Origin of the sequence: Rhizobium sp. AC27/96, assembly GCF_001692325.1 — a bacterium.
GTDB lineage: Bacteria > Pseudomonadota > Alphaproteobacteria > Rhizobiales > Rhizobiaceae > Rhizobium.
In genome coordinates, this window is the sequence record NZ_LXKN01000018.1 from 746,412 (window position 1) to 861,754 (window position 115,343).

At 59.6% G+C, this 115,343-nt stretch carries 108 protein-coding genes and 1 pseudogene (2 of these 109 cut by a window edge); 47 read left to right on the plus strand and 62 right to left on the minus strand.

Translation table 11 applies throughout. The features are described from left to right. Positions 1–140, minus strand: partial view of a class I SAM-dependent methyltransferase gene (locus A6U86_RS17085; RefSeq protein WP_068393499.1) — the 5' portion only. Its footprint begins 637 nt before the window's first position; only the first 140 of its 777 coding nucleotides appear in the window; it begins with the start codon at positions 138–140; the stop codon falls past the left edge of the window. Between the two features lie 174 nt (positions 141–314). Between A6U86_RS17085 and A6U86_RS17090 the strand changes: the two genes are divergently transcribed. Then, complete coding sequence (locus tag A6U86_RS17090) at positions 315–1,205, plus strand: LysR family transcriptional regulator (protein WP_068393501.1); 891 nt, start codon at positions 315–317, stop codon at positions 1,203–1,205. A gap of 14 nt (positions 1,206–1,219) precedes the next feature. Here A6U86_RS17090 and A6U86_RS17095 read toward each other — a convergent pair whose 3' ends face one another. The 7 genes from A6U86_RS17095 to A6U86_RS17125 all read right to left on the minus strand — a co-directional run bounded on the left by A6U86_RS17095 (position 1,220) and on the right by A6U86_RS17125 (position 8,721). Then, positions 1,220–1,951 carry a molybdate ABC transporter substrate-binding protein gene (locus A6U86_RS17095; RefSeq protein WP_068393503.1) on the minus strand — a complete coding sequence of 244 codons (732 nt, stop codon included), beginning with the start codon at positions 1,949–1,951 and terminating at the stop codon, positions 1,220–1,222. Continuing rightward, the gene (locus A6U86_RS17100; protein ID WP_244509961.1) at positions 1,948–2,736 is read right to left on the minus strand and encodes an ABC transporter ATP-binding protein; all 789 of its coding nucleotides are present in this window, start codon (positions 2,734–2,736) and stop codon (positions 1,948–1,950) included. The genes A6U86_RS17095 and A6U86_RS17100 overlap by 4 nt, the downstream gene beginning before the upstream one ends. Beyond that, on the minus strand, positions 2,726–3,760 hold the full coding sequence (locus A6U86_RS17105; protein ID WP_068393505.1) for an iron ABC transporter permease: 1,035 nt from the start codon (positions 3,758–3,760) through the stop codon (positions 2,726–2,728). The genes A6U86_RS17100 and A6U86_RS17105 overlap by 11 nt, the downstream gene beginning before the upstream one ends. Next, entirely contained in the window at positions 3,757–4,818 is a 1,062-nt protein-coding gene (locus A6U86_RS17110; RefSeq protein ID WP_068393507.1) for an ABC transporter substrate-binding protein, read from the minus strand. The genes A6U86_RS17105 and A6U86_RS17110 overlap by 4 nt, the downstream gene beginning before the upstream one ends. Before the next feature lie 217 nt (positions 4,819–5,035). After that, positions 5,036–6,058: an ABC transporter permease gene (locus A6U86_RS17115; protein WP_068393508.1), complete on the minus strand. Its 1,023-nt coding sequence runs from the start codon at positions 6,056–6,058 to the stop codon at positions 5,036–5,038. Further along, on the minus strand, positions 6,042–7,577 hold the full coding sequence (locus A6U86_RS17120; protein WP_068393510.1) for a sugar ABC transporter ATP-binding protein: 1,536 nt from the start codon (positions 7,575–7,577) through the stop codon (positions 6,042–6,044). The genes A6U86_RS17115 and A6U86_RS17120 overlap by 17 nt, the downstream gene beginning before the upstream one ends. A gap of 157 nt (positions 7,578–7,734) precedes the next feature. After that, positions 7,735–8,721, minus strand: a complete 987-nt coding sequence (locus A6U86_RS17125) for a sugar ABC transporter substrate-binding protein (RefSeq protein WP_068393512.1) — start codon at positions 8,719–8,721, stop codon at positions 7,735–7,737. Positions 8,722–9,035: 314 nt separating this feature from the next. Between A6U86_RS17125 and A6U86_RS17130 the strand changes: the two genes are divergently transcribed. Then, on the plus strand, positions 9,036–10,046 hold the full coding sequence (locus tag A6U86_RS17130) for a LacI family DNA-binding transcriptional regulator (protein ID WP_068393514.1): 1,011 nt from the start codon (positions 9,036–9,038) through the stop codon (positions 10,044–10,046). Here the strand turns inward: A6U86_RS17130 and A6U86_RS17135 are convergent. From A6U86_RS17135 to A6U86_RS17170, 8 genes are all read right to left on the minus strand, one after another. Then, positions 10,043–10,990, minus strand: a complete 948-nt coding sequence (locus A6U86_RS17135; protein ID WP_068393516.1) for an isoaspartyl peptidase/L-asparaginase family protein — start codon at positions 10,988–10,990, stop codon at positions 10,043–10,045. The genes A6U86_RS17130 and A6U86_RS17135 overlap by 4 nt on opposite strands. 133 nt (positions 10,991–11,123) lie before the next feature. Continuing rightward, positions 11,124–12,788, minus strand: coding sequence for a Na/Pi cotransporter family protein (locus A6U86_RS17140; protein ID WP_068393518.1), 1,665 nt, complete (start codon positions 12,786–12,788; stop codon positions 11,124–11,126). Positions 12,789–13,364: 576 nt separating this feature from the next. Then, positions 13,365–13,748 (minus strand): monovalent cation/H(+) antiporter subunit G, encoded by a 384-nt coding sequence (gene mnhG, locus A6U86_RS17145; RefSeq protein ID WP_068393520.1) that lies wholly within the window; start codon positions 13,746–13,748, stop codon positions 13,365–13,367. Beyond that, a complete protein-coding gene (locus tag A6U86_RS17150; RefSeq protein WP_068393522.1) occupies positions 13,745–14,026 on the minus strand; it encodes a K+/H+ antiporter subunit F in 282 nt (93 codons plus the stop codon). Before A6U86_RS17150 ends, mnhG begins: the two co-directional genes overlap by 4 nt. Continuing rightward, positions 14,023–14,499, minus strand: coding sequence for a Na+/H+ antiporter subunit E (locus tag A6U86_RS17155; protein WP_068393524.1), 477 nt, complete (start codon positions 14,497–14,499; stop codon positions 14,023–14,025). Before A6U86_RS17155 ends, A6U86_RS17150 begins: the two co-directional genes overlap by 4 nt. Further along, positions 14,499–16,130 carry a monovalent cation/H+ antiporter subunit D gene (locus A6U86_RS17160; protein WP_068393526.1) on the minus strand — a complete coding sequence of 544 codons (1,632 nt, stop codon included), beginning with the start codon at positions 16,128–16,130 and terminating at the stop codon, positions 14,499–14,501. Before A6U86_RS17160 ends, A6U86_RS17155 begins: the two co-directional genes overlap by 1 nt. Then, positions 16,127–16,465, minus strand: coding sequence for a Na+/H+ antiporter subunit C (locus tag A6U86_RS17165; RefSeq protein ID WP_068393528.1), 339 nt, complete (start codon positions 16,463–16,465; stop codon positions 16,127–16,129). Before A6U86_RS17165 ends, A6U86_RS17160 begins: the two co-directional genes overlap by 4 nt. Further along, positions 16,465–19,386: a monovalent cation/H+ antiporter subunit A gene (locus A6U86_RS17170; protein ID WP_068393529.1), complete on the minus strand. Its 2,922-nt coding sequence runs from the start codon at positions 19,384–19,386 to the stop codon at positions 16,465–16,467. The genes A6U86_RS17165 and A6U86_RS17170 overlap by 1 nt, the downstream gene beginning before the upstream one ends. Before the next feature lie 78 nt (positions 19,387–19,464). Here A6U86_RS17170 and A6U86_RS17175 point away from each other — a divergent pair. Next, positions 19,465–19,767: pseudogene (locus tag A6U86_RS17175) on the plus strand (helix-turn-helix transcriptional regulator); the annotation flags it as partial. Between the two features lie 288 nt (positions 19,768–20,055). Then, positions 20,056–20,613 (plus strand): cytochrome b, encoded by a 558-nt coding sequence (locus A6U86_RS17180; protein WP_068393532.1) that lies wholly within the window; start codon positions 20,056–20,058, stop codon positions 20,611–20,613. Positions 20,614–20,644: 31 nt separating this feature from the next. Here the strand turns inward: A6U86_RS17180 and A6U86_RS17185 are convergent, their stop codons facing one another. Genes A6U86_RS17185 through A6U86_RS17195 form a run of 3 tightly spaced genes read right to left on the minus strand, consistent with a single transcriptional unit; the run spans position 20,645 to position 22,472 of the window. Then, positions 20,645–21,523 (minus strand): phosphotransferase, encoded by an 879-nt coding sequence (locus tag A6U86_RS17185; protein ID WP_068394060.1) that lies wholly within the window; start codon positions 21,521–21,523, stop codon positions 20,645–20,647. A gap of 25 nt (positions 21,524–21,548) precedes the next feature. Continuing rightward, positions 21,549–22,046, minus strand: a complete 498-nt coding sequence (locus A6U86_RS17190) for a GNAT family N-acetyltransferase (RefSeq protein ID WP_068394062.1) — start codon at positions 22,044–22,046, stop codon at positions 21,549–21,551. 39 nt (positions 22,047–22,085) lie between these two features. Further along, entirely contained in the window at positions 22,086–22,472 is a 387-nt protein-coding gene (locus tag A6U86_RS17195; RefSeq protein ID WP_068393534.1) for a VOC family protein, read from the minus strand. A 114-nt stretch (positions 22,473–22,586) separates the two neighbouring features. Here A6U86_RS17195 and A6U86_RS17200 point away from each other — a divergent pair, with 114 nt between their 5' ends. Continuing rightward, on the plus strand, positions 22,587–23,090 hold the full coding sequence (locus tag A6U86_RS17200) for an NUDIX hydrolase (protein WP_068394063.1): 504 nt from the start codon (positions 22,587–22,589) through the stop codon (positions 23,088–23,090). Between the two features lie 105 nt (positions 23,091–23,195). Next, the gene (locus tag A6U86_RS17205; protein WP_244509962.1) at positions 23,196–23,729 is read left to right on the plus strand and encodes an adenylate kinase; all 534 of its coding nucleotides are present in this window, start codon (positions 23,196–23,198) and stop codon (positions 23,727–23,729) included. A gap of 111 nt (positions 23,730–23,840) precedes the next feature. Here A6U86_RS17205 and A6U86_RS34780 read toward each other — a convergent pair whose 3' ends face one another. The 3 genes from A6U86_RS34780 to A6U86_RS17215 all read right to left on the minus strand — a co-directional run bounded on the left by A6U86_RS34780 (position 23,841) and on the right by A6U86_RS17215 (position 25,913). Further along, on the minus strand, positions 23,841–24,029 hold the full coding sequence (locus A6U86_RS34780) for a hypothetical protein (RefSeq protein ID WP_083196863.1): 189 nt from the start codon (positions 24,027–24,029) through the stop codon (positions 23,841–23,843). Continuing rightward, a complete protein-coding gene (locus tag A6U86_RS17210) occupies positions 24,030–25,034 on the minus strand; it encodes a phosphotransferase family protein (protein ID WP_141683723.1) in 1,005 nt (334 codons plus the stop codon). It abuts the gene before it with no gap. Positions 25,035–25,226: 192 nt separating this feature from the next. After that, positions 25,227–25,913 (minus strand): GntR family transcriptional regulator, encoded by a 687-nt coding sequence (locus A6U86_RS17215; RefSeq protein ID WP_068393536.1) that lies wholly within the window; start codon positions 25,911–25,913, stop codon positions 25,227–25,229. Between the two features lie 180 nt (positions 25,914–26,093). Between A6U86_RS17215 and A6U86_RS17220 the strand changes: the two genes are divergently transcribed. Beyond that, a complete protein-coding gene (locus A6U86_RS17220; RefSeq protein WP_068393537.1) occupies positions 26,094–27,131 on the plus strand; it encodes a 4-hydroxythreonine-4-phosphate dehydrogenase PdxA in 1,038 nt (345 codons plus the stop codon). On the opposite strand, the gene A6U86_RS17225 is transcribed toward A6U86_RS17220, so the two are convergent. Continuing rightward, complete coding sequence (locus A6U86_RS17225; protein WP_068393539.1) at positions 27,117–28,820, minus strand: cyclic peptide export ABC transporter; 1,704 nt, start codon at positions 28,818–28,820, stop codon at positions 27,117–27,119. The two genes, A6U86_RS17220 and A6U86_RS17225, sit on opposite strands and share 15 nt — an antisense overlap. Positions 28,821–29,178: 358 nt before the next feature. Between A6U86_RS17225 and A6U86_RS17230 the strand changes: the two genes are divergently transcribed. Beyond that, positions 29,179–30,237: an isopenicillin N synthase family oxygenase gene (locus A6U86_RS17230; protein WP_068393541.1), complete on the plus strand. Its 1,059-nt coding sequence runs from the start codon at positions 29,179–29,181 to the stop codon at positions 30,235–30,237. Here A6U86_RS17230 and A6U86_RS17235 read toward each other — a convergent pair. Next, positions 30,221–31,903, minus strand: a complete 1,683-nt coding sequence (locus tag A6U86_RS17235; RefSeq protein ID WP_068393543.1) for an ABC transporter ATP-binding protein — start codon at positions 31,901–31,903, stop codon at positions 30,221–30,223. The genes A6U86_RS17230 and A6U86_RS17235 overlap by 17 nt on opposite strands. A 1,001-nt stretch (positions 31,904–32,904) precedes the next feature. Here A6U86_RS17235 and A6U86_RS35635 point away from each other — a divergent pair. From A6U86_RS35635 to A6U86_RS17250, 3 genes are all read left to right on the plus strand, one after another. Continuing rightward, a complete protein-coding gene (locus A6U86_RS35635; protein ID WP_198929064.1) occupies positions 32,905–33,051 on the plus strand; it encodes a hypothetical protein in 147 nt (48 codons plus the stop codon). 62 nt (positions 33,052–33,113) lie between these two features. After that, a complete protein-coding gene (locus A6U86_RS17245; protein WP_068393546.1) occupies positions 33,114–33,380 on the plus strand; it encodes a hypothetical protein in 267 nt (88 codons plus the stop codon). Between the two features lie 66 nt (positions 33,381–33,446). Then, entirely contained in the window at positions 33,447–33,713 is a 267-nt protein-coding gene (locus A6U86_RS17250; protein WP_068393547.1) for a DUF1488 domain-containing protein, read from the plus strand. Between the two features lie 653 nt (positions 33,714–34,366). Here A6U86_RS17250 and A6U86_RS35640 read toward each other — a convergent pair. The 7 genes from A6U86_RS35640 to A6U86_RS17280 all read right to left on the minus strand — a co-directional run bounded on the left by A6U86_RS35640 (position 34,367) and on the right by A6U86_RS17280 (position 38,387). Further along, positions 34,367–34,534 (minus strand): hypothetical protein, encoded by a 168-nt coding sequence (locus A6U86_RS35640; RefSeq protein ID WP_198929065.1) that lies wholly within the window; start codon positions 34,532–34,534, stop codon positions 34,367–34,369. Positions 34,535–34,673: 139 nt separating this feature from the next. Next, a complete protein-coding gene (gene groL / locus A6U86_RS17260; protein ID WP_068393551.1) occupies positions 34,674–36,299 on the minus strand; it encodes a chaperonin GroEL in 1,626 nt (541 codons plus the stop codon). Between the two features lie 61 nt (positions 36,300–36,360). After that, on the minus strand, positions 36,361–36,666 hold the full coding sequence (locus A6U86_RS17265; RefSeq protein WP_068393557.1) for a co-chaperone GroES: 306 nt from the start codon (positions 36,664–36,666) through the stop codon (positions 36,361–36,363). Between the two features lie 301 nt (positions 36,667–36,967). Beyond that, the gene (locus tag A6U86_RS35645) at positions 36,968–37,135 is read right to left on the minus strand and encodes a hypothetical protein (protein ID WP_174074050.1); all 168 of its coding nucleotides are present in this window, start codon (positions 37,133–37,135) and stop codon (positions 36,968–36,970) included. 155 nt (positions 37,136–37,290) lie between these two features. Further along, positions 37,291–37,485: a hypothetical protein gene (locus tag A6U86_RS17270; RefSeq protein ID WP_068393559.1), complete on the minus strand. Its 195-nt coding sequence runs from the start codon at positions 37,483–37,485 to the stop codon at positions 37,291–37,293. Positions 37,486–37,615: 130 nt separating this feature from the next. Next, on the minus strand, positions 37,616–37,825 hold the full coding sequence (locus tag A6U86_RS17275; RefSeq protein ID WP_068393561.1) for a cold-shock protein: 210 nt from the start codon (positions 37,823–37,825) through the stop codon (positions 37,616–37,618). Between the two features lie 352 nt (positions 37,826–38,177). Beyond that, complete coding sequence (locus A6U86_RS17280; protein WP_068393563.1) at positions 38,178–38,387, minus strand: hypothetical protein; 210 nt, start codon at positions 38,385–38,387, stop codon at positions 38,178–38,180. A gap of 898 nt (positions 38,388–39,285) precedes the next feature. Between A6U86_RS17280 and A6U86_RS17290 the strand changes: the two genes are divergently transcribed. Next, positions 39,286–40,290, plus strand: coding sequence for a glycosyltransferase family 2 protein (locus A6U86_RS17290; RefSeq protein WP_083196865.1), 1,005 nt, complete (start codon positions 39,286–39,288; stop codon positions 40,288–40,290). A gap of 130 nt (positions 40,291–40,420) precedes the next feature. On the opposite strand, the gene A6U86_RS17295 is transcribed toward A6U86_RS17290, so the two are convergent. Next, on the minus strand, positions 40,421–40,672 hold the full coding sequence (locus tag A6U86_RS17295) for a DUF1344 domain-containing protein (RefSeq protein WP_068394067.1): 252 nt from the start codon (positions 40,670–40,672) through the stop codon (positions 40,421–40,423). Positions 40,673–41,143: 471 nt separating this feature from the next. Here A6U86_RS17295 and A6U86_RS17300 point away from each other — a divergent pair, with 471 nt between their 5' ends. The 6 genes from A6U86_RS17300 to A6U86_RS17325 all read left to right on the plus strand — a co-directional run bounded on the left by A6U86_RS17300 (position 41,144) and on the right by A6U86_RS17325 (position 47,477). Beyond that, entirely contained in the window at positions 41,144–42,106 is a 963-nt protein-coding gene (locus A6U86_RS17300) for an AraC family transcriptional regulator (protein WP_343287073.1), read from the plus strand. Between the two features lie 152 nt (positions 42,107–42,258). Then, positions 42,259–43,536: a sugar ABC transporter substrate-binding protein gene (locus tag A6U86_RS17305; protein WP_141683724.1), complete on the plus strand. Its 1,278-nt coding sequence runs from the start codon at positions 42,259–42,261 to the stop codon at positions 43,534–43,536. A gap of 87 nt (positions 43,537–43,623) precedes the next feature. Next, on the plus strand, positions 43,624–44,490 hold the full coding sequence (locus A6U86_RS17310) for a carbohydrate ABC transporter permease (protein ID WP_068393572.1): 867 nt from the start codon (positions 43,624–43,626) through the stop codon (positions 44,488–44,490). Then, on the plus strand, positions 44,487–45,308 hold the full coding sequence (locus A6U86_RS17315) for a carbohydrate ABC transporter permease (RefSeq protein ID WP_068393574.1): 822 nt from the start codon (positions 44,487–44,489) through the stop codon (positions 45,306–45,308). The genes A6U86_RS17310 and A6U86_RS17315 overlap by 4 nt, the downstream gene beginning before the upstream one ends. 14 nt (positions 45,309–45,322) lie before the next feature. Next, a complete protein-coding gene (locus A6U86_RS17320; protein ID WP_068393576.1) occupies positions 45,323–46,369 on the plus strand; it encodes an NAD(P)-dependent alcohol dehydrogenase in 1,047 nt (348 codons plus the stop codon). Position 46,370: 1 nt separating this feature from the next. Beyond that, entirely contained in the window at positions 46,371–47,477 is a 1,107-nt protein-coding gene (locus A6U86_RS17325) for an ABC transporter ATP-binding protein (RefSeq protein WP_068393577.1), read from the plus strand. Between the two features lie 33 nt (positions 47,478–47,510). Here the strand turns inward: A6U86_RS17325 and rtcR are convergent, their stop codons facing one another. Further along, positions 47,511–49,130, minus strand: coding sequence for an RNA repair transcriptional activator RtcR (gene rtcR / locus A6U86_RS17330; protein ID WP_068393579.1), 1,620 nt, complete (start codon positions 49,128–49,130; stop codon positions 47,511–47,513). A gap of 210 nt (positions 49,131–49,340) precedes the next feature. Here rtcR and A6U86_RS17335 point away from each other — a divergent pair, with 210 nt between their 5' ends. From A6U86_RS17335 to A6U86_RS35875, 3 genes are all read left to right on the plus strand, one after another. Further along, positions 49,341–50,897, plus strand: coding sequence for an RNA-binding protein (locus tag A6U86_RS17335; RefSeq protein WP_068393581.1), 1,557 nt, complete (start codon positions 49,341–49,343; stop codon positions 50,895–50,897). A 1,052-nt stretch (positions 50,898–51,949) separates the two neighbouring features. Continuing rightward, a complete protein-coding gene (locus tag A6U86_RS17340) occupies positions 51,950–53,356 on the plus strand; it encodes an RtcB family protein (RefSeq protein WP_068393583.1) in 1,407 nt (468 codons plus the stop codon). 239 nt (positions 53,357–53,595) lie between these two features. Further along, positions 53,596–54,381, plus strand: coding sequence for a L,D-transpeptidase (locus tag A6U86_RS35875; protein ID WP_068393585.1), 786 nt, complete (start codon positions 53,596–53,598; stop codon positions 54,379–54,381). 83 nt (positions 54,382–54,464) lie between these two features. Here the strand turns inward: A6U86_RS35875 and A6U86_RS17350 are convergent, their stop codons facing one another. After that, complete coding sequence (locus A6U86_RS17350) at positions 54,465–55,355, minus strand: heparin lyase I family protein (protein ID WP_158008761.1); 891 nt, start codon at positions 55,353–55,355, stop codon at positions 54,465–54,467. Between the two features lie 373 nt (positions 55,356–55,728). Between A6U86_RS17350 and serA the strand changes: the two genes are divergently transcribed. Next, positions 55,729–56,967, plus strand: a complete 1,239-nt coding sequence (gene serA / locus A6U86_RS17355; RefSeq protein ID WP_068393588.1) for a phosphoglycerate dehydrogenase — start codon at positions 55,729–55,731, stop codon at positions 56,965–56,967. 11 nt (positions 56,968–56,978) lie between these two features. Here the strand turns inward: serA and A6U86_RS17360 are convergent, their stop codons facing one another. Further along, a complete protein-coding gene (locus A6U86_RS17360; RefSeq protein ID WP_141683725.1) occupies positions 56,979–57,263 on the minus strand; it encodes a hypothetical protein in 285 nt (94 codons plus the stop codon). Positions 57,264–57,603: 340 nt separating this feature from the next. Here A6U86_RS17360 and A6U86_RS17365 point away from each other — a divergent pair, with 340 nt between their 5' ends. Beyond that, positions 57,604–58,158 (plus strand): SMI1/KNR4 family protein, encoded by a 555-nt coding sequence (locus A6U86_RS17365; protein WP_068393592.1) that lies wholly within the window; start codon positions 57,604–57,606, stop codon positions 58,156–58,158. Between the two features lie 38 nt (positions 58,159–58,196). On the opposite strand, the gene A6U86_RS17370 is transcribed toward A6U86_RS17365, so the two are convergent. The 11 genes from A6U86_RS17370 to A6U86_RS17420 form a co-directional block, all read right to left on the minus strand. Then, positions 58,197–59,540, minus strand: coding sequence for a sigma-54 dependent transcriptional regulator (locus A6U86_RS17370; RefSeq protein WP_068393594.1), 1,344 nt, complete (start codon positions 59,538–59,540; stop codon positions 58,197–58,199). Next, positions 59,537–61,354, minus strand: coding sequence for an ATP-binding protein (locus tag A6U86_RS17375; RefSeq protein WP_068394069.1), 1,818 nt, complete (start codon positions 61,352–61,354; stop codon positions 59,537–59,539). The genes A6U86_RS17370 and A6U86_RS17375 overlap by 4 nt, the downstream gene beginning before the upstream one ends. Positions 61,355–61,451: 97 nt before the next feature. After that, positions 61,452–62,291 carry an ABC transporter ATP-binding protein gene (locus A6U86_RS17380; RefSeq protein WP_068393597.1) on the minus strand — a complete coding sequence of 280 codons (840 nt, stop codon included), beginning with the start codon at positions 62,289–62,291 and terminating at the stop codon, positions 61,452–61,454. Between the two features lie 119 nt (positions 62,292–62,410). Next, positions 62,411–63,217 (minus strand): ABC transporter permease, encoded by an 807-nt coding sequence (locus tag A6U86_RS17385; protein WP_068393599.1) that lies wholly within the window; start codon positions 63,215–63,217, stop codon positions 62,411–62,413. Next, complete coding sequence (locus A6U86_RS17390; protein WP_068394071.1) at positions 63,214–64,170, minus strand: ABC transporter substrate-binding protein; 957 nt, start codon at positions 64,168–64,170, stop codon at positions 63,214–63,216. Before A6U86_RS17390 ends, A6U86_RS17385 begins: the two co-directional genes overlap by 4 nt. A gap of 315 nt (positions 64,171–64,485) precedes the next feature. Next, complete coding sequence (locus A6U86_RS17395; RefSeq protein ID WP_083196867.1) at positions 64,486–64,956, minus strand: GNAT family N-acetyltransferase; 471 nt, start codon at positions 64,954–64,956, stop codon at positions 64,486–64,488. Between the two features lie 144 nt (positions 64,957–65,100). Beyond that, a complete protein-coding gene (locus A6U86_RS17400; protein WP_141683726.1) occupies positions 65,101–66,219 on the minus strand; it encodes a hypothetical protein in 1,119 nt (372 codons plus the stop codon). A gap of 156 nt (positions 66,220–66,375) precedes the next feature. Then, positions 66,376–67,497 carry an ABC transporter permease gene (locus tag A6U86_RS17405; protein WP_068393605.1) on the minus strand — a complete coding sequence of 374 codons (1,122 nt, stop codon included), beginning with the start codon at positions 67,495–67,497 and terminating at the stop codon, positions 66,376–66,378. A gap of 2 nt (positions 67,498–67,499) precedes the next feature. Continuing rightward, complete coding sequence (locus tag A6U86_RS17410; protein ID WP_068393607.1) at positions 67,500–68,651, minus strand: ABC transporter permease; 1,152 nt, start codon at positions 68,649–68,651, stop codon at positions 67,500–67,502. Beyond that, positions 68,648–70,408: an ATP-binding cassette domain-containing protein gene (locus tag A6U86_RS17415; RefSeq protein WP_068393609.1), complete on the minus strand. Its 1,761-nt coding sequence runs from the start codon at positions 70,406–70,408 to the stop codon at positions 68,648–68,650. The genes A6U86_RS17410 and A6U86_RS17415 overlap by 4 nt, the downstream gene beginning before the upstream one ends. An 11-nt stretch (positions 70,409–70,419) precedes the next feature. Continuing rightward, positions 70,420–71,430: an efflux RND transporter periplasmic adaptor subunit gene (locus tag A6U86_RS17420; protein ID WP_068393611.1), complete on the minus strand. Its 1,011-nt coding sequence runs from the start codon at positions 71,428–71,430 to the stop codon at positions 70,420–70,422. 135 nt (positions 71,431–71,565) lie between these two features. Between A6U86_RS17420 and A6U86_RS17425 the strand changes: the two genes are divergently transcribed. Then, the gene (locus tag A6U86_RS17425; RefSeq protein WP_068393613.1) at positions 71,566–72,228 is read left to right on the plus strand and encodes a TetR/AcrR family transcriptional regulator; all 663 of its coding nucleotides are present in this window, start codon (positions 71,566–71,568) and stop codon (positions 72,226–72,228) included. Between the two features lie 18 nt (positions 72,229–72,246). Here A6U86_RS17425 and A6U86_RS17430 read toward each other — a convergent pair whose 3' ends face one another. Together A6U86_RS17430 and A6U86_RS17435 are read right to left on the minus strand one after the other, a co-directional pair. Then, positions 72,247–73,167, minus strand: coding sequence for a dihydrodipicolinate synthase family protein (locus A6U86_RS17430; RefSeq protein ID WP_068393614.1), 921 nt, complete (start codon positions 73,165–73,167; stop codon positions 72,247–72,249). 78 nt (positions 73,168–73,245) lie between these two features. Continuing rightward, positions 73,246–73,959 carry a FadR/GntR family transcriptional regulator gene (locus A6U86_RS17435; protein ID WP_068393616.1) on the minus strand — a complete coding sequence of 238 codons (714 nt, stop codon included), beginning with the start codon at positions 73,957–73,959 and terminating at the stop codon, positions 73,246–73,248. A 212-nt stretch (positions 73,960–74,171) separates the two neighbouring features. Here A6U86_RS17435 and A6U86_RS17440 point away from each other — a divergent pair, with 212 nt between their 5' ends. The 5 genes from A6U86_RS17440 (at position 74,172) to A6U86_RS17460 (ending at position 81,316) form a co-directional block, all read left to right on the plus strand. Next, entirely contained in the window at positions 74,172–76,115 is a 1,944-nt protein-coding gene (locus tag A6U86_RS17440; RefSeq protein WP_068393618.1) for an ABC transporter substrate-binding protein, read from the plus strand. Positions 76,116–76,201: 86 nt separating this feature from the next. Further along, on the plus strand, positions 76,202–77,188 hold the full coding sequence (locus tag A6U86_RS17445) for an ABC transporter permease (protein ID WP_068394073.1): 987 nt from the start codon (positions 76,202–76,204) through the stop codon (positions 77,186–77,188). Positions 77,189–77,196: 8 nt separating this feature from the next. After that, positions 77,197–78,318, plus strand: coding sequence for an ABC transporter permease (locus tag A6U86_RS17450; protein ID WP_068393620.1), 1,122 nt, complete (start codon positions 77,197–77,199; stop codon positions 78,316–78,318). 7 nt (positions 78,319–78,325) lie between these two features. Next, positions 78,326–80,047, plus strand: coding sequence for an ABC transporter ATP-binding protein (locus tag A6U86_RS17455; RefSeq protein ID WP_068393622.1), 1,722 nt, complete (start codon positions 78,326–78,328; stop codon positions 80,045–80,047). An 81-nt stretch (positions 80,048–80,128) separates the two neighbouring features. Continuing rightward, the gene (locus A6U86_RS17460) at positions 80,129–81,316 is read left to right on the plus strand and encodes a galactarate dehydratase (protein ID WP_068394074.1); all 1,188 of its coding nucleotides are present in this window, start codon (positions 80,129–80,131) and stop codon (positions 81,314–81,316) included. A gap of 79 nt (positions 81,317–81,395) precedes the next feature. On the opposite strand, the gene A6U86_RS17465 is transcribed toward A6U86_RS17460, so the two are convergent. From A6U86_RS17465 to A6U86_RS17475, 3 genes are all read right to left on the minus strand, one after another. Beyond that, positions 81,396–82,706 carry an MFS transporter gene (locus A6U86_RS17465; RefSeq protein WP_068393624.1) on the minus strand — a complete coding sequence of 437 codons (1,311 nt, stop codon included), beginning with the start codon at positions 82,704–82,706 and terminating at the stop codon, positions 81,396–81,398. 317 nt (positions 82,707–83,023) lie between these two features. Further along, positions 83,024–83,230 (minus strand): KTSC domain-containing protein, encoded by a 207-nt coding sequence (locus tag A6U86_RS17470; RefSeq protein WP_068393625.1) that lies wholly within the window; start codon positions 83,228–83,230, stop codon positions 83,024–83,026. A 122-nt stretch (positions 83,231–83,352) separates the two neighbouring features. After that, positions 83,353–83,781, minus strand: a complete 429-nt coding sequence (locus A6U86_RS17475) for a VOC family protein (RefSeq protein WP_068393627.1) — start codon at positions 83,779–83,781, stop codon at positions 83,353–83,355. A gap of 69 nt (positions 83,782–83,850) precedes the next feature. Here A6U86_RS17475 and A6U86_RS17480 point away from each other — a divergent pair, with 69 nt between their 5' ends. The 14 genes from A6U86_RS17480 to A6U86_RS17545 all read left to right on the plus strand — a co-directional run bounded on the left by A6U86_RS17480 (position 83,851) and on the right by A6U86_RS17545 (position 99,698). Then, positions 83,851–84,432 (plus strand): TetR/AcrR family transcriptional regulator, encoded by a 582-nt coding sequence (locus A6U86_RS17480; protein WP_083196868.1) that lies wholly within the window; start codon positions 83,851–83,853, stop codon positions 84,430–84,432. A gap of 168 nt (positions 84,433–84,600) precedes the next feature. Further along, complete coding sequence (locus A6U86_RS17485) at positions 84,601–85,587, plus strand: BMP family protein (protein WP_068393631.1); 987 nt, start codon at positions 84,601–84,603, stop codon at positions 85,585–85,587. Positions 85,588–85,599: 12 nt separating this feature from the next. Further along, positions 85,600–87,024, plus strand: coding sequence for an amidase (locus A6U86_RS17490; protein WP_068393634.1), 1,425 nt, complete (start codon positions 85,600–85,602; stop codon positions 87,022–87,024). After that, positions 87,021–88,547 carry an ABC transporter ATP-binding protein gene (locus A6U86_RS17495; RefSeq protein WP_068393636.1) on the plus strand — a complete coding sequence of 509 codons (1,527 nt, stop codon included), beginning with the start codon at positions 87,021–87,023 and terminating at the stop codon, positions 88,545–88,547. The genes A6U86_RS17490 and A6U86_RS17495 overlap by 4 nt, the downstream gene beginning before the upstream one ends. Beyond that, entirely contained in the window at positions 88,537–89,586 is a 1,050-nt protein-coding gene (locus tag A6U86_RS17500; RefSeq protein WP_068393638.1) for an ABC transporter permease, read from the plus strand. The genes A6U86_RS17495 and A6U86_RS17500 overlap by 11 nt, the downstream gene beginning before the upstream one ends. Further along, a complete protein-coding gene (locus A6U86_RS17505; RefSeq protein ID WP_068393640.1) occupies positions 89,583–90,524 on the plus strand; it encodes an ABC transporter permease in 942 nt (313 codons plus the stop codon). The genes A6U86_RS17500 and A6U86_RS17505 overlap by 4 nt, the downstream gene beginning before the upstream one ends. A 15-nt stretch (positions 90,525–90,539) precedes the next feature. Next, a complete protein-coding gene (locus A6U86_RS17510) occupies positions 90,540–91,832 on the plus strand; it encodes an amidohydrolase family protein (protein WP_068393642.1) in 1,293 nt (430 codons plus the stop codon). Between the two features lie 122 nt (positions 91,833–91,954). Continuing rightward, positions 91,955–92,839, plus strand: a complete 885-nt coding sequence (locus A6U86_RS17515; protein WP_068393644.1) for a dihydrodipicolinate synthase family protein — start codon at positions 91,955–91,957, stop codon at positions 92,837–92,839. A gap of 21 nt (positions 92,840–92,860) precedes the next feature. Further along, positions 92,861–93,517: a GntR family transcriptional regulator gene (locus A6U86_RS17520; RefSeq protein ID WP_068393646.1), complete on the plus strand. Its 657-nt coding sequence runs from the start codon at positions 92,861–92,863 to the stop codon at positions 93,515–93,517. A 51-nt stretch (positions 93,518–93,568) separates the two neighbouring features. Then, positions 93,569–94,900, plus strand: a complete 1,332-nt coding sequence (locus A6U86_RS17525; RefSeq protein WP_068393648.1) for an ABC transporter substrate-binding protein — start codon at positions 93,569–93,571, stop codon at positions 94,898–94,900. Next, entirely contained in the window at positions 94,900–95,835 is a 936-nt protein-coding gene (locus tag A6U86_RS17530) for a carbohydrate ABC transporter permease (protein WP_068393650.1), read from the plus strand. Before A6U86_RS17525 ends, A6U86_RS17530 begins: the two co-directional genes overlap by 1 nt. A gap of 1 nt (position 95,836) precedes the next feature. Further along, entirely contained in the window at positions 95,837–96,652 is an 816-nt protein-coding gene (locus A6U86_RS17535) for a carbohydrate ABC transporter permease (protein ID WP_068393651.1), read from the plus strand. Between the two features lie 141 nt (positions 96,653–96,793). Then, positions 96,794–97,753, plus strand: coding sequence for a sugar kinase (locus tag A6U86_RS17540; RefSeq protein WP_068393652.1), 960 nt, complete (start codon positions 96,794–96,796; stop codon positions 97,751–97,753). A 223-nt stretch (positions 97,754–97,976) separates the two neighbouring features. Beyond that, the gene (locus A6U86_RS17545; protein ID WP_068393654.1) at positions 97,977–99,698 is read left to right on the plus strand and encodes an ABC transporter ATP-binding protein; all 1,722 of its coding nucleotides are present in this window, start codon (positions 97,977–97,979) and stop codon (positions 99,696–99,698) included. 45 nt (positions 99,699–99,743) lie between these two features. Here the strand turns inward: A6U86_RS17545 and A6U86_RS17550 are convergent, their stop codons facing one another. From A6U86_RS17550 to A6U86_RS17580, 7 genes are all read right to left on the minus strand, one after another. After that, complete coding sequence (locus tag A6U86_RS17550; RefSeq protein ID WP_068393657.1) at positions 99,744–101,042, minus strand: LLM class flavin-dependent oxidoreductase; 1,299 nt, start codon at positions 101,040–101,042, stop codon at positions 99,744–99,746. A 31-nt stretch (positions 101,043–101,073) separates the two neighbouring features. Then, positions 101,074–102,414 (minus strand): MmgE/PrpD family protein, encoded by a 1,341-nt coding sequence (locus A6U86_RS17555; RefSeq protein ID WP_068394076.1) that lies wholly within the window; start codon positions 102,412–102,414, stop codon positions 101,074–101,076. Positions 102,415–102,425: 11 nt separating this feature from the next. Next, entirely contained in the window at positions 102,426–103,214 is a 789-nt protein-coding gene (locus A6U86_RS17560; RefSeq protein WP_068393659.1) for an amino acid ABC transporter ATP-binding protein, read from the minus strand. A gap of 10 nt (positions 103,215–103,224) precedes the next feature. Beyond that, a complete protein-coding gene (locus tag A6U86_RS17565; protein WP_068393661.1) occupies positions 103,225–103,998 on the minus strand; it encodes an amino acid ABC transporter permease in 774 nt (257 codons plus the stop codon). Continuing rightward, positions 103,995–104,744 (minus strand): amino acid ABC transporter permease, encoded by a 750-nt coding sequence (locus tag A6U86_RS17570; protein ID WP_068393663.1) that lies wholly within the window; start codon positions 104,742–104,744, stop codon positions 103,995–103,997. The genes A6U86_RS17565 and A6U86_RS17570 overlap by 4 nt, the downstream gene beginning before the upstream one ends. A 29-nt stretch (positions 104,745–104,773) precedes the next feature. Further along, entirely contained in the window at positions 104,774–105,610 is an 837-nt protein-coding gene (locus tag A6U86_RS17575; protein WP_068393665.1) for a transporter substrate-binding domain-containing protein, read from the minus strand. 169 nt (positions 105,611–105,779) lie between these two features. Beyond that, complete coding sequence (locus A6U86_RS17580) at positions 105,780–107,192, minus strand: short-chain fatty acyl-CoA regulator family protein (RefSeq protein WP_068393666.1); 1,413 nt, start codon at positions 107,190–107,192, stop codon at positions 105,780–105,782. A 207-nt stretch (positions 107,193–107,399) separates the two neighbouring features. Between A6U86_RS17580 and aceA the strand changes: the two genes are divergently transcribed. Both aceA and A6U86_RS17590 read left to right on the plus strand, forming a co-directional pair. After that, positions 107,400–108,689, plus strand: coding sequence for an isocitrate lyase (gene aceA / locus A6U86_RS17585; protein WP_068394078.1), 1,290 nt, complete (start codon positions 107,400–107,402; stop codon positions 108,687–108,689). 27 nt (positions 108,690–108,716) lie between these two features. After that, the gene (locus A6U86_RS17590) at positions 108,717–108,962 is read left to right on the plus strand and encodes a hypothetical protein (RefSeq protein WP_068393668.1); all 246 of its coding nucleotides are present in this window, start codon (positions 108,717–108,719) and stop codon (positions 108,960–108,962) included. 84 nt (positions 108,963–109,046) lie between these two features. Here the strand turns inward: A6U86_RS17590 and A6U86_RS17595 are convergent, their stop codons facing one another. Beyond that, entirely contained in the window at positions 109,047–110,009 is a 963-nt protein-coding gene (locus A6U86_RS17595; RefSeq protein ID WP_068393670.1) for an asparaginase, read from the minus strand. Further along, entirely contained in the window at positions 110,006–111,457 is a 1,452-nt protein-coding gene (locus A6U86_RS17600; protein ID WP_068393672.1) for an amino acid permease, read from the minus strand. The genes A6U86_RS17595 and A6U86_RS17600 overlap by 4 nt, the downstream gene beginning before the upstream one ends. A 277-nt stretch (positions 111,458–111,734) precedes the next feature. Here A6U86_RS17600 and A6U86_RS17605 point away from each other — a divergent pair, with 277 nt between their 5' ends. Then, positions 111,735–113,162, plus strand: a complete 1,428-nt coding sequence (locus A6U86_RS17605; RefSeq protein WP_068393674.1) for an aspartate ammonia-lyase — start codon at positions 111,735–111,737, stop codon at positions 113,160–113,162. On the opposite strand, the gene A6U86_RS17610 is transcribed toward A6U86_RS17605, so the two are convergent. Together A6U86_RS17610 and A6U86_RS17615 are read right to left on the minus strand one after the other, a co-directional pair. Next, positions 113,134–113,847 (minus strand): FadR/GntR family transcriptional regulator, encoded by a 714-nt coding sequence (locus tag A6U86_RS17610; RefSeq protein WP_068393676.1) that lies wholly within the window; start codon positions 113,845–113,847, stop codon positions 113,134–113,136. The genes A6U86_RS17605 and A6U86_RS17610 overlap by 29 nt on opposite strands. Before the next feature lie 77 nt (positions 113,848–113,924). Beyond that, on the minus strand, positions 113,925–114,422 hold the full coding sequence (locus A6U86_RS17615) for a MarR family winged helix-turn-helix transcriptional regulator (RefSeq protein WP_141683727.1): 498 nt from the start codon (positions 114,420–114,422) through the stop codon (positions 113,925–113,927). A 151-nt stretch (positions 114,423–114,573) separates the two neighbouring features. On the opposite strand from A6U86_RS17615, the gene A6U86_RS17620 reads away from it, so the two are divergent. Continuing rightward, positions 114,574–115,343: the 5' portion of an AMP-binding protein gene (locus A6U86_RS17620; protein ID WP_068394081.1), read on the plus strand. It continues 802 nt past the right edge of the window; the window shows 770 of its 1,572 coding nt (coding positions 1–770); its start codon is at positions 114,574–114,576; the stop codon falls past the right edge of the window.

Here is a 115,343-nt window from a genome sequence, read left to right on the forward strand (position 1 = left end):
AAGACCGTCGCGGCATCGCCGAGCGCCTGGCGGATGAATTCTGCGATATGGGGATCCGGCTGGCGGTAGCGGGTGTAGCCCGTTCCGATCACGCCGTAATTCGCGTCGCCGGCGCTGCCATCCTGATGTCTGCTGTTCATTCCATGTCTCCGTTGCTCATTGTGGGCAAGGCTTCGCCATGCATGAAAATGCTTGTGGCATCATCACATCATTGTTCTGCAATCGCATTGTCCGTTCGTTTCGACCGCAAGAAACACGCTATCTTGGCGAAAGAAAATCGATATGATCGAACAGTCAATGTTCGGAAAATGCACATGGCCAGACGTATTCCCTCTTTGAATGCACTGCGCGCCTTCGAGGCAGCCGGCCGGCTTGGCCGCATGACCGTTGCGGCCGAGGAATTGAATGTAACGCACAGCGCGGTGAGCCGGCAGATACAACATCTGGAGGAGGTGCTTGGCATTCCGCTGTTCGAAGGACCGAAGAACAGGTTGCGGCTCACGGAAGGCGGCGCAACCCTACTTTCGGGGCTGACGACGGCATTCGACCAGATGGACATGTCGGTGCGCTCAGTGGCCGACACCGAAGATGGTCAGCTTGACGTATCCTGCCCCGGTACCTTCACGATGCGCTGGCTCATTCCACGCCTCTATCGTTTCCAAGCACAATACCCGAATATAGAAGTTCGCCTCTCTGCCTCATCAAAGCCAGTCGACTTCAGCCGCGACGGTTTCGATGTCGCGATCCGCGTCGGCACTGCGCCGTGGCCTGGAGGTGCCGATGTCATCTCGCTGTTTCCCGAACAGACGGGGGCAGTGCTTTCGCCCGCGCTGTTTGCTGAATCAACGCCGGAGTTCGACGGTCTGCCGCAACTTCACACGCGCACGCGGCTGCGCGCATGGGGAGACTGGCTTGCCCGCTCCGGCAGAGCGGTCGCCACCGGTCCGCGTGTCGAATACGAGCATTTCTATTTCATGCTCGAAGCCGCCAGCGCCGGGCTTGGCGTCTGCGTGGCGCCCTGGCCCTATGTCAGCGACGATATTCGCTTCGGCCGTCTAACGGCGCCCTATGGCTTTCTCGAAAGCGGCCACGAGTATGTGGCGCTGCGCCGTGCCCGCCGTAACAGGAAATCGGTTCTCTTCTGCGAGTGGCTGCACAGCGAGGCCGAGGCCTACGCAGGTGCCAGTACCCCTCCGAGAGGCTGATCTTTGAGGATAGATTAGCCGATTGGAGAAAAGCCTGCCTCGCTCAGAATTCTCTGCCCATCGGCCGACAGCAGAAAATCCTGCAGAAGCCTCGTTTCGACATCTGCACCCCGGCGAACAACGACGCCATATTCGATACGCGGTTGAAACGCGTCGGGGATATCGACGACAGCGAAAGCCGGATCGGCCGCCAGCAGGCGTGCGTTCGAAGAGTAGCTCATCATCAGATCCACCTCACCGTCGGTGATCAGATAGCCAGCACCCTTGCCCGGCGGCGTCGGTGGAGAGTTGCGGCCGCCGACCAATGGACGTGCCCGGGATTTTATCGCCTCGCCTCTCGCAGGGTGGCGCGCTTCGATAAGATCAAACACCTCGAAAGCATAGTCGCCACCGGGATCGTCACCCGGCGTTGATGTGCCGATCCTCACGGCAGGGTCGGACAGAACGGTAAGAAAGTTTTCCGTGGTGAGACCGAGATCGGCGTGAGCAAGCACGCAAAGCCGATTTCGGGCAAAACATACGGCATCTTCCGTAAGGCCCATGGCAGCAAGGCGCCGCGGATGCGCCATGTTGGCGGAAATGAAGAGATCGAAACGTGTACCTGCCTCAATACTCTCCCGCAGCAACCCTGCTGGCCCGAGGGTGAGCGACATCGCAATGCCGGTTTCGTAAGCAAAAGCCGTGATGATCGGCGGGAAAGCATGCCGCATGCTGCCGGCGGACAGGACCTCAACTGCATTGCTCACGAATGATTTCCCTTCCTATCCCTTTGCCGGAACAACGGCACGAAAGCGGTCTCCATAAGTTCACCAGTACCAAGCGTCGCCGACCGGACCGGGATACCATAAAGCGCTTCGAGATTGGCTTCGGTCATGACTTGATCGGTCGCGCCGAAGACCGCCTTTGCCTGATCGAGCATGAGCAGCACCGTGTCGGCCACAGCCACGGCATGGTTCGGCTGATGTGTGGTGAAGGCAATCGCCAATCCCTGGCGATCGGCCAGCGTGCCGAGCAATGAAAGCACCACATCCTGGTTCTTGAGGTCAAGCGCTGAGGCCGGCTCATCGAGCAACAGCACTTCATTCTCACCCGCCAGCGCCCGGGCAATCAGCACGAGCTGACGCTCGCCGCCGGAAAGAGCATCGATGTTGCGTTGAGCATAGTCGGTCATGCCGGTGGCAGCGAGCGCTTCCATCGCCTTCTCCACATCGATCTTGCGCGGCGTCTGGAACAGTCCGATGTGGCGGGCACGGCCCATCAGCACAACGTCGAGTACCGAATAGGGAAACGAGCCGGAAAACTCCTGCGGCACGAAGCCGGTGCGTTCGTTCAATTGGAGTGCACCGGAGGTCGGCTTCTGCAAACCCGCCAACACGCGCAGCAACGTCGATTTGCCCCGGCCATTCGGCCCGAGGATCGCAACGATCTCACCGGCGCGGAGATCAAAGTCGAGATCGCGGAACTGCCAGCGCTCGCCATCATAGGACTGGCTGGCCTTCGTCATATGCAGCTTGACCGGATCAGAAGCCACGCGCGCCTCTCTGGGTCTGTTTCAGCACCAGGGCGAAGACAGGCGTGCCGATCAATGCTGTGAGGATCCCGAGCGGGATTTCGGTGCCGGTGACGGTGCGAGCGACCGTATCGATGATCAGCAGATAGAGTGCGCCGATCAGCAAAGAGGCCGGCATCATCACACGGTGATCCGGGCCGACGAGCATGCGCGCCATATGCGGCACGACGAGTCCGACCCATCCGATAATACCGCTGACGGCAACTTGCGCCGCGACGATGCAGGAAACAAGCACCAGGATCAGCCAGCGCAGCGGCTCGACATTGACGCCGAGCGCGCGGGCATCCTCGTCGCCGATCGACAGGAGATTGATGCGCCAGCGCAGGCCCAGCAGCAGCGTGCCGCAGATCAAAACCGGCCCGATAACCAGCGAGAATTTCTCCCAGTTGGCCGTCGCAAAACTGCCGAGCAACCAGAAGACCATGGTCGGCAGCTTATCTTCGGTGTCGGCAAGATACTGGACAAGGCTTACCAGCGCCCCGAAGAAGCCGCTGACCACGACACCCGCAAGCACCAGCGCCAGGATGTTGCGGCGCGCGACGATGCCGTTCAGGGCATAGACGATGATGAGAGCCGAAAGCCCGAACGCAAAGGCCGAGCCCAGCAGGCCATAGCGCGAAAAGCTCAGGAGAATGGCTAACGTGCCACCGAAAGCAGCGCCGGAGGAAACACCCACCACCTGCGGCCCAACCAGGGGATTGCGGAATACACCCTGCAGTGTCGCCCCCGACAGTGCGAGACCCGCTCCCGTCAACAGCGCCAGCAGGACGCGCGGCATGCGCACCGTGAAAACGACATTGACCTCCGTCGGCGTGACGGGCACTGCCGGTGCGGAAATCGGCGCCCAGAGAATCTGCACGACCCGCACAAACGGAATGTCATAACGACCGATGCCGAGGGAAACGACTGCAGCCAGCACCACGAGGATCGCCAATACGGCAATGATCACCCGCGGTGCCCGCCGCTGAAGGGCATCCGCGCTCATTGCGCCGCGCGATAATCGGTGCGGTAGAATTCCTTGTAATAGGCGTCGGCTTCCTTCTGCATGTCGATGTCCTTGAAGCGCTCGGGATAGAGTTCCTTCGCCATCCACAGTTCACCGAGCGCCATGGCCTCTGGCATCGGATAGCCCCAGGCCTTGGCATATTCCGGCATCAGGTAGATGCGGCCATTCTTGACCGCATCGATGGTCTGCCAGGAGGGGGCCTTCTTGATCTCATCCACGACGGCGGGATAGCGCTCTTGAACGAAGATGACGGCCGGATCCCATTTCAGCACGTCCTCCATCGTCACCTGCTTGAAGCCGGTGATCGAACTGGCGACGTTGCGGGCGCCGGCACGCTCCATCATCAGACCGGTATATTTGCCGCGGCCATAGGTGGTGAGGTCAGGATTGGCCATATAGACGGGCACGCGCTTGTCCTGAGGAATATCGGCAAGGCGATCGGCAACCAGTTTGCGGGTCTTCTTGGTGACCGCAATCATCTCCTCGCCCTTGTCCTTGCGGCCGAGAACGTCGGCGATCAGCCGCACGCCGGTAGCAAAGCCGGTATCGATCGCGGCAGGCTCGTCCTTGACGGAGGGATTGAGTTTCGTTGCCTCTTCCGGCGGAACGTCCAGAAGCGAGATCGCGACGACGGCGAGGCCTGAATCCTCGATCTGCTTGACCATATCAGCCGGCGCGTAATTGGTGACGAAGACGACGTCCGGCTTCAGCTTCAACAGCTCTTCGATATTCACCTTGGTCAGCCCGCCCGGCATCGGCAGATTGGGCAATTGCGGCGCTAGCCGAACATAGTTGGCGCCGAGCTGCTTCTTCCACTCGTCGAGAACGCCGACCACCTTGTCCATCGCATCGAGCTGGACTGCGATGTTGAGCGTCTGGTGCTGCAGGATAACGACGCGATTGACCGTATCCGGAATATGGACCTGGCGGCCGATCTGGTCGGTGACGATACGGTCGGCCCAGGCCGGAGCGGAAAACAGCAGGCTGGCGAAAAGAAGAGCAATTTTCGCAATGAAGGACAGATGGCGGCGGTGCATGGAATTCTCCTGAAACGGTGCCAATCGCTACCATTATATTTTCACGGATACAACGGTCCGGCTGCGCGGAACACACTCTCGCCCCGCGGCCACGTTGCGAGCGAAGCCTCGGAATTATTTCGATTTTCTGAAATATCGCGGAATACTCATCCTGGAACGACAAAGGCGCGAGGTGGACCCCGCGCCTTGTTCGAAGCCGCTGAAATTCAGCCGCAAATCACCGCGTTTCCAGTATCCGCATCAACCGGCCTCGATAGCTGTCGAGGATGACAGCCAGCACGATGACGGCGCCGATGACGATCGGCTTGATGTTGTCGTCGGCGCCCAGGAGCTGCAGGCCTGTGGACAGTACCTGCAGAATGCACGCGCCCACCAGCGTTCCGATGATCGAGCCCTTGCCGCCCGAAAGGCTGGTGCCTCCGATGATGACCGCAGCGATGGCATTCAGCTCATAGCCGATGCCGGCGACCGGACTGCCGACATTGAGGCGCAGCAAATAGACCATGGCGGCAATGCCCGCCGTCAGCCCGGAAATCGTGAACACCGCGATTTTTATCTTTTTAGGCTCATGCCCCGACAGCCGCACCGCCTCCTCATTGGTGCCGACGGCGAAGACGAAGCGGCCGAACACCGTGTAGCGCAGCACGAACCAGCCGATGAGGACAACGACCATCGCAATCAGGAAGATCGATGGGAGTATGTCCCAGAAGATCAGGTTGCCGAAATCGACGAAAGGCTGCGGCAGGCCGGTAATGGTGGAGTTATCGCTGACGACGCGCGCCAGGCCGCTTGCGACGTTCAACATGCCGAGCGTGACGATGAAGGAGGGAAGTTTCCACTTCTCGCACACCCATCCGTTGACCGCACCGAGAACGGCACCGGTGCCCATCGAGGCGAGCGACGCCAGCACGATCGCCTGCCAGGGCGTGAATCGCGGATCGACCATGATCGTCGCGCCGATGACGGTGCAAAGGGCCAGCAGCGAGCCGACCGAAAGATCGATGCCGCCAACGAGAATGACGAAGGTCATGCCCGAGGCAAGCACGGTGTTGATGGCAATCTGCACGAAGATCTTCAGAAAGTTCTCCGGCGTCGCGAAATATGGCGCGGTCGCCGAGAAGAAGATCAGGATCAGAACAAGTGCGATGGCAACGCCCGCTTCCTTCATCGAAATCCGGATGAGCTTGTCCCAGACGCTGCTCTCTTTCGCCTCGGTCTTTTGTTCAATGCTGCCGGACACGACTGTACTCCTTGTAGGCGAGTGAGAGGATCCTGCTCTCTTCGAATTGGTCCCGGGCTATTTCTCCGGCGATCTTGCCGTCCGAGAACACGATGATGCGATGGCAAATGCTGATGAGTTCGGGAAGGTCGGAGGAAACGACCAGAACGCCCTTTCCTTCAGCGGCAAACTTCCACAGAAGATCGTAGATTTCTGCCTTCGCGCCCACGTCGATCCCGCGTGTCGGCTCATCGAAGATCAGCACCTTCGGGCCGCGGAACAGCCATTTTGCGATGACGACCTTCTGCTGATTGCCGCCGGAAAACGTCCGGACCACCTGATGGACGGACGGTGTCTTTATATGCAGTTCCCGCACGAGGCGTTGCGACTGCTCGTCCTCGGTCTTTCGGCTCATCAAGCCCCTGCTGGAGACCTTGCCGAGATCGGTGATGGTGGTGTTTTCGGCGCAGCTCATGTCGAGCATCAAGCCCTGCGTCTTGCGGTCTTCGGTTGCCAGGCACAGCCCCGCTGCAACGGCACCCCTTGGCGAATTGATCTGGACCGGCTCGCCATTTATGCGAATTTCGCCGGCGGCCTTCACATCCGCGCCGAATATGGCGCGAACCGCCTCCGTTCGGCCGCTGCCCACGAGACCGGCAATGCCGACGATTTCGCCCTTGGCGACAGAAAATGACAATTCCGGGCTGCTTCGCGTCACCTTCAAACCGGAGACACCGAGCGCTTCGCCGGAGACGACGCTGTCGCCGTGAAAAGCATTGTGGTCAGAGAGAGCCCGCCCGACCATCAGTTCAACGATCTGCGGAATACCCAATCCTGCGAGCGGCCGGGTGACCACATGCTGACCATCGCGCAGGATAGTGACGTCGTCACCCACCTCGAAGATCTCCTCGAGCCTATGGGAGATATAAAGCGTCGTGACGCCCCGCGCCTTCAGCCGCTTCAGAATTTCGAACAGGCGATCAACCTCCTTGGAGGTCAAGGTCGCCGTCGGTTCGTCGAGAACGAGAAGTTTGCTCTCATAGCAGAGCGCCTTGGCGATCTCGAGCAGTTGCAACTGCGCGACGCTCAAGCGGCTGGCAAGCGTCGTCGGCGCAACGTCGAGGCCGACCTCGGCCAGGAGTTCCGCCGCCCTCGCGTTCATCTGCTTGTAGTTCACCAGGCCATATCGGCGCGGCAGATGCTCAAACAGGAGATTTTCGGCAACGCTGAGATTGGAAAGAGGATGCAATTCCTGATGGATGACGCGGATGCCCGCCTTGAACGCTTCCAGTGGAGAGGCCGGATCATAGCGCATGCCGTCGAACAGGATTTGACCATCATCAGGCTTGAAGACGCCGCCGAGCAGGTTGATGAGGGTGGACTTGCCCGCACCGTTTTCACCCAAGAGAACATGCCCCTTGCCGCGACCGATATTTATCGAGACATCCTTGAGCGCAACGACACCCGGGAAGCGCTTGCCTATCCCTTCCAGCTTCAGGATGTAGTCATCTGCCGCGTCTGACACGTCCACCTCATGCATGGTCTATTGAAATAGAAAATGGCCATCCACCCACTGGTGACGCCCATACGAGCCAAAACGAGTTTTGGCGGGCATCTCCATGGGAAAGTCATCGCTTGGCGGTCAACGCCGGCCAAGGAGCCGGCGTTTTCTTCAGCTAAAAAGCCAAGGGCTCGGATTACTTGATATCCTTGGCGGTGATGAGCGTGACGTCCGTCTTGACCCAGCCGGTGAACTTTTCGCCGGCATATTCGCGAAGGCCGTACTTGATGCCCATGGCCGCCATTTCCGCGCCATACTGCTCGACGGTGGCCAGCATCTTGCCATCCTTGATCAAGGGTTTGACGGACGGAATATTATCGAAGCCGACGACCTTGATCTTGCCGCTCTGGCCGGACGCATCGAGAGCCTTGACGACGCCGAGAGCCATGGAGTCGTTTGCAGCCATGACGCCCTGAATATCCTTATACTTGGTCAGGAAATTCGTCATGACGGTGTTGGCTTCTTCCGTCTCCCAATGCGCGGTCTTGCTGTCGAGAAGCTCGAGCTTGCCGTTCTTGATGGAGTCCATGAAGCCTACCTTGCGCTCCTTGGCATTGTCAGCTTCAGGATTGCCTTCCAGGATCACGACCTTGGCGCCCGGCCCCAGATCCTTGGCAAGCGCATCGCCCGAAAGCTTGGCGCCCTCGGTGTTGTCAGGCCCGAAGAAAGCGAGATCGATGCCGGCTGCCTTCTTGGCATCGGCATCGAGCGGCACGTCGATGTTGATGACCTTGACGCCGGCCTTCACAGCCTTTGCAAGCGGCGTGGCCATGGCCTTGGAATCGGCCGGCGCGACGACGATGATGTCGTATTTCTGCGTCACGAAGTTTTCGACGGCATCGACCTGCGAAGCAAAGTCACGTTCGTCCTTCATGCCAACGGCTTTAAAGTCGAACTTGTCCTTGTTTTCAGCCGCATATTTGTCGGCGCCGGCCTTCATCTGCTTGAAGAACTCGTTCGACAAGGACTTCATGATCAAGCCGACCTTGGGCTTGCCAGCCGCGAAGGCGGGCGAGACGCCGCAGGACAGCGCAAGCACCAGCGTGCCTGCAAGGCCGAGCTTCAGTGCCGCGCGGCGCGGTGCGTTGACCAAGACGGATTCATACTTTTTGGAATTGGACATTTTTCTCCTCCCGAACGGTTCTGAGCTCAGCTCCACCTGAGTTGTCAGCGACAATGAACCGTTTCCACGCCTATTGGGTAGCAACGCTCCCGGAGATTGTCAAGGCGCCGGAAACGACACAAAATCCAGCATGGATTGCAATTTGCAGCGCTTGCGTCAGAATGCATGATGAACCGTTTCCATACCTCGCGATCTATGCGGCCAGATTTAAGATGCGTCGCTTCGACTAAGACGATAGAGACCACTAGCTGAAAGCCTGAATCACGCACCTTTGGGGCGGCTGACGGCAAAGAAGAAGGACTTATGTTTCTGTTATGCCAAAGGTCGGAATTCGGGACGTTGCCAGGCTCGCAGGCGTTTCTACCGGGACTGTTTCGAGGGTCTTGAATGACCACCCCTCTGTCACCCAGGAATTGAGAACGCGGGTCAGCGGCATCATCAATGAACTCGGCTATATGCCGGATCCGTCCGCAAGAAGCATGCGCAGCAAGGTCAGCCGCCTCATCGGCATCGTCATTCCGGATCTGACCAATCCCTTCTTTTCGGAACTTGTTCAGTCTGCCGAGCAAGCCGCCGCTGATCACGGCTACAACATCATCGTCATGACCTCCTTCGACCACGCTGCCAAGGAAGCCGACCGTATCAGGCAACTGACAAGCCGAAAGGTGGACGGCATCATCCTCGTTCCGAGCAACGATTTCCATACGCTGAAACTGCCGAAGGGGCTGCCGATCGTCGTCGTCGACCGCCTCATGCCGGGATATTCAGGCATCGCCTCCGATCACCGCAACGGGGTCCGCCTTGGCGTCGAATATCTTCTGAAGCTCGGCCACCGCCGCATCGGCTTCATTTCCGGCCCCAAGCACTCGGTCCCAGCCAATGATCGCCTCAAGGGCTATCTGGACGCGATGGAACAGGCCGGCGGCGGCGTACAGAGGGTCGGGTCAACGCTGGTTGCAGAGGCCGCTTTCGACTATGAAAGCGGCCGATCTGCCGGAAACTACCTGCTCGCGCGTGCCCGCAATGAGCGCCCGACGGCGATATTTACGAGCTCCGACCAACAGGCGATCGGCTGCATGAGGGCGGCCTATGATCTGGGAATCCCGATACCCGCAGCTCTTTCCATCGTCGGGTTCGACGGCATCCCGCTCTCCAGCATGACAATCCCGCGCCTGACGACAGTGAAGCAACCAATTCAAAAGATCGCGGCGGCGGCGGTGGCGGTTCTGTTGAACGAGCAACCCGTGCCGAGCATCGGCAACTCCACCCTGTTTCCCTGCGAACTCTCGGAGGGCGAAACGACCGCCGCTCCTCAGCCCGACTAGAACAACTCTACTTCATGGACCTCTTCATGAGTGGCAACGAAGGCTCTGCCCTCCGGCGTCACCCAACCGCGAAACATCCCCGGCGTGTTATAAGGCGCGACGATGACACCCTCGGCATCGATCGCAATCAGCCCGGCTCCGATTTGGTGGCGCGCCAGATCTTCATTGATAAGCCCCTCGGCCGCGGTTGCAATGTCCTGCTTCAGATAGGCTATGCGGGACGCGATCTCGTGTCCCAGCACGTAGCGAATGAAGAGCTCGCCCTTGCCGGTGCCTGAAACCGCACAGACGCCGTCCCGCGCGTAGGTTCCCGCTCCGATCACCGGGCTGTCACCCACACGCCCGTCGGGCTTGTTGGTGTAGCCGCCCGTCGAGGTCGCCGCGGCGAGATGGCCGGCGGCATCGAGCGCCACCGCGCCGACAGTGCCGTGCTTCTCGTTTTCGCTCGCTTCCGTTCCCGCCGCTGCGTGGCGCTTCATCGCCGCCAGAGCCTCGACCCGTTTCGGCGTGGTGAAATAGGACTGCGGCTCGAGCTGCAAACCCTTTTCCTGCGCGAAGCGGTCGGCCGCGGGGCCGGTCAGATAGACGGCACGACCATCCTCCATCAGGACACGCGCCGCCTTGATCGGATTGCGGATCGCTCGCGACGCGCTGATGGCGCCCGCCTCCAGCGTCGCTCCGTTCATGATCGACGCATCGAGCTCGTGCACGCCGTTTTCGTTGAGAGCCGCGCCGTGGCCCGCATTGAAATGCGCGCTGTCTTCCATCACAAGAACAGCGGCCTCGACCGCATCAATCGCATGGCGACCGGCCTTGAGCTGTGCATAGCCGGCGCGCAAGGCAGCGGCCATGTCACGGCGGGCGCCATCCCATTCTTCCGCAGTCATAGTGTCTTGCGACATGACCCCGCAGCCACCGTGGATGGCAAGTGCAATTCCAGTCATTCCCTTTCTCCCACTCCGTATCATTGCGCCACGAGCGCTCATTGCCGACCCGGCAGATAGCATCTGACCGTAAAAATAGGGATCGCTCAGCGCATGTCCCACATTATCAGAACGAAAACCGACGCCTCCGGTGTCAGACCAGGCTGGCCTTGTCCGTATCTTCCTGCAGCGCGCGGCTTGCTCCGCTGTCTTCGGCCCCAAGAACGGCATAGCCGATGCTCGCAAGATGGGAGTTCACCAGCTTGAGATCGCGCAGCGTCGCCAGAAACAGGTTGCTTGAACCGAGCACGGCGGGATTGGCGCCGCCAAGGCGCAAAAGATGATCCCTCGCCGCGGTCCGCTCCGCTTCATTGAGGTGCCGCTTGGCATCCACCAATTCCTGCGCCGAGCGTGGATCTTCCGTCGTCAATGTCGACAGTGCCAGCCGCAGATCCGAGGCAACTTCGGTCTGAATGGTTTGCAAGGCAGCGTGGTCCGCCGCATTGATGGAGCCTTCGGGCCGTCGGGCGACCTGATCGAGGCAACGCTCGAGAATATCACCGGCATGGCCGAGATTGACAGCGAATTCGATGACATCGGACAGGCGGCTGGCGTCACGATCTGTCAGTTCAGATGGTTCCATCCGGGCCAGATAGGCTTTGACGGCCTCGTGCAGCATATCAAGCTCTTTGCCGAGCCGAACGGCCTGTGACGTTGCGTGCTTGTCCGGCCGGGAAAGATCGGCTGGAACCAGCCGCAGGAGTGCCTCGACCAGATCGCCCATGCGGAGGATTTCACGCGCGGCGCTGGCAAGGGCAAGATAGGGCGTTTCGAGCACCGACTTGTCGAGAAAAAGCGGCCGTGCTGCATCCCCGGCCGGCTTGACCTTTTCGGGATAGAGCTTGATCAGCAGGGACTGAGTTGGGCCCAACAGGCCGACGCAGACGACCGCCAGAACCACATTGAAAGCAAGATGAAAATCCGTAAGCACCGAGGCCGGATCCGCGACATACCGCTGGAAAAGATCTGCCAGGGGCGGCAGAAAAGGCAGCGCGACAATGCAGCCGATCGCACGGAACAGCAAGTTGCCGACCGGCACGCGGCGGTTGGCGGGGTTGGCGCCGTTCGTTTCGAAAACCGGAGGCAGCGCGCCTCCAAGATTGGCGCCCAGCACCAATGCGAGGCCGGCGGTCGGCGTTATCACGTCACCCGCCGCAAGCCCCACCAGCAGCAGCATAACGGCAACGCTGGAATGCGCAGCGAATGTCAGCATAGCCGCCAGCAATACGTCGAGTACCGGATCACCGGTGATCGCATCGAGGATGCTGCGGAGAACCGGAGCCGTGCTGACCGGCTGGATCGTCTGCACGAGCCCATGCAGCGCGAGCAGCATCAGGCCGAGCCCGATACCGACGCGTCCCAGTTGGCGCATGCGGCCCTTGGGTCCACGTTTGAACGCGACATATCCGGCCAGCAGCAGCAGAGGCGAAATGAAAGAAACGTCGAAGGAAAGCGCCTTGACGATCAGCGCGGTCCCGACATTGGCGCCCAGCATGACCGCCAGAGCCGGAATAAGGGCAACGGCGCCACGCGCGGCAAAGGAGGTGACCATCATGACCGTCGCCGTGCTGCTCTGGAGCAGCATCGTGACACCCGCACCGGCAGCAACGGCAACCAGCCGGTTACGCAAGGCGCGTCCGAGCACACGTCTCAGATCCGAGCCGAAAGCCTTTTCGATGCCGCCCTGAACCATACGCATGCCCCAAAGCAGCAGCGCAACGTGTCCCATGAGTTCCAAGATGACGAGACTGCCGGTCATGACGAATATCCGGTTGGTGGTGAAAACAATGGATGGCGGCAGGCCGGAAGCTCACGTCATCCGGCATCGCTATTTGCAAGACGTAACATTTCGACCGTGATCAGGCTCCAACACGGCAGATTGTCGATTGAACTGCACGCATGGGTAACATGCGGATGACGACAGCAGGATAACCGCGCAATGGCCTATCCTGTGACGCCAAAAGGCGGTCCGCTCGAAGATGATGTTCATGGCACCGACCTCCTTCGGCTCGCTCATTGGTTCGACCCGAGAAGCCAGTGCCGTAGGATCAACGCCTCAGGTGTCGGCTCCTGCGATCACATGGTCTGCCCGGATATTGGATCGACGCGACACCTGGAGCCTGTGACAGACGTTGACTGCCGCATTCCATGTGCTGGCGACGAGGTCGCGGGTTCATGTGTTCCTCTATGACGTTTTAGGCTCGATCAAACCAGGCATCCCGGGATGCGAGAACTCCAGTTAAACTGGTGTATACGTCGCTGCGACATCAGATCAATCAATACTTTGGTATAATCGATCGACTTCAGAATGGTTCACGCCGATGCAACCCTGACTTTACGGCGCCTGCTGCTCGGCCGGAGGCTCAGTTGGTGTGTTCTTCGGCGGAACAATACCGTTCTGCTCGGCACGATCGCGATGGAGTGCGGCACGAGCCAGCAGCATGAAGGTGATCGGCGTTGTCACGGTCACGAAGATGCCGATCAGAAGCTCGTGGATGACGAGCGATTCGGTCGATATCGAGAAAAAGATCATCGAAGCCAGCATGATCGCGCCGATACCGCCGCTCGTTCCCAATGTCGGGGCGTGAATGCGCTCGTAAAACGTTCGAAGTTTCAGGAAGCCGATGGCACCAACGAGGGTGAGAAAAGCGCCGATGACGAGCAATCCGCCGACAGGAATCGCAGCCCAGAGCGGCAAGGTTTCAAACGAGGTGCTCATTCGATCACCTCCCCGCGCATCAGAAATTTTGCCAGCGCGACGGTTGCGACAAAGCCCAGCATGCCGATGACCAGAGCAGCTTCGAAATAGACGACACGCCCGGTACCGATGCCGAAGGTGAGCAGCAGCAGCATGGCATTCACATACAGCGTATCGAGCGCGATGATGCGATCCTGGGCGCGCGGGCCGCGAAACATGCGAATGGACGCAATCGCCATGGCAGCCACGATCATCAACTGCGCTGCAGCGACGGATATCTGGATGATCATTGCGCTCATGCAAATATCTCCATCAGCAAACTCTCGTATCGATTGGCGACGGTGTCACGCCATTGCGCCTCGTTCTCGAGATCGAGCACATGAAGCAGAACCGTATTGTCGTTGGAATCATACTCAAGCCATGCAGAGCCGGGCGTGCTGGTGAGAATGACCGCCAACAGCGCCAGCGGAATCTGATCGCGAACCCGCAGTTCCAGGGTCACGAAACCCGGCGTCGTCTTTCGCGAACGGCCCCTCAGAATAATCCAGGCCACCTGAACATTCGACTTCAGGACATCGAAGACCACACGAAAGAACAGCTTGGGCAGCAGATACCACTTCCGCAGTTTCGGCTTCTCGGGACGCAGCGACGCCATGGCCCAGGACGCGAAGACGGCGACGATGGTGCCAAGGATAAGATGGCCGAGCGTGAAACCGTTCAGCAACAGCCAGGTCAGGATCAAGCTTAGCGTCAGAAGCGGATATGGCAGCATCACGGACCTCCCGCCTGGTTCGACACAACCGCGGAAGCGTCCGAGACAACAGCCGCATTGTGGACCGCATCGACATAGATACTGGGATCACCCAGCGTACGGATGGTCGCTTCCATATATTGCATGACCGGGCCGGCCCAGATGGTCAGCGCCAGCGTCAGGGCAAGCAAGCCCATGACCGGCAATATCTCGATCACGAGCACACGCGGAACCGTGCCTTCAAGAGAACTCCAGAATGTGCGTATGCCGGCACGCGTCATCGAAATCAGTGCAGCAATACCCGAAAGGATAACGAGGAAGATCAGCACCCAGACGGCAGCACTTGGCGGCACGCCGATCGCACCGGTCCCCATCATCGCCGACAGCATCGCGAATTTTGCGATAAAACCCGAAAGCGGCGGCAAGCCGGACAGCAATATTCCACAAGCTGCAAAGCAGATGCCGAGCATCGCCATGGTGCCGGGCATGGTGACGCCCTCGCCCTCCGCAGGCTCTTTCTCCTCGGCGTCGCCATAGGCTTCCATCGTGACCGCCAGGACGCTGGCGCCCGCATCCTGCCCGCGTTCGACAAGCTCGATCAGCATGAAGAAGGCACTGATCGTCAGCGTCGAGCTGACAAGATACATCAGAGCGCCGGCTGAGATGGAGCCGTCATTGATGCCGATCACCATCAACAAGGTTCCAGACGAGACAAGCACCGAAAAGCCGGCCAGCCGGCCGAGCGCCTGCGATGCCAATACCCCGACGGTTCCGAAAATCAGCGTCGCCATGCCGCCATAGAGAAGCACGGAGGAGCCGAAACCGGCGGAAGGCCCTTCGCCAAAAAGAAGCATGGTCAACCGCAGGATGACATAGATCCCGAGCTTGCTCAGAATGGCAAATACGCCGGCGACCGGCGCGGATGCCGCGCTATAGGCCGTCGGCAGCCAGAAGCAGAGCGGCCACATGCCGGCCTTGATGAGGAAGGCGATGCCGAGCACGCCGGCCCCTGCCTGCATCAGCATGCGGCGGTCGGCGGACATTTCGGGAATGCGCACCGCCAGATCTGCCATGTTCAGCGTACCCGCCGTGCCATAGATCAGGCTCACACCGATCAGGAAGAGCAGCGCTGCGGCAAGATTGACGGCGATATAGTGCAGGCCGGCCTTGACGCGAAGCGGACCGGATCCATGCAGCAGCAGGCCGTAGGATGCGGCCAGCATCACCTCGAAGAAAACGAAGAGATTGAAGAGGTCGCCGGTCAGAAAGGCGCCGTTCACGCCCATGAGCAGCAGCTGGAACATGGTGTGGAAATGTGCGCCCACAGCATGCCAGCGCGCCAGCGAGAATATCAACGCGGCAAGAGCGACGATGGAGGTCAGTAACAGCATGAGCGCTGAAAGACTATCGAGCACCAGCACGATGCCGAAGGGCGCGCTCCAGTTGCCGAGCAGATAGGCACGCTCCTGGCCCGCCGATCCACCTTCAGCGCGAAAAAGTGCAAGCGTTATTCCGACCAGCAGAAGCGTGGCCGCCAAACTGACAAGCGCCTTCCACGTCCGGTCGCGCTCGTCGATGAACAATAAAACAGCGGCAGCCACCAGCGGCAGCAGGATCGGCGCGATGATGAGATGATGCGACCAACCTGTCACTTCCGGTCGCTCCTTCCGTCCACATGATCGGTGCCGGTCATGCCGCGCGAAGCAAGCAGCACGACGAGAAATAGAGCTGTCGTCGCAAAGCCGATGACGATCGCCGTCAGCACCAGCGCCTGCGGCACTGGATCGGCCAGTGCGGGCGCCGCGCTGCCGTCCGCCAGCACCGGCGGCATATTGGTCTTCACACCACCGACGCCAAATATGAAGAGATTAACGGCATAAGACAGCAGCGACAGGCCGATGATGACCTGGTAGGTGCGCGGACGCAGGATCAGCCAGACGCCGCAGGCCGTCATCACACCGATCGCAACGGACAAGATGAGTTCCATCAATCCCCCTTCGCCTTTTCCGCCTCGATGGTGCGGAGGCGATTTATGCGGATCGATTGGTGGGCGAGCGCAACGAGGATCAGAACCGTGGAGCCGACAACCAGCATGAAGACGCCGAGGTCGAACAGCAGCGCGCTCGCAGCCGGCACCTTGCCGATCAAAGGCACGTCCAGATACTGGAAGTGCGATGTGAGGAAGGGATAGCCGAAGAACCAAGCGCCGATACCCGTCGCCGTTGCCACCAGCAGACCTGCCCCCATCCAGCGCAACGGCAGAATGCGGATACGGTCCTCCGCCCAGCGCGTGCCGCCTGCCAGATATTGCAGCAGGAACGCGATCGACAGCGTCAGGCCGGCCGAGAAGCCCCCACCGGGCAGATCATGCCCGCGCATGAAGATATAGGCCGAGAGCGTGATCACGAATGGGAACATCCATTGCATGATCACCGAAGGTACGAGAATATAGTCACGCACCGTATCTCCGGCCGAGCGCTCCGGCCGCTCCTCGTCGAAACGGTTCTGTATTCTCTGCTGCTCGGGCATTTCCATGCTATCGGGTGCCGGGCGGAAACGGCGCAGCAGCGCATAGACAGTCAAGGCGACAATGCCGAGGACGGCGATTTCCCCCAGAGTGTCGAAGCCGCGGAAATCGACCAGGATGACATTGACGACATTGCGACCACCGCCCTTCGAATAGGCATTCTCGAGGAAATAATTGGCGATGGCGTCAGGCACCGGCATGGTCATGACGGCATAAGAGATGAACATCATGCCGACGCCGCAGACGACCGCAAGCGCAAGGTCGCGAAAGCGGCGGAAGCGGGCGCGGAAATCGACGGTATCATCGATCCCCTCCGTCCGCTTCGGCAGCCAGCGCAGTCCCAGCAGAATGAGAACCGTCGTGACGACCTCAACGAGTAGCTGTGTGATGGCAAGATCCGGTGCCGAAAGCCAGATGAAAGTCATGCAGACGATCAAACCGACGCCGCCGAGCATTACCAGCGCCGCCAGGCGGTGATATTTGGCAACGAAGGCAGTGCCGATAGCGAGGCAGATGCCGATCGCCCAGATCGATGCAAAGACAGGATCGGCGCCGGAAAAGGCAAAATGCGGCGCTTCGAAACCGGACAGATAGAGCGGCAGCAGGCCCGCCGCAAAGCCTGTCACAACCACCCAGCGAAGCTGGGGCTGCAGCTTGCGCGTGCCGATCCGCCGCTCGGCCACTCTGGCCCAATGCCAGGAGACCTCCACCAGAACGCGCTCGAATATGCGCTGGCCTCTCAGGCGCCGAAAAATCGGCGGTCCGTCTTCGCATCGCGAGAGATAGTCCTTGAAGACGAAATAGAACACCGTCCCGCCGACGAGAGCGACCACGCTCATCAGAAGCGGCAGATTGAGCCCATGCCAAAGCGAGAGGCTGTATTCCGGCGTCTGCCCATGCAGAACGCTGACGACAGCCGCATGCAGGAACGGAGCAACCGAGAGAGCGGGGACGATGCCGACCACCAGGCAGACGACAACCAGAAGCTCGATCGGAAAACGCATCCAGCGCGGCGGCTCGTGCGGCTTGGCGATCGGCATATCGGTCGGTGCCGGCCCAAAGAATACCGTCTGGATGAAGCGCAAAGAATAGGCAACGCTGAACGCGCTCGCCAGAGTTGCCACATAGGGCAGTATCCGGTCGAGAATGGAATCGGCATGGGTCTCGATAGCCTCCGCGAAGAACATTTCCTTCGACAGGAAGCCATTCAGCAGGGGAACGCCGGCCATGGCTGCGCTTGCGACTATGGCTAGCGCCCCGGTGAATGGCATGTAGCGGAACAGGCCGCTCAAGCGGCGCATATCACGCGTGCCGGTCTCATGATCGATAATGCCGGCAGCCATGAACAACGAGGCCTTGAAGGTCGCGTGGTTCACCATGTGGAAGATCGCCGCGACTGTTGCAAGCGGGCTGCCGAGGCTGAGCAAGGTGGTGATGAGGCCGAGATGACTGATCGTCGAATAGGCAAGCAGTCCCTTGAGGTCTTGCTGGAACATCGCGAAATAAGCGCCGAGCAGCAGGGTCGTGATACCGGCCGCGCCGACGATGTAGAACCATTCGTCCGTGCCCGCCAGAACCGGCCAGAACCGGGCAAGCAGAAAGACTCCGGCCTTCACCAGCGTGGCGGAATGCAGATAGGCCGAGACGGGCGTCGGCGCCGCCATGGCATTCGGCAGCCAGAAATGGAAGGGAAACTGCGCGCTCTTCGTCAGCGCACCCAGCAGGATCAGCACCAGGGCCGGCGAATAGAGCGGATGATTGCGAATGATGTCGCCGGACGCCAGGATCTTGTCCAGATCATAGCTGCCGACAATGTGGCCAAGCAGGATCAGGCCGATCAACAGGCAGAAACCACCGATCCCGGTAATCGTCAGCGCCATGCGCGCGCCATCGCGGGCCGCGGCGCTGTTGTGCCAATAGCTGATCAGCAGGAAGGAAAAGATGCTCGTCAGCTCCCAGAAAATCGAGAGCAGGATGACATTGCCCGACAAGACGATGCCGAGCATCGCACCCATGAAGGCCAGCAGGAAAGAGAAGAACCGGGGAACAGGGTCTTCTTCCGACATATAGTATCGGGCATAGACGATGACGAGAAAGCCGATAGCCGTGATGACGACGGAGAAAAGCCAGGAAAACCCGTCGAGCCGCAGCGTGAAATCAAGCCCGAGTTGCGGCAGCCATTCTATGCTGTATCGCACCACGCCCCCATCCATGATGGCGGGGTAGAAGCTTGCGGCGATCAGAAGCGCCACGAAGGTCACTGTGCCAGCGATCCAGGCGGGAACGCGTCGCGACTGCGTGCGCAGAAGGCATACGGATAAGAGACTTCCGATAAACGGCAGAGCCAAAAGTACCAGGATAAGAGTAGGCCCGCTGGTTATCCCAAAACGTCGTTCCTTTCCTTGGCCGAATCACCGTGGCCGCCATGGCGGCAAACACCTCTAGCAAACCGGCGCAATATGCCCTATATGATAGATATTGCCCAATATGGGCAGCTTGGAGCCGCGCGTCAAGGTAAGATGGCGATGATTTTAACACCAGCGCTCTGTCGCGCAGCCCGGGGCTTTCTCGACTGGACCCAGACGGACCTTGCCGACCGATCCGGCGTGTCGCGTAGCACGATACGCGACTATGAGGGCGATCGCCACAGTCTGCACCGGGCAACGGAAGCGCAATTGCGATTGGCTCTGGAGACTGGTGGGATAGCCTTTTTCCGCATCGACGGACACGAGGTCGGAATCTGCTCCAAGATCCCCACCGCAGATGCGGCTGCGCCAGTGCATACCGAAAGCTGCGAGATCTTGTCAGCCTCCGGCGATCAGGGCCAGACGACGACGCGCAAGCCCGGACGGTGAGCCACCGGCACCTAAGACAGCAATGGCTTTGCGACATCTGCGCCAGGCGGCTCCCGCAACCATTTCCAAGCGCGAAAAGCGCTTGTGACCTGGATGGCCCGCTCGCGAGAAGGTGAACGGACAGGCCCTCAAATCAGCCATATTTCGACCGATCACGGCATCCGCGCCGTACCCCCAGACGACCCGGAGAAGCATATGTCCGCCACTTTAGCGCCTGAAGAAGACGCGCCAAACACCCGATACCGACCATCGCAGCGGATCCTGCATTGGCTCATGGCTATCGTCATTCTTTCAGCCCTCGTCATCGGCCTCTACTGTTCGTATCTCGTGCCGAGCACGCCGCAACGCCAAGCCCTTCTCGATATACATAAATCACTTGGCATGACCGCACTCTTCCTCATCGCCATCCGCCTGCCGCTCAGGCTTTCGCTTGGCGAGCCCGCCTATCGGCAGCCGCTCGATGGCTTCAACCACTATGCTGCGCGCGGCGCGCATATCCTGCTCTACGCATTGATGATCCTGATGCCGCTGGCTGGCTACACCACCTCGGCCGCCGGCGGGCGTGATCTCCCCTGGTTTGGCCTCTTCGAATGGCCAAACCTGCTGCCGCTCGACAGGCCGCTGGCGAGAGCCGCCGCCGAAGTCCACAAATACGGCGCTTATTGCCTTTATGCGGTGGTGAGCCTGCATATTCTGGCTGCTCTCTGGCATCATTTCTTCCGGAAGGATGAAGTGCTGCGACGCATGCTGTAGCCGGATGATTGCCGAAACTGTGCGGACAGAACTAGCGCATGTTGAGGCGCGAAAGGGTGAGGCGCGATTGCTCGCATAGCGCCTCGTTTCGCCCGCCCCGATAATAGCTCAGCGCGATGACGGCGCCATAAAGCGCCCAGCCCTCGGCCCGCAGCCAATCGACATCACTCACGTCGCAGGTCACTCGAAAGGCTTGCCGCGCAGAGGGCTCCACCCAGGACCAGGCAGCCGCATAGTCCGCGGCCGGATCGCCCACAGCGCAAAGACCCCAGTCAATCACGCCCGCGAGGCGTCCCTCTCTGGCAATCAGATTATCCGCCTTGAGGTCCCCATGCAGCCAGACCGGCGGACCTTGATACACGGTCGCGCACGCTTTCTGCCAAAGCCGCCGCGCAGCCTCTGCATCGATCTCGTCCGCCAGAATATCGATGGCCGGCAGCGTAACGGAAGACAAAGCCTCCAGCGCCACACCGCGGCGGTGATTGAGTTCGCCAGCATGCGGCGCTCCACGGATATCGACCCGATGCAGCGCTTTCAGAAAAGCCGCAAGTGCGAGCGCGGCCGCATCGGGCTCGGCAATAGCTTGTGGAGAGGCAATATCGCCGTCCATCCATTCGAAAATCCCGAAATCGCATTTCAGGCCGAAATCGGCACTCCCCCGGAACAGCAATCTCGGCACGTCGAGTGGGAGGTTTGTGAAACGGGGCAACCAATCGAGTTCTTTGGCGACGAGATTAGCCGCAGCTTCGCGGCGCGGAAGGCGCAGCAGCAACCGCTCTCCGATGCGATAGATCGCATTATCGGTACCCGAGGATATCAGCCGCCGAACGGGAAGATCGGCCCATTGCGGCGTCATTTCCCGCAGCAGGCGCCGGATGGCGGTTTCTTCAGGCGCAATATCGTCGTTCATCATAAAAGTCAGATAGCATATTTCATCACCGTAGAAGCCCGACAACATCATCGGTTGAGCGCACATCGCCAGAGCTACGGTAACGGAGATAGTGGGTAAAGCCATTCCTCGGCTCGTGCCGAAAGCCGATGGCGTCCCAGAATGCGGCCGCCTCAGCGCTATCGGTGTTCACCGTGATAATCGTCCCGCTCGGAACCGGCCGGTTCAAGATCGCCGCCGCCAATTGGCGGCCGAGGCCAAGTCGCCGGTACGCCGGACGCACAAAGAAGCGACGCATACGCATGGCGGAAGATATAACGGGATCGATCGTCATCCCGCCGATCCCCGCCAACTCGCCATTCACCCTGGCCGCCAACAGAGCTTCATGTGTCCCGCTGAAACGCTGTTCACCGCTCTGCCACTCGGCACACAGTCGCTCCAAAAACCGTTTGCCCTCTGCAGCAGCATCCCGGCGCAGCACATCAAAATCCGGCGGAAGATGTTCCGTCAGCTGCTCGAATTCGAGACCACGCAAGGCTTGCATCCTCATTCTCCAGCGTTTCGGTCCAGCGGATCGAAAATGTCAATCGTTTACGACGACAGACTGCGGCTCGCCGATCTCCACCGCATGACCGTCGGGATCGTGGAAACGGAAGACCCGCTGTCCCCATTCCTGCCGCTCGACGGGATGAATAAGCTCGACATGCGGCGCTATTCTCTCAAAGGCCGAATCCACATCGTCCTCCTCGAAATAGAGAAGGATGTTGCGGCGGCCATATGCCTCTAAAATTTCGGCCGATGTCTTCCAGACCGTCTGCTCGAGCACTTTTCCGTCATGAATCGCAAAGCCTGTCTCGAACAGAACGAAGCTCCCGAAATCACTCAGGACTTTGAGCTCCATGACGTCGCGATAAAACATCTTTGAGCGCTCGATATCGCTGACGAAAGGGATCGGATTGATGAAGCGCATTTCAAATCACTTTCGAAAAGTGCATCTACCACCATGTCACCGTTTCCAAATGCAGGGCTGATGTCAATTATTTGAGCTCGGCGATCTCAATAAGAACCTATGGAGGATCGAACAATGACGGATACTGCACGCACCATGATTGTCATGAACGCTGGAGATTCTCGCTTCCAATTGCGGGCTGGTGCACTGATCCGTTCCAACGGCCACATCCTCATTCATCGGGCCGTTGGAGACCGGTTCTGGGTTCTGCCCGGCGGCCGGGTGGAGTTTCACGAGGCGAGCGCCGAAACGCTTGCGCGCGAGATCGAGGAAGAGATTGGCTGTCCGGCAGCGATCGGTCCGCTGCGCTTCATCATCGAAAATTTCTTCGAATTCGCGGGAACGCGCGTACATGAACTCGGCTTCTATTATGAAGCGGAGCTGTCGCGGCCATTGCCCTTCCACGAGAACGAGATCGTGCATCGGATCAAGGACGGCAATGCGGAACTCGAATTTCGATGGGCATTGTCCACCCGAGCCGCCCTGGACCAGTTCGATCTGCAGCCCTTGCCTGTGCGAGACCTCATCGAAACCATGCCCGCCGGCATCCAACATCTCGTGCGGCGCGATGCTGTCTGATTGTGCGATCAGTTGACCGCAAGCTGCAAAATGGGTTGGTTGCAGTATGGGTAGGCAATCCGCCCAATCATGTCACATCAAAGCCGGATCGCTCAGGTTGTTCATATGATGTCGCGCATCGTCATTCTGGGAAATGCTGGCGGCGGAAAATCCACGCTCGCGCGCAATATGGCCAAGCAACGCGGCCTTACCCATTTCGAAATCGACAAGCTCCTTTGGCGGGAAGGCTGGATCCAGGCGCCGATAGACGACTATTCCGAACAGCATCAGCGGGTCATATCCGAGGAAAGTTGGATCATTGATGGGCTCGGGCATCGGGATTCGATACCTGCTCGCATAGATCGGGCGACTGAGATCATTCTCATCGACATGCCGCTCTGGATGCATTTCTGGCTCGCCGCTGAGAGGCAAATCGCGTGGCATTCGGGTACGCTACAGCATTCTCCCGGCGGCCTCTCAGTCATGCCGCCGACGCGAGATCTTTTCAGAACCATATCGGAAATCGACCAGGACTGGATGCCCGGCATTCGAGCCATGTGCGTGGCGGCAGAGAAAGCCGGCAAAAAGCTAGCTCGCATTTGCGACGTGGAGGAGCTGGAGATGTTTACGCAACGATCAGGCGTAGCCCAACGGCCCTGAAAGTCACATCAGACCGCAGGTGATAAACTCCCCCGGCAAAGCCAAATTGGTGACAGGCTGGCAGCAGTTCATCGCGCAGCCCGCGAATACATACCCTTCGCCGCCCCTCACTTACTCTGCCTTCATCACCAACTCCGCAGTGCGCCGTAGCCAGTCAGCCGGATCACCTTGATGATAGACCTGCTCCGACGGTTCGATATTGTCGAGGAAGTGCTGGTAGATGACGGCTCTTCTGGCTGCCGCGAGTGGAGCAAGGAGATCGGCGGCGCGTGTCGGGTCGCAGCCAGGCAGGCGGGCCAACTATTGCTGGTTCCAGTGATCCTTAATCGTCTCAAGATGCTCCGGCGGGACCGCATCGAGAAAGGCCGGCTGGTCGAGCAAAGGGTAGCCGATGCCGCTATCGCCCCAGTCCAGCAGAGTCAGCTCCAATTCGCTCCCGCGAAAATTGCCGGGATGGCAGTCGCCATGGACAAGCGTATCCGGCAATCCACAGGCATCGACCTCGGCAAACCGGGCGGCAAGGCCTTCGACAAAGCGGGATAGCGCCGCACGTTCGTCCGCCGACAATTCCTCGCTTGTTCGTTGCACGACATCGGCGATCGCCATGGACAGGCCTGGGCCACGCCAATCGGGCAATCCCATCCCGCGCAATTCTTCGACGCGGCCAATCCATGAGGCCTGTATGTCGACAAGGACCGTCACCATGCCCAGCAATTGCGGTAGATCGGCCTCAAACATGTCCTCGCCGGGAATCTCCGCGAGCAAAATGCGCCCGTCTTCGTCGTGGCCGAATAGTGTTGGAACATGCTGGCCCGCCAACGCTGCAATGACACGGCCCTCATGCCCGAAGAACGGCGGCACGACTTTCAGCCATGCCGATTGGTCGCCGATGGGTATCCGCCAGACGCTGGAGAGATTCCAGGTGCGAACCTGCACGGGTTTTGCCGTAGGTTCCAGGCCATGCCCGGCCAACACCCGCACTGCCCAAGCAAGATCGGCGGCGGAACCGCCGGGCTGCGCATAGGCCTGACGCAGCGGATGGGAGTCGATCTTCCCTGTCCAAATTTCCGTCGGCACAGGTTCGGCAATCTCTGCGAGATAGGTGACCTCCACGCTATCGCCGCGCTCGGGAGAGACTTCAAGCAGGCGCAGGATGATTACGTCAATGCCGTGATGTTCGCGGGCGGCACGTACGACAGATTCTACCTCCTGCCGCCACGGGACATCGACAGGAACCGGTGGCCAACATCCAACGACCGCACCGTCAGGTGTCATCAAGACGAGACGTGCCAGACGCTTCGGCACGGGTGCTTGTTCCTTGCTTCCTATCTTTGTGCCCTCTCATCAAAAACGCTTTGCACAACTCATCGGCTGTGAAAGGTTTGAAGCTCGATATACGCGATGCCGCCGTGAATTTCTACCGAGAGACGCCCTTGCGAGCGGATGACGGCCGGCGACTGTGGCATCCACAGTTCTCTTACCGAACAGGGGAGTAAGTCACACCACGTCGCGAACCCGCTCCCATGCATTGACGAGATGGCGACCGAGAATCCTTGAAAGCCGCGATCCGTCACGCGCCTCCAAAGCCGCGATCATCTCCTCGTGCTCGGCGACGGCAGCTGCCCATTTTTCCGGGCCTTCGTGGCCGATAAAGCGGATGCGTTTCAGCCGCGTCTGCAACATATGATGCATCTCGGACAGGGATGAGTTTTGGGTCAGCCGGACGATTGCCGTGTGAATGGCCTGGTTGAGCTTGTAATATTGCAGACGGTCGCCCACCCGATAGCAGCGGACCATTTCGTCATGCAAGGCGCGAACTTCGGCGATCTCCGCATCACTGCCGAGCTGGCAGGCGAGCTTGCCCGCCAATTCCTCCAGCGTGCGCAGCACGATCAACATGTCCTCAACATCCTTGCCGCTGAAGCGCTTGACCGACGCGCCACGGCTTGGGGTCAGTTCGACGAGCCCTTCGCTAGCCAGAAACTTGATCGCCTCGCGCAACGGTGTGCGCGATACGCCGAGCCGTTCGCCGAGCTGGCCTTCGTGCAGACGCATGCCGGGCTCCAGAATGCCCTCGATGATCATGTCGCGCAGATGGCTGACGATCGTATCGTGCAGCACGGTGCGCTGGATGGGGCCTGGACCGCCTTCGGCTTTCCAATCCAACCTGCCGGTCTCATCCATTCTCGATTCCCACTGCAATGGCTCTCGCAAATCGCCGCGAGCCGACCCTCTTCCACGATTCCCTGAGCATGGCGATGGCGCAGATTCCAGTCAATGTAAAATTCTGTATACAGAATACTTGATGCAGAATTTTGAATGCTCTATCAAAAATCATTGGGTTTAACGAGGAGGAAGATCATCATGGCCATCAGTGACGCCGCGAATGCGCGCCCCGTTATAGCGCTCGCCATGGGGGATCCCGCCGGCATCAGTCCTGAATTGACCGCGAGGGTTCTCGCGCTTCCCGAAATTAAAGAAGCCGCTCATATCGTCGCCATCGGCGATCGGCGTATTCTCGACGAGGGAGCCAAGGTGGCGGGTCTTTCACTCGAGCTGCAGGATGCTTCACTCGAAAGCATCGCTGACGCCGGCACGGATCGTCATGTCTTCATCGATCTGCAGAATCTGGACCCGGCGGACGTAACACACGGCGAAGCCACACTTGCCGGCGGCAAATTTGCGACGCGGAACTTCCGCGAGGCGCTGATGCTTGCGCATTCGGGCCGCGCGCAAGCGGTCTGCTTCACCCCCTTCAACAAGAAGGCGATGCGGCTTGCCTATCCGGGCTATGACGACGAGATCCGTTTCGTCTCCGATGTCCTGGGGTTCACCGGCAGGTTGCGCGAATTCAACGTTCTGGAAAAGGTCTGGAATGCCCGCGTCACCTCGCATATTCCGCTGTCTCAGGTCGCCTCGTCACTCTCGATCGACGGCATTCTGGATGGGCTGGAGCTGACGATGGCCTGCCTGAAGAGCGCCGGTTACGACGACCCGAAGATCGCGGTCGCAGGCATCAATCCGCATGCGGGTGACGGCGGCAGCTTCGGCATGGAGGAGATCGAGATCATCGAACCCGCCGTCGCCGCGGCAAAAGCGAGAGGCTACAATGTCGAGGGCCCCTTCCCGGCCGACACCGTGTTCTTGCGAGCGCTCAAGGAAGGTTTCCAGGCCGTGCTGACCATGTATCACGACCAGGGTCAGATCGCCATGAAGCTCATCGGCTTCGACAAGGGCGTGACGATGATGGGCGGCCTGCCCTTCCCGCTCTGCACGCCCGCGCATGGCACCGCCTATGATATTGCCGGCAAGGGAATTGCCGATGTCGGCGCGAGCCGGGAAGCGATCCTGCTGGCGGCACGCATGGCAAGACGAGCCGCAAGCCTGTCAGCCGCCGCCTGACGGCCCGGCAGCCGCTTCCTTCGCGCCTTCCTCTTGCGTAAGGCGGGACACGACGATCTGACCATTGGCCATATGGATGATACGGTCGGCGACATGGAAATAACGGTCGTCATGGCTGACGACGATCAGGGTCCTGCCCTGCCGCTTCATCTCGGGCAGCAGTTCCTCGTAGAAGACGCGGCGGAAATCCGGATCCTGGTCGGCTGCCCATTCGTCGGTGACGATGACCGGGCGCCGCTCCAGCCACGCCTGCACGAGGGCCAGCCGCTTGCGCTGGCCGGTCGACAGGTCGGTCGTCGAGAAGCGGTCGCCGTCGATCGAGACCTTGTGGGCAATGCCGAGACGCTGCAGATGCGGCGCGGCCTCTTCCGGCAACGCCCCATAGGCGAGATCGTCGAAAAGATAATAGTCGGAAAAGATGGTCGAGAAGAGCTGGCGATAATCGTCGCGGCCTTCCGGCGTCACGGCCTCGCCATCGAGCAGGATCTCGCCCGCCTGCGGCGTGTAGAGGCCGAGTAGCAGCTTAACGAGCGTCGTCTTGCCCGAACCATTCTCGCCAACAATGAAGAGCATTTCCCCGGAATGGATCGTCAGATCGATCGGCCCGAGAGCAAAGCTCGCCGCGGTATCTCCGGAAAAGGCATAGCTGACGCCGCGAAGCTCGATGGAGCGGATCGCAGGCGCGCCCGGAACGACTACACCCGGGTATGTCATATCGATATTGGGCTCATGCTGGGTAAACTCGGCGCTCAGCGCCGCGATCCTGCCAAAGGCGATCCGGGCCTGATCGAAAACCGGCAGGGCAGAGGCAATCTGCTCGACCGGACCTTTGACATAAAGCAGCACGATGACGGCACCGGTGATGACGGCGACATCGATGCCGAGCATGTTGCGGCCGGCGATGAGCAGGCCGATGACGACGAAGAAAACGCCCGACCCTGCGCCATCGGCAATCCAGTAGAGGCGCATGGCTCGGCTTTTCAGCGCAGCGATGTTGTCGGCCGCGCCTGACAGCAGCATGCCATGCACGCGGCTTCGCCTCGGCCGGCTGATCTTCAATTCCTTCGCACCGTCGATGACGGCACGATATTGCTTCTGCAGCTCATCCTGCGCGACGCGCACGCCTTCATAATCGCGGATCCAGACGCGGCGCGAGATGATGTTGATGAGAATGCCGACTGCCAGGGACACGATAGCCATAAGAAAGACTATCGCCGACAGCGACAGGAGATAGGCGAAGCTGCCGATGGTGACGGCAAGGGCAATCGCATATCCGGAAAAATTGAAGGTGAAGGCGGAAACTGTATCGACATCGTTCGTCAAAACCGACATCAGCCGATGGGCGCGCTGCCGCTCAAGACTTGCGATCGGCGCACGCAGGATGCGGGCGGATATATCCTTGCGCAAGGCCGCTATGATCTTCTGCCCGACGACGCTGTTGACCGCACCCGCAATGGCCGTGCCACCGACACTGACGACGCAAAGAGCGGCGAAACGGGCAAGCAATTGCCATGTCACCCCCTCCTCGCCGTGCAGACCATCATTGATGGCTGATAGCAGCCAGGCCGTCGCAAGGCCGCCGACGACGCCGATGATCGTCGCAACTACCATCAGCACCAAAAAGGGCCGAAGGAGGCGCACAAATTCGCGCAGCAGGACTTGCCTTTCAGACTCGCGTTTCCGGCCCATCCTGTGCCCTTTCGCTACGGGAATAAGAAATCGAGACACGATCGGGAGCGCGCCTGCTGCCATCTTCGATCGCCACAGCCTGGGCGCAAAGGCAGCGCATCTGGCTTATTAAAATAGGTACGATTTAGTCAAGTTATGGATGTCGCAATTCGCTTTGATAGGAGAGGTTTGTTTGCGTTCTTCCATTTTGCAGCCACCACCTGAGATTAGCGGTCGCAAAAAACATTCCCTCGCACCCGCAATCTTTGAGATGATCTTGTTTGCATCCGGAAATAATCGGCCATAGCGTCCCCTCAATCGAAAAGACGCATTCCGTCTTGCCCGGCTTAGCCGCAAGACCCTGAGGGAGGAAACACCCGTGACCGTTCTTACGACCCCGGCTGAAGCCGAAACATCGTTGCCGACCCTTGATCTCTCCCGCCTTCATGTTTCAGCCGAGGAGCGGCAAGCCTTCATCGCCGAGCTTCGCACTGTGCTCCATGACCATGGATTCTTCTATCTGACGGGGCACGGCGTCGATCCGAAGTTGATTGAGGATGTCGTGGCAACGGCGAAGCGCTTCTTTTCCCTTCCCCTCGAAGAGAAGCTAAAGATCGAGATGGTGAAATCGCCGCACTTCCGCGGCTACAACCGGGCCGGCCAGGAGCGCACCCGCGGCGAACAGGATTGGCGCGAACAGCTCGATATCAACACGGAAGACGCGCCGGCCGAGATCGGCCCGAATACACCGGCATGGCGGCGCCTGCAGGGCCCCAACCAATGGCCCGAGGCCCTGCCGGAGCTCAAACCGCTGCTGCTCGCCTATCAGGCTGAGGTCACGCGGATCGGCATCGATATTCTGAAGGCCATCGCCGCAGCCCTCGGCCAGCCGGAAAATGTCTTTGCCGACATATACCAGCCGCAGCCATCGCAGCTTCTGAAAATCATCCGCTATCCGGGCCGCGACGTCGCCGAAACGGACCAGGGCGTCGGCGCCCACAAGGATGGCGGCTTCGTGACCGTGCTGCTTCAGGATACGACTCCCGGCTTGCGCGTGCGCACCGAAGATGGCGTGTGGATCAACGCGCCGCCGCTTCCCGGCACTTTCGTCGTCAACACCGGCGAATTGCTAGAGCTTGCGACCAACGGCTTCGTGCGCGCCGGCGTGCACGATGTGGTCGCACCGCCTGCGGGCGTTGAGCGCTTTTCCGTCGCTTTTTTCCTAGGCTCCCGCCCGGACGCCACAATCCCCGTCATCGAGCTACCGGAAGATTTGAAACGCGCCGAGCGCGGCATTTCGGTCGATCCCCTCAACCCGATCTTCCGCGAAGTCGGCCAGAACCAGCTCAAAAGCCGGTTACGTTCGCATCCGGACGTCGCCCGCGCTCACTATGCCGAACTGCTGGCGTCCGAACCATCGGCTACGACTGCTCGGTAGTCAGCACTTCACCAAGCTGGCTCATATCCACCACCTTGTCGCTCTTCGCGATGACGGAGCGCCTGTGGGTGATGGCCAATACGGTGACATCGCGGGCAAGTGCGCGAATGTGCTCCATGATGTCACGCTCCGTTGCCTCGTCCAGTGCAGAACTTGCCTCGTCGAGAAAGAGGATGGCCGGATTGCCGTAGAGCGCGCGCGCAATGGCTATGCGCTGACGCTCGCCGCCGGAAAGCTTCAGGCCACGCTCGCCAACCGTCGTTTCGAAACCATCGGGCAGCGCATCGACGAAGGGCAGGATCGCCGCCTTTTCGGCTGCAAGCCGCAGGCGCGCTTCATCCTTCGGGCGGCCAAGCAGAATATTCTCGGCCAGGCTTTCATTCAGCAGAATGGCATCCTGCGGCACGACGGCAATCGCCGAATACCAGTCTGCCCGGTCGATCGAGGCGAGATCGACCCCGTCGATGAGGATACGCCCGAAATCCGGCTCGATCGATTTCAGCGCCAGCTTGAAGATGGTCGACTTGCCTGAGCCGGTCTCACCGACAAGAAACGTCATGCCACCGCGCTGCGCCTCAAAACTGATCTCCTTCACGCCACGGCCGTTGTCATAGGCATGGCTGACGCGATCAAAGGCAAGGCGACCGTTCTGGGTCGCAAAGGACGTCGTCTGCGGGACCTGACGCTCCTCGGGCGCCTGCCACATCTTTGCCAAAGGCGCGAGCGTCGAACGCGAACGCGCCACGTCGTCGATCGTATGCGCTATCATCTCGAACGGCATGTTGAGCTGCAACAGGAGCGTATTGAACAGAACGATATCCCCGACGGTCATTTGGCCTGCGCTGTAACGCGGCAGCAGCAGCAGAAAGGTTACGGCGAACTGCACCGAGAGCCCGATTCCAAGTATGGCAATGTAACCGACCCGTTGCAGCACATAGCCGCGCCAGGCATCCCGCACTTCCTGCGCCTTGGTCGCGAAACGCCGCTTCATCCAGTCATGACTGCCGAAATGGCGCAGCGTTTCCATCGCGTTCATGGCATTTCCCACGAAGCGCGCGTTTTCCTGACCGGCCTCGATCGCTTCATCCAGGTAGACCCGGGCGCGGCGAACGGAAATCACCGTCAACGCAATGGTCATCGCACCATAGACTATGACGATGGTCATCACCTGCAGATCGATCAATGCACCCAGCGTCACCAGCGTGAGCAAAATTTGCACGACACCGGGAATGAAGACGATAAGACCAAGCTGAACAAGCATCGTCAACGCGCGGCTTCCGCTCGAACTGGCGGTTTGAATTTCGGTCGGATTATGCTCGATGAAGAAGGATGTGGTCTTCTTTAGGATGCGTTCGAAGAAGCGTGTTCGCGCTATGAAACCAAGGTTTTCCGAACTCATGAGCGAAAGATACTGCACCATATTATGCAGCACCGAAGCCGCCCCCAGCAACACGGCATAAATCACCAACCCCAACACGATGCCCATGACGGCACCGTCCTGCGGCAAGCGATCGATAATTCGCGAAAAGATATAGGGCGCGGCGACGCTGCTGACGCTGGCTAGAAGCACCACCAGAATGCCGATCAGAAGCATCCAGCGATCGGACTTCCAATAGGCTTTTAGAATTTCGGAAATGGGCTCAAGAACGCTGGTTTTTTCAGCCATCGAAATACCCTGATCTGTGAAATGACAAGCTCGGCCTGGAGCGCCGATAATGTTTTCGGCAATCACGCAGAGACTATTCGGAGTTGCAGGGCACAACCTATATGCGGCAAAAATGTTTACCGCAATACTCATGAATAACTTATCGGCTGCCCCATTCGCCACAGCGCAAGCTCATCCGCTCTGTAATTCGCACGACGGATAAGGGCGATCATGGCGTCCATGCCGATACGGAAAATGACTTGGTGGTCAAAATGCCACCTGCTTAGTTCTAAGCGACCAGCTTCTTCTGAGGCGCTGGAACATCGAGGGCAAGTGAGAGTTCCATATCCTGTGACGGCGACACGTGAATTCGCGGCTGGCGACAGACCGCCCCGAGACCGGGAGATATGCCCACGATGGACGAAAGCAGCGACTATCCTAACAGTTCAGGAAACGGCAACACGCCCCGAGCACGGCCAATCAGTCCAGACGAGGCAAACACTCTTTCAGTGGACATGGAGATCTCGGAGATAGGCGGCTCTCGCCAGGTTCTGGATATGCAATTGCGAGAGTTTCAAGCCGAAATCGCGATTGTTCGGAGCCGCCTTCAAGCTATCAGGCTTCAAGCAAGGACTGTCGCTCGAAGCAATATCGAATGGATCGACGCCAGCGCGCACGCCCAACTCGGCGCATATCCTTGGCTGAAACTATCGGGGATCACATTGTCGGCGTTCATGACGGGACGACTTCTTCATCGCCTGCCCATAGGTCTGATGGCCTTGGCGGCCGGATCACTCCTGGCCCACAACCGACGGGGTAGGAGGACTTTGGTGTCGAAACGATGCTTCCTGCAAAGATCGCGGTCCCGAAGTTGATGGCAGCGGAAACATAAGCGTCACCGGCTGATTGTCCATTGAAGTCAGGAGGCGCTGACACCATTTAGATGTTACCGGCAGCATCTGAAACGGGCGCTGTCGAGTGCGGGTGCACAATGTGCCTCAGCCCCAAAGAAGGAGGACGGCATGTCTTCCGCTCATGGCATTAACTTCCGCCAAGATGTGTTGCTCTTCGCTCGTCAATTCCGGTTGATGGATTTGTTCATAGAATCCACCTGGAAACTCAGCGTAGCGTTCATCGCCTATGTGATCCTCAGAGGCATCCTCTGGTAGGAAAAGGCAATCGAAGCGCGGCTTTCGCGCGGCTCTATCTCTCATCACCTTGGAGGTCATCTATCATGGAACGCACCACAGAAACTGAAATCACCTTTGCCTATCCCTTTGTGCTAACATCGTTGATTATGCCGCTTGAGGCGGGGACTTATCGGCTGATTGTCGATGAGGAAGAAATAGAGGGCCTGTCGTTCTCGGCATTTAGAAGAACGTCTACGCAGCTTGAGATACCATCAATAGCAACAGCTATCGGCAAGAGACAGCGCCTGAGCGTATCATCGCAGGAAATTGAAACTGCCTTGGCTAAAGACGCCAAAGCCGGCAATTGACGCTGTTCGCACATCACTCGCAACGCCGCGGCTGAACCACAGCCCCAACCATGAAAAGTCCGCAACATGACAATTGCATTTCCGAATAGAGGCAGAAGCTACGATGCATCGGCCAAGCATATTCGATTTCTCGGTCATGACGGCATGTTTGAAATTCGTTTCTTCGTGGAAATCGATATTCTGACGAAGGGGCCTTTCTCCGCTGCAAGTTCGGAGCGCGATTATCTCACGGCATTTGACAGTTTAAGAACCAGAATTTTCGACGTCGCCGAACGGGTCTACGCCTCGAAGCGGAAGAGCTCGATTATTTTGAAATTGGCAGACTTCCGCTAGCCGATAGCCATTCGCCTCCGGTTTCGGGAAACCCTGATGCATGTGTGTTCGCCAGGGCTTCGACATCATCACGATCCTGAAGCAAGACTGGCAGCACGAGGAAACATCATATCCATTTTAGAGGAAAAGCAGGATGGAATCGCGCTTTGGCAAACGATTGATGGTTACCGCGATGATTGTCGGACTGATCCTATCCATCCTCTATGGATTAAGTAGCAATCACAGGCCGTCAGCAGCAGTAGTAGATCGTACTATGAGCGATGCCGCGAAATAACCGTCTCCCACCGGCGCCCGACCGATAAATGCCGGATGACGGCCCCTTATGGGCCACCACATAACGAAGGGAACTGATAGTGAAAAAGAAGACTGCGAACGCCGAAAGCTATAAGGCCGGAGCCAAGGCTTGTGGGAATGCGGGACAAGGTAGGGCAGAGAACCCATACCCATCCCCCAGTGCGGAAGCGCGTGCCTGGGACCACGGTTACCGCGATCGACAGAGCCTCAATGCGAATCGAGATGGAGATCCCTCTCCCACACGCGTAACGCTGCATCTGCCCCGCGTGCATTGATCTCACGCAAAGCCAATACCCCAACTGCAATTTTCGAGACCATGCGTGTATCCGAAGACCTTGGGCAGACAGCGCATCACCTTTTCAAATAAGACGGTCATCGTCAGCTACTTGCGGCTTATGGCCGCGCGCGACCTTTGCATCGGACTTCTTGCTTTTTTCTCTTGCGGGCTCCTGGATCGGTGTCGGGCTCTTGTGCTCGACATCTTTCGGCAAAGGCTGCGGGTCAGTTTTCTTCTCGAAGCGGATCACGGTTTTTCTCTTGAAGGGAAGGTTGAAAAGGCGCTCCGCGCATAGACGGGATCGCCTTGTGAAAAAGGCTCTCAGAAGGCGACAGCATTAGCGCCATCCTCCATCAGCAGACCGGGGGAACGGTAGCCGGGCGTTGTTTTCAGTAGCCCATGCCACTGCTTCCATTCGTCGTCGAAGATTCTCTTGCCGGGATATCCGCAATCATCGCCTCGGCGGTGATAAGAAGAGCGGCGATCGAGCCGGCATCCTGCAGGGCGGTCCGTACGACTTTGGCTGGATCGACGATGCCAGCCTTGACCATGTCGACATAGGTTTCCGTCTGGGCGTCGAAGCCGTGATTATAATCCGTACTGTCGGCAAGCCTGCCAATGACGATCGGGCCTTCGACACCTGCATTGTCGGCGATCTGCCGGATCGGAGCTTCAAGCGCCCGCAGCACGATCGATATGCCGGCCGTCACATCGGCATTTTCACCGTTCAGCCCCTTCAGCGCCGACCTTGCGCGCAGGAGCGCCACGCCGCCGCCGGGCACGATGCCCTCCGCAACCGCCGCACGGGTGGCGTTCAGGGCGTCATCGATGCGGTCTTTCTTTTCCTTGACTTCAATCTCGGTCACGCCGCCGACGCGGATAACCGCGACGCCGCCGGCGAGCTTCGCCAGGCGCTCCTGCAGCTTTTCCTTTTCATAATCGCTGGTCGTATCCTCGATCTGCGCCTTGATCTGCTGGACGCGTGCCTGGATCGTTACTTTCTCACCCAAACCATCGACAATAGTCGTCGTGTCCTTTTCGATCAGCACACGCTTGGCGCGCCCCAGCATATCGATGGTGATATTCTCAAGCTTGATGCCGAGATCCTCGGAGATCACCTGACCGGCGGTCAACACGGCAATATCTTCCAGCATGGCCTTGCGACGATCGCCAAAACCGGGGGCCTTGACTGCCGCAACCTTCAGGCCGCCACGCAGCTTGTTGACGACCAGGGTCGCCAGTGCTTCCCCCTCGACATCTTCCGAGATGATCAACAGGGGCTGGCCGCTCTGCACCACGGCTTCGAGGATCGGCAGCATCGCCTGCAAATTGCCGAGTTTCTTCTCGTGGAGGAGGATGTAGGGGTCCTCCAGTTCGACGCGCATCTTCTCGGCATTGGTGACGAAGTAGGGCGAAAGATAGCCGCGATCAAACTGCATACCCTCGACAACATCGAGTTCGGTGTCGGCGGCCCTCGCCTCCTCGACTGTAATGACGCCTTCATTGCCGACCTTATCCATCGCCTTGGCGATCATTTCGCCAACACTCGCGTCACCATTGGCTGCAATCGTGCCGACCTGGGCGATCTCGCCGGAGGATTGCACCTTCTTGGCGCGCAACTGGATTTCCTTGACGACAGCGGTAACGGCAAGGTCGATGCCACGCTTGAGATCCATGGGATTCATGCCGACGGCGACGAGTTTCACACCCTCACGGAGAATGGATGCGGCAAGTACCGTCGCGGTCGTCGTGCCGTCACCGGCAAGGTCGTTCGTCTTGGAGGCAACTTCGCGCACCATCTGCGCGCCCATGTTTTCGAACTTGTCGAGCAGTTCGATTTCCCTGGCAACGCTAACGCCGTCCTTGGTGATGCGTGGCGCGCCATAGGCGCTGGCGATCACGACGTTACGGCCCTTGGGACCCAGCGTCACCTTGACGGCATCGTTGAGCAGTTCGACACCGCGCAGCATGCGATCGCGTGCATCGGCGGAGAATCTAATTTCCTTGGCAGACATGATGTTCGTCCAGTTCGATCTTGGAATTGGGAAATTGGAAAGCGGCCTGTCAGGCGACCCTTTAGGCCGCAGCGTCGATCTTTTCGACGATGCCCATGATGTCGGCCTCCTTCATGATAAGGAGTTCCTCGCCGTCGATCTTGATCTCGGTACCGGACCATTTCCCGAACAGGATGGTGTCGCCTGTTTTAACGTCCAACGGGATCAGCACGCCATTTTCATCGCGCATACCCGGACCAACGGCAATCACTTCGCCTTGTTGCGGCTTCTCCTTGGCGGTATCGGGAATGATGATCCCGCCTTTGGATTTTATATCGCCTTCCGCGCGTCGGATAACGACGCGATCGTGAAGCGGGCGGAATTTCATGAGGATTCTTTCTGCAGCCGGTGCATAGGGCGGCTGAGGCTCACAAATAACATCTATGGTACTCGAATGATAGGAGTGCCAAGAAATATTAGAGGCAATTTGGAATTATTGTGAACTTTATTTTTGGATTATTTCTTGAATAATTCCATGAAATCGGGCTGATCGCAGGCTATAAATACAATCTACATCAGAAGAATTATTGAGATTTATTTCTTATTTCCTGAATGAGATTTCAGCATAACCAATTACGTGCCCGCAGGGAGTGTCGCCGCCGTGGCTCGGAGCGCAACAAGACCGGGCTTTACGAACAAAGGCAGTTGTCGCAGATGCCGCAGCCGTCGTCGTCGATCCATAGGCTCGGGCGCTGGCAGCACAGACAGATAGGAGCGTCCGCCTTGGCCTCGAAGGTTGCAGGCGGAATGATCTCGATTTCCTCATCGAACAGCGAATTAGCCACAAGTTCTGCCATGCCGGCGCTCCATCAAATCATGGCATGGAGATAGGAGCGCTGCCGAAGTTCGGCAATATCCTTTGAAAGAACTCCCTCCGACCAATCGAAAGGCAGCCGTGCCGCGCACCACCATGCGCTCGTCGACTAGAGCAAAAGCTGCGGTCGGTAACCCTCTAATCCTTGGAATCGGTGCTGACTTGAGCGTCTCTGGCAAGGCGGGCCTCCCGAAGCCGCGCAGTCTTTGCCCGTCGGGCCTGCTCGGCGACGTCGATTTCTTCGGCCGCCTGGTTTCGCGCGAAGAACTGCGATTGGAAATTACCGAACGCGGCCTCCGCCTGCTGCCTGGATTTGCTGTAGGTCTGGCTCATGAGTGTCTCCTCCGAAGGTCTTCAATGTTGCTTGAGCAACGAAAAAAGGCCGGGCAATGCCCGGCCTTCCAGATAAACATGCTTTTCCCAGTGCCAGTACATCCGTGGTCAAGGGGAATACAGGTTTCGATTATGCGGCCTGCAGGTTGCAGGCCGACAACTTGCCCGACTTGACGTCGCGCTCAAGTTCGTAGCCGATCTTCTGGCCTTCGACGATTTCGCGCATTCCGGCGCGCTCGACGGCAGAGATATGTACGAAGGCGTCAGCGCCGCCGTCATCAGGCTGAATGAAGCCGAAGCCCTTGGTGGAATTGAACCATTTTACTGTGCCCGTGGTCATGATGAACCCTTTCAAAGCATAGATTGAGATACCGACGAAACGATGTTTCGCGGATGGTGATAGCGATTATTTTTGAAAGGAAGTTCGTTTAGGGCGCGGTGCCAATCGCGCGGTAACCAAAGCTCGGCAAGCAAAAGATCGATAAACCGTTAATAGCGATATTCGCGAGATAGTCAACCATTGGTTTTCCGTTGTGGCGATGAGGCCCGCCAGGAGTATCCCGCCGAGCCCGTCATTAACATCCGGCGTAGGGTCGACAGAGATGCCATGCTACTGAGCATGGCCTGCAAGGGACAGCAAAGTCACAAGAAGCGTAAAAAGGCCTTTTCCAATTCTCATGAATTCCCCTGATTTACAGGCTTTCCTCGCCTGGCATCCACGCGGAACCAACGGCTTCCTCGGCCAGCTGATATAGAATTCGGAGCGCCATACGATCCGATGCATCTGCTTCGGGACGATAGATATCGGCGATGTCACCGTCGGATGCGGTCAGGATAAAAACATTTCCATTCGCCCCCTTTTCATCAGGAAAGGCCGAGCCGACCCGGCGGTCAATATTCAAACGTCCGCCTCCACACAACCTCCACATACAGCAAACAGAAGCGCAACAATCTGCGGGTCATATCGTATTCGGCAACAAGCATGGGCTGTATCCGGGCAGGTTCCGGCGGAGCCCATGCGTTCCCTCCTTTTCGATCTCGCCATGATGGCGGGTAACCAGGACATGCATCGATGCGGACCACCCTTAGACAGACACGCCGGAGGTCCCATCTCCTTGCCTGGCTTCTGCTCGCCTCAATGGCCGGAATTGCGCACGCACAGGAAAGCGCGGAAGTACCGGCGCCCACAGTTGGTCTCATCGAGCTTGCCGCCCATCCCATTCCCGCCGCAACCGAGCTTCCAGGCCACACCGGTCCCAGCCTCCTCCTAGCGAATCTTGCGAGCACTAAAAGTCCTTCGCAACACGCGAAGGCGGCGCAGGTGAACGCCCATCAACGTTTGGCCCGGCAGATGCGCTCCAGAAGCAACGCACCGCAACAGGCAACGACCTGGCACAAGCCAACGCGGCTATGGCATTGGCGCAGGCGACGCTGGAAGAAACAATCCCAGCCTCCAGCACGCCGAGGTACACGCTCCGACCAGAAGCTTCATCGAAGCGAAGTCACTTTGGGTTTAGATCGTCGGGCCGACACGGGCTTGTTTCGGGTCGACCAACACGGCCTTGATCGCCTTCATAGCCATAGCACCGCATCCGATAGCCCGGTGGGTGGCTCTCGCTACTCCTATCGCGATGTACCGGCCGGAATCAAAAGCCTCATTGCCGAAGCAGACGGCGAAGGTTTCTCCGCTGCCATGCAAGGAAGCGCCCGCCCCCAGCACGATTGTCTGTCGCTGCCTCGCCAAACCATGCGCCCCGCGGACTTATCCGGACGAGCCGCACAACTGTGTAACCCTTGACCATGAACGACACCCTGAGCGAATGCTCACCGATCTCCGACAATCGCCGCATTTGTATCGGCACGATCACGCGCGGGAGGCCAGTGATGCTACGCGCGCTCCTGGCATCCTATGCCGAAATGCATAGCCCCCCGAATGCTCATTTGCATTTCATCATTGTCGAGAACAATGACAGCCCCACCTTGCAAGATATCATCGATGAATTTGGCAAGCGGCTGCCGCAATGCACGATCCAGTATGAAATCGAGCCACGTCTCGGCATCGCATTCGCACGCAATCACGTTCTGGAAGCCGCGCTCAGCGCCAACGGCCATCTGCTCACCTTTGCCGACGATGACGAGGTCGTCTCTCAAGACTGGCTTATCGAACTGCTTGCCGAAAGAGATGCCTTTCATCTCGATATTCTCGGATCTCCCGTCCGCTTTGCCCCCCCTTCACCTGATATATCGATGTGGAGGAAAATGGTCTGGTCGGGAATGAACAAGGTGAATAGAAGCGGCGAGGCAAAAGCGCTGCGCAATCACAGCATCGGCAAATCTCAATGCATCAGAATTGCGACCGGGAGCTGGATGGCAAATCTGGCGTTTTTCCGCAGCACGGGTTTGCGCTTCGACAATAGTCTCGGCCTATCTGGTGGCGAAGACTGGCAGCTCTGGTTGCAGGCGAAGAGACTAGGAGCAAAGACTGGATGGGCGCCGCGCGCCATTGTCTTTGAGACCGTTCCGATCGAGCGGCTCACCCTGCGTTACCAATATCTGCGCAGCCGGGATCACAGCACCAACATGATCAGCAAGAAATTGAAGGCCAAGCCGGCCATCGCGGCCGTCCACCTGGCCGGCTCGATCACCGGCAGGATATTGAGGCTATCATTCTATGTTTTGGCCGCGCCATTCACTCGCGGGAACACGCTTGTGCGAGCCGCATCATGCCTGGGCAGCATGGCGGGACTTGTTCAGGCATGCCTTGGGCGGACTTCCGCGCACTATGACAGGATCCATGGATCGTAGAATTGCGCGGGAAGTGTAGCCGCTGTCTTGCGACCCCCAAAGACGTGAGATGCAGGCGGATAATAAACCGGCTGCATCATTTTTTTTCCGAGTGTTCTATCGAGATCCGAGAGGGATCAATCGGTCAGCGCTATTTTATCGCGTCGATTTTCGAGACCACGGACTTTGTACCGGACTGGTCGTATTTGATGGTAACCTTCTCGCCAATTTTCAGGCTATCAACCTTCTGCGCGACAGTAAGCCAATAAACTTTCCCATCGCTAAGAGTGATCGTTCGCTGCTTGGCATCGACGAATTTGATCTCGCCGGAAATGGTCGCAGCCGAGACCGCACTGGCCGCAAGAACAGTTGTCGTTGCTGCAATGATGAGTAGCTTTCGCATTCTTATTGTCTCCTTGTTAACGAGCTTGCTAACAACCGACATGTAGCGTCACTGTAATGAGATAGCATGGACACTCTGTGTAGTGAACGTGGATGCGTACACCCATGATCGCCACCAACAGTGATAGTCATTACAGAACTAATCGCTGAGATACCGGCCGGCTATCTAAGTGACTGTTGCGCACTGCCACCATTCAGCGATTGAGAGAGAACCGCGACCCCAAGTCTTCCCGCAGCTGGATCAGCCACGACAACGAGGTAGAGGTGGAAAATGCAAGTGGTCGGGACAATTCTCGATCCGCCATGCGCGCGCGAACATCGATCGGCAAACAACAGACCTATCTGGATGTAGACGAGACCCTGCTCGTGCCGTTAAATTATCACCTACTCGAGAATATAAGCGACTTTGCTTGCGGCGGAGAGCAGAAAGACAAATGGATTGCTCAGCCAACAGCCCTGATCGGAAACCGGAATGCTGAAAAACGTGGGATCAGAGACCGCAAGGCGGATGGGTGGCGGGAAAACCGCATCGTTCACGGGCGATCTGGCGACCTTCGAGCACATCGTCACTGACGTCAACGAGACATTCCTCTGGCGAATGGACGACTATCCATGGGCAAGAAACGTCTGGAACTTCCACCCCGAGATCGAGATACATCTCCTGAGGAAGACACGCGGGTTGGCATTCGTCGGCGATCATATAGGCGAATTCGATCCGGGCTATCTGACGATCGTCGGCCCCAATCTTCCGCACGACTGGGTGACCACGACCGAACCCGGAGAGATTATTCAAGGCAGGGATATCGTTATCCAGTTCGACCCCGCTCGGCTCCGGGCCATCACCCAGGCAATGCCGGAGTTCAATCAGCTCGAAGACTTCTTTCGCCGCACCGAACGCGGCCTTGTTTTCACAGGCAACACGCGAAAGGAGGGCGGCGAACTGATCGAGCGGATGGGACATCTTAAAGGCCTTGCCCGCCTGTCTCTTTTCGTCAGCCTGCTCGAATTGCTGTCATCCTCAGACGAGTACGAGATCCTGTCGTCATTGGAGTTTGCTCCCAAGCTCGACGCCGAGAGGCTGGACGTCCTTCAGCGATCTCTCATCTATATTTTCGAGCACCTGGCCTCCGACATTCACATCGGCGAATTGGCCGAACTGGCAGGAATGAGCGAAAGTGCATTTTCCCGGTTCTTCAAAAAGAATACCGGCAACAACTTTACCGATCACGTCAACAAGCTCAGGGTTTGGCAGGCCTGCAAATTGCTGTCTGAAACCGATATGCCGATCACGGATATCTGCTTCGAAGTCGGCTATCTCAACATCTCCAATTTCAACAGAACATTCCTTCGCCAGCACAAGGTCACGCCATCGGCTTATCGAAAACTGACCAGCCAAAGACGGCCGATTCGTACGATGAATGGCCAAGCCACCTGACGCATTAAAGTACAGAATCCTTGCATGACGCACGCTAGCAGCGCGTGTCATGCTCCGTACTATTTATGCCGGCGATCAACATCGCTTCGGAGGCGCAGATCGGATCGGGACATCCGCTATCTGCACAGTGGACCTTTAGGGGAGGAATTTCGATGAGAACCATGAAATCGCTCGTTTCGAGCATCGCGATCGCATGCGCATTTTTCGGCGCTGCACCATCATTCGCAAACGCTGCCCAGTGCTCGGGCACGATTCGCGTCCTGGCTCAGCCGCGCGACGGCCTGACCTTGCTGGAGCAATACAAGGATGAATTCAGCAAGCTGAGCGGTGGCGCCAGCTTCCAGATCGACTATCTTAACGAGAACGATCGCCGCGCCAAAACCAAGGCCGACGCTTCGACGATCGGCAAGTACAATGTGTACTATGTTGACGAAGCCAATGTTGCACTCTTTGCATCGTCCGGCTGGGTCGTGCCGCTGCTGGATTATTATCCCAAGGACTATGACTACGCCGATTTCGATCCCGGCCGACAGAAGATTGCGACCTATGACGGCAAGGTCTGGTTCGCGCCGGTAACAGGCGGCGGCGACCTGATGATCTACCGCAAGGATTTGCTCGATGCGGCAGGCATTCAGCCGCCGAAGACGCTCGACGAATATATTGCCGCGGTCAAGAAGCTCAATCAGCCGGACAAGGGTATCTATGGAACGGCATTGCGCGGTCAGCGCGGCTCGGGTGCAAACGTCTGGCGCTGGATGCCGTTCTTCAAGGGCTTCGGCGGCCAGTGGTTTGACGGCAAGACGCCGGCTTTCGATAGCGATGCTGCTGTGAAGGCGACGCAGACCTATCTGGAGCTCTTCAAATATTCGGCGCCGGGAAGCCAGACGGGCAGCTGGGATGAGGCCGTCGGCGCTTTTACGTCCGGACAGGTTGCGATCCTGATCGAGTCGACGCCGCTGGTCGGCATGGCGCTCGACAAGAAATCCTCGCAGGTCGCCGACAAGATCGGCTACCTGCCGCCACCCGCACCGTTGACCGGCGGTGGCTATGGCCATGGCCTTGCCATCGGCACGAAGGCCAACAAGGACGAAGCTTCGAAGCAGTGCGCGGGCCTCTTCATTGCCTGGGCGACATCCAAGGAGAATGAGGAGCGTCGTCTTGATGCGGGTCAGTTCAGTGAACTCAATCGCACGAGCATCATGACGAGCAAGAAATTCGCCGACACTTACGGGCCGGCGCTTGGACAAGCCCTTGCAGACACCGGTAAGGTGACCGCCGTCAACTTCTGGCAGAGCCCACAATGGCCGGATCTCGGCGACCGCTGGGGCATCATCCTGGAAGAGCTTATCACGGGCACGCGCACCGATATCAAGGGCGGTCTCGACGAACTCAACGACTTCGCCAAGGACCTGGTGGCCCGCAACCAATAGCACTGCGATCTCCCTCTCCCGTCCCGATGGGTGTTTCACCCATCGGGCTTTCCGTCCATCGGTGCGAAGGCCGCCGGAAGGTAAGTCATGAAAAACAAACGTGTATTGCTACCGGCGGTCTTTTTGACGCCCGCCATGATCATCCTGGCCATATTGGCGTTCGTGCCGACGGTCTATGCCATTGTCATTTCCCTCGAGGATCGCGAGCTTAGCAGGCCGGATGGCCGGTTCATCGGCCTTGCGAACTACCTTTCGCTCTTTTCCGATCGGCGTTTTCTCAATGCCATTCAGGTATCGCTCAAATGGGAAGCATTGACGGTGGTCCTGACCCTCGTTCTCGCCATCGGCCTCGGCATCCTTCTGTTTGAATGCACGGCGGCGAAAACGCGTAATCTGCTGTCGCTGCTGTTCCTGATCCCGGTCATCCTGCCCCGCGTTTCCGCGGCCTTTGTCTGGAAATTCGCCTTTCATCCGCTCTATGGGATCATCACCTACCCGTATAAGGCAATCACTGGCCAGCCCTTGGACCTGCTTTCGAATGCCACCACGGCGCTTGGCACGGTCGCATTGGTCGATGTCTGGCAATGGGGTCTCTTCTTTTCCGTCATTGTCCTCAAGCTGCTCGAAACCCTCCCGCCGCAGCCGTTTGAAGCCGCGCGGCTCGATCACGCGCGCAGCTGGGAAGTCTATGCCTATGTCGCCTTGCCCATGCTCAAGGCACCGCTCATCTCGCTTGCATTCATTAAAATGATCGAGTCGCTGCGTGCCTTCGACCTGATCTATGTGATGACGCGCGGCGGTCCTGGGATCTCGACGGAGACCCTGGATATGTATGCCTTTTCCCAAGGCTTCATCGAATCCGGCCGCATTTCCTATGCGTCGAGCATGGCGGTCCTGATGATGATCGCAACATCCGTGGCATTCACCTTCATCTGGAAGAGGGCGAAGATATGAGCAATCGTCGCACGGGCCGTCTTGTCGGCAAGCTCATCCTGGCATTGGCAGCACTGTCGGCCGTTTTCCCGCTGTTCTGGACAACGCTCAATGCCTTCAAGAACCGCGTCGACATCGTCACTCCGACGCCGCTCTTCTTCTTCACGCCGACGCTCGACAATTTCGCCTATGTGCTGGGGCGCGACAGCGTCTTTGCCGGCCTGACGAACTCGGTGCTGATCTCGGGCATTTCCGTGCTCATCGGCACGGTCCTCGGGCTGCCAGCGGCTTATGCAATCGCGCGTTATCCGAACCGCTGGTCGAAGGATATCCAGTTCTTCGTCCTGTCGCTCCGCTTCCTGCCGCCGGTTGCCGTCGCCATTCCGCTGATGGTGATCTGGCTGGATTTCGGCTTCTACGATACCAGGCTGTCTATGATCGTCACCTACACGCTGCTGACGCTCGCGACCATCATCTGGCTTAGTGTTCCGGCCTTTGCACGCGTACCGAAAGAGGTCGAGGAGGCCGGGCGCGTCGATGGCTACGGTCCCTTCGCCATCTTTTTCCGCATCGCGCTGCCGATTGCCTCGCGATCCCTGATCGGCGCGATCGCCTTCGCTTTCGTCCTCGTGTGGAACGAGTTCCTGATTGCGCTCATGCTGACGACCTCCGATGCCAAGACCCTGCCGATCGTCGCATCCGAGCTTACCCAGCTCGGCCGCGATGTCCCCTGGGGCATTCTCAATGCGTCGGTCGTTCTTCTGTCCATTCCCCCGCTGCTCTTCATCGGAGTGCTGAGCGGGCTGCTCAACAGCGCCTTCAAGCGCAAGTCATCTTAAAGAGGATTATCGATATGGAAGCTCTCGTTCTCGAGCAAAAGGGCCAGCTATCCCTGAGGGAGATCGACCTGCCGCTCGAACTCGGCCCAGGCGACGTCAAGATCAAGATCCACACCGTCGGCATTTGCGGCAGCGATGTCCACTATTACACCCATGGCGCCATCGGCTCCTTCGTGGTGCGCGAGCCGATGGTACTGGGTCATGAGGCCGCCGGCACGGTCGTTGAAGTCGGCAGGAATGTCACGAACCTGCAACCGGGCGATCGTGTCTGCATGGAGCCCGGCATACCCGATCTATCCTCCCGCGCCTCGAAGCTCGGCATCTACAATGTCGATCCGAGTGTCCGTTTTTGGGCGACGCCGCCAATCCATGGCGTCCTCACGCCCTTTGTCGTTCATCCCGCTGCCTTCACCTACAAGCTACCGGACAATGTAACCTTCGCCGAAGGCGCGATGGTCGAGCCGTTTGCGATCGGCATGCAGGCCGCCGCACGGGCACGGATCGTTCCCGGCGACGTCGCGGCCGTGATTGGCTGCGGTCCCATCGGCATCATGGTTGCTCTTGCGGCGCTCGCCGGCGGCTGCAGCCGCGTCTACATCTCCGACTTCAGCGCCGAAAAGCTTGCAATCGCCGGCCGGTACCCGGGGATCATTCCCGTCAATATCGGCAAGCAATCCCTGAACGATGTCATCCAATCCTCCACCGAGGGCTGGGGTGCGGATATCGTCTTTGAAGCGAGTGGCAGTCCGAAGGCCTATAATGGCCTCTTCGATCTCGTTCGTCCGGGCGGCGCGCTGGTTATGGTCGGCCTGCCGGTAGAGCCTGTGGTCTTCGACGTATCCGGAGCAATCGCCAGGGAAGTCCGGATCGAGACCGTTTTCCGCTATGCGAACATCTTCGATCGCGCCCTGCAACTCATTGCCTCGGGCAAGGTCGACCTGAACCCGCTCATCACCGAGACCTTCAAATTCAGCGACAGCATTGGGGCATTCGAGCGTGCGGCATCTGGAAGACCCACTGATGTCAAGCTGCAGATCGTGATGGAAAGCGAGGGGAACTGATATGTCGAATATCGTCTGTGCCAATATCGACAAGAGCTATGGCGCCATCAACGTCATCAAGAACTTCAATCTCGACGTCTCGGATCGCGAATTCATCGTCTTCCTAGGCCCGTCCGGATGCGGAAAATCCACCTTGCTGCGGATGATTGCCGGGCTTGAGGACATCTCCGGTGGCACGGTGTCCATCGGCGGCAAAGCGGTCAACGACCTCGAGCCGCGCGACAGGGGAGTGGCGATGGTCTTTCAGAACTATGCGCTTTACCCCCACATGACCATCTACGACAACATCGCCTTCGGCCTCAAGCGGATGAAGGTGCCGAAGGACCAGATCGACGAGCGCATCAAAGCCGTCTCGGCAACCCTCGGCCTGGAGCCCTATCTCACACGCAAGCCGGCGGAACTGTCCGGCGGACAGCAGCAGCGTGTGGCGATCGCGCGCGCCATGATAAAGACACCGAAGGTCTTCCTCTTCGACGAGCCGCTCTCCAATCTCGACGCCAAGCTCAGACATCACATGCGCGTGGAGATTGCGAGGCTTCATCAGAAGCTCCAGACAACAACTGTCTATGTCACGCATGATCAACTCGAAGCCATGACGCTGGCCGACAGGATCGTGCTGATGCGGGCCGGCGCAATCGAGCAGGTCGGCACGCCCGCCGAGATCTATGAAAAGCCCCGCACCCTCTTCGTTGCCGGGTTCATCGGCACGCCGAACATGAACTTCCTCAACGTCACCCTTCATCAGGTGGAGGACGGCTGGCTTCTCGTTGGAGACGGCATCAATTTCGGGATCGAAGGCCACGGCTTCCGTCTGCAACACGGCCAGAAGGCAACCCTCGGCATCCGGCCTGCCGATCTTCTCGTCTCGAACGGGGCCGATGTGAATGTTTTGTCCGGAACCGCAAACCTGATCGAATTTCACGGCAATGACGCGCTGATTACCTTCACCCACGGCGATATCGAGATAGGAGCCCTCGTCAAGGCTTCGAGCCGTGCAAAACCGGGAGATCAGGTCAGCTTCTCACTCCTGGAATCGCGACTGCATCTTTTCGATGCGCAGAGCGGTGTTAGTCTGAGAGAGGACAAGGCTGAAGGAGCAACCCAGTAAGCTCGCTCGGGTCGAGCGAGCCATGGATGCTTCTCAGCCAGCCGGCTGGCCCTTTTTCCTGACATCTTCGAAACGGAGCTCGAAACGGGCAAGATATTTGGTCAAGCGATCCGCATCATTGCTGCTCTTCTTCTCCAATCGCGAGACCGCGAACAAGGCTCTGCCGGCAGCGCTCGCTGTCGCATGTTCGCGGCAGGCATGAAGAACGGTGGCAAGCTGCGCTGCGTCAAAGTGATCGAGGCGTGCGGCAGCTTCCGCGCCCAACACGTCTTCAATGATTAGATCCGGCCCGCCGCCATCGCTCGAACTGCGCCAAAACGCGTTGAGCCGTCGGATTTCATCATCAACGACGTCGGTCGTGATGCGCCCGTGCGGCGCAAGCGTCGCCATACGCGTGACCGAGGCTGACAGGTCACGGAAGTTGGCGCTCCAGACGGCCTGCGGGCCGGTTGCGAAGGCAAGATAGCGTTCTCGCGCTTCCCTGTTGAAGGTGATGTTCTCGCCTTCGCGTTCCAGATAGCGCCTGAGTTCGAAGTCGAGATTGGGTTCTATGTCCTCCTTGCGCTCGCGCAAGGCCGGTAGCTGGAAAGTCCATAGATTGAGCCGGGCATAGAGATCTTCGCGAAATCTGCCCTTGCGGACATCGTCACCGAGATCGCGATTGGTGCCGGCAAGCAGCTGAAAATCTGCTGACGTTTCCCGGTCGGCACCAACGGGGAGGAACCTCTTTTCTTCGATGGCACGCAGGCACATGGCCTGCTCGTCAAGACCAAGCTCGCCAATTTCGTCAAGGAACAGCACACCCTTGTCGGCGGCCTTGAGCAAGCCGGCGCGTTCGCCGGCAGAGCCGGTAAACGCTCCCTTCACATGGCCGAACAGGGTGGACATGGCCTGGTCGCCGCGCAAGGTCGCACAGTTGACCTCGATGAACGGGCCACTGATCTTGCGCTGGCTTTTTTTCAGCTCATAGATCCTGCGTGCGAGCTGCGACTTGCCGGCGCCGGTCGGTCCCGTCAGCAGAACGGGCGCCGTCGAGCGGATCACCACCCTTTCGATTTCGTCGATCATTCTGTTGAAGGCGGCGTTCCGGGTCGAAATCCCCGATTTCAGGAAGGACGCGGCATCTTCGCGCTCCGAGGCGAAGCGCTTGGCGATCTCGTCATAACGTGACAGGTCGAGGTCGATGATCCGATGCGTGCCGGCGAAGTTCTGTTCCGGCTCGCGGTCGCGAGGCGGCGAAAGCTGCAGAATCCTGCCGGGGATGATGCGGGCTTCGGTCAGCAGAAACCAGCAGATCTGCGCCACATGGGTGCCGGTGGTGATGTTGACGAGATAGTCTTCCGTTTCCGGGTCGAAGCTGTAGTTGCGGGCAAAGTCCCGGAGGTTCGTATAGACCTCCGAAAAATCCCAGGGATCCCTAAAATTGATGACGTTGCTGCGCACCTCCGTCGCCGGCGCCACCGCACCGATATCGCCGACGATACGATTGCAAAGGGGTTGCGAGCGATCGTCGTGGATTAACTCAAGCCGATCGATGAACAGGCCCGGTTGCTGGCAAAGCGCAACAGTGGGTCGCCAGCGGCTCCAGCGGTTTTCCCATTTCCCCGCATCCAGGACGGTTCCCAATATGCTGATGGCGACGCGACGCTTCATGGCTTATCCAAAATTATAAAACTCTATAGGATAAGATAATATAATCGGGATTGGATTTTTAGCAAACCGTACTCACGTTCGAGAACGCATAAAAATTTCTCATGTTAAAACAATATGATAAAAGAAATTTTCGCAGATCTCTCGCTCCTCTCCTCAAACTGGCACGCGTCTTGAAATGTATCTGGCACGAAAGAAACAAGAGGTGCTGTCATGGTCAACAAGGCAATCTTCAAAACCTACCTCGGAAAACTACTTCCGGGAACGGACACAAAAAATCATGAAGCTGCGCCGGCCTATCGGCTGACGCCGCACGAAGCGCTGGCTCAATACGCTGTGACCGGCACGTTCAACGGCACCTTCTATGCGGATGGAGCCGAGCAACTCGACGCGGTAAAGACGCTCGCCCTTCAGGTCGAGCCGGAATTTCTCGCCAAGGTCGCTATCTATGCCGCTGAAAAGGGCCACATGAAGGACATGCCGGTGACGCTGCTCGCCATGCTTTCCAGCCTTCAGAGCGATGCCTTCGCCCGTGCATTTCCTCGGGTGGTGAAGAGCGGCAAGATGCTGCGCGGCTTCGTGCAGGTCATGCGCTCTGGGGCCACCGGTCGAAAGTCACTTGGTACGCGCCCGAAGAAGGTCGTGCAGGCGTGGCTCGAACGGGCGAGCACCGAGCAGATCCTGCGTGCGATGGTCGGAAACGACCCTTCGCTTGCCGACGTGATCCGCATGGTGCATCCGAAGCCGGCGACGGAAGAGCGCAAGGCGCTCTATGCCTGGGCGATCGGCAAGCCGCACGACTACGCGGCGCTGCCGGAACTCGTCAAGGCACTGGAAGCGTTTCGGCGCGACCAGACGTGCCCGGTGCCGGACGTGCCGTTCCAGATGCTGACCTCGCTGCCGCTGACGCGGGCGCATTGGGTCGAGATCGCCCGCAAGGGCGGCTGGCAGATGGTGCGGCAGAACCTCAACACCTTTGCACGCAACGGCGTGTTCGAGGTCAGGGGTTTCGCCGAGGCATTGGCGGCGCGGCTTGCCGATCTGGAGGAAATCCGCAAGGCGAAGGTCTTCCCCTATCAGTTGATGATGGCGTGGAAGATGGTCGACGGCCAGGTTCCGGATGTCGTGCGGGATGCGCTTCAGGATGCGATGGATATCGCCATTGCCAACGTGCCGTCGCTGACGGGCAATGTTGTGCTTTGCCCCGACGTATCGGGTTCCATGGGCTCGCCCGTGACCGGTCACCGGAAGGGCGCGACGTCCTCGGTCCGTTGCATCGATGTTGCCGGTCTCATGACCGCGGCATTCCTGCAGCGCAACCCGAAGGCACGGGTCCTGCCGTTCGAGAATGACGTCGTGCACGTCAGTCTCAACAAGCGGGATTCGGTGATGACCAATGCCGACAAGCTGGCGAAAATCGGCGGCGGCGGAACGAATTGCTCCGCACCATTGAAGAGGCTCGCAAACGAGAAGGCGAAGGTTGATCTCGTGGTGTTCATCTCGGATAACGAATCCTGGGTGGACGCACGCAAGAGTGGCCAGCCGACCGCTGTGATGACGGAATGGGCGAGGATCAAGGGGAATAATCCGGCTGCAAAGCTGGTTTGCCTCGATGTCCAGCCCCACGCCACCACACAGGCGACGACGCGGGAAGACGTGCTCAACATCGGCGGGTTCTCGGACGCCGTCTATGGAGTGATCGCGGCTTTCGCAGCCGACACCAACGGCTCGGATGGCTGGGTGAAAGCCATCGAGGCGATCGAGCTCTGACGAGCTCACAAGAAGCACTACCCCCGCGCCGCCGTGAACGGTGCGGGGGGCCGTGACGAATGCCGGATGAAACTACAGGCTATTACCCTCCAGGTCGCGGGTTCGAATCCCGTCGGGTCCTCCAGTTCATGGACCCGTAGCTCAGCGGATAGAGCAGGACGTTTCACCACACCTCGTCGTCACGGACGAATGGAATGACATGGCGAATGCATGGGGAACTACATCTGTGTCGCGAGTTCGAGTCTCGCCAGGGCCTGGTCCTGTAGCTCAGTTGGTAGAGCAAGCTGTTTCCCGGACAATTGTCGCTATGGCTGAAATGAATGGCGAATGCAAAAGGAACTACATGGCCGCGGCAGGTTCGAACCCTGCAAGGGACTGAATGTCTCCTTGGTAGCGGAAGTTTCTTTGGTCACTTGTCGCCATGGCTGAAAAGCGGCGAATGCCGGACGGAACTACAGCCTCCAAAGTTGGATGGTCTGGCAGGTTCGACTCCTCCTGGGCATACGCTCTCTGGCACGAGCGGGGCCATCCGGTTTCGTCCATCCTCGTCGCCGCTGCAAGTTCCTACCCGGTAGGAACGAACTATCCCGGCAAATGCCGGCAGGACTACAGGTAGAGCGGCTTGCCGGATTTTCGGCAGGCAGGTCGGATGTTCAAGTCATCCCGTGTTCCCCAGGGAATGCGTAGCTCAGATAATACTGTCCTGCCAAATTTGTTGTCGGGGCTGAAATAAAGGAAATGCCCGGCGAATGCCGGCAGGACTACAGGGATAGAGCGGCCCGCCGGATTTCGGTGGGCAGGTCGGATGTTCAAATCATCCCGCGTTCCCCAGGGAGCGCGTAGCTCAGTAAACTGTCCTGCCAAATGTCGTCGCCGGGATGATGAAGACGAGCCTGGGCGAATGCCGCCGGTGACTACAGGGGCCGCATAGCGCCATTCGTGGAATGCGTGCGGTGAGATAGATCTCCGGCAACGCTTGTCGCCCAGGCGGTGTGAAGAAAAGCAACTGAACAAGAAGGACTGCGGACGCAGAAAAGACAATGACAACGGTAATGAGCGGACAGGATTTGATCGATGCCGGCATGAGCCAGGGGAAGTGGTTTCGCCCGGCCCTTGACGCGGCCAACGCGGTCTTGAGCAAGGGGGGCTCCGTGACGGATGCGCTGGAAGCGGCAAAGGCATTTGAGCCGGGGCCAACTCTGGCCTTGAAGGCGGACAACGACATCGAGATCTATTCCAACATCCGTGCTGAAAACGCCTTCGAGCAGGACAATGTCGAAAAGGTGAATGCGACGATGCGCGCGCTCGTGCGCACGCCGGTCGTTCGGGCCGCGGCGATCATGCCGGATGCTTGCCCGGCTGGCCCGGTCGGAACGATCCCGGTCGGCGGCGTGGTCGCATCCGAAGCAATCCATCCGGGTATGCATTCGGCCGACATCTGCTGCTCCATGGCGATCTCGATTTTTCCGGGCGTGGATCCGAAGTCGCTGCTGGATGCCGTGCATGCGGTGACGCATTTCGGCCCTGGCGGCCGTCCGCGCGGCGCGCAGCTGAAGCCTTCAGACGCTACGCTTTCAGCCTTCCAGCAGAACCCATACCTGCGCGACGGTGCGCTGAGCGTCGGGATCGAGCATTTCGCAACCCAGGGCGACGGCAATCATTTCGCCTATGTCGGAACGATGAAGTCGACCGGTGAAACCGCGCTTGTGACCCATCACGGATCGCGAGCACCGGGTGCCCGGCTCTACGACAAGGGTATGAAGGTCGCCAACCGGTTTCGCGAGCGCATCTCGCCCGAGACGCACAGGGAGAATGCTTGGATTCCGGCGGATACGGAGGAAGGTGACTTCTACTGGTCGGCGCTGCAGACGATCCGCCAGTGGACGAAGGAAAACCACTATGCGCTGCACGACATGGCGGCGGAAAGGCTGTCGGCCAAGGTCGCAGACCGCTTCTGGAACGAACATAACTTCGTCTTCCGCAAGTCGGACGGGCTGTTCTACCACGGAAAGGGTGCGACGCCTGCCTTCGACAACTGGGCGGACGACGCGACCGATCTGACCATCATTCCGCTCAACATGGCGGAGCCGATCCTGATCGTACGCGGGTCGAACGCTGCCCATGGTCTCGGCTTCTCGCCGCATGGCGCCGGCCGCAACTTTTCGCGCAGCGCGCATATGAGGCAGTTGTCTGCTGAGTATGGCGCGGATTCGCGAGGCCTGAGCCCAAACAACATCGCGGCTATTCTGGAGAAGGAAACAAGCGGCCTGGACGCGCGCTTCTTCTCCGGTTTCGCGGATGTGTCGGAACTGCCGAGCGCCTACAAGAACGCTGCAAACGTGCGGGCACAGATCGAGCATTATGGCTTGGCCGAAGTGATCGATGAGGTGATCCCCTACGGAAGCATCATGGCCGGCGACTGGCAGAAGACTGCACCATGGCGCAAAAAGCGTCAGTAAACATGGGGGAAGGCGGCAAGCCCGCCTTCCTGCCATTGACCGTCTCGATCTGACACTTCCCGTCATTTTGGCGTTCGCCCGATCAAGCAACGAAAAGCCAAATACTCAGAAGGCCGGAAAATCTCAGCTTCAAAGCGATATTGCCACAATTACGCCTGCCGTTTCCGGAATTGTCGGCGGCACATACCCTGCCAAGGCGGGGCGCAGACCCGTGCGTTCTTCGGGAAGTTGGTTGTGACATGAAGACTGTTAAATTGGTTCTTTTGCCCGTTCTGGCCGTACTGATGACAAGCGTCTCGGTACATGCCCAAGAATGGAGATATTTGCCTGACTATGGCGACGAGCCGGATTATGGCTATGCACCTCCCCGCTATCTGCGTCAGGCGCCGCCGCCGCGCTATCGCGATGATCCGCGTTTGAACGATGACTATTATTACCGGGGTGATGGCTACGGCTACTATGACGACGAAGACGGCGATTTCCCGCCGCCGCCCCGTCCACAGCGGCGTGGCTCGATCGGTTCGGGCGCGGCCTCTCCCCAGCTCAATTCCGGTCTCAAGGATGACAGGCGTGCAAGCCTGGCGCAGTCGCCCATTCCGCGCAAGGTTGTCCCCTTCTCCGGCTACGACCCCGGCACGATCGTGATCTCCACCAAGGAAAAGCGTCTCTACCTTGTGCTCGGCGATGGAACCGCCGTCAAATACGGCATCGGTGTCGGCAAGCAGGGTTTCGCATGGAAGGGCACGGAGACGATCAGCCGCAAGGCAGAGTGGCCGAGCTGGACGCCGCCCAAGGAAATGATCGCGCGCCGGCCGGAGCTACCTGACCATATGGAGGGCGGCCTCAACAACCCCCTTGGAGCAAGAGCGCTTTATCTCGGCTCGACCCTCTACCGCATCCACGGTACCAACGAACCCAACTCGATCGGCAAGGCCGTATCCTCTGGCTGCATCCGCATGGCAAATCCTGATGTGATGGACCTCTATGGCCGGGTCGGCGTGGGTACCAAGGTCGTGGTACTTTGATAGCGCCCCGGCGCTGCCGGGGACTGCCAATCCGGAAAGGTCACGCCGATTTCGCGCAAGATGTCGAAACCAGCCCGTGATGCTCACTTGGCCGATACGGTTGATTTTGACCAGGCGGGATCACTGGAAGGATCCGTCGACCAGAACTGAATATCCGCGAAGTCGATGGATTGCGTCACATCAGGCAGCGTGTCCCGATAGATCCCGAAGCGTGGTTGAGTGTCGATGAAGGGGTGGCCGTCCTGATCCCGCATGCCATGATCGAGAAAGCCAAGGCGCCCTGTGTAAGAGATGTCGCAATCCCGGCCGTTGAGATGGACCTGTAAGGCGCTTTCTCCCTCCGTCAGGCTGGGTTTGAGCATTACGTTCACATCATTCCATTGACCCAGATTCAGATGCCACGGCCCGCAGACTATCCTGGATTGACCGGCATTGCAGTCAGCGCTTCCCCTCACCTTGGCGACAAAGTTCGCGCCCGTCTCCGTCGGTATGGCCTCTATCTTGAAGAGCGGGTTCGCCGCCTGGCACATTCCGAGAGGTTTTGTCTCCTCGGTCGGAATATTCTGCTTCACCTGATGAATGACGGTGCGGTTGCCGATCCCTCGCCAGGGAGCTTCCAGCCGAAAGGCAAAGTGATACCAGGTCGGCCTGTCGAATTTGACGACCTGCTTCCTGATCTGGATTTCTACCCGTTCGGTTGGCGCGTCGCCGACACTTTGGTCGGGGGCGTCCCCTGGATGCACGGTGAGACGCAATATCGGCCTGGCAGGAGAAGAAAGATCGCAAACGATACGCGATCTCCATAGAGCAGGGTCCAGCCTGCTGCTGATCTTCCAAAGCTTCGATGGATGCTCGCTGTCGGCGGCACACAGGTCGGCAAAGCTGCCCGAGAGCGTGGGCATGGCATCCTGTGCCAAGGCCTCCGATCCGTTCGAGGCGGCCAGGCACAATAGAACGAAGGCAAGCTGCAGCATCTTCAGAGGCATCATCATCAACCTTTTCCGGGAGAGAATGCGGGGTCTGCAAAGTGGTGGCTTCAGCCAGCTTTCTTGGACGACTCTATGGTCGTGAAGCCTCGAATCCAGCTCTACCGACCATGAAATACAAGTCAAGAGTAGCTAGGTTGAAGCCATGCGATCGGGAGATCGCAATTCCATTCCAGGGCGAATCCACCAGTTGGGCGACCATGATCAAGGTGGCGATGCCCAGCGAGCGCGTTTACCATCGGACTTGAGTTTGCTCTTGCGCTGCCCGCCGGATGGTCGCAAAACGTTTTGAAATGTCTGCTAGCACTACCGCCCCCAGGCGACCTTGGCCTTGTCGAATTCGAGACCCGAAAGCAATTCAATGACCATTCAACTTTCTCTTCCGCGCGACCGGATTTCCGTCCTTCTGCTCGAGGGCATCAGCCAGAGCGCCGTGGACTATTTTTCCTCGTCCGGTTACGTCAATCTCACTCATTTGCCAAAGGCGCTTGATGACAAGGATCTCAAAAGCCTCATCGCCGAGGCGCACATTATCGGAATTCGCTCTCGCACCCAGCTGACGGAGGAAATTTTCAACTCCGCCAGAAAGCTCATGGCGGTGGGCTGCTTTTCCGTCGGGACAAACCAGGTCGATCTGGATGCGGCCCGCCGGCGCGGCATCCCCGTATTCAATGCTCCCTATTCGAACACGCGCTCCGTCGCCGAACTGGTAATCGGTGAGATCATAGTGCTGACCAGGCGCATTTTCCCGCGTTCGGTTTCTGCTCATGAAGGCGGCTGGGACAAATCCGCCGAAGGCAGCCGCGAAGTGCGCGGAAAGACCCTCGGCATCGTGGGCTACGGCAATATCGGTTCGCAGCTCAGCGTTCTTGCGGAAAGCATGGGCATGAACGTGCGCTACTTCGATCCCTCGGACAAGCTTCGCCACGGCAACTCCGAATCGATGGCGACGCTCGGCGAACTTCTCGAAATTTCGGACTTCGTGACGATGCACGTTCCGGAGACCAGCTCGACGCAAAACATGATAACCGAGACCGAATTTCGCCGAATGAAAAAGGGCGCCATCTTCATCAACAATTCCCGTGGGACTGTGGTGGATCTGACGGCGCTGGCGAAGGTCTTGAAGGAAGGTCATCTCGCGGGCGCGGCCGTGGACGTGTTCCCGAAGGAGCCGGCGTCAAACAACGAGCGCTTCGAAACACCGCTGCAAGGTTTGAGCAATGTAATTCTGACGCCGCATATCGGCGGGTCGACCGAGGAAGCCCAGGAGCGCATCGGGAGGGAAGTCTCGCGGAAGCTCGTGGAGTATTCCGATATCGGCTCGACCCTCGGCGCCGTCAACTTCCCCCAGGTTCAGCTGCCGCCACGCTCAAACGGCACGCGTTTCATCCATGTTCATGAAAATCGCCCCGGCATGCTGAACAGTCTGAACACGATCTTTTCGTCCCGCTCGCTCAATATCGTCGGTGAATTCCTGCAGACCTACGGCGAAACGGGTTACGTGGTCATCGAGGCAGAGGGCGTCGGCCAGACGGCGGACGAGATACTGGACGCGCTTCGCAAAATTCCGGGCACGATACGAGCACGCCTGCTTTACTGATACCCGCGGATCTAACGCCGAGGATGATCGGGAACCTGCCATGCTGTCGGTAGATCGGCAAAATTACCCCATCGTTCCCATTTTAGATCGGATCGGCCGCTGGGGCGGGATGCCAAACCCCACTGCGGCGGATCGGGCCAGCCAAACCAGACGTTTTCGATCAGCAGTAAATCCTCACCGCCCGATGAGGCTATGAACTCGACCTCTGCTGAAACGAACCAATCCTTCTGGTGGCCGAAAATGCCATCGGAAGGAAAGCGTTTCCATGGGACTGGCTGCCATTTGATCGGCATCATCGCACGCTCGTGAAATGCCCGCCTTTGAGCGTCCGCGGCGCTGGCGGCCATTTCCCAGGGATCAGGCTCCCATCCAGGCGTGAACTCATCGTGTCGATAAAGGCTCATGCTCCCAATCACAATTTGAACGGTGTCACTTCGCTCTTTGCAAAGAAGCGGTTTGCAAAACCATATTTATCCCAAACACGCGCCAGGCGGAAATCATGTGTTTCCCTCAATGTGCAGAGGCGGATATTAGTGATAGCCGGGGATCAAGAGCCACACGCCGCCGAACGGCTTGAACAATTTCCTTTCTGCTGATGGACTCGTACAAACGAGAGCCGCAACCACGAGGACAGATATGATCTTTGCAGACTATGTCGAGGCTTTACGGCACGTCTATTCCAAGCATGACGCCCATCTCAATCTTGCCGAAGGCAATGCGGAGACGGCGCTGGCCGAAGCAGAAGCGCGGCTTGGCTTCTCACTGGATCCCGACTTGCGTGAGGCATGGCGCATAGCTGACGGCAGTGAACATGAAGTGCGTGTTTTTCTAAGGCCGGACTTTCTGACAGGATATGATTTTCTGTCTCTGGCTTCCGCCCAAAAGGCGCGAGCCAGTATGGAACGCGTATCCCCTCAGTATGTCGGATATTCCGAACCCTCGCCCCGCGACCCGCGCATCCGCGATGGCTGGTTTCAGCGCGGATGGCTTCCGTTTGCGGCCTTCGGCGGCAACTCCCTCATGTTGATCCAGGATTATACCCCCACCGAGAAAGGGAAGATCGGGCAGATCATCGCCTTCACGCATGACCCGGATGAGATCAGCTATGTAGCGTCGGACTTCCGCACCTTTCTCAAGCTTTCGCTGCAGGCCATCAAGGACGATCCCGAAGAGTTCCTCGAGCTATTTTAGAACCGCAGCGCAAGGCGGAGCTCTCGACAAGCGCACAGCTAATCCTTCTGCTTCGTGCTTAGTCTCTTTAGCTTCTCATTGAATGTTCTGTGCGGCACCTGCAAACGCTCGGCGGCGAGGCTAACCTTGCCGTCAGCAGCATTCAGAGCCTGCTCAATGACCTTGAGCTCGAACTGATCGACAAGTTCAGACAGAGATGCGCCATCCACCGACGCAACCGCACGCTCCCCGGCCTCTGGTTGCCAGTCGAGCCCAAGCGCACGGCGCTCTGCCAGAAGTTTGAGTTGGCGCACATTACCGGGCCAGGTATAGCCCAGGATGAACCGCATCTCTTCCGGCGCCAGCGGCCGGAAACCTCGGTCAAGCCGCTGCGTCATCGACTGCGTGAAATGCTCGAAGAGCAGCACCGCATCATGGCCACGATCTCGCAAAGGCGGAATGCCGATCTCCGCCGCTACCAACCGGTAATAAAGATCTTCGCGAAAATGCCCCTGCGAGACTCGATCACGTAAATCCTCCTTGGTGGCCGACAGCACGCGGACATCGATCGGTATTTCCTTGTTCGAGCCCAAACGCGTGATCTTGCGCTCCTGCAGGACGCGCAGCAGCTTTGCCTGGATGCCAAGCGGCATGCTTTCGATCTCATCAAGGAAGATCGTGCCGCCATTGGCGAATTCGAACTTGCCGATGCGCGTGCCTGATGCTCCCGTAAACGCTCCTGTCTCGTGGCCGAAAAGCTCGCTCTCGACGATATCAAGCGGCAGCGCGGCACAATTGATTGCGACATAGGGCTCCAAGCGGCGTGGACTGCAATCATGCAGCAGCCGTGCGACAACCTCCTTGCCCGCACCGGTTTCGCCCTTGATGAGCACGTCCACGGGATAGCCAGCAAGCTGCTCGATAGCCGCCTTCAGGCGCGTGGTCGCCTGATCGGTGCCGAGCAGCATGCGCTCCAGCTTTGCCCTTGTCGTATTGGCCTGCTCCAATGACAGGAGGCGCTTGCGAAGCCCCGCTTGCTCCAGCGCATTTTGAACCGTGCCGATCAATTGTTCCGGGACATAAGGCTTGGTGAGGAAATTGAATGCACCGGCCTGGATGGCCGCGACCGCCATGGGCACGTCGCCATGTCCGCTCAGCATGATTACGGGAAGATCCGGCCAATTCTTCTTGAGGATGGGGAGCAGATCGAGACCGGACATGCCCGGCATGCGCACATCGGAAATCACCAGATCGACCGACCTAGAGCGCAGGATTCGCAATGCCTCGCTACCGTCGGGCGCCTCGACCACGGAGAGTTCGTTCAGAAAAAGCCATTGGGCGAGCGAACGCCGCAATGCCGGATCATCTTCGATCAGCAATATGGCCGGCAGAGCCTCCGTCATTTTTCACCTCCGCGTATGGTCGAAGCCTTGGCACCGTTCTGCGTGATTTCCAGGATGAACCTCGCTCCCCCCAAAGGCGATCGATCGAATGAGAGAGTGCCTCCATGATCATTCGCAATACGGTGTGCCGTTGCCAGACCAAGGCCCAAACCTTCGCCGGGCAGCTTGGTCGTGTAGAAAGGTTCGAACAATTGCGCCCCCTTGTCTGCTCCGATCCCCGGGCCGTTGTCGTCAATGGTCAGTCTGCACCATCCGCCTTCTGCCTTAGCACAGAGATGGATGGACGGATCTTCGCCATTTCTTACGGCATCGATGGCGTTGGTGAGAAGATTCAAGATGACTTGCTCCAGCTGGGCCGCGTTGCCCTTGACCTTGAGGTTTCGTCCGATCTCCTGCGACACCTTGATGCCAAGATCGGAGAAGCGAAACTTCAGCAGCTTCAGCGTGCGTTCTATGACCGCGCCGAGATCGACATCGGTAAAATCGTCGTCGCCTCGGCGCGCGAGCCGCTTCAGCTGACTGGTGAGATCGGAAATGCGCCCGACGACTTCGTTCATGGTATCGATGTTCTCGTCGATCGGCGCATATTGCTTGCGCCTCAGCAGCAGCCGCGTCGACGCTATGTAGGTGGATAAAGCCGCAAGAGGCTGATTGATCTCATGGGCAAGCCCGGCAAAGGCCTGGCCGATCAGGGCAAGCTTTTCCGCCTGCGAGAGATTGCTGCGCGTGAGGTTTAACTGCCGCTCGGTTTCCTTGCGCTCGGCAATCTCACGCTCCAGCATATCGTGGCTGAGCTTCAATTCCTGGGTCCGCTCCGAGACACGATATTCGAGCTGTTCGTAGGCACTTCTTGCCGCCAGTCGGCCGCGTCGTCTCTGAACGGCAATGATAATACCGGCCAGAACCAGCAGACCGGCAAGCACCGCGGCGACGGCAACAATCTCGTCCTGACGCCTGATATCCGACAGATCGGCAAGATAGATCAGCGTCCAGCCCTTCTCGCCAAACGGCACCTTCACCTGCAAGCGCTGCTCCGGATTATCTCCCTCCCCGACGGTTGCCAGATCGAAGCCGCCGGATTGAACGACGCGAATCCTCGGCGCAAGCGCCGCATCGCCATAGCGACGCTCCTGCTTCAACTGCGCCAACGCGGCGGCGGCAATCGGAGCGGTGGCCGTGTAACGCCAGTCCGGATGCGACGAGAGGAAGATGATGCCCTCGCTGTCGGCCATGGCCACCTGTTCGCCGGCCTCGCGCCATTGCTTCTCGACGGGAAGAAGATCGATCTTGACGACGGAGACCCCGACAACCCGATCATCAACCCTGATCGGCACGGAGAGAAAATAGCCCGGCTGACCGGTCGTGGTGCCGATTGCGTAATAGCTGCCGTTGCCGTTTGCCATCGCATCGCGGAAGTAAGGCCGATAGCTGTAATCATGACCGACGAAGCTGTCCGGCGTATCGTAGTTGCTGGCGGCAATCGCCATTCCGTTGGTATCGGTCACATAGAGAGCCGCTACGCCGGATGCATTTGCAAGGCGCGAGAGGAAGCGATTGATTTCGGCGCGCTTGCCTTCCGCCGTGCCGGACCGGAAAAGGTCCTCGATTTCGCTGGAGCGCGCCACGACATCAGGCAGGTAACGGAACCGTTCGATACGGGTTGAAAGAGTGGCCGAGATGAGCTTCAGCCGCTCCTGCGACTGTGCCGCCGTTTCCCGCAACCCGTATCTGCGCGTCACATCCTGAATGAGTCCGACTGCGCCGACGAAAACAATCGCCAGCACAAGCGCGAATATCGGATATTTCCATCGCAAAGCCGTCCCCCAACCATCCCCCGATCGCACGATCATAACAGGAGAGGCCCGGTCGCGATATTCGAAGGCCTGCTCATCCACATGAGGCCGCGATCCGTCAATCCAGGGTAAGACCCTTGCGCTCATCCAGGGCGAAGCGGTCCTGCTCGGCGTGAACGATCTGGGCCAACTCCCGCTTTATCTCGTTGAAGGCAACCGAATTGGTATCTCTGGGATAGGGAAGTTCAATCCTGATATCCTTTTTGATCGTTCCAGGCCGGTAGGTGAGAATGACAACACGAGACCCGAGATAGATCGCCTCCTCGATGGAGTGGGTAACAAAGACGATGGTCTTGCCAACGGCCTGCCAGATGCGCAGCAGCTCGTCCTGCAAGGAGCGCCTTGTGAGCGCATCGAGTGCTCCGAAGGGCTCGTCCATCAGCATGATCGGCGGGTCGAGCGCCAAGACACGGGCGATGGCAACGCGCTGCCGCATCCCGCCCGAGAGATCCTTAGGAAAACGCTGCCGGAATTCCTTGAGGCCGAGCAGATCCAGAAGCTGGGCCACGGTTTCGGTGATCTGCTGCTTCGGCAAGCCGCGTATTTCCAGCCCGAAGGCAATGTTGCGCTCGACCGTCATCCACGGAAAGAGCGCATATTCCTGAAACACCATGCCGCGGTCGGGTCCGGGTGCCGCGACTGCCTTTCCGGAGACTTCAAGCGTGCCCGCCGTCGGCAACGAGAAGCCCGCGATCGCATTGAGCAGGGTGGATTTTCCGCAGCCTGAAGGGCCGAGCAAGCAGACGAATTCTCCGGCATTGATCTCAAGATCGATATCCTTCAACGCCGTGACGGCGGCCGGTTCCTTGCCGAAAATCTTGTTTACGCCGCGCGCGATAATCTGCGGCGCGGGTGAAAAATCCGCCTTAGGGGCGAGGTTCACAGAGGTGATAGACATATGGCTCCTCCCAAATATGTGCATTAATCGATCAATGCCATCGCGCCGGTCCGCATTTCTCCATCCATGAAACAGACGGACCGGCAGATTGAAGACTGGTGGCTGCGAACGTCGTCCGGCTAGGATTCGATGCCGCGATGCCAGCGCAGCAGGTGGCTGTTCAGCCGGTTGACGCAAAGATCGATGGCAAGGCCGAGCAGACCGATCGCGATCATTCCGGCAATCACCTTGTCCGACCACATATATTCGCGCGCCTCCAGGATCCTGTATCCAAGCCCGCTGTTGACGGCGATCATCTCGGCAACGATTACGACGATGAAGGCCGTGCCGATACCGATGCGCATGCCGGTGAGGATATAGGGCGTGGCGGCCGGCAGAATGACGCGCCGGAACAGCGTCAGCCGGCCCGCTCCAAGATTGGTGGCAGCACGAATATAGATGCTGTCGACATTGCGCACCCCGCTGATCGTATTGATCAGCACAGGGAAGAAAGCCCCGATGGCGATCAGGAAAATCGCCGGCGGATTTCCGAGCCCGAACCAGAGGATCGCCAGCGGAATATAGGCAATCGGCGGAATCGGCCGCAGGAACTGAATGATCGGGTTCAGGTATCGCTCGACGGTGCGATCCGTACCCATCAAAAGTCCAAGCGGCAAAGCGAGACCGGCCCCGACGGCAAAGCCCAGCACGACGCGCTGAAGGCTTGCGAGCAGATCACTCAACAGCTCGCTCGACATGAGCCATGCACCGAGACCACCTGCCTCGCCAAACGCCTGCTCGGGCAGGAGGTAGAGCCACAGCCGCTCGATGATCGCGACGGGTGAAGGCAGGATTTCCGGCCGAACCAGACCGAAGACCGACATCAATTGCCAGATGACCAGCAGGGCGACGGGAACCGCCAGGTTCTGAAAGATCCGTCTCATCATTTCAGGGCGCCTTCCAGCAGATCGGTCTTCACCCAGTCCGTAGCCTTGGGCGGGTTGACGAGCTTGCCGACGCCATACTTCACCATCAGATCCGTGGTGATCTGCACATGCTCAGGGGTGATATCGTAGCTGTAGGGCGAATTGCCGATCGCATCCTTGAAGTCCTGCGGTGTGATCTGCCCCTTGAACATATTGTTGATGACGTATTTCTCCGCCAGATCCGGCTGATCGATGAACGTCTTGGTCGCCTCGATGAAGAGCTTCATGGTGCGCTCGGCAACATCGCCCTTCTTGTAGAATTCTTCAGAGAAAACCAGCGATCGAACGGGCATTCCGATCGGCGTGTCGTAGGGCTTGAGGATCTCGACGCCGAAGGCCTTGTTGATTGCCTGGCTTGCCTGTGGTTCGGACTGGCTCATGGCGTCGATATCGCCGGCCATGAGCGCCTGGTTCAAATCGGCAAATGCCATGTAGACGATCTGGACGTCCTTGCCCGGCTTCTCCGACCATGTCAGGCCGGCCCTGTCGAGTTCCGCCAACAGCAGCACTTCCTGAGCACCGCCGCGGGCAACGCCAACCTTTTTGCCCTTGAAATCAGCAATCGAGGTTATGCCCGATTTGCTGCCAGCGACGATACGGGCGCCGCCCTTGGCAAAGCCGGCGACGGCATAGATCGGCACGCCCTTGGCGCGGCCGGCAATCGCCGCATCGACGGCGCTTGCAGCGACATCCACCTCGCCTGCGACGATGGCCGGCAAAATATCGATGCCCTTGGCAAAGAAGCGCTCATCGATCTCCAGCCCATATTTCGGTGCCAGTTCCTTCATGTAGGAGATCGCGCCGTAATGGGCGAATTTCAGGTTTCCGAGCCGAACCTTGTCGGCGGCATGCGCAGACGTGGCGACCATAAAGGCCGTGGCAGCCAGCAGCAGCTGGCGCAGCAGATTTTTCATGTTGTCCTCCCAAACATGATCCATCAAACGGATCGGGATTATGGGAGCAAGGCGCGTGCCAGATATCGAAAGCCGACCACATTGGGCCGAGCCTTCTGCACGTCATCGTCGCTTAACATTCTGAAACGAAAAGTATTTTTAGATAATGCGGTACGGCGGTACGCCGATCACGCATGACCGGCTTTATTCGACGCACGCGGTAGCGTCGGCAAAAAGCTGCCGGATTTTCTTTGGCGCGAGCAAGTTTTTGCTCGAACGTACCCGCGTCCATTTTTTCGCGATCCAGTCCAGGCGGTAATTGCCGCCTGCCCGATCTCATTCAGCAACCGGCCGAATTGTCTTTGCCATCTCGGAAGTTTGCGCCCAGCCTGTCCGCTCATATAGGGGGCGCCCGGCCTTTGTCGCATGCAGAACGACATAGGGGATGCCGCGCCGTCTGAACTCCCGGTCCGCCGCATCCATGAGCATGCGTGCTATGCCCTGCCCTCGTTGCTCCCGGTCGACAAACACATTCAACACATAGCCGCGACTATCATGGTTGGGATGCGAGGGGTGTGGTGGCCATTCGATAAGCATCAGGCCGATACCGCCGACCGAACGGCCATCTTGATCGGCAATGAAGCCGAAATACCGTCCATCCCGCAGACGTGGTTCGAGCCAATCCCGAAAACTAGGACCCATCGCGGCGATATCCTGCGCATCTCTGCCGGCCTCCGCAAACATCGCTTCGCGGTGACGACATATCAGATCGAGGTCTGTCGATAAGACTGGGCGCAGTTCCGTCATTTGCCCTCCTTAACATATAAAGCGTCGTAAGGGGTCGGCGCTGCCTCATACAGAGCTTCTTCGGCATCATCAAATTAATCAGGCAGGAGGACAAATCCATATATTTGTCCTGGCGCATTCATCCACACGAATACGGACTCATGATCATTGCCTGGAGCCGGAGATCGTACGTTGCCAGCCATCGACCGGATGCGCGTTCTCGGCAACGATATGACATGTCTTGCCGCTTTTCTTCTCGCAATAGGCCTGCGCCTGCCGGCGGGCATCCTCTATGGAACGAAGGCCGTACCACCAATAAAAGCCGTTGCCATCCTCTGCCATGGCCGCGGCTTTCTCGGTCACTTGCTTCAGGTAAAGCTCAGCGCTTGCGCGATCGACAGGTGTCAGCGCGGAAATCAGGGGCGCAAATTCGTCCTGGTTCATCGCGGGCAGATGATTGCGTCGCAGGAAGTCGTCAATCCTGGGTTCGAGCAGTGGATTTGCGTTAAATTTGTACAATGTATGCCCATCCTGCCCGAAAGGCGGAAGCCCGACGAAATCGACGTTTCCACCCCCTGAACGATATCCGGCCAACAGTCGCTGAGCGAGATCCGGCCCGAAATAAGGATCATTGGCAGCGTAGAACCAGAGCGTCGGTGTCGGATTGTTGCGGCCGAACCCGGTGAAGTCCCGCACAAGATCATCCTGGAAGAGCGAGCAGTTGGGATCGGCCACTCCCACCGTCGTGTAGTGATACACACCGCCGGAAATATTGATGACGGCCGTCAACGGCCTGTCCGTGCGCCCCGCAAGATCGAGCATCGAAGCCCCGCCGATCGATATGCCCAAACCCAATGTTACAGACGGATCGACATCGCTGCGTGTGCGAAGCGTCTTCAACGCAGCGGCAAGCTCATCGCCATGCGCGTTGAGAAACATGGAAACATCGGGTCTTGAACAGTTTCCAGCCTTGTTCATGAAGGTTCCGGTGGACCGACCGTAGCCCGGCCAGACGACCGATGCGGCAATCCAGCCGCGATGCGCAAAATCATGCGCGATATGCGCCAGCCACTCGGGATGCATCTCGGATGGATTGGCTCCGGCCGATCCGTTGACGATCAACACGAGCGGAAACCTGTCACCATCAACCGGCCGAACCACCAGCGTTTCAAGCTGTAGTTTCTTGGAGCCGATCTGGATCGGCAGCGAAAGATTTTCTTCCTTCACCCGATCGGCGGCGCCAGCTTGCTGGAGGGACAGGAGCAGACCAACAGAAGCCAACATGATCCACCGCCAGAACTGCATACCCGAACACTCCGCAATGAAGACATTTCGCTGCCATGACGCCGCAATCTGGCAGGCTTTTCCAAACATGCTGGCGTCAATGCCGTAGCCCGCCTCTTAGCACGAGGCGATGCGGGTTGGCAGCTCCAGGCATCTTTAATTCAATCGATGCCGGAACATCCATGCAGCGACCGGCATGGTCACGGCGGCTATCGCTACCAGCGCCAGCATATCCGGAAGCAGCGCGTTCAGCCCCGCCCCTTCGAGATAGACTCCACGGGTTATGTTGATCGCATATTTCAGCGGATTGATCATCGTCGCATATTGCAGGACCTCCGGCATGTTGTCGGTCGGAGACATCAGCCCGGAGAGCAGCATGAACGGCATCAGGAAGACGAAGCAGAGGATCATTGCCTGCTGCATGTTCGCCGCAATGGATGACAGGAACAATCCGAAGCCTATGGCGGCGGCGAGGAAGAGGCTGAGCCCGAGATAGAGCGTCAGGAACGAGCCGGCAAACGGGATGCGGAACCAGAACAACGCCACCAGCAGGATCGTGGATGCCTGGGTGATGCCGACGATCATCGAGGGCACGGCCTTGCCGATCATGATCTCGGTCGGGGTGAAGGGCGCCACAAGCAGCTGGTCGAAGGTCCCCTCCTCACGCTCGCGGGCAACGGACATGGCGGTCAGCATCATCGTCATCAGCATGGTGATCGTTCCGATGAGCGAGGGGACCATGCTCCATCGCGTTTCCAGCTGCGGATTGTACCATGCGCGGGTCGTGACCCTGACGGCACTGCCGGAACCTCCCTTCTGTGCAAGCCAGTCGGATGTAAAATCGCCGACGATGGTGTTGACGTAGCCTTGCGCAATGCCGCTGGTGTTGGAATTCCGGCCATCCGCGACGACCTGCACCGTGCCGGGGGAGCCGGCTTCCAATTGCCGCTCGAAATCGTGCTCGATGACGATGATCAGGACGGCCTGCTTGGTGTCGAGCAGCCTCACGGCCTGGCCCGTCTGCGTCAGCGTCGCCACTCTTTCGAAGATGCCGGACCCTTCGAGCTTCGCGACGAGGTTTCTCGACGTCGCAGTCCTGTCCTGGTCCACGAGCGCATAGGGGACGTTGTTGAGATCGTAGGTCGCGGCATAGCCGAAGATCAGGCATTGCAGGATCGGTGGCACGACAAGGCTTGCCCGGCTTCGCGGATCCTTCAGGATCACGAGCAATTCCTTGCGGATCAGGGTCAGGATGCGCAGAAGCGACGCGATGAACATGGCTATGCGATCCTCTTGCGGGTCATGCGGACGGCGAGTGTCAGGAGCCCTGTCGCCATGCCGGCGAGCACCGCGGCATTGGGCAGGATGACGCTCCAGATATTGCCGGCGAGAAACAGGGTCTGCAGCAGGGTGACGAAGTACCGGCCCGGGAAGATATAGGTGATGATCTGCACCGCCAAGGGCATGCTCCTCGGATCGAACATGAAGCCCGAGAGCATCATAGCCGGCAGGAAGGTGGCGAGAACCGTGATCTGGCTGGCGATGAACTGGCTCTTGGTGATTGAGGATATCGCAAGGCCAAGCCCCAGCGCGACCAGAAGATAGAGCATGGATACGATGGTGAGGACCAGCAGCGATCCGCGAAGCGGCACGCCGAAAAGGAGCCGGCTGCCGACGACGCAGAGCGCCAGGCCTGCCAGCCCGAGCACAAAATAAGGAACCGTCTTGCCGAGCAGGATTTCGGTCGAGCGCACCGGCGTTACGAACAGCGCCTCGAAGGTGCCGCGCTCCCATTCCCGGGCCATGACGAGGGCGGTGAGCAGCGCGCCGATCAGCGTCATGACGAGAACGACGAGACCCGGCACGAGGAAATAGCTGCTGTCATTGGCTTCGTTGAACCAGAGCCGGGATTGGATCGTGACGCCGCTGCCGGTGGTTACCCCCTGGCGCGATGCTTCCTTCGCGGCCCAGACGCCGACCGCTGCTTCCGCATAGCTGAGCGAGATACGGGCGGTGTTGGCATCACTGCCGTTGACGACAACCTGGACCTCGCCATTGCCCACGGCGGCGTTACGAGCAAAGTCGGAAGGGATCCGCACGATCGCCCTTGCCTGCGATGAGAGAAGCATTGCTTCGGCCTCGGCCATCGTCTTGACGGGCTTCGGAGAAAAATAGCTGGAGAGTTCGAAGGCGGATGCGAGCCCGCGTGCCTCGGCCGAATTCTCCTCCATGACGATGGCAACGGGAACATTCTTGACGTCGAGATTGATGCCGTATCCGAACAGGATCAGCAGCGCCACGGGCATAACAATGCCGATCGCGATGCTGCTCGGGTCGCGCAAGAGCTGCCAGGTCTCCTTGCGGATGAGCGCGCGGATGCGGCGCAAGGCCGCGCGCAATCCTTGGCCGGGATGTTTGACCGGTACGCTCATGCAACCTTCTCCGCTTGTCTGTGGCGCTCTTTCTCGACGATCGCGATGAAGGCCTCCTCCATCGTCGCTGCCGTCTCGCCATTCGCCCCTGCATGAGCTCGGATTTCGACCGGTGTTCCCTCCGCCAGATTGCGGCCGGCGTCGAGGATGATGATCCGGTCGCAATACTCGGCTTCTTCCATGAAATGCGTCGTGACGATGATGGTGACTCCCTGCTCGGACAGAGCGGTGATCCGCCCCCAGAATTGCCGCCTGGCGAGTGGATCGGCGCCGCTTGTCGCCTCGTCGAGAAAGAGAATATCCGGCTCGTGCAGCAGGGCGGCGGCAAGCGCCAGCCGCTGCTTGAAGCCGCCCGGCAACTGCCCGCTCGGCAATCTTGAAAACTGGCCCAGTTCGAACTGGTTCTTCAGAGAGTCGATCCTCTCCTTCCTGTGCTTGCCGCGCAGCCCATAGGCGCTTGCGAAGAACTCCAGGTTTTCATCGACGCTGAGCTGCCCATAGAGCGAAAATTTCTGCGCGACATAGCCCAGCCGCTCCCGCGCCTTCGCGCCCGCCGTCAACAGATCGGAGCCCGCGACCATCAAGGTTCCGCCGGTGGCGGGAAGCAGGCCGCAAAGCATCCGGAATGTCGTGCTTTTGCCGGCACCGTTCGGACCGAGCAGACCGTAGACCTCGCCCTTGCGGACACTGAAGCTGACATGGTCAACGGCGGTGAAATCCCCGAACTTGCGGACGAGGTCGCGAACCTGCACGATCGTTTCATCGCCGTTGCGCTTCTCTGCGGGCTGACTGACATGCGTCTGGCGCGCTCCATCGCCGGCAACAGCGGCAAACAGCATCATGAAGGCATCTTCGAACCGCGGCGCAACGCTTTCGGTGTCGAGCTTCGTCTCATCCAGCTGCAGCGGCTCGTCCTTCTGGTCCGGCTTGCGCACGATCCGGACGCACCCGGCTTCGGGAACGGCATCGATAATGCCGGGCAGTGCGAAGAGGCGGGCCTGCAGGGATCTTGCGGCCATGCCCTTAGGGGTATCGACCATAAAGCAGCATCCCTCTGCCTTCGCCGTGATCTCGGCCGGTGGTCCCTGATCGAGGATTTTTCCCGCATGCATAAGCACGGCATGTTCGCAGCGCTCGGCTTCGTCGAGATAGGAGGTTGCCACGATCACCGACAGCCCGTCCTCTTTTATGAGCCTGAAGACGATGTCCCATAGCTCACGCCGGGATAGCGGATCGACACCCACTGTCGGTTCGTCGAGAAGCAGCAGTTCAGGCGCGCGCACCAGAGTGCAGGCAAGACCAAGCTTCTGCTTCATGCCGCCGGACAATTTGCCCGCCGGCCTTTGCTTGAACCGCCCAAGCTGCGTCATCTCGAAGAGACGCGGATAGGTTTCGTTGCGCTGGGATTGCGTCACGCCATGCAGATCGGCGTAGAGATCGAGGTTCTCCTGAACACTCAAATCTTCGTATAGGCCGAACTTCTGCGGCATGTAGCCGATGCGGTCCTGGACATGCTGCGGCTCCTTGGCGATATCGACGCCGATAACCTCCAAACTGCCGCCATCCGGCGCGATGAGGCCGCAGGCCAGGCGCAGCAATGTCGTCTTGCCGGCGCCATCCGGACCGACGAGCGCCGTCAAGGCGCCCTTGCGAACGTCGAGCGAGATATCGGCAAGCGCCTCCACCGTTTCCCCGGTGTCCCGGCGAAACGCCTTGCGGAGATTGCGTGCGATCACCGAGAGATTGTTGTCGCTCATCACATCCTCGCCTATTGCTGCTGGGCGGTGGCAAGGCGTGCCTGCTCGCCCGGAAGCGGCGTCACGGTTGCCGGCATCCCCAGGCGCAGCATATTGTTGGGATCGTCGACAAAGACCCTGACCTCATACACAAGGCTGGTGCGCAGCTCCTCCGTCTGCACCGATTTCGGCGTGAACTCGGCAACCGAGGAAATGAAGCCGACCCATCCGGGGATCGTTTGTCCCGGAAGCGAATCCACGGCCACGGAGGCTTTCATGCCGGGGCGAAGCATGCCGAGCTGGGTTTCCGAGACATAGGCGCGCACCCATTTCGGGCTGATGGTCGCAAGCGAGAAGGCAGCCCGGGTCGGCGAGGCCATCTCGCCGGGTTCGATCAGCCTGGATTGCACGATCGCATCGACAGGCGCCTTCAGCTCGGCATCCGCGAGTTGCTGATGCAGCAGCGAGACATTGGCTTCGGCCGCATGAAGCTGCGCTTCCGCCTCGTCGATATCTTCTATACGGGAACCGACGACGAGCAGATCCAGCGCCTTCTGGTTCGAAACGACCTTGGCGTCGGCAACCGCCGCTGCTGATCGAGCCTCACCCAGCGCTTGCTGGCTGACCACGGCCTTCGGCGCGAGCGCGTTCTGGCGTTCGAACTGGGCACGGGCGTTGACGGCCTCCGCCTTGGCGGATTCGAGATTGGCGCGCCCCTGGGCGATCTCTTCGGGACGGCTGCCGTTCTTCAGACGCGCCAGATTGGCGCGCTGGCTGGCCGCCTGCGCCTCGGCTTGAGCAACTTGCGGCTGGAGCCGGCTGGTATCCAGCCTGGCGACGATCTGGCCTTTCTTGACTTGTGCGCCCTCTTCGACAAGGACTTCGGCCACGCGTTCGCTACCGTTGAAGGCTAGGGTAAGCTGCCTGAAGTCGATATTTCCATAGAGAACGAGTGCGTTGGAGCCGTCGTCCCGATGGATATACCACCAGGCACCGCCGGCTCCGGCGATCACGAGGATCAAGATGACTAAGATGCGCTGCATGGTTTATTTGAACCCCAAACGAGATGCCGGCTGTGGTGAAGCCGACAACGACCTGAAATCGATGCACGACCAATTATAGCACTTGTGAAATTCAAATTTCAATTTAATATTTGAGTGAATGGAAAGGCAGAGAGAATGGTCGAGAGCAACAGACGATCATCGCGCTCCAAGGATCGGCAGGACGGCGCGGCAACGCGAATGAGCCTGCTCGAGGCAGGAGGCGCCGTCTTTGCCGAGCTCGGATTCGACCGTGCGACGGCGAAGGAGATTGCTCTCAGGGCGGGCACGAATGCCGCGGCGGTCAACTACCATTTCGGCGGTATCGAGGCCCTGTATGAAGATGTCCTCGCCGAAGGCCACCGTCGCCTCATGAGCTACGAAGTGCTTGCCCAGGCGGTGGCAGCGGATATTGCCGCCGAGGAAAAATTGCGCAGGCTCATTGGCCTGCTGGTCAAGGTCGTTCGGGCCAACAGCGAGAACTCCTGGCCGGCGAAGGTAATCGTCCGCGAACTCATCGCGCCAACGCCCCATATCGACAAGCTTCGCCGTGAAGAGATAGAGCCGAAGAAAGCATTGTTGTTCGGTGTCATCGCCGAGATCATCGGCGTCACACCGGATCACCCGTTGGTCGCGCAAGCCGCCCTTTCCACGATGGCGCCTTGCTTCATGCTGCTGGTGGCCGAGAAACGCGTATCCGAAATCATTCCGGCACTCGGCAAGGAAGTGACGACCGATGAGGAGCTGGCGGACCGGCTGGTTCGCTTCACCCTCGGCGGCATCACTCGGCTTTCGTCATGAGCGACCCAGGCCAGAACCTTAGAGCTTGAATGCATCCCCCGACCCCTGCCAGTCGCGAAGCAAGGCGAACAACTCGTCGCGATCCTTCTGGTCGAGGCGCGGCAAGCCCGGAACGCGGACGGGGCCGACATCAAGGCCCGAATAGGTGACGGCTTCCTTGACGACGGTGACGTTGGCGCCGTTGCGGAATTTGGTGCGCATGCGCTCGAAGGGCTCGAGCTTGTTGACGATCGCGCGCGCGCCAGCGAAATCGCCCCGTGCCAGGGCTGTATGCACGGCAAGCGACAGCTTCGGCGCAACGTTGACGAGACCGGAGGTGAAGCCGCGCGCGCCGGCCGCTGCAAAACTCGGCGCCCAGCTTTCCGCCAGACCACAGACGAAAAGCGCACCGTGCGGATCGGCGGCGGCAATCGCCTTCGAAAGCAGCATCAGATCCGTCGTGGCAAATTTGATGCCGACGATGTTGCCGTGAGCGGCAAGGCGATCCATATCGTCGACGCTGAAACCATCGGCCCTGACATAGGCAACCAGCGGCAACGGCGAGGCTTCCGCAAGGCTTCTGAAATAATCGATCTGCGAGGCCGGTGCTGCGAAAGGATCCACCGGCTGATGTGACATCACGGCGGTCGCGCCGATCGCCTTGGCATCCTTGGCCATGCCGATCGCCTCGCGCAGCGAGCGGCCGATCGCCGCCGTCACCGGCGCTTTGCCGTCGACACCCGATATTGCAGCTTCATGGACGCGGCGGACTTCTTCCGGCGTCAGGGCATAGAACTCGCCGGTATTTCCCGCCGCGACGATATTGTGAATGCCGGCAGCGGCCACCCGCCCGTAAACCTGAGCCGTTACGCGTAGCTCCACTTCGCCGTTTGCATCATAGGCAGTTACCGGAACGCCAGATACACCGGTCAAAGCCTGGCGCATGGTTTCAACACTCATCGTCTTACCTCTTCATCAATCATCACAGCACAGGCATAGAGGCGATATTCAAAGGCCGCCACGTTGCCTCCGCCGACATCAGACACCCTGGAACATGCGGGCGCGTGCATTCAAAATATGCCTCTTCATGGCATCATGAGCCTCGGTCTCCTGCCGGGCAAAAATCGCCTCGACGATGACCGCATGCTCGTCCTGGACGCTGCGGATCTGCTCCGGCGTGCGCTTGAGACTGAGGCTCCGGGTTACCGAATGCCCGATGGCGAAATGCGGCTTGAACCATTCGCGGACGGTGATGTGGAACTGATTACCGGTCGCGATCGCGATGGCATCGTGCAGCTCCTGGTCCTCCTCGGCGCCGAGCCGGCCCTCACCAAGACATTGTTCGAGGTTTTGAAGCGCCGCCGTGATGCGCTCTCTATCCGCCGGCTGCCAGTTGCGCGCCGCAAGCTCGGCCGCCTCAGCCTCAAGCCCTGCACGGAATTCGAAGAAACGCTGGACATCGGCGAGCGACCCCACAGGCACCATGTTGAGCACCGATGAATCCGGCCGCTGCCGGACATAGGAACCGGACCCCTTGCGGGAGACGATCAGGCCATCGGTGCGCAACCGTTCAAGCGCATCACGCACCACGGGTCGCGAGGCGCCGAACATTTCCGCAAGCCTGGCTTCCGACGGCAGGCGCTCGTTCACTGGAAACTTTCCATCAGCGATCATGGCGACGATCCTCTCATAGATGATGTCGCCAAAGCGGGTCGGCCCTGTGCCGGAATCGTTGGCGACCGAGAGTTTCATGGTGGTCCTTCTTGATGCTGCCGAATGGCAAGCAATAGCACACGCCTACGGCTAGGTAGGGCTACCAAATTTGTAAAAATCTGTCAACTCTTGTAATTATCTGAGAACGTAAATATGCTCCTCCCGCTGCACCAGGAGGGTGCGTGCGACGGGTTGGGAGCTTGTCGCGCCGAGGCGGAGAAAGCCGTTGGGCGTTCAAAGGGAGGGATTCGATGCGCGATAAGATAGTGTCTCGCGGCGTGAGCCGGCGTGCCCTGCTCGGCGGCATGGCGGGAATGGCCGCCTTGTCTCTGGCCGGCCGCGTCAGTGCCGCCGATGGCGGCGAGGCGCCGGCGGTGGCCCAACTCGTCAAGGACGGCAAACTGCCGCCGCTTGCCGATCGCCTGCCGAAGAAGCCCATGGTCGTCACCCCGTACGAAAAGGTCGGCGCCTATGGCGGCACGCTGCGGCGTGGCCTCAGGGGCTCGTCCGACCATAACGGCATCCTGCGCATGGTGGGCAACCAGAGCCTTGTGCGCTGGAACCTCGACTTCACCCAAGTCCTGCCCAATCTGGCCGAGCGTTGGGACGTCAACGCCGACGCCTCGCAGTTTACCTTCTACCTGATCCAGGGCGCACGCTGGTCGGACGGCCATCCGTTTACCGCCGACGACATCGTGTTCGCCATCGAGGATTGCGTCAAGAATACAGATCTCTATAGCGCGACACCCGCCCAACTCGCCGTCGCCGGCAAGGCGGTCGATGTCACGAAGATCGACGACTACACGGTGAAGTTCGCCTTCGCGGCACCGAACGCGCTCTATCTGGAAAACCTTGCCACCCCGCTTGGCCAGCATCCGACACTGTTTCCCAAGCACTACTGCAGCCAGTTCCTGCCGAAATATAATCCCAACGTCGCAGAAGACGCCAAGAAGGCCGGCTCCAACAGCTGGCCAGAACTTTTCCGCGCGCGCTGCGGCGATATCGAGATTCCCTCGCGCTGGGGCAACCCCGACAAGCCGACGCTCGACCCTTGGGTCGTCAAGGAGCCCTATACTGGTGGCGCCACCCGCGTCGTCATGACCCGCAATCCTTACTTCTGGCAGGTCGATACATCGGGCAATCAGCTTCCCTATGTCGACGAGATCAATTTCGGTATCTCGCAGGATGTGGAGTCGCTGATGCTGAACGTGATTTCCGGCAAGATCGATATCCAGGAACGCCACATCAGCGTGCTGGCGAACAAGCCTACCCTCTCGCAGAACATGAAGAAGGGCGACTATCGTCTTTTGACGCTCATTCCTTCCAGCTCGCAGCAATGCCAGATCTACTTCAACATCACCCACAAAGATCCCGCGATGCGCAAGATGTTTGCCGACAAATCGGTGAGGCAGGCGCTTTCGCTCGGGATCAACCGGCAGGAAATCATCGACATCGTGTATTTCGGCCAGAGCGAAGGCTATCAGGCGGGGCCGCGGCCGGAGCATCCCTGGTACAATGAAAAATACGCCCGCCAATTTACGAACTATGATCCGGACAAGGCCGGTGCGATGCTCGATCAAGCCGGTTACGGGAAGAAGGATACAAGCGGCTTTCGCCTGAGGCCGGATGGTCAGAAGATGTTCTTCACCGTCGACGTCATTCCGACCCTCTATCCTGATCTGGTCGATGCCCTTGAACTGGTAAAGGCGCATTGGGCACAGATCGGCGTCGACATGAAGGTCAACACCGTCGAGCGTGCTCTTTACTACACCCGCGGCGACGACAATGCGCATGACGCCCAGGTCTGGCCAGGCCCCGGCGGTCTCGACCCGATGCTCGATCCGCGCGATTTCTTCGCTTTCCATCCGCAGGGCTCACGCTACGCCATCCCGTGGTCCGTTTGGTACACCTCGAACGGCAAACAGGGCGAAGAGCCGCCGGAAAGCCAGAAGAAGCGCATGAAGCTCTTCGACGAGGCGCGCTCGACGGCCGATCTCGAAAAGCGCGGCGCCGTCATGAAGCAGATCTTCGACATCGCAGCTGAGGAATTTGAAACCGTCGGACTTTGCCTTGCGGTCGGCGGCTTCGGCATCATCCGCAATAATCTGCGTAATGTCCCGGAAAAGCAGCCGGATAGCTGGTCCTGGCCCAATCCGGGACCTGCCATGCCGCAGCAATTCTTCTTCACCAGCTGATCGGATTGATCAAGCGCCGCCTTCCATGGGCGGCGCCTTCCTTCATGCGGAGCTGCCCGTGGCAGCGCTCAACGCGAGACATAGCCATGCTGGTCTTCATCGGTAAACGCCTGTTGTGGATGATCCCATCCCTTTTCGCCATCAGCTTCCTCGCCTTCGTGCTGATCCAGCTGCCGCCCGGCGATTATGTGACGACCTATATCGCCACGCTCGCCTCCTCGAACGAGGTGGTCGACCAGAACACGGCGGCGCAGTTGCGCGAGCGTTTCGGCCTCGATCAGCCGATGCTCATCCAGTATCTGAAATGGATGTGGGGCATTCTTTCGCGCGGCGATTTCGGCATTTCGTTCGAATGGCAGCAGCCGGTGTCCGGTCTCATCTGGGAACGCATGGCGCTGACGCTGATACTGGCGCTCGCCGCCCTGATCGCCACCTGGGCAATCGCGCTGCCGATCGGCGTCTATTCCGCCGTCAAGAAGTACTCCATCGGCGACTACCTCTTTACCGCCTTCACCTTCCTCGGTCTTGCCATCCCATCCTTCCTGCTGGCGCTGGTGCTGATGTATGTCGCCGCCGTGGAATTCGGCCAGGATGTCGGCGGCCTGTTTTCCTCCGAGTTCGAGACCGCGCCCTGGAGCATCGCCAAGATGATCGACCTGCTGTCGCATCTATGGCTGCCCGTCATCATCCTCGCCGTCTCGTCGACGGCAAGCCTCATCCGCGTCATGCGCGCCAATATGCTCGATGAGCTGCCGAAACCCTATGTGACGACAGCGCGGGCAAAGGGCCTCTCGGAATTCAGGCTGCTGGTGAAATATCCCCTGCGCATCGCGCTTAATCCGTTCATCTCGACCATTGCCTGGCTGCTGCCCAATCTCATTTCCGGCTCCGTGGTCGTCGCCATCGTGCTCAACCTGCCGACCGCCGCGCCGCTGCTGCTGCAGGCCTTGATGGCGCAGGACATGTATCTCGCGGGCGCATTCGTGCTGCTGATTTGCGCACTGACTCTTGTGGGGTCGCTCATCAGCGACATCCTGCTTGCCCTTGTCGATCCCCGCATCCGGTTGGAGTAGAAGCACCCATGGCCGACATCGCCGTCACGAACCTGCGTCCCGACCGCGCCGCTGTGGCATCGCAATGGCAGCTGATCTGGTGGGCATTTCGCCGCCACAAGCTGGCCATGGTCGCTCTCGTGGTCACCGTCATGATGTATATCGTCGCCCTCGTTCCCGGGTTCTTCGCGATCAACGATCCCACCCTGCAGAATGCGCGGGCAACCTTCCATCCGCCGCAGAGACTGCATTTCATCGATACGGATAATGGCTTCTCGATCGGTCTCCATTACTACCCCCTGAAGCTCACCCGCGATCCGGAAACGCTGGCGGCGATCTTCAAGGAGGACACGACGAAGCGGGTCTCCGTCAGCCTGTTCGGGCGCGGCTACGAATATTCGGTGCTCGGTCTGTTTACGAGCAACATCCACCTGCTCGTCTCTTCCGACAAATCCACGCCGCTCCTGCTGTTCGGGGCTGACCGGCTGGGCCGAGATGTCTTCAGCCGCACCATTGAGGGCGCTCAGATCTCGCTGTCGATCGGGCTTGTCGGCGTCTTCTTCTCGCTGCTGCTCGGCATCGTTCTCGGGGGCATTTCGGGCTACTACGGCGGGAAACTCGATTTCTTCATCCAACGCCTGATCGACTTCGTGCTGTCGCTGCCGACGATCCCGATCTGGCTCGCCATGGCTGCCGCCCTGCCGCAAGGCTGGCCGGCGGCACTGCAATATATGATGATCACCATCATCCTGTCACTCACGGGCTGGGCACAGCTTGCTCGTGTGGTGCGCGGTCGCTTCCTGTCGCTGCGCACGGAGGAATTCGTGGCCGCCGCCAGGCTGGACGGCGCCAGCGAAGCACGCATCATCTTCCGCCACATGCTGCCGAGTTTCGCCAGCCACATCATCGCCTCCATCACGCTTGCCGTACCGGCGATGATCCTCGCCGAAACATCCCTCTCCTTTCTCGGGCTTGGCCTGCAGCCGCCAACCATCTCCTGGGGCGTATTGCTGCGCGAAGCGCAGAACATCCGCTCGATCGCCACGGCGCCGTGGCTGTTCCTGCCGGGCGTCGCCGTCGTCATTGCCGTCATGGCGCTCAACCTTCTTGGCGATGGCCTGCGCGATGCGGCCGATCCCTACAACAAATGAGGCGGGCATGACCGATATCGTTTCCATGGCCACCACCCGTCCGCTGCTGCAGGTAAAGAACCTGACGGTCGACTTCCCCTTGCGAACCGGCACCTTCCGCGCCGTCGACAATCTCTCCTTCGCCATCGAGCCGGGCAAAACGCTCTGCGTCGTCGGCGAGAGCGGTTCGGGCAAATCCGTGACCGCGCGCTCCATCCTGCAGATCGTCGATGCGCCCGGGCGCATCAGTGGCGGCTCGATCATTCTGAACGCGGCCGATGGCAGCTCCATCGATCTCGTCAAGCTCAATCCGCGCGGCCGCCAGATCAGGGCGATCCGCGGGCGCGACATCGCCATGATTTTCCAGGAACCGATGGCATCGCTGTCACCGGTTCATACGGTCGGCGACCAGATCATGGAGGCGCTTCGGCTGCATACGAGAATGAGCAAGGCGGAGGCGCGCGCCGAGGCGATTTCGCTTTTGAAGCAGGTGGAGATCCCCTCCCCGGAAAAAGCCGTCGACCGCTACGCCTTCCAATATTCGGGCGGCATGCGCCAGCGCGCCATGATCGCCATGGCACTTGCCTGCAAGCCGCAGCTTCTGATCGCCGACGAGCCGACAACGGCTCTCGACGTGACGACGCAGGCCGAAATCCTCGATCTGATCGGCCGCTTGCAGAAGGCCTACGGCATGGCCGTACTTTTCATCACCCATGACATGGGTGTCGTTGCCCAGATCGCCGACGACGTGCTCGTCATGCACAACGGCCTCGTCAAAGAATATGGCCCGGTCGAACAGATCTTCCATGCGCCGAAGGACGACTATACGCGCATGCTGATCGGCTCTGTACTGAAGCTCGAGCAGAAGGCCGAGATACGGCTGGCGCGGCCGCCGCTCGACCGCGCGGTCGCCCCCATTCTCGAATTGCGCAACGTATCGATGGCCTTCGGCGAGGTCCGAGCCCTGAACGAGGTCTCCATATCGCTGCTGCCGCGCGAAACGCTTGGCATTGTCGGCGAGAGCGGCTCCGGCAAGACGACGATGGGCCGCTCGATCATGCGCCTCATCGATCCGAGCGCTGGCGAGATCCTCTATCGCCGAACCGATGGCGACGTGATCGATCTGGTAAGCGCCAGAGGATCTGTACTTGCCGCAGCGCGGCGCGAATTGCGCATGGTCTTTCAGGACCCGTTCGGCTCGCTCAATCCGCGCATGACAGTCTCGCAGATCATTGGCGAACCGCTGCTCGTCAACGGCATTGCCAAAGGTCGGGCGCTCGAAGAGCGGGTCTGCCACCTGATGGAGCAGGTCGGCCTCGACCCGAAGACGCGCGAGCGTTATCCGCATGCCTTTTCCGGCGGGCAGCGCCAGCGTATCGGTATCGCCCGCGCGATCACGCTCAACCCCCGCATCATCGTCGCCGACGAGGCGACCTCGGCGCTTGATGTCTCCGTCCGTTCGCAGGTGCTCGACCTTTTGATGCGACTGCAGGACGAGCTCGGCCTCGCTTACATCTTCATAAGTCACGATATTGGCGTCATCCGCTACATGTGCGACCGCGTCGGCGTCATGTACAAAGGACGGCTGGTCGAAGTTGGCGATGCCGAAAAGGTCTGCAACGCCCCCGAACACGCCTATACCCAGGCATTGATATCGGCCATCCCGCGCCCCGATCCGCGCGACCGCGATCGCTCGCGACGCTTCCGCTATGTCGAGCCGGAGGTGCTGAAGAACGGCAGCGCGGCGTGATGACGACCCTCTCGGCAAAGATTTCCAAACCTGCAGCGCGTCCCACGCTGCATCCATAAGCATCGATAGAAGGAAATGAAGATGAAAATCGACCGCATGCGGGTATTCATGACCCGCGACAAGGACCGCCCGCGCGTCATCGTCGCGCTCGACACGGATGACGGACTGACAGGCTGGGGCGAATGCTACAATCACGGCCCCGACAAGGCGCTGCCGCCACTGCTGGACTATCTCTACGGCTTCATCGCCGGCCAAGACCCAAGCCGCATCGACTATCTCGTCAATCTGCTGATCCAGCAGAGCCGGTTCCCGCCGGGCGCGCTCGGCCTTGCCGCAATCTCCGCGCTGGATCATTGCCTTTGGGACCTTTCGGCTAAAGCTCTCAATGTACCGGTCTACAAGCTGCTTGGCGGCGCGGTGCGCGATCGCGTCAAGGTCTATGCCGGCGTCTATACGGCACCGGACGCGCCGGCCGCGCGTGACGAATTCGACCGCCTGAATGCCGAATGGGGCTTTACCGCCTTCAAGCTCAGCCCCTGGCGCATCGACATGCACGCCCATCGCTGGGGCAATGTCGTCAAGGCTTCAGCAGACTATTTCCGCTCGCTGCGCGAAACCGTGCGCGACGATTACGAAATAGCCTTCGACGCCCACGCCAAGATCTTTGAACCGGTCGCCGCGCGCCAGCTTGGCAATGCGCTCGCGCCCTACGATCCGCTCTTCTATGAGGAGCCGCTGCGCCCGGAAAATATCGAGATGTGGGGCGAGCTGAAACAGGGGCTCAACTGCGTGCTGGCGACGGGCGAGTCGCTCTATAATCGCAACGAATTCCTGCGATTGTTGCAAGTGAAAGGCGCGGATCTCATCCAGCCTGACATCTGCGTCGTCGGCGGCATCAGCGAGATGCGGCGCATCGCAACCCTTGCCGAAGCGCATTTCGTCGGCGTTGCCCCGCATAACCCGATGGGTCCGCTGGCAACCGCCGTCAATGTTCATTTCTCGGCCGCCGCGCAGAACTTCAAGATACTCGAATACCGGCTGCCGAAGGGCCAGGCCTATGTCTATGGGGGCAACGATATCGAACAGCGCCAGGGCGAAACCCGCTATGTCGTCGATCCCTATCTTCCGAAGGACGGCTATCTGGAACTCAGGCCCGACCGGCCCGGCTGGGGCGTCGAGATGGACGAGAAGGCGATGGAGGAAGAGGGCTATATCCATTGGCAGCGCCGCGTGCCGAAGCGCCCCGATGGCTCCTATGCCTTTGCCTGAACCCAGCCAAGCAATGAGATGGGGCGGCCGTCAGGCCGCCCCTCTGATTCATAGGGCAAGCACGCCAGCATGGTAGGGATCACTTCACGCGGGCCGCATTCGGACCACCGACATCCTCCCGTTTCGGCGCGCTTGGGACCATGCGTCCGATCACGAGAACCAGGAGAGCCGCAGCCAACAGGCAGGCCGCGAGGAAGAACATCGGTGCAATCGTGCTTCCGGTCGAGTCCTTGATCCAGGGAACGACGTTCTGGGCGACGAAGCCGCCGAGATTGCCGACCGAATTGATAGCCGCAAGGCCTGCCGCAGCCCCGGCCCCCTGCAGGAAGCGCGACGGCAGGCTCCAGAAGACCGGCTGACCGGCAAAAATACCGGCTGCCGCGATGCAGAGGAAGGTGAACTGCAAGGTATGGTCGGGGATGACGGCCGACAGCACCAGGCACACGGCGCCAACCAGGGCGGGGATGACGATGAACGGCGTCTTCGAGGTCGCCTTGTCCGCCGCTGTCGGCACGGCATAAAGCGCAACGGCAACGAGAAGCCAGGGAATGATATTAAGGAAGCCGTTGGTGGTGTTGCTGACGCCGAAATTCTTGACGATGGTCGGCAGCCAGTAGCTAAGCCCATAGGCGGCCAGCGGGAAGCCGACATAGCAAAGAGCCATCAGCAGCACGCGCGGATTGATCAGCGCCCGGAAACCGTCGGAGGCGCTTTGCTCCATGCCCGAATTTTCCGCCGCCAGCCGATCCTTGAGCCAGGACTTCTCGCTATCGCTGAGGAAAGACGCCTTCGATGGCAGATCGGGGAGATAAAACAGCGTGATGATGCCGGCAATGACGGCAGGCACGCCGGTGACGAGGAAGACCCATTGCCATCCGGCCATACCGTAGAGGCCGTTGAGATCCAGCAGCACACCGCCAAGGGGCGCACCGATCGCATTGGCAAATGCGCTGAAGATCATGAAGAGGCCGACCATCGTGCCGCGATAGGCCGAAGGATACCAGAGAGTGAGCAGATAGAGCACGCCGGGAAAGAAGCCCGCCTCGCAGGCGCCGAGCAGGAAACGCAGAATGTAGAACATGGTGGCGTTCTGCGTATAGGCGAGCGCGAGCGTGACGATCCCCCATGACACCAGGATGCGGGCGAACCACCTGCTGGCGCCGAACCTGTCGAGCAGCAGGTTGCTCGGCACTTCGAAGATGAAATAGCCGATGAAGAACAGCGAGGCTCCGAGGCCGTAGGCATATTCGCTCATGCCGAGATCGCCGACCATCTCCAGCTTTGCGTAACTCACATTCTGGCGATCGATATAGGCGATCAGATAAAGGATCCCCAGAAAGGGCATGAGCCTCCAGGTGATCTTGGAGATAAGCTGCTTCTCATCCACCACGTTACGTCCTCCCCGTAAGTCGATATTGATGAGTATAAATAGCGCAACTCAGCGTTTATCAATGAAGATCTGGACGGAAACGTCGAAGCCAATCCGGTTTCACAGCGAATGTAGGTGTAAATACAGAATTGCGGATTTGCGCTGTCGGTGCCATCGGCGACGGCGACCGCATCAAGGCTAGCATCTAGGGCATCAAAGAGGAACGACGGCGCCATGGCGCGACCACGTCCTGGCCGCACGATCCAAGGTGGCTCGTGGCTTCGGCGCACCCCAAAAGCGCAGTTGGGAGCGAAGCGACGCCCCGCTTCAGTCGTCCCTCAGGCGACGCGTTCGAATTGCGTACGGATGTGCTCAATATAATGCTGACCCGGCGAGGATGACTTTACCATCGCCAGCGCGGCCTTCTGCGGAACGCCAGTAAATTGACGTTCCTCGCCGTTCTTGAAGCGAATATAAAGCCGCCCGTCGTCGGGACGGAAGAAGACGGATTTAATGATTTTCGACGAAACCTGGAGCTCTTGCATGGGTCACCTACCTTTGCTCCAGTTTGTGGCACGAAAACCGAAAATATTGAGTGAAATGACCTAGTTAACGAAAGATAGAATTGCTGCCGCGAATTTTATCTTTCGTCGATCAGCCACCGCAATCAGCCTTTCGGCAGGGCATCATCGGCGTATAACGCTGCAAACTCTGCGCTTGGTGGTATCGGCTTTATAACGTCGATCAAGACGCCGTTCGGATCGGCAGTAATGAAATGACGCTGGCCGAAAGCTTCATCGCGGATGGCAAGCAGGATCGGCAGGCCGGCTTGTCTTGTGCGCTCGTAAACGGCATCCACGTCTTCCACTTCGAAATTAAGCAGAAGCCCCGCCACTCGACCACGGCCTTCAGCGGGGATCGTCTCGTGCCGTCCGTCCAGAATGGCGAGATTGATCCCGCTATCCTGCGCCGATTGCAGATGCACGTACCAATCGCTCGCGAAGTTTTCCTGAAAATCGAAATGCGCGATGTAGAAGGCTGCGGTCTCTTCGACACGCTCCGTCATGATGACGGGATAATAACTGGTCACCTTCATGCTTCACTTCCTCCTTAAAAAAACATACAGTCTGCCTGTATTTCTTCAAATAACATACAGGCTGCATGCATGCAAGACTATCGCTCCAATCGGGAAAGAACCGAAAAGACCAAGGCTGCCCTCATCGCCGCCGCGCGCGCATTGTTCGTGGAAAAAGGCTATGCGGAGACATCGACGCCGGAGATCGTCACGGCGGCCGGCATCACCCGCGGCGCGCTCTACCATCATTTCGAAGATAAGCGGGCGCTATTCCGTGCTGTCGTGCAAGACGAAGCGCTTGCGGTGACGCGCGCTATCGAACATGCGACACCGGAGCGCCTTGCACCGCTTGACGCGCTGATTGCCGGCAGCAACGCCTATATCGACGCGATGCGGGTCACGGGGCGCACCCGGCTTCTCCTCATCGAGGGCCCCACAGTGCTCGGTTTCAAGGACATGAAGGAACTGGACGAGGAAACGACGACCCTCTCGCTGAAACAGGGGCTTGAGGCAGCGCTTGATCCAGACACAAGCTCGAGCGCAGCCGTTGACGCATTGGCAGACATTCTTTCGGCCGCCTTTGATAGGGCTGCGCTCGCGATCGATGCCGGGGGAGATGCCGAGCGCTACCGCACGGCGATCGCATATCTGATCAAGCGCATTGCGGGTTGAGAGCCGAAGCCTTCCATCGAAAAAGGCTGAATAGACTGTTTGAAAGCAGCAAAATTCTACAGATTTTCGCCGCCGACGCATAATAATTAAGCACACCGATTGCTTGACACTTTTTTAGCCCTCTCCTATGATTTTTACCAAATGATCAAAAAAATAGGGAACTAAAAAATGACCAATGAAATCATGCTGTCACGTCGTGCCGTCATCGCTTCAGGTATCGCACTGGGAGTCAGCGCGTTTGCGCCCGCCGCTCGTGCCGCCGCACCTCTCAAAGTGGCGGGGATCCACGCTTCGCCGGTCGAAAACGCCTGGAATTCCTGTCTGCACAAGGCGCTCCAGGACGCTGCCAAGGAAGGCGTGATCGAATATGTCTTCTCCGAAGGCGTATCGGGCACGGATTATCCCCGCGCCATGCGCGAATATGCCGAGCAGGGCAACAAGCTGATCATCGGCGAAGCCTATGCCGTCGAGAAGGAAGCGCGCCAGGTCGCCGCAGACTATCCGGACACGGCTTTCGTCCTCGGATCGAGCGGCGAGGCAGCCGGCAGCAATTTCGGTGTCTTCGGCACCTGGAACTATGACGGCGCCTATCTCGCCGGCATGCTGGCCGGCAAGATGACCAAATCCAACGTCATCGGCTCCGTCGGCGCGATCCCGATCCCCGAAGTCAACATGTTGATCAACGCCTTTGCCGCAGGCGCAAAGGCCGTCAATCCCGACTGCAAGCATCTGGTCTCCTTCATCGGCACCTTCTTCGACCCGCCGAAGGCGCGCGAAGCGGGCCTCGCTCAGATCGATGCCGGCGCCGACGTTCTCTTCGGCGAGCGCATCGGCACCGCAGACGCTGCCAAGGAGCGCCACATCAAGTCCGTGGGATCGCTCATCGATTATACGCCGCGCTATCCGGATACGGTCTTCGCCAACGCCATGTGGTACTTTCGTCCCATTCTCAACGCGGCGATCGCCGATGTCGCCGCCGGCAAGCCGGTCGGCCGCAGCTACACGGCTTACGGCCTAATGAAGGAAGGCGGCAGCGACATCGTCTACGTCAAGGGTGTTGCCTCGTCGGATGCGGAAGCCGCGATGGAGAAGGTTCGCGCCGACATCAAGGCCGGCACCTTCGAAGTGCCGAAAGTCATGGATCAGCCAAAGTAATTCGGCTTCATCATGAGCACCCAGTCGCCCGCCGACGCCACCGATCTTGCCGGAGCCATCAAGTCCGGCAAGCTCTCCTGCGTGGACGCCATGCAGGCCTCTCTTGCCGCTTGCGAAACACATCAAGATCTCGGCGCCATCGCCTATCTCGATGCCGATTTGGGGCTTGCGACCGCGCAAATGCTAGATCGTGAAGCATCGGAGCACCCCAAACGCTTTGCCGCCCGATCCTTCACCGGCGTACCCACAATTGCCAAGGATCTCGGCGGCCCCTTCGCTGGGCTGCCGGTATCGGCCGGTTCACGCCTTTTCAAGCGCGAAGGCAAAGGCTCCGATAGCGATCTCGCAAAGCGATTTCGCGACGCCGGCCTCTGTCCGTTCGGGCTGAGCACCAGCCCGGAGTTCGGCTTTTCGCTGGCTTCCGAACCAGCGACAGGCCCGATCTGTCGAAACCCGCTGGACCCGAGCCGCACAGCCGGCGGCTCTTCCGGTGGTGCGGCAGCCGCCGTCGCCGCCGGCATCGTGGCAATTGCTCATGCGACGGACGCCGGCGGCTCGATCCGCGTACCAGCCGCCTGTTGCGGCCTGGTCGGATTGAAGCCGACCCGCGGCGCCGTGCCTGCCGGCCCTTCCTTCGGCAATCATCTCGGCGGCATTGCCAGCGAACTCGCGGTCACACGTTCCGTGCGCGACGCAGCGAAGATTTTGGATGCAATTCGCGGCAAGACCAGAGGCCCGTTCGCAGACATCGTGACACCCATCAAACAAGCGGCCTCCCTCCGGGTCGGCCTGCTCCTGGACACGGGCGACCGCTACTCGACCGCCGGCGATCGGCTCGAGGCTGTGGAGGCGGCTGCCGGACATCTCGAGAAACAGGGGCACCACCTCGTTGCGCTCGACTGGGCTCAATTCGAGGAGGCGGTCGCGGCCAGTGGTCGCGCCTTCGGGGACATTATTTCCGTCAATATCGCCGGCTTGGTGGACGAGCTCAAACTGGATAGTCTCGCTGCCGAAACAATGACGCAGGCTTTCATCATGCGTGGACGCGCGACATCGGGAACGGCACTTTGGAACTCCCTCAATGGCGCGGTAAGAGCAAGCCGCACACTGTGGGATTTGTTCGAAACGGTCGATGTCATCGTCATGCCGATGCTTGCGACCGCGCCGCCGCCGATCGGATCCTTTCCAACAGATCATGCCGATACCGACCTGCATCTTGAACGGATGACAGCCTTCTCACCGCTTGCATCGCTCGCCAACGTCTCGGGTTTTCCAGCCATCACCCTCCCCTTCGGCATTGATAGGGATGGCCTGCCACTGCCGGTCCAAATCCTGGCGCCGATGGGTGAAGAGGCACTGTTGCTTTCGCTTGCTGCCCAGCTCGAAGTGGACGGCCGCTGGCAGCATCGCTATCCCATCGCGGGGCTTGCCGCATGAACACACCCGTTCTCACCATCGAAGGTGTCAGCAAAAGATTCGGCAGCACCGTCGCCAACGACAATATTTCGCTGACACTGGCCAAGGGCGAGATTGTCGCCCTGCTTGGCGAAAACGGTGCCGGCAAGACCACGCTCATGAGCATTCTCTTCGGTCATTACGTGCCCGACGCCGGGCGTATTCTCGTCGATGGTTCCGAACTCCCCCGCGGCAAGCCCCGCGCCGCAATCCGCGCCGGTGTCGGCATGGTCCATCAGCATTTTTCGCTCGCGCCCAATCTGACCGTGCTTGAAAACGTCATGACCGGCACGGAAAAGCTCTGGTCGCCGCGATCGCAATCCGGCGCCGCGCGCAGAAAGCTGGTGGCAATTGCCGAGCGGTTCGGCCTGAAGGTCGATCCGGACGCGCGTCTCGGCGACCTCTCGGTCGGCGAGCAGCAGCGCGTCGAAATCCTCAAGGCGCTCTATAATGATGCCCGCATCCTGATCCTCGACGAGCCCACGGCCGTGCTGACGCAAATCGAGGCGGAGCGGCTGTTTGCGACGCTGAAGCAGATGGCCGCGCAGGGCCTGTCATTGATCTTCATCTCGCACAAGCTCGATGAAGTCATGGCGACGGCCGACCGTATCGTCGTTCTGCGTGGCGGCAAGGTTGCAGCGGAGCGGCTGGCATCTCAGACCAGCAAGGCTGAACTTGCAGAACTCATGGTCGGCCATCGGGTGACGCGACCGACTCGTGAAGCAAGCACGCCGGGTGATATCGCGCTGGAAGCACGCGATATCACGGTGAAAATCGGTGGTGTCGAACGGCTGAAGAAGGTCAGTTTCCATCTGCGCGCCGGCGAGATCCTCGGTATCATCGGCGTATCCGGCAACGGGCAAGCGGCACTGGGACAAGTTCTATCAGGCATATTGGGCCGCACATCCGGAGAGCTTCTGCTATTCGGTGAGCCCATCGGCGATCTCGACGTGACTGCCGTCATCGACGCCGGCATCGGGCGCATCCCGGAGGATCGCAACCGCGATGGGGCGATCGGCGAAATGGCGATCTGGGAAAATGCCGTGCTGGAGCGCCTGCCCGCTTTTTCGAAGCGCGGATTGGTTGACCGCAAGGCCGCCACGGCCTTCGCGCAGGAGATCATCGACGCATTCGATGTGCGCGGCGGCAATCCGACGAGCCGCACCCGGCTTTTGTCCGGCGGCAACATGCAGAAACTGATCCTTGGCCGCAACCTGCGCGAACGCCCGCGCATCCTTGTTGCCGCCCAGCCGGCACGCGGCCTGGACGAAGGTGCCGTGGCAGCCGTTCACGGCCGCATATTGGAGGCACGCCGGCAAGGTACGGCCGTACTGCTGATTTCGGAGGATCTGGATGAGGTCATCGCCCTTGCGGACCGCATTCAGGCAATCGTCGGCGGTCAGCTTTCCTTGCCCATCGATGCGGGCAAGGCAGATGCCCGGTCGCTGGGACTGATGATGGCCGGAGAATGGAACAGCAATAACAGGGACGGTCATGCGGTTTGAACGGCGCGAACATCGCCCCTTATACATGATGATCCTCGCCCCCTTGCTCGCGGTCGTTGCCGCGCTGGCTCTGGCGGGAATCCTCATTGCCATTGCCGGCGCGCCGGTTCTCGAGGCCTATTGGCGCATTCTGATGGGTGCCTTCGGCTCGCGGCTTTCCGCCACCGAGACGTTGACGCGCGCCACACCGCTGATCCTGACGGGGCTTGCGGCGGCAGTCGCCTTTCGCGCCCGGCTTTGGAATATCGGCGCCGAAGGCCAGTTCTATTTCGGCGCGATTGCCGTCGCGGCCTTCGGTTCGAAATGGCTCGCCGGCCTGCCGGCTCCCATATTGATCCCGCTGCTTCTCATCATCGGCGCCATTGCCGGCATGGTATTGATCCTTGTGCCCCTGTGGTTGAGGCTTCGCTTTTCCGTCGATGAGGTCGTGACCAGCCTCATCCTCAACTTCATCGCCGTGCTCTTCGTCTCGATGCTGATCGATGGCGTGCTGAAGGATCCGACGGCCTTCGGCTGGCCGCAATCCCAGGCCGTCGTCGATCATGCCATGCTGCCGAAACTGATCGCCCGTTCGCGCCTCCATATCGGCTTTGCGATCGCCATCGGGCTTGCTGCGGTCGTCTACTTCATCCAGTCGCGCACGGTGTTCGGCATGCAGTCCCGCGCCGCAGGCCTCAATCCGTCCGGCGCCGCCTTTGCCGGCGTCCGGCTTGGATCGACACTGGTCAAGGTTGCCTGCCTTTCTGGCGGACTTGCGGGGCTTGCCGGGGCAATCGAGGTATTGGGCGTCAAGGGTTATGTCACGACGGATCTGTCGCCAGGATTTGGCTATGCCGGCATCGTCGTTGCCATGCTTGCCAATCTCAATGCGCTCGGCGTAGTGCTCGCCGCGATCTTCACCGCAACGATGTTCGTCGGCGCCGATGGAATGAGCCGAAGCCTCGGCATTCCCACCTATATCGCCGACGTCACGGTCGCCTTGTCGCTATTGACGATGCTGATCGCACTGTTCTTCACGCAATACAGGATACGCCGATGAGCACGCTGATCGACATCATTGCATCAGCCGGACTTTGGGCAGCCGTGCTGCGTATCGCAACGCCGTTGATCTTCGGTACGCTTGGCGCACTCCTCTGCGAACGCGCGGGCGTCCTCAATCTCGGCATCGAGGGCATCATGACCTTCGGCGCGATGATCGGCTGGCTTTCGGTCTATCACGGCGCCGATCTCTGGACCGGGCTTCTCGTCGCGGCGATTGCCGGCGGCATTTTCGGACTGCTTCATTCGGCCCTGACGGTGACGCTCGGACTGTCGCAACACGTCTCCGGCCTTGGCGTGACGCTCTTTGCATCCAGTTTCAGCTACTATGTCTTCCGGCTGATCGTACCGGTCGCGGGAACGCCGCCGACGATCACGCCCTTCCAGCCGATTGCCATTCCCGGGCTGTCCACTCTGCCGTTCATTGGACCTGCCCTGTTCACACAGACGGCACCCACCTATCTAGCGATCGTCCTGGCGCTTATCCTCGCCTACATCATCTTCCGGACACCGGTCGGGCTTGCCATTCGCATGACCGGTGAAACCCCGCACGCCGCCGAGGCGCAGGGTGTAAACCCAATGAAGGTGCGCTATGGCGCAGTCATTGTCGGCAGCGCCTTGATGGGGATGGGCGGTGCGTTCCTGACGCTGTCAGCCTTCAACAGCTTCTTTCCGACCATGGTGCAAGGCCGTGGCTGGATCTGCATCGCGCTCGTGGTCTTCTCGTCCTGGCGACCGGGCCGTGCGCTGTTTGGCGCGCTACTCTTCGCCTTCTTCGATGCCTTCCAGCTGCGGCTGCAGACAGCGGTGCAAGGCATACCCTACCAGATCTTCCTGATGACACCCTACATCCTGTCCATCGTCGCACTTGCCGTCATGAGCCGGCACGCCCGCGTGCCGCAGGCGCTGATGCAGCCCTATCGCCGCGGCGAAAGATAATCCGAGGAGCCTTCCATGTTCGACCTGATCATTCGCAACGCCAATCTCCCCGATGGCCGCAAGGGCATCGATATCGCTGTCAAGGATGGCAAGATCGCTGCGGTCGAAGCCAAGATCACGGCAGAGGCAAAAGAAGAGATCGATGCGACCAACCGGCTGGTCAGCCCGCCCTTCATCGATCCGCATTTTCATATGGATGCGACCCTCTCGCTCGGCCTGCCACGCATGAATGTGTCGGGCACGCTCCTCGAAGGCATTGCACTCTGGGGGGAGCTGCGCCCGATCGTGACGAAGGAAGAGCTCGTCGAACGTGCGCTGCGCTATTGCGACCTCGCGGTCACACAGGGCCTGCTCTTCATCCGCAGCCATGTCGATACCTCCGACCCGAAGCTAGTGACGGCCGAAGCGCTGCTCGAGGTGAAAGAAAAGGTCAAACCTTACATCGACCTGCAACTCGTCGCCTTCCCGCAGGATGGCTATTACCGCGCCAAAGACGGCGTCGCCTCGCTCTCACGCGCTCTCGATATGGGCGTCGACATCGTCGGCGGCATTCCGCATTTCGAGCGCACCATGGATGAAGGCAAGGCGTCCGTCGAAGCGCTTTGCAGGATCGCTGCCGATCGCGGCCTTCCCGTCGATATTCATTGCGACGAGACCGACGATCCGATGTCGCGCCACATCGAGACGCTGGCAGCTGAAACCATTCGTTTCGGACTGCAGGGCCGGGTCGCCGGCTCGCATCTGACCTCGATGCATTCGATGGACAATTACTACGTCTCCAAGCTCATCCCGCTCATGGCGGAAGCGAAGATCAATGTCATCCCCAATCCGCTGATCAACATCATGCTGCAGGGCCGACACGATACCTATCCGAAGCGCCGCGGCATGACGCGCGTGCGCGAACTGATGGACGCCGGCCTCAACGTTTCCTTCGGCCATGATTGCGTAATGGATCCCTGGTATTCGATGGGCTCGGGCGACATGCTCGAAGTCGGCCACATGGCGATCCACGTCGCCCAGATGGCCGGCATCGAGGACAAGAAGAAAATCTTCGATGCCCTTACCGTCAATTCCGCCAAAACGCTTGGTCTGACGGGCTATGGCTTGGCAAAGGGCTGCAACGCCGATTTCGTTATCCTGCAGGCCGTCGACTCGGTGGAAGCACTGCGCCTGAAGCCCAACCGCCTGGCCGTCATCAAGAGCGGCAAGGTGATCGCCCGCTCGGCGCCACGCATCGGCGAACTCTTCCTCAACGGCAGGCCTGCACGGATTGACGGCGGGCTCGACTACGTGCCGGTTCAGAGATAGCAGGCGCGCATTCTCCACTCATCCACAACCAAACACGCACTTGTGATGCACTGATTACCAGTCGACTTTACAACTAACATGTCAGCATGATACGCCTGATCCCACAAGATCGGGAGGATCGTATGAAAGAGCGTTTTGGCCTGTCGGCTGCCCTGGCAACCCCTTTTGACGCCAACGGCGAGATTGCCGTTTCGGGCGTGATCACCCAGGCCAAGCATTGCCTTTCGAATGGCTGTACGAGCGTGACGCTTTTCGGCACTACCGGCGAAGGCGCCTCGATCGGCATGCAGGAACGCCAGCAGGTGCTGACCGCGATGATAACGGCAGGCATTGCTCCTTCCCAGATCGTCATGGGTGTGCTTGTTGATGCCGCCGAAGATGCGGCTTCCCAGGCGAGCCAGGCTCTTGCCCAGGGTGTCCGCAACATTCTTCTGGCGCCTCCCTCCTATTTCAAAAATGTCAGCGACGATGGGCTCTTCAAGTGGTTCGCAGCTGTCTTCACCATGCTCGGCACGCATGCGCGCGATGTCATCGTCTACAATATCCCGTCGGTGACGATGGTCCCGCTCTCCGTTTCTCTCGTCGGTCGACTGCGCGACGCGTTTCCGGAAGTTGTCGTCGGCGTCAAGGATTCCTCCGGTGACTGGCCCTATACGGAGACGCTGCTGAAGACGCATGGCGATCTCATCATCCTGATTGGCGACGAACGGCATCTGGCGCGCGGCGTGCGCCTCGGCGGACAGGGCGCGATTTCCGGCATGGCCAATCTGCTTCCGAGAGAAGTGCAGGCCATGGCGGAAAAGGGTGTCGATGACACCAATGTCGAGCGCTTTGTCGAGGAACTGGTGCGCTATCCTGTGATCCCTTCCATCAAGGCGATCCTTGCCCGAGTGACGAATGACGAAAGCTGGCTTGCCGTGCGGCCACCTCTTGTGCCAATCAGTGGGCAAGATTGTGACAAGCTCTTTGCGGCTTTCGGCGCCTTGTTCCGCGCCAGGGCAGCTTAACCGAACTGTCCGGAGCCGCCGATGGATGGAACAGAACAGCCGACCTTGAGAGAGAAAGCCTATGAGAGCTTCACGCGCCATCTGCTGGCGCGCGACGTTCGGCCTGGCCAGTTCATCTCGCAAAGACGGCTTGTCGAACTGACGGGATTGACGCTTGGAGCCATCCGCGAGCTGATCCCCCGCCTCGAAGCCGAAGGGCTGATCAAGACGGTGCCGCAGCGCGGGCTGCAGATCGCCCATATCGATCTCGACCTGATCCGCGAGGCATTCCAGCTTCGCATCTTCCTGGAGAAGGAAGCCGTCGCGCTTTTTACCTATTCGGCGTCCGACGAGACGATTGCCAAGCTGATGAAAGATCATCGCGATATCGCCGATGCCATCCGTTCAGGCGACACGTCGCAGGAACTCGAACTTCACGCTCAATCCGTCGATTGGGGCATGCACGACGCCTTCATTGATGCGCTGGGAAATACCATCATTTCGAATGCCTACCGGGTCAACTCCATCAAGATGCGCCTGATCAGCCAGGACAGATTCCGCATCAACGGACATGTCGGACCCGTCATGAGCGAGCACCTGAAAGTGCTTGAAGCGATCCAGCGACGATCGGCCGAGGAAGCCGTTGCCGCACTTGCCTCCCATATCAACGGAGCACGAGACCGCGCATTGAAATTTTGAATAAACAAGGCCGCGAATGAGGAGATTTTCGGCCAAAGGAGGAGGAACAGCATGTCATCGTCATTGTTCAATCCAACGCGTCGCGGCTTCATGGCCGGCACGGCAGCGCTTGGCGCCGCAAGCTTGCTGGGCGTCCGCACCGCATCGGCCGCCGTCGACTGGAAGCGCTTTTCCGGCACGACGCTCGAAGTCAACCTGATCAAGAGCCCGCGCAGCGATACGCTCCTCAAATACCTGAGCGAGTTCGAGGCGCTGACGGGGATCAAGGTCAACGCCGAGGCGACCCCGGAACAGCAGCAGCGCCAGAAGACGACCATTGAACTGAGCACCGGCAAGCCGAGCTTCGACGTCGTCCACCTGAGCTACCACGTCCAGAAACGCCAGTTCGAAAAGGGTGGCTGGCTTGCCGATATCAGCGGCTTCCTCAAGGACCCGTCCCTGACCGATCCGTCGCTGACGGAAAGCGATTTTGCCGAGGCGGGCCTGAAATTCGCCAAGGATTCCACCGGCGTCATGCGCTCCCTGCCCTTCTCGGTGGATTACTGGATCGTCTACTGGAACAAGACCCTGTTCGAAAAGAAAGGCCTTGCCTATCCCGAGACCTTCGAGGACATGGCCAAGGCTGCCGAGGCGCTGACCGACAAGTCCACAAACACCTACGGCTTCGTCGCACGCGGCCTCAAGAACGCCAATGCGCCAGTCTGGACGACCTTCATGCTCGGCTACGGCGGAACGCCGCTTTCGCCCGACGGCAAGCTGCAGACGACATCGCAGGCCGCCGTGGATGCCGCGGCTCTCTATCAGCGCCTGATGACCAAATCGGCTCCTCCCGGCGTTTCCGGCTTCAACTGGGCCGAAGCGCAATCGGCCTTCCTGCAGGGCAAGATCGGCATGTGGCTTGATGGCGTCGGCTTTGCGCCGCCGATCGAAAATCCGGAAAAGTCCCGCGTCGTCGGCCAGGTCGGCTATGGCGTCATGCCGAAGGGACCGAACGCACAGGCCGCGGCAACCACCGGCGACGGCATCGGCGTGACCGCTGCCAGCCAGAAGAAGGAAGCCGCCTATCTCTTCTGCCAATGGGCGATCTCCCACGATATGGGCGCACGCCTGCTACAGGCCGGCGCCGGCGTTCCGTTCCGCCAGTCCATTCTCGAGGATAAGAAGGTCCGTGAGGGCGTCAAAATGCCCGGCCCGTGGCTGGACGCCGTTGCCGGCTCCGCCAAGGTCTCGCAGCTTGCACTTCCCGTCATCATCCCCGTCACCGAGTTCCGCGACATCTACGGCGTGGCGCTGACCAACATGATCGGCGGCGCCGACCCGGCAAGCGAACTGAAGACGGCAACGGCGCAATTCGAGCCGGTGCTGGCGCGAAGCGAGGGATAATGGCCTCCGTGAGCATCGAAGATACGAGAGCGGCGACAGTTGAGAAGAGGAGCAAGCCGAAAAGGCTTGTTCCCAACTACTGGCCTTTCGTCATTCCGGCATTAATCGTGATTGCGGCCGTCATCGTTTTCCCCTGGGTCTTCACCCTGTGGATGAGCGTGAACAAATGGACGCTCGGCCAATCGCAGAGCTTCATCGGCTGGGACAATTACGTCCGGTTGGCGACGGATCTGCGCTTCTGGGAGTCGCTCTGGCACACGGTCCTCTATACCGTGCTGTCAGTCGTCGCTCCGCTGATATTCGGAACGCTGGCGGCCCTGATCTTCGATGCGAATTTTCCACTGCGCGGCTTCCTGCGCGGCGTCTTCGTCATGCCGATGATGGCGACACCGGTTGCTGTGGCACTCGTCTGGACTATGATGTTCCACCCCCAGCTCGGCGTGCTCAACTACCTGCTGTCGCTTGTGGGCATCGGGCCGCAGGAGTGGATCTACAATCAGATGAGCGTCATTCCCTCGCTCGTTCTGGTCGAGGTCTGGCAATGGACGCCGCTGGTCATGCTGATCGTGCTCGGCGGCCTCGCCTCAGTGCCGCGCGAACCCTATGAGAGCGCCGAGATCGATGGCGCCAATGCCTGGCAGAAGTTCCGCTACCTGACGCTGCCGATGATCTCACCCTTCCTGATGATCGCCGTCATCATCCGCGGCATCGATGCCATCAAGAGCTTCGACATCATCTATGCGATGACCCAGGGCGGACCGGGAACGGCGTCCGAGACCATCAACATCTATCTCTACAACACCGCCTTTGCCTATTACGACATCGGCTATGGCTCGGCCATGGCGGTGGTGTTCTTCATCGTCATCGTCGCACTGTCCTTCATGCTGCTGATGATGCGCCAGCGGACAAAATGGACCGACGCGGAGGGCCATTGATATGAAGCGCTCGACACTCAACCGCATCGGCCTCTTCTTCGTGGCCCTGGTCATGGTCTCGCCGGTCGTCCTGTTCTTCCTCTGGATGATCTCGCTGTCGCTGAAATACGAGATCGACAATGGCGCCTATCCGCCGATTCTCATTCCGGATCGTTTCGCCTGGTCGAACTACGTCCAGGTATTCCAGGAAAACAACTTCTTCCTCTATTTCTGGAACTCCGTATTGGTGACGGGGGCTGCCACACTGCTCGCGCTCATCATCGGCGTGCCGGCTGGCTATGGCATCGCGCGGCTGAAGGCGGAGAAGTCGGCGATCGTCATCATGATCGCCCGCATGACGCCCGGCCTCTCCTTCCTCATTCCGCTGTTCCTGCTGTTCCAATGGCTCAATCTGCTCGGGACGCTGTGGCCGCAGATCATCATCCATCTCGTCGTCACCGTGCCGATCGTTGTCTGGATCATGATCGGCTATTTCGAGACCACACCGATGGAGCTGGAAGAGGCCGCGAGCATCGATGGCGCCACCCCCTGGCAGGTCTTTCGCCTCATCGCATTGCCGATCGCGCGGCCCGGCATTGTCGTTGCTTTCATCCTCTCGGTCATCTTCTCCTGGAACAACTTCGTCTTCGGCATCGTGCTTGCCAGCCGCGAGACCCGCACGCTGCCCGTCGCCGTCTACAATATGCTCTCCTTCGAGCAAGTGAGCTGGGGGCCGCTTGCCGCAGCCGCCCTCATCGTGACGCTGCCGGTGCTCGTGCTGACGATGTTTGCGCAGCGGCAGATCATCGCGGGCCTGACCGCCGGCGCGGTCAAATGACCGACCTCCCCTTTCTGACGGGATCGGATCCATGCTATCGGCCGACATAGAGAGCCTGCAGGCGTGGCTTGGTGACAGGACCTATGTCGCCATCGACTAGGCCAGCATGTGTGACTTCGACAAAACGAGTGGAAACCGGCCTTGACCTTCTCAACTGTTTTCGATCCGCCGGCGGGCACGCCGAAGCACGTTCTCTGCGTCGGAGCAGCCGTTCTTGATACGCTGTTTCGCGTCCGTACGCTGCCATCCGGCCAGGGCAAGGTCCTGCCTTATGACATGCTGCAGATCGCCGAGGGCATGGCCTCGAGCGCGGCTTTCGCAGTTGCGCGGCTTGGCGGCAAGGCAAGCCTGTGGGGAGCAGTGGGTAACGACGCGACGGGCGAACGCATCCTCCGCGAACTGAGTGGCGCCGGCATCTCCACCGAAGGCATGCTCCGTGCGGAAGGCGCACAATCTGCCGTGGCGACAATCCTTGTGGACGATGAGGGTGAAAGGCTGATCGTTCCGTTCTACGACCCGAAACTGCATCACACTCTCAAAACCTTCACGCCGGAGGAGATCGCCGCTTTCGACGCCGTGCTTGTCGACGTCCGCTGGCCGGCTCTGGCGCTCAGGGTTCTGCAAGCGGCAAGAGAGATCGGAAAGCCGGCCATCCTCGACGGCGATGTCGCGCCGGACGGCATCATCGAGCAGCTCGCGCCGGAAGCCACCCACATCGTCTTTTCCGAACCGGCGGCGCAACGCCTCACCGGGATCACCGATTTCGTCGAGATGACCCGTCTTTTGAAGCAAAGGTTCAGCCAGACCTTCATCTGCGTTACGGCGGGTGCTGCGGGCAGCTTCTGGTGCGACGACCAAAGCAATGACATCAGACATAGCCCGACAATCGCCATCAAGGCTGTCGACACGCTGGCGGCCGGCGATATCTTCCATGGCGCCTTTGCGCTTGCCATTGCCGAAGGAAAAGCGCCTGCCGAGGCCATCCAACTGTCTTCGGTGGCTGCCGCAATCAAGTGTGAGATATTCGGCGGGCGATCGGGCGCGCCGACACGCGCCGATGTCATCGCGCGCCTGGCGAGCATGGCACCGAAGCTATCGTAAATCACAGGCTTCACTTCGAGACATGGAGTGCCGTCATCCCCTGTTTCTGGGGGTGACACCAATGCGAGCGTGGATTATAAAAATTCCGCGACTCAAGCAGGAGGATCGCCCGATGAGAAATTTCAGCACCCATTAGCGCTGGACGGCGACGCCGAACCCGGGCTGCTGTTCAGCCCGTTCTTCTCCCATCATATCCTCTTCAGTGTGCCCATGGAGGGCATCCATGCTACGTCGGTTCTTCTCCTATTATGCCCGTTACAAGCGGCTGTTTTTCCTCGACTTCGGCTGCGCCGTGCTCGCGGGCTTGCTCGAACTCGGCTTTCCCCTGGCGGTCAAGCTCTTCATCGATCAGTTGCTGCCGAGCCGCGACTGGGGCCTGATTTTCGGCACTGCCGCTTTGCTGCTCGTCGTCTACGCGATGAACACCGGCCTCTCCGCGACCGTCAACTACTGGGGCCATGCGCTCGGCATCTCGATCGAGTCCGATATGCGCCGCCAGGCCTTCGACCATATCCAGAAGCTGTCCTTCCGTTACTTCGACAACAACCGCACCGGCCATCTGATCACTCACGTCACCAAGGATCTCGAGGAAGTGGGCGAAATCGCCCATCACGGCCCAGAGGACTTGTTCATCGCGATCATGACCTTCATCGGCGCCTTCCTGCTGATGTTCAGCGTGCACTGGAAGCTGGCGCTGCTGACGACGACCATAGTGCCGTTCATGACCTGGCTGGTCAGCCGCTACGGCTCCAAGATGACCGTGAATTCGCGCAGCCTGTTCGGCAAGGTCGGCAACTTCAATACCCGCATGCAGGAAACGGTTGGCGGCATCCGCGTGGTCAAGGCTTTCGCCAACGAGCGATATGAAAGCCAGCTATTTGCCAGCGACAACGAAGACTACAAGGCAACCAAACTGGATGGCTATGCCTATATGACGGCGAGCATAGCGCTCAGCTATTTCAGCACGCGCCTGGTGCAGCTCGTCGTCATGATGGCGGGAACCTGGTTCGTCATCTCGGGAGAGCTGAGCTATGGCGGATTCGTCAGCTTCCTGTTGCTCATCAATGTCTTCTTCCGCCCAATCGACAAGATCACGTCCGTCATCGAGACCTATCCGAAGGGCATTGCAGGCTTCAAACGCTTCCTCTCCCTGATCGATACGGAACCGGACCTTGCCGACAGGTCGAACGCTATCGCAGTCGCCAATCTGAAAGGTGACATCGCCTATGACAGCGTCGCCTTCGGCTATTCGGATCAGACTACGATTTTCAAGGATCTCAACCTGACAATCGCAGCCGGCGAGACCGTCGCCTTTGTCGGCGCCTCCGGCACCGGCAAGACGACCATCTGCTCGCTGCTGCCGCGCTTTTACGACGTGACATCAGGCAGCATCACCATTGACGGCATCGATATCCGCGACATGACGCAGGCCTCGCTGCGCAGCCAGATCGGCATCGTGCAGCAGGACGTCTTCCTATTCGGCTCGACCATTCGCGAAAATATCGCCTATGGAAGGCTGGGCGCGACGGATGAGGATATCATGAAGGCGTTGCAGCGCGCTTCGCTCGATGAATTCGTGCGCTCCCTGCCCGCCGGCCTCGACACACCAACGGGCGAGCGTGGCGTCAAGCTTTCGGGCGGGCAGAAGCAGCGTCTGGCGATTGCCCGCATCTTCCTCAAGAATCCGCCGATCCTCATTCTCGATGAAGCCACCTCGGCGCTGGATACGGCAACGGAATATGCCATCCAGCAGGCGCTGTTGGAGCTCGCGAAGGGGCGCACGACACTGGTAGTCGCCCACCGGCTGTCGACCATCCGCAATGCCGACCGCATCATCGTCATGGGCGACAATGGTATTGTCGAGCAGGGCTCACATGACGAGCTGCTTGCTCGGCGCGGAGCCTATGCCCGACTGCATAACGCCCAGTTCGGTCTGTACGCTTGATCTCAGCAAATGACCTGGAGCCGAGGCTTAACGCCTCGGCGACCGTCACGCCCAGGCAGGCCGCTTGAGACCAAGATGATCGCGCAGCGTCGTGCCCTCGTAGTCGCGGCGGAAGAGGCCCCGATCCTGCAGGATCGGCACGACCTCACGGGTGAAATCCTCAAGGCCGGCGGGGAAGAAGGGCGGCATGACGTTGAAACCGTCCGCAGCGCCGTTTTCAAACCATAGCTGCATGCGATCGGCAATCTCTTCGGCCGTGCCGAGCACGATGTGGTGGCCGCGGCCGGCAGCAACGCGCAGGGCAAGCTCGCGGATCGTCAGCTTTTCTCGGCGGGCAAGCTCGGTCAACAGCTCGGCGCGGCTGCGCAGCTGATCCGAGATCGGCAGGTCGGGCAACGGGCCATCGAGATCGTATTCGGCCAGGCTATGACCAATGCGCTCTTCCAGCAACGGCATGGCGCTCTTGATGTCAGTCCAGCGGTTCAGCACGTCGAGCTTCTCGCGCGCCTCGGCGACCGTCCTGCCGATAACGGGCAGGAAGCCGGGCATGACAGCGACATCGTCCGCACTGCGCCCGAAGCCGACGACGCGGCCCTTCAGGCTCTTATAAAACGCCTGCGCCTCGTCGAGGCTCTGCTGGGCGGTAAAGACGATATCGGCGGTACGCGCGGCAAGATCCTGGCCGGGGCCGGAGGAACCCGCCTGAATGAGGATCGGATGGCCCTGCGGCGAGCGCGGGATGTTCAGCGGTCCTTTGACCGAATAATATTTGCCGGCGTGGTCGAGCACCCGCACCTTGGCAGGATCAGCATAGACGCCGCTTTCCTTGTTCTTCGGAAAAGCATCGTCGGCCCAGCTGTCCCAGAGACCGCGGACGACATCAACGAACTCTTCGGCCACCGCGTAACGCTCGTCATGCTCCGGATGGCTCTTGGAGAAATTGGCCGCCGTGCGCGCATAGGAGGTCGTGACGATGTTCCAGGCGGCGCGGCCGTGGCTCAGATGATCGATCGAGGCGAAGGCGCGGGCCAGATGATAGGGTTCGCCGTAGGTGGTGGAGGCGGTGGCGGCAAGGCCGATCTTCTCCGTCACCATGGCGAGCGAGGCCAGCAGCGTCAGCGGCTCGAAACGGGCGATCATCGATGGATGCGCATCGAGGCCACTCGTCAGGCCATCGGCCAGGAACAGCATGTCGAACTTGGCGGCTTCCGCGATCTGCGCGACCCGGCGCAGGAGATCGAAATTCTCGCTGCCGGCCTCCGCCTCCGGATGGCGCCAGCCGGACACATGATGACCGGCACCCTGCAGGAAAAGGCCGAGATGGATCTTGCGTGTCGTGCTCATGGATAGATGCCTTGCGTTTCTTGGAAGAAGATCAATTCGGACGGTGAGCCAAAAGCGCGATGAGACGATGAAGATCGTCCTCGCTGCGCATGGTCCTCACAAGTTCGGGAATGGCCGATACGGACGGGTGATTGCCCGTCGCATCGTGGAATTTTTCAGTCGGATCGCTCAAACCCGGCAAGCCCTTGAACTCGCGGACCAGCCGGCTTCCGTCCCTGAGCGTCACTTCGGCAATGACGAAGCGCGTCTTCGGATCGTTGGACATGCGCGGGGCCGTCTCATCGTGCCGGCGGCGAACGCGCCGTGCGATTACCATCAGATCGTCGCGCACCGGCGTCTCGCCAAAATGGCTGATCTTCAGCGCGCCATCGACCAAGGCGGTGGCGAAGACATATTCGGCACTGAAGCGGGCATCGATGCCAGTGGTGGGATTTGTAACGACCAGCGCGGCGTCACCACCCGGCGGGAAGGTGATGACCACGTCTTCGATCGTTTCGGCATTCAGCCCTTCACCATGCAATTGGAGGCCGATCATGCCGACCGGATGGCTGGCCGTGCAACATGGAAACGCCTTGAGCGTCAGCCCCGGAGTAACGATCTGCCAGGGAGCGCCCCAACCTTCCACCGCCGCCTGCGGCCGCTCTTCGCCAAACGCGAAGGCCGAAAAGAAGCCGATCGGATTGTCGAGAAAATCCTTTGCGCCGCCGAAGCCTGCCTTTGCGAGCTTGGCAGACAGCAGGCCGGAGCGAGCCGCCATGCCGGCGTGATAGGGCTTGGCATCGTGGCCGAACTGCAGACGCAAGCCGCTCGAATGCGTGGCGGCAAGGCCCAGCGCCGTGGCAGTCTCTTCGACCGAGTAGCCGAGCACATGCGCGGCGGCTGCGGCCGCGGCGATGGTGCCGAGCGTCGCAGTCGCGTGAAAGCCGTTCTCGTAATGGCGCATGCCGATCGCAAGGCCGAGACGCGCCATGGTCTCGAGGCCGACGATATAACCGGCGATCAACTGGTCGGCCGACAGCCGCTCTTCCGATGCCAGCGCGAGCAGCACTGGTACGATCACCGTCGTCGGATGCCCGCGCACGCTCGCATGCACATCGTCATAATCGAGCACATGGCCGGCATGGGCATTGACCAAGGCAGCAGTCAGCGCATCGGCACGCCGTCCCTGGCCGATGATGACGGCCTCACCTGCACCTGCCGGCAGCTGCTCCAAAAGGATGCGCGTCGTGCGATCATCAGCGCCACCGAAGGCACAAGCAAGCCAATCAACGATTGCCTTGCGTGCGGCGGCAACGGCAGCCTTATCCTTCAACGGTTCGGCGGAGACGATGGCCTCGGCAAAGGCGGTGGTCAGCGGGAAAGTCTTTTCCATCATCGATCCCTTCAAATGCCTTCGCCGTATTCCAGCGAATTGCGCCCGCCGGCAAGCCCGTTGACGAAGCGACGAATGCGCGCGTTCGTCGACTTCTGGAAGATATCCTCGGGCGCCCCCTGGTCAACGATAAGGCCATTCTCGGTGAAGACGACGACATCGCTGATCTCTTCGGCGAAGCGCATTTCATGCGTCACCAGAATGCTGGTCATGCCTTCCTTGACGAGATCGCGGATAACGGCAAGCACCTCGCCGACGGTCTCTGGATCGAGCGCCGAAGTCACCTCGTCGAACAGCACAAGATCGGGTCGCATCGCTAAAGCGCGAGCGATCGCCACGCGCTGCTGCTGGCCGCCGGAAAGCTGCCCGGGATAGACGCCCGCCTTCTCGGACAGGCGGACCTGCGCCAGCAGATCGCGGGCGTGACGTTCGGCCTCGGTCTTGTTGACGCCGAGAATGCGCGTCGGCGCCAGCGTAATGTTGTCGAGAACGGACAGGTGCGGAAAGAGATTATACTGCTGGAAGACGATGCCGATCTTCTGTCTGAGCTTGATGCGTTCCGCCTCGCTGCGCATCTGGTCCACGCGCGCGCCGTTGACGGTGATCCGTCCGGTCTGCGGCGCGACCAGTGCGTTGATGCAGCGCAGGATCGTCGACTTGCCAGAGCCGGACGGGCCGATGATCGAAACAGTCTGTCCGCGGGCGACCGTGAGGTCGATGCCCTTCAGGACTTCAGTCGATCCAAAGGCGAGATGCACGTCGGCCAGTTCGACGATCGGATTGATCTGAGCTTGGCTCATGCCGGCTCCTTTAAGCTTTGAAGCGGCGCTCGAGGCGGCGCGTCAGGCTGGAAATGGGATAGCAGAGGGCAAAGAACGCCGCCATCACGACGAGATAGGCAAGCACGGTGAAATCCAGGCGACGCACTGCGGTGCTGGCGTCGGTGGCGGCATGCAGCAATTCATGAACGCCGACCAGCGAGGCAAGCGCGCTTGCCATGGTGATCGAGGCGAACAGGTTCATCCAGGGCGGCAGCGAGCGGCGAGCGCATTGCGGCAGGATGATCCAGCGCAGTGCCTGCATCCGGGAGAAGCCGAGCCCTTTCGACGCCTCCCACTGCGTTGTCGGGATCGACTGGATAGCGCCGCGCGTGATCTCGGCGACATAGGCGCTGGCCGGAATGGCAAGTCCGATCACGGCCTTCACCCAATCGGGAAACGGCAGATAGTGGCCGAAGACAACGATCTCGAAGGGGAAAATATAGGTCGTGGCGAAGATCAGCACGAGATGCGGCGCATTGCGGAAGATCTGGACGTAGGCAACCACCGGATAACGGACGATCTTCAGCGGCGTCAGCTCGAGAATGCCGAGCGCCACGCCGACCAATGTACCGCCTGCCATTGCGAGCAGGCTGATGAGGATATTCATCAGGAAGCCGCTGCCGAGATAGGGCAGCCATTCGATCAGCACGTGCAGCAGCGAGAGATCAGCGAGAAGCCAGACGACAGCCGCCGCGACCAGAGCGCCAAACGCCCAGGGCAACCAGTTGCTCGAAGAAGCGGGTGAGAGTTTTGCGACGCTCATGTGCCGACCCCGAAGCCCGGCACGGCAAGCCGCTTCTCGACCCAGCGCCCGATCCTCGCCACGGCAAGATTGATGGCGCTGAAGAACAGCAGAATGACGATCATCAGCTCGACGACATTATCGCGCTGCGTCCAGACCATGATCGAGGCATAGGTGATCTCGCTGACCGCGATCGCATTGCCAACGGTGGTCAGCTTCACCAGATTGATCATGTTGTTGACGATCGCCGGCAGCGAAGCCCTGATGGCCAGAGGAATTGAGACAAACCGGAGGATTTGCAGGCGTGTGAAGCCGATGGCGCGGGCGGCCTCTACAGTCTGTTCCGGCACGGCCTCGATACCGGCGCGGAGCGCATCGGCATGGAGTGCGGCCACATGCAGGCCAACAACAGCAATCACCCAGAAGAACGGCGTCAAAGGATTATGCTGCGCGCCGCCGAGACCATTGGAAACAAGGGTGTTCAGCACGAGAAAGCTGAACATCAGCTGCACCAGCGTTGGCGTATTCCGGGTCACTTCGATGAATGCTCTGACCGGCGCAGAGAGTGCCTTGCGGCCAGACGTCAGCATGGCCGCGAACAGCAGGCCGAAAATCAGGCTGACCGGAATGAGGATCACAATCAGATAAAGCGTGGTGATGAAACCACCACGCCAGATCTGCGATTCATAGCCGCTGGCCAGGAATTCGTAATGAAGCCCGATCTTGCCAGTCCAGTTGATGAAGGTCTGAAGAATCGAATTCCCCATGCAATCCGCTCCTCAGGCGACCGACAAGATCACTTGGCCTCGAGCTTCTTGTGTTCTTCTTCCAGAAAGGTCGTGTTGAGCAGGCGGTTCGCCTTGGCATAATCGAGCAGCTTGCCACTGGCATGCAGCTCGAGAATTGCCTTGTCGAGCGCATCGCGCGTGTCGCCATCGCCCTTGCGCAGCCAGATCACCGAATCCGAGGGAACGAGTTCGGTCGGGAACAGGATCTTATAATCCTTCCAGTCTTCCGGACGATCCTGAAGAAGGAGGCCGACAGTCGCGCCGACATGCACGGCGGCGATGCAATTGCCGCCCTGCAGCGCCAGAAGCGATTCCGGCTGGCTCGGCAGCGCCTTCACTTCGGCACCATATTGTTCGATCAGCGGCTGCGTGTAGTTCGAGCCCTGGGAAACGCAGACCGGCTTGCCCTTGAGGTCGCTCCAGTCGTTCAGGCCGCTATCCTTGCGGCCGACGGCAGCACCTCCGCTGCGGTCATAGGGTGTCGGCACGTAATCAAGGATCTTCGCGCGCTCTTCGGTATACTGCATGTTGGCGATCAGGATATCGACCTTGCCCTGCTGCAGGAACTGCACCCGGTTCGGCGGCGTCACCGTCACCGTTTCCAGCTTGACGCCGAGCTTGTCGGCGAGCGCCTTGGCGATGTCGAGATTATAGCCCTTCTGCTGCTGGCTTGCCGGATCGATATAGCCGAAAGGCGCACCCGAGAGGATGACACCGACCATCAGCGCGCCGCGACCCTTGATGCGATCGAGCGTCGCGTCAGCATGCGCGATCGTGGTAAAAAGCGCGCCGCAGGAAAGCGCAGCGGCAAAAATGGCAGCAGATGTTCGCCTGGCAAAATTCATGGGTGTCGGACTCCTTGTCTGCGCGGAACCTAGAGAGGGCGCGCGCGCCGCGCGAGGAATCCAATGCTATTTACTTCGGTATTGGCGCAAGGATTATCCATATAAACGATAGATTTTAACATGCTATATCTGCCGGGTAAGCCCGCCTCGCCATCGACAGCCAATGCGATCATTGAAAATCGAATACACTGAGGCCCGTTGCCATCTCGTCGAGACCGAGAGGGCGCGTCACCGGTGGTTCCGCCCTCGCCAGACAGCCCTGACGCTCGCACAGCCGACAGGCCGGACCGATCGCCACCGGTGCCGAACCGGTCACACGTCCGTAGGTGACTTCCTCGCGATGCGCAATATCGCAGCCGATGAGAAGCGCTGTGCGGCGCACCCTTTCGCCGAAATCCGCCCGAGGGCCTTCGACGCTGCGCGATATCGTCAGAAAACCCGCCCCATCGGGCATTTCCGCTGCTTCGACCAGTATCTGCCCCGGTTGGGCGAAGGCGGAGTGAATATTGAGCTTGGGACAGCCTCCACCGAAGCGGGCTTGCGGGAAGCCCTGCGCTCCTGCTTTGCGCAGGCGATGGCCGGCGCTATCGATTTCCATCAGGAAAAAGCCGATGCCCGAGGCGCCGGGACGCTGCAAGGTCGTCAGGCGCGTGGCAGCCTGCTCATAGGAAACGCCGAAACGGGCACTGAGCCCGTCGATATCGTAATGAAGACGCTGGGCGGCTGAAAGATAGGCGCCATAGGGCATCAGCAAAGCATGCGAAGCATAGCGCGCCAGCTCGAAGCGGGCGATCCGCTTGGCTTCCGGCGTCGACAGGGCAAGAGCCTCCAGTTCAGAAGTAATCTCATCGCGCATCACAAGCAGCGAGACTTCGGTCGCGATCTCCCGAAGCTGATCGAAGGGCGACAAGCGTTCCGAAAGGAAGAGACGCATGGAATGGCGGTCGTAGCGCCGGCGCAGACCCGGCATGGCACGCACCGGCAGCAGGCGCACGGCAATGCCATGCTCACTTTTCAGCCATGCTTTGAGGGCGCCGGCCATGTCGTCGCCTGGCGCGAGGCGGGTGTGAAAGGCTTCTGCGGCATCCTCGATACCAGCAAAGAAATTCGCCCGACCCTGCAACCGGTCATGAACCTCGTCGAGCGGCAAGCGCGGGCCGGCGACATCGGCAACACGACCCTCACGGCCGAGAAGCTCAGCGAGATCGGACAGCCGCGCCGCCTGTTCGCGATAGGCCCGATAAAGCCGGATCATGCCATTCGCGGCATTGGGCGCGGCTTCCGCAAGCTCGATCAACTCCTGATCGGCGGGGATTTCACCGACCAGCAGCGGATCGGCAAAGATCTCGCGCAACTGCGCTGCATTGCCGCCCTGTTCACCCTGCAGTTCATCGAGGTCGATCTTATAGACGGCCGACAGCTTCAACAGCAGCTGGACGGTCAGCGGCCGTTGGTTGCGTTCGATGAGATTGAGATAGGACGGCGAAATCTCAAGGGCTTGCGCCATGGTCGTCTGCGTCAGACCAAGCCCCATACGAATGCGCCGAACCCGCGGGCCTGCAAAGATCTTGCGCTCAGCCATCTGTCATTCCTTTTACAGGATTCGTCGAAAGTCAAAATTTACAATTTTTACAACTTTACTAGAGATCGCTGTCAACGATAGCACATCATAACCCTTTTATCTAATAGCCTCTTTTGGTTTTTCTGGCCTTTCCGGTAAATTTTCGTAAATCTAGTCATGCATTCCACAACGATCAAACGGCGGATAGAAGAGCATCAGGAGATTGTCATGACAGATTTTTACAAACTGATCCCGGGCGCGCCAAGCGGGCGTTTCGATGGCGTCGAGCGCCCCTATACCGCCGAAGATGTGAAGCGGCTGCGTGGATCAATCACCATTCGCCACTCGCTCGCCGAGATGGGTGCGAACCGGCTCTGGCAGCTCATTCACGAAGAGGATTTCGTCAATGCGCTCGGAGCGCTCTCGGGCAATCAGGCCATGCAGATGGTTCGTGCCGGGTTGAAGGCGATCTATCTCTCGGGCTGGCAGGTCGCTGCGGACGCCAATACCGCCTCGGCGATGTATCCCGACCAGTCCCTCTACCCCGCCAATGCCGGCCCTGAATTGGCAAAACGCATCAACCGCACCCTGCAAAGGGCCGACCAGATCGAGACTGCCGAGGGCAAGGGCCTTTCGGTCGACACGTGGTTCGCGCCGATCGTAGCCGATGCCGAAGCGGGCTTCGGCGGCCCCCTCAACGCCTTCGAGATCATGAAGGCCTATATCGAGGCTGGTGCGGCAGGCGTCCATTTCGAGGATCAACTTGCTTCGGAGAAGAAATGCGGCCATCTCGGCGGTAAGGTTCTCATCCCGACGGCAGCCCATATCCGCAATCTCGACGCCGCGCGTCTCGCGGCCGACGTCATGGGCGTGCCGACATTGGTCGTCGCCCGCACGGACGCGGAGGCTGCCAAGCTTCTGACCTCCGATATCGACGAGCGCGACCAGCCCTTCGTCGATTATGATGCAGGCCGTACGGTCGAGGGGTTCTACCAGGTCCGAAACGGTATCGATCCCTGCATCGCCCGCGCCGTGGCTTACGCGCCGCATTGCGACCTCATCTGGTGCGAGACGTCGAAGCCGGATCTCGAGCAGGCGCGCCGGTTTGCAGAAGGGGTGCATCGCGTCCATCCCGGCAAGCTGCTTGCCTATAATTGCTCGCCGTCCTTCAACTGGAAGAAAAATCTGGACGACGCGACGATTGCCAAGTTCCAGCGCGAGCTGGGCGCGATGGGCTACAAGTTCCAGTTCATCACGCTTGCCGGCTTCCATCAGCTGAACTTCGGCATGTTCGAACTTGCCCGCGGCTACAAGGCCCGCCAGATGGCCGCCTATTCCGAATTGCAGGAAGCCGAATTTGCCGCAGAAGCCAACGGTTATACCGCCACCAAGCACCAGCGCGAGGTCGGCACCGGCTATTTCGACGCCGTGTCGCTGGCGATCACCGGCGGCCAGTCTTCCACCACGGCCATGCATGGCTCGACCGAGCACGCGCAGTTCAAGCCGGCAGCAGAGTAACACTCAATTCAACAGGAGGAGAATGACATGCCATCGATAGCACGCGTTCGCGAGAGAGCAGAGGAGCAATCTCTCACCATGAACACCGACCAGCAGGCCGTCATCCGCATGCTGGCGAATGAACTGCACCGCCTCAACCAGGCCGTCATGAATGCGGTCGAAGCCGGCGTCTCCGTCGAGCTCGTCCGCTCGTCCCGCCACCACGGTGGCGATGGCAATTGGGGTGACCTGCTGATCCCCGTCGTTGTCACCAACGCGGCGCGGCCGGCCTGACGATTGCACTCTCCAGTCAAACTTCGGGCCGCGCCGTCAATCGACGAGCGGCCCGCTTTTATGACTTCACGACACGAAGTGAGATCAGGATGGAGTGTCGCTTGAAAAATCGGAGAACGCCTGCGCGATGACCTCGGCACCAGCGCCGGACGCGACGAGGGCTGCCAGCAGGATTCTTGCCTGCCCGGGCCGCAGCGTCGAGGAATGAACTGCGCCGGCATCGGCGAGATCATGTCCGCCGCCGCCGCCGCCATAGCTCGAAACGAGCAGTCCGTCCGGCACCCGGCTCGACACCATGACAGGCACGCCGACACCGGCACAGCGCCTGACCGCTTCGACCAGACGCGGATTGGCATTGCCCGAGCCGAGAGCGGCGAGAACGATGCCGTGGGCATCGGCTCTGAGACTGGCATCCACATGCACCGAGTCGCAACCCGGATAGATTGCCACCACATCGACGCGCACGCTGTCGAGCGCTGCGGCAAGGCGCGGGCTCGGTGGATTTTCAAGCGGGCGTGATTGCCGGAAGGCATCGGCAACATCCGAAGACTGCTTGTAGAGCCCCCATGCAGGCAACAGCCGACCGCCAAAACAGACAAGCACGCCCCGACCTGCATTCTCGGGATCGGTTGCGGCAATAGCCGCGGCCGCAAGATTGGCAGGTCCATCAGCCTTGGGGTGATCAGCGGTGAACTGCGCGCCCGTGAACAGCACGGGCTTGGTCAGTTCATGCTGCAGATGGACGAGCAGTGCCGTCTCTTCCATCGCATCCGTGCCGTGCAGAACGACGATGCCGCTCACGTCGGCATCCTGCAGCAGTTCGCCAACCTTATCGCTGATCCGCTGCATATCCGTGAGGGTCAGGCTCGCGGAATCCTTTGCCATCAGTTCGATGGGCCGCAATGCGACCGGCATTTCGGGAAGAAGAGACAGCAGGCTCTTCCCCGACAGCGACGGCGTACTCGCGCCGTTATCGGCGCGCTCGCTCGCAATGGTTCCGCCGGTGGCGATGACTGCCACCAGCGGATTGATCTTTCCGGCCGTCAAGATTGGCCTCGCTCGGCGGCCAGCCGATGGATGCGGTCACGCAGCAGATACCAGCCGATCACCAAAGCCGGCACGATCAGGATCAGCGAGGCGATCGTCCATGTCCCGACCGGATAATCCAATGCCATCAGCACCAGCACGGCAAACAGGAACAACAGCGTCAAAAGGCCGGTATAGGGCGCGCCGAACATGCGGAAATCCGGCCGCGCCATCTCGCCGCGCTTCGACAGCTTCCAGAGCTTCAGCTGGCAGAGCACAATGACGGCCCAAGCCGAAATGATGCCCAGGGCTGAAAGGTTCAGAGCGATCTCGAAGGCCGACGAAGGAACAACGGCATTGAGCGCCACACCGATGACGGTGACGGCGGCGGTAACGGCAATGCCGCCATAGGGCACGCCGGCCTTGTTCATCTTCGCAAGCGCTGCCGGCGCCGAGCCGGACACTGCCATCGAGTGCAGGATGCGGCCGGTGGAATAGAGACCGGCATTCAGCGAGGACAGCACGGCGGTCAGCACCACAAGGTTCATGATGATGTCTGCCCCCTCGATGCCGACGGCGCCGAAGAAGGTGACGAAGGGGCTCTCACCGGACTTGTAGGCGGTGTAGGGCAGAAGCAGGGACAAAAGCAGGACGGAGCCGACATAGAAGATCAGCAGACGGGCAACCACCGTGCGGATCGCGCGCGGCATGACCTTGCGCGGGTCCTCGGTCTCGCCTGCCGTCGTGCCGATCAGCTCGATCGACGCATAGGCAAAGACCACGCCCTGTATGATGACGAAGGCCGGCAGGATGCCATTGGGGAAAAAGCCGCCGCTATCGCTGATGATGCTGAAACCAGCCGAATGACCTGCAACCGGCGTGCCGGAGACGACGAAATAGATGCCGATGACCAGGAAGCTGACAAGCGCCAGCACCTTGACCAGGCTGAACCAGAATTCAAGCTCACCAAAGACCTTGACCGACAGAAGATTCATGCCGAGTACGATCACCAAAGCAATCAGCGCGAAGACCCACTGGTCGATGCCCGCAAGCCACGGAACATAGTGCTTGAAGAAATTCATGTAGAGCGCAACGGCCGTGACATCGGCAACCGAGGTCATGGCCCAGTTCAGCCAATACATCCAGCCGACTGCAAAGGCCATCTTCTCGCCGTAGAACTCACGGGCATAGGAGACGAAGGAGCCGGAGCTTGGGCGGTGCATGATCAATTCGCCGAGCGCACGCAGCACCAGAAAGGCGAAGAAGCCGCAGATCGCATAAACGAAGATCAGGGCCGGGCCTGCCGCTGCGAGCCTACCGCCTGCGCCGAGGAAAAGACCGGTGCCGATAGCGCCGCCAATGGCGATCATCTGGATCTGCCGCGGCTTCAGCGCCTTGTGGTAGCCAAGATCTTCATTGGCCGGCGGCCGGCGGTCCGCCGGGATATTCTCAGTGGTTTCGACTGACATTGCTCCTCCCTTGAGCCGTTGTCTGTGGGCGGGTCCCGGGGTGCTCCATTCGCACCTGCCTGGATGCCTTCCGCTTCGATCGAACCAACGATCAAGACTTATGATCGGCGGCGATCCTGTAATGCTGTATGACAGATTTTTTCCTCATAGTAATAGAAAGGCCGCCATGTCAAGTCGGCCATGACCTTATTGACGCGCTTGGGCGCAGCGGATAACAGATTCACAAATCTGTCTTACAGCTTGACAGATATGACGAGCCGGACCTTAGGAGGATAATGTGGTCGCGACGCGAAGTGAGTATGATCTGCTGGGCACGAAGGATATTCCGGCCGAGGTTTATTGGGGGGTGCACACCGCACGCGCCGTGGAAAACTTCCAGGTAACGGGCACGCCGATCGGGCGCTACACGCATCTGATCCGCGGCCTTACCTTCGTCAAGGAAGCCGCCGCCCTTGCCAACCATGAGCTTGGCCTGCTCGACACGCAAAAGCTCGACGCCATCGTGCGGGCCTGCCGTGAAATTCGCGCCGGCGAGCTTCACGAGCAATTCGTCGTCGATGTCATCCAGGGTGGTGCCGGCACCTCGACCAACATGAACGCCAACGAGGTCATCGCCAATCGGGCGCTTGAGCTGCTCGGCTACAGCAAGGGCGACTATGCCCATCTGCACCCGAACGACCACGTCAATCTCAGCCAGTCCACCAATGACGCCTATCCGACAGCCGTCAACGTCGCGCTGATCGAAGCGATCGACGGGCTGGCCTCGGCAATGGAAATCCTGCAGGAGGCTTTCGCGCGTAAAGCCAGGGAATTCGATAGCACTCTGAAGGTCGGGCGCACGCAGCTACAGGACGCCGTGCCGATGACCCTCGGCCAGGAATTTCGGACCTTTGCCGTGATGCTCGGCGAAGACCGGTTGCGCCTCATCGAATCCACAGCTCTGCTGCATGAAATCAACCTCGGGGCGACCGCTATCGGCACCGGCCTCAATGCGCCGGTCGGCTATGCGGCACTTGCCTGCAGCCATCTTGCCCGCCTGACCGGCCGGCCGCTGGTGACGGCCAGCGACCTGATCGAAGCCACGCAGGATCCCGGCGCCTTCGTGCATCTCTCCGGCGTGCTGAAGCGTGTCGCGGTCAAATTGTCGAAGACCTGCAACGACTTGCGCCTGCTGTCTTCCGGCCCCCGCGCTGGCATCGGTGAAATCAACCTGCCGGCGATGCAGGCCGGATCGAGCATCATGCCGGGCAAGGTCAATCCGGTGATCCCGGAAATGGTCAACCAGGTCGCCTTCTCGGTGATCGGCAACGACATCACCGTGACCATGGCCGCAGAAGCAGGACAGCTGCAGCTCAACGCGTTCGAACCGATCATCGTGCGCTCACTGTCGGAAAGCATCACGCATTTGACGGCGGCCTGCCATATCCTTGCCGAACGTTGCGTCGACGGCATCACCGCCAACCCGGCCATCATGGCGCAGCGCCTGCAGGAATCGATCGGCCTTGCGACCGCGCTCAACCCGCTCATCGGCTATCAGGCGGCGACACAGGTCGCTCGCGAGGCGTTGGCAACCGGGCGCACCGTGCCCGAAATCGTGCTGGATCATGGACACCTGACCGCAGAGCAGCTTTTCGAAGCGCTCCGGCCAGAGCGGCTCGCCAACCTGCCCGCAGCCATCAACGGTGCGGCGGATCCTCACCTATAATGGTGGTCACCACCTGCTTGACCTGACCGAGATGGGCCTCCATCGCGGCGATGGCCTCCTGCTCCGAACCCGCCACGATCGCCTCGGCGATCTGGCGGTGCTCGACATTAGAGGCGACACGCCGTTGCGCCATCATGTTGACAAGCTCCGATTGCTGCATCAGCGCGTCGCGGGCATCCGTGACGATCTTGGCGAAGACGGCGTTTCCGGAGGCTTCCGCGATCATGCTGTGGAATTCGGAGTCGAGTTGCACCCACTTGTGAGGGTCTTCCTGGACGTCCATCTCGTCGCATAGTTCCAGCAATCGTGCCAGTTGAGCATCCGTGCGCCGCAACGCTGCCCAGCCGGCGGCCGGCACCTCGATGAAAGGCCGCGCCTCGATGAGATCGCGCGCCGAATAGCGGCCATAGTGCAATTCAGCGCTGGGTGCCGACGTGACCACGAAAGTGCCGCTGCCCGTGCGCGTCTGCGTAAGCCCCAAGGTCTGTAGCGAGCGCAGCGCTTCGCGGACGATGGGGCGGCTCACGCCATAGCGGCTCGCAAGCTGCGCCTCGGAGGGCAGCCGTGTTCCCACAGCCAACCGTCCCGATGTAATTGCCGAACGAATATCTTCGAACACCGCCTCAGCGGCGTTCTTCCGACTGATCGGACTTGTAAAAGATAACCAATCAGTCACTTCACCCATGACACTCAACCTTCATAAACATTCGATGCTTGTCAAGGATCGCGGCCGGAACTGCCGATTCCGTGGCACGCCCAACCTCAATCCGAATGATCGCCGGCATAGACGCGTTTCAGGAAACCGACAAAGGTTTTCAACTCCTTATCCGAGAAACGTTCGGTGAATTTGCGCTCATGCGCCGATATCAGCTGGCGACACGCGGTGAGCATATCCTGCCCGGCGCCTGTCAGGATCAATTGCTGGCGACGTCGATCGACTGGAGACGGCCGACGCTCCACCAGATCGCGATCTTCCAGCCGGTTGACCAGCGCCATCATCGTGGCACGGTCCATGCCGAGCGTTGCGGCGATATCGATCTGGCTCGCGCCCTCGTTCTCTGCGATCAGCTCCAGCACGGCGACCTGCTTCTGCGTCAAACCAAGCTCTTCCATGGCTTTGGAAAAGTCATGATAGAGCGCGACATTGGCCATGCGCAGGTGAAATCCAAGGACATTTTCCAGGCGGCCGAGATCGATCCGGCGCAGGTCGTCCACGCTTTCCGACCGTTGGCTTTTCTCATCGCTTTTTCCGGCCGCCATCATTCCTCCATGGCGGGTGCCGCCCGCGAACGCTGCTAGCCTTACAAGCATAATTTCATGTGCGCAGCAAATTTCCCTTGTGACGGATGGGATTATTATTGTATGTGTTACGTACAAATTTCGCTTGAGGAGAAGCGAAATGGAGGAGCACATGCAAGAGGTACCGCAACGGGTGCAGGCGGAAATCGGTCCGGTCGGATTGGAGACGGACGACCCTCTTGTCTTCCGGGCCAAAATCGCCCCAGACCATCAGGCGCTGATCGAGGCAGCGACAGGCAGAGAGTTGAGCTATGGCGAACTCGATGAGCTGGTGTCGCGCTGCGCGGGCTTCCTTGCAAAGGCCTTTCCTGATGGCGAGGACCATCCGCGCATCGCCTATCTCGGCCGCAACTCGATTACCGAAGTCGTCGCATGTCTCGGGTGCCAGCGTCGGGGAGCAATCTTCATACCCCTTAATTGGCGGCTCAGCACAGCGGAGCTTCAGCAGATCCTTGCCGACTGCCGCCCGCATATGCTGATCGTCGATCAGGAATTCAGCGTCATCGCAGGCGAGATCGGACCGACCTTGCCACTAGTCCTGACTGTGGTGGGTGCCGAAGGGTTTCTCTCGCGCCTGAAGACTTCGGACCGCTATGCCGGCCCACAAATTCCGGCGGATACGCCCTGCATCATTCTCTACACCTCCGGCACGACAGGCACGCCGAAGGGCGTGATCATCACCCGGCGCAACGCCTTCTCCTCGTCGATCAATTTCGCTCTCGTCGGCGAGGTGACGGCGCGATCCGTGACGCTCTGCGACCTGCCCTTCTTCCACACGATCGGCATCATCGCCATCGCACGCACGACGCTGCTCATGGGCGGGCGGCTTGTGATCTCGGATCGCTTCCAGCCGGAGCGGACACTCTCCCTCCTCGCCGATCC

What these genes read in the sequence shown, in the direction of transcription:
- A6U86_RS17140 (WP_068393518.1), bottom strand. Translation starts at nt 12,788, where the DNA reads ATGACCGGCAGTCTCGTCATCTTGGAACTCATGGGACACGTTGCGCTG.
- A6U86_RS17485 (WP_068393631.1), top strand. Translation starts at nt 84,601, where the DNA reads ATGACCAATGAAATCATGCTGTCACGTCGTGCCGTCATCGCTTCAGGT.
- A6U86_RS17135 (WP_068393516.1), bottom strand. Translation starts at nt 10,990, where the DNA reads ATGACTGGAATTGCACTTGCCATCCACGGTGGCTGCGGGGTCATGTCG.
- A6U86_RS17420 (WP_068393611.1), bottom strand. Translation starts at nt 71,430, where the DNA reads ATGCAGCGCATCTTAGTCATCTTGATCCTCGTGATCGCCGGAGCCGGC.
- A6U86_RS17190 (WP_068394062.1), bottom strand. Translation starts at nt 22,046, where the DNA reads ATGCAAGCCTTGCGTGGTCTCGAATTCGAGCAGCTGACGGAACATCTT.
- A6U86_RS17520 (WP_068393646.1), top strand. Translation starts at nt 92,861, where the DNA reads ATGGATGGAACAGAACAGCCGACCTTGAGAGAGAAAGCCTATGAGAGC.
- A6U86_RS17405 (WP_068393605.1), bottom strand. Translation starts at nt 67,497, where the DNA reads ATGTTCATCGCGTCGCTTCTGCGCATCCTGACCCTGATCCGCAAGGAA.
- A6U86_RS17225 (WP_068393539.1), bottom strand. Translation starts at nt 28,820, where the DNA reads ATGGGCCGGAAACGCGAGTCTGAAAGGCAAGTCCTGCTGCGCGAATTT.
- A6U86_RS17290 (WP_083196865.1), top strand. Translation starts at nt 39,286, where the DNA reads ATGAACGACACCCTGAGCGAATGCTCACCGATCTCCGACAATCGCCGC.
- A6U86_RS17315 (WP_068393574.1), top strand. Translation starts at nt 44,487, where the DNA reads ATGAGCAATCGTCGCACGGGCCGTCTTGTCGGCAAGCTCATCCTGGCA.
- A6U86_RS17565 (WP_068393661.1), bottom strand. Translation starts at nt 103,998, where the DNA reads ATGAGCGTCGCAAAACTCTCACCCGCTTCTTCGAGCAACTGGTTGCCC.
- A6U86_RS17480 (WP_083196868.1), top strand. Translation starts at nt 83,851, where the DNA reads ATGCAAGACTATCGCTCCAATCGGGAAAGAACCGAAAAGACCAAGGCT.
- A6U86_RS17435 (WP_068393616.1), bottom strand. Translation starts at nt 73,959, where the DNA reads ATGAAACTCTCGGTCGCCAACGATTCCGGCACAGGGCCGACCCGCTTT.
- A6U86_RS17415 (WP_068393609.1), bottom strand. Translation starts at nt 70,408, where the DNA reads ATGAGCGACAACAATCTCTCGGTGATCGCACGCAATCTCCGCAAGGCG.
- groL (WP_068393551.1), bottom strand. Translation starts at nt 36,299, where the DNA reads ATGTCTGCCAAGGAAATTAGATTCTCCGCCGATGCACGCGATCGCATG.
- A6U86_RS17470 (WP_068393625.1), bottom strand. Translation starts at nt 83,230, where the DNA reads ATGCAAGAGCTCCAGGTTTCGTCGAAAATCATTAAATCCGTCTTCTTC.
- A6U86_RS17250 (WP_068393547.1), top strand. Translation starts at nt 33,447, where the DNA reads ATGACAATTGCATTTCCGAATAGAGGCAGAAGCTACGATGCATCGGCC.
- A6U86_RS17560 (WP_068393659.1), bottom strand. Translation starts at nt 103,214, where the DNA reads ATGAGCCAAGCTCAGATCAATCCGATCGTCGAACTGGCCGACGTGCAT.
- A6U86_RS17460 (WP_068394074.1), top strand. Translation starts at nt 80,129, where the DNA reads ATGAAAATCGACCGCATGCGGGTATTCATGACCCGCGACAAGGACCGC.
- A6U86_RS17370 (WP_068393594.1), bottom strand. Translation starts at nt 59,540, where the DNA reads ATGACGGAGGCTCTGCCGGCCATATTGCTGATCGAAGATGATCCGGCA.
- A6U86_RS17310 (WP_068393572.1), top strand. Translation starts at nt 43,624, where the DNA reads ATGAAAAACAAACGTGTATTGCTACCGGCGGTCTTTTTGACGCCCGCC.
- A6U86_RS17305 (WP_141683724.1), top strand. Translation starts at nt 42,259, where the DNA reads ATGAGAACCATGAAATCGCTCGTTTCGAGCATCGCGATCGCATGCGCA.
- A6U86_RS17120 (WP_068393510.1), bottom strand. Translation starts at nt 7,577, where the DNA reads ATGCATGAGGTGGACGTGTCAGACGCGGCAGATGACTACATCCTGAAG.
- mnhG (WP_068393520.1), bottom strand. Translation starts at nt 13,748, where the DNA reads ATGAGCACCTCGTTTGAAACCTTGCCGCTCTGGGCTGCGATTCCTGTC.
- A6U86_RS17110 (WP_068393507.1), bottom strand. Translation starts at nt 4,818, where the DNA reads ATGCACCGCCGCCATCTGTCCTTCATTGCGAAAATTGCTCTTCTTTTC.
- A6U86_RS17300 (WP_343287073.1), top strand. Translation starts at nt 41,144, where the DNA reads ATGCTGAAAAACGTGGGATCAGAGACCGCAAGGCGGATGGGTGGCGGG.
- A6U86_RS17265 (WP_068393557.1), bottom strand. Translation starts at nt 36,666, where the DNA reads ATGAAATTCCGCCCGCTTCACGATCGCGTCGTTATCCGACGCGCGGAA.
- A6U86_RS17400 (WP_141683726.1), bottom strand. Translation starts at nt 66,219, where the DNA reads ATGTTGGCTTCTGTTGGTCTGCTCCTGTCCCTCCAGCAAGCTGGCGCC.
- A6U86_RS17325 (WP_068393577.1), top strand. Translation starts at nt 46,371, where the DNA reads ATGTCGAATATCGTCTGTGCCAATATCGACAAGAGCTATGGCGCCATC.
- A6U86_RS17335 (WP_068393581.1), top strand. Translation starts at nt 49,341, where the DNA reads ATGGTCAACAAGGCAATCTTCAAAACCTACCTCGGAAAACTACTTCCG.
- A6U86_RS17535 (WP_068393651.1), top strand. Translation starts at nt 95,837, where the DNA reads ATGAAGCGCTCGACACTCAACCGCATCGGCCTCTTCTTCGTGGCCCTG.
- A6U86_RS17365 (WP_068393592.1), top strand. Translation starts at nt 57,604, where the DNA reads ATGATCTTTGCAGACTATGTCGAGGCTTTACGGCACGTCTATTCCAAG.
- A6U86_RS17580 (WP_068393666.1), bottom strand. Translation starts at nt 107,192, where the DNA reads ATGGCTGAGCGCAAGATCTTTGCAGGCCCGCGGGTTCGGCGCATTCGT.
- A6U86_RS17440 (WP_068393618.1), top strand. Translation starts at nt 74,172, where the DNA reads ATGCGCGATAAGATAGTGTCTCGCGGCGTGAGCCGGCGTGCCCTGCTC.
- A6U86_RS17430 (WP_068393614.1), bottom strand. Translation starts at nt 73,167, where the DNA reads ATGAGTGTTGAAACCATGCGCCAGGCTTTGACCGGTGTATCTGGCGTT.
- A6U86_RS17500 (WP_068393638.1), top strand. Translation starts at nt 88,537, where the DNA reads ATGCGGTTTGAACGGCGCGAACATCGCCCCTTATACATGATGATCCTC.
- A6U86_RS17275 (WP_068393561.1), bottom strand. Translation starts at nt 37,825, where the DNA reads ATGACCACGGGCACAGTAAAATGGTTCAATTCCACCAAGGGCTTCGGC.
- A6U86_RS17490 (WP_068393634.1), top strand. Translation starts at nt 85,600, where the DNA reads ATGAGCACCCAGTCGCCCGCCGACGCCACCGATCTTGCCGGAGCCATC.
- A6U86_RS17450 (WP_068393620.1), top strand. Translation starts at nt 77,197, where the DNA reads ATGGCCGACATCGCCGTCACGAACCTGCGTCCCGACCGCGCCGCTGTG.
- A6U86_RS17495 (WP_068393636.1), top strand. Translation starts at nt 87,021, where the DNA reads ATGAACACACCCGTTCTCACCATCGAAGGTGTCAGCAAAAGATTCGGC.
- A6U86_RS17600 (WP_068393672.1), bottom strand. Translation starts at nt 111,457, where the DNA reads ATGTCAGTCGAAACCACTGAGAATATCCCGGCGGACCGCCGGCCGCCG.
- A6U86_RS17590 (WP_068393668.1), top strand. Translation starts at nt 108,717, where the DNA reads ATGCCATCGATAGCACGCGTTCGCGAGAGAGCAGAGGAGCAATCTCTC.
- A6U86_RS17410 (WP_068393607.1), bottom strand. Translation starts at nt 68,651, where the DNA reads ATGAGCGTACCGGTCAAACATCCCGGCCAAGGATTGCGCGCGGCCTTG.
- A6U86_RS17455 (WP_068393622.1), top strand. Translation starts at nt 78,326, where the DNA reads ATGACCGATATCGTTTCCATGGCCACCACCCGTCCGCTGCTGCAGGTA.
- A6U86_RS17205 (WP_244509962.1), top strand. Translation starts at nt 23,196, where the DNA reads ATGATGTCGCGCATCGTCATTCTGGGAAATGCTGGCGGCGGAAAATCC.
- A6U86_RS17340 (WP_068393583.1), top strand. Translation starts at nt 51,950, where the DNA reads ATGAGCGGACAGGATTTGATCGATGCCGGCATGAGCCAGGGGAAGTGG.
- A6U86_RS17165 (WP_068393528.1), bottom strand. Translation starts at nt 16,465, where the DNA reads ATGGAACTCATCTTGTCCGTTGCGATCGGTGTGATGACGGCCTGCGGC.
- A6U86_RS17150 (WP_068393522.1), bottom strand. Translation starts at nt 14,026, where the DNA reads ATGAGCGCAATGATCATCCAGATATCCGTCGCTGCAGCGCAGTTGATG.
- A6U86_RS17575 (WP_068393665.1), bottom strand. Translation starts at nt 105,610, where the DNA reads ATGAATTTTGCCAGGCGAACATCTGCTGCCATTTTTGCCGCTGCGCTT.
- A6U86_RS17510 (WP_068393642.1), top strand. Translation starts at nt 90,540, where the DNA reads ATGTTCGACCTGATCATTCGCAACGCCAATCTCCCCGATGGCCGCAAG.
- A6U86_RS17610 (WP_068393676.1), bottom strand. Translation starts at nt 113,847, where the DNA reads ATGGGTGAAGTGACTGATTGGTTATCTTTTACAAGTCCGATCAGTCGG.
- A6U86_RS17550 (WP_068393657.1), bottom strand. Translation starts at nt 101,042, where the DNA reads ATGAGCACGACACGCAAGATCCATCTCGGCCTTTTCCTGCAGGGTGCC.
- A6U86_RS17390 (WP_068394071.1), bottom strand. Translation starts at nt 64,170, where the DNA reads ATGAAAAATCTGCTGCGCCAGCTGCTGCTGGCTGCCACGGCCTTTATG.
- A6U86_RS17545 (WP_068393654.1), top strand. Translation starts at nt 97,977, where the DNA reads ATGCTACGTCGGTTCTTCTCCTATTATGCCCGTTACAAGCGGCTGTTT.
- A6U86_RS17555 (WP_068394076.1), bottom strand. Translation starts at nt 102,414, where the DNA reads ATGGAAAAGACTTTCCCGCTGACCACCGCCTTTGCCGAGGCCATCGTC.
- aceA (WP_068394078.1), top strand. Translation starts at nt 107,400, where the DNA reads ATGACAGATTTTTACAAACTGATCCCGGGCGCGCCAAGCGGGCGTTTC.
- A6U86_RS17185 (WP_068394060.1), bottom strand. Translation starts at nt 21,523, where the DNA reads ATGAACGACGATATTGCGCCTGAAGAAACCGCCATCCGGCGCCTGCTG.
- A6U86_RS17200 (WP_068394063.1), top strand. Translation starts at nt 22,587, where the DNA reads ATGACGGATACTGCACGCACCATGATTGTCATGAACGCTGGAGATTCT.
- A6U86_RS17235 (WP_068393543.1), bottom strand. Translation starts at nt 31,903, where the DNA reads ATGGCTGAAAAAACCAGCGTTCTTGAGCCCATTTCCGAAATTCTAAAA.
- A6U86_RS17350 (WP_158008761.1), bottom strand. Translation starts at nt 55,355, where the DNA reads ATGCTGCAGCTTGCCTTCGTTCTATTGTGCCTGGCCGCCTCGAACGGA.
- A6U86_RS35635 (WP_198929064.1), top strand. Translation starts at nt 32,905, where the DNA reads ATGTCTTCCGCTCATGGCATTAACTTCCGCCAAGATGTGTTGCTCTTC.
- A6U86_RS17155 (WP_068393524.1), bottom strand. Translation starts at nt 14,499, where the DNA reads ATGCTGCCATATCCGCTTCTGACGCTAAGCTTGATCCTGACCTGGCTG.
- A6U86_RS17220 (WP_068393537.1), top strand. Translation starts at nt 26,094, where the DNA reads ATGGCCATCAGTGACGCCGCGAATGCGCGCCCCGTTATAGCGCTCGCC.
- A6U86_RS17515 (WP_068393644.1), top strand. Translation starts at nt 91,955, where the DNA reads ATGAAAGAGCGTTTTGGCCTGTCGGCTGCCCTGGCAACCCCTTTTGAC.
- A6U86_RS17215 (WP_068393536.1), bottom strand. Translation starts at nt 25,913, where the DNA reads ATGGATGAGACCGGCAGGTTGGATTGGAAAGCCGAAGGCGGTCCAGGC.
- A6U86_RS17525 (WP_068393648.1), top strand. Translation starts at nt 93,569, where the DNA reads ATGTCATCGTCATTGTTCAATCCAACGCGTCGCGGCTTCATGGCCGGC.
- A6U86_RS17445 (WP_068394073.1), top strand. Translation starts at nt 76,202, where the DNA reads ATGCTGGTCTTCATCGGTAAACGCCTGTTGTGGATGATCCCATCCCTT.
- rtcR (WP_068393579.1), bottom strand. Translation starts at nt 49,130, where the DNA reads ATGAAGCGTCGCGTCGCCATCAGCATATTGGGAACCGTCCTGGATGCG.
- A6U86_RS17195 (WP_068393534.1), bottom strand. Translation starts at nt 22,472, where the DNA reads ATGCGCTTCATCAATCCGATCCCTTTCGTCAGCGATATCGAGCGCTCA.
- A6U86_RS17570 (WP_068393663.1), bottom strand. Translation starts at nt 104,744, where the DNA reads ATGGGGAATTCGATTCTTCAGACCTTCATCAACTGGACTGGCAAGATC.
- A6U86_RS17475 (WP_068393627.1), bottom strand. Translation starts at nt 83,781, where the DNA reads ATGAAGGTGACCAGTTATTATCCCGTCATCATGACGGAGCGTGTCGAA.
- A6U86_RS17380 (WP_068393597.1), bottom strand. Translation starts at nt 62,291, where the DNA reads ATGTCTATCACCTCTGTGAACCTCGCCCCTAAGGCGGATTTTTCACCC.
- A6U86_RS35645 (WP_174074050.1), bottom strand. Translation starts at nt 37,135, where the DNA reads ATGGCAGAACTTGTGGCTAATTCGCTGTTCGATGAGGAAATCGAGATC.
- A6U86_RS17270 (WP_068393559.1), bottom strand. Translation starts at nt 37,485, where the DNA reads ATGAGCCAGACCTACAGCAAATCCAGGCAGCAGGCGGAGGCCGCGTTC.
- A6U86_RS17505 (WP_068393640.1), top strand. Translation starts at nt 89,583, where the DNA reads ATGAGCACGCTGATCGACATCATTGCATCAGCCGGACTTTGGGCAGCC.
- A6U86_RS17125 (WP_068393512.1), bottom strand. Translation starts at nt 8,721, where the DNA reads ATGTCCAATTCCAAAAAGTATGAATCCGTCTTGGTCAACGCACCGCGC.
- A6U86_RS17360 (WP_141683725.1), bottom strand. Translation starts at nt 57,263, where the DNA reads ATGATGCCGATCAAATGGCAGCCAGTCCCATGGAAACGCTTTCCTTCC.
- A6U86_RS17615 (WP_141683727.1), bottom strand. Translation starts at nt 114,422, where the DNA reads ATGGCGGCCGGAAAAAGCGATGAGAAAAGCCAACGGTCGGAAAGCGTG.
- A6U86_RS17395 (WP_083196867.1), bottom strand. Translation starts at nt 64,956, where the DNA reads ATGACGGAACTGCGCCCAGTCTTATCGACAGACCTCGATCTGATATGT.
- A6U86_RS17180 (WP_068393532.1), top strand. Translation starts at nt 20,056, where the DNA reads ATGTCCGCCACTTTAGCGCCTGAAGAAGACGCGCCAAACACCCGATAC.
- serA (WP_068393588.1), top strand. Translation starts at nt 55,729, where the DNA reads ATGACCATTCAACTTTCTCTTCCGCGCGACCGGATTTCCGTCCTTCTG.
- A6U86_RS35875 (WP_068393585.1), top strand. Translation starts at nt 53,596, where the DNA reads ATGAAGACTGTTAAATTGGTTCTTTTGCCCGTTCTGGCCGTACTGATG.
- A6U86_RS17425 (WP_068393613.1), top strand. Translation starts at nt 71,566, where the DNA reads ATGGTCGAGAGCAACAGACGATCATCGCGCTCCAAGGATCGGCAGGAC.
- A6U86_RS17530 (WP_068393650.1), top strand. Translation starts at nt 94,900, where the DNA reads ATGGCCTCCGTGAGCATCGAAGATACGAGAGCGGCGACAGTTGAGAAG.
- A6U86_RS17385 (WP_068393599.1), bottom strand. Translation starts at nt 63,217, where the DNA reads ATGATGAGACGGATCTTTCAGAACCTGGCGGTTCCCGTCGCCCTGCTG.
- A6U86_RS17130 (WP_068393514.1), top strand. Translation starts at nt 9,036, where the DNA reads ATGCCAAAGGTCGGAATTCGGGACGTTGCCAGGCTCGCAGGCGTTTCT.
- A6U86_RS17090 (WP_068393501.1), top strand. Translation starts at nt 315, where the DNA reads ATGGCCAGACGTATTCCCTCTTTGAATGCACTGCGCGCCTTCGAGGCA.
- A6U86_RS17105 (WP_068393505.1), bottom strand. Translation starts at nt 3,760, where the DNA reads ATGAGCGCGGATGCCCTTCAGCGGCGGGCACCGCGGGTGATCATTGCC.
- A6U86_RS17295 (WP_068394067.1), bottom strand. Translation starts at nt 40,672, where the DNA reads ATGCGAAAGCTACTCATCATTGCAGCAACGACAACTGTTCTTGCGGCC.
- A6U86_RS17320 (WP_068393576.1), top strand. Translation starts at nt 45,323, where the DNA reads ATGGAAGCTCTCGTTCTCGAGCAAAAGGGCCAGCTATCCCTGAGGGAG.